The 115,343-nt window shown below is 56.5% G+C and carries 100 protein-coding genes and 1 tRNA gene (2 of these 101 only partly in view); 61 read left to right on the forward strand and 40 right to left on the reverse strand.

What is annotated here, in order from left to right:
- A protein-coding gene (hisP, locus tag ACDO57_RS01335; protein ID WP_010433274.1) for a histidine ABC transporter ATP-binding protein HisP crosses the window boundary here: on the forward strand, positions 1-251 show its 3' portion. Its footprint begins 523 nt before the window's first position; the window shows 251 of its 774 coding nt (coding positions 524-774); its start codon lies beyond the left edge, outside the window; the stop codon is at positions 249-251.
- Between the two features lie 97 nt (positions 252-348).
- Here the strand turns inward: hisP and ACDO57_RS01340 are convergent, their stop codons facing one another.
- The 4 genes from ACDO57_RS01340 to yfcG form a co-directional block, all read right to left on the reverse strand.
- On the reverse strand, positions 349-867 hold the full coding sequence (locus tag ACDO57_RS01340) for a GNAT family N-acetyltransferase (RefSeq protein ID WP_048992660.1): 519 nt from the start codon (positions 865-867) through the stop codon (positions 349-351).
- A 44-nt stretch (positions 868-911) separates the two neighbouring features.
- On the reverse strand, positions 912-1,805 hold the full coding sequence (locus tag ACDO57_RS01345; protein ID WP_045908733.1) for a TIGR01777 family oxidoreductase: 894 nt from the start codon (positions 1,803-1,805) through the stop codon (positions 912-914).
- 13 nt (positions 1,806-1,818) lie between these two features.
- Entirely contained in the window at positions 1,819-2,187 is a 369-nt protein-coding gene (gene folX / locus ACDO57_RS01350) for a dihydroneopterin triphosphate 2'-epimerase (protein ID WP_023312555.1), read from the reverse strand.
- A gap of 75 nt (positions 2,188-2,262) precedes the next feature.
- Positions 2,263-2,892: a GSH-dependent disulfide bond oxidoreductase gene (gene yfcG / locus ACDO57_RS01355; protein ID WP_032646621.1), complete on the reverse strand. Its 630-nt coding sequence runs from the start codon at positions 2,890-2,892 to the stop codon at positions 2,263-2,265.
- Between the two features lie 140 nt (positions 2,893-3,032).
- Between yfcG and yfcF the strand changes: the two genes are divergently transcribed.
- From yfcF to yfcD, 3 genes are read left to right on the forward strand one after another with little or no spacing between them, the layout of a single operon-like run.
- Positions 3,033-3,677 (forward strand): glutathione transferase, encoded by a 645-nt coding sequence (gene yfcF / locus ACDO57_RS01360; RefSeq protein ID WP_032646620.1) that lies wholly within the window; start codon positions 3,033-3,035, stop codon positions 3,675-3,677.
- A 56-nt stretch (positions 3,678-3,733) separates the two neighbouring features.
- Positions 3,734-4,285 carry a phosphodiesterase gene (gene yfcE / locus ACDO57_RS01365; protein WP_148770466.1) on the forward strand — a complete coding sequence of 184 codons (552 nt, stop codon included), beginning with the start codon at positions 3,734-3,736 and terminating at the stop codon, positions 4,283-4,285.
- A gap of 55 nt (positions 4,286-4,340) precedes the next feature.
- Positions 4,341-4,895 carry an NUDIX hydrolase YfcD gene (gene yfcD, locus ACDO57_RS01370; protein ID WP_148770468.1) on the forward strand — a complete coding sequence of 185 codons (555 nt, stop codon included), beginning with the start codon at positions 4,341-4,343 and terminating at the stop codon, positions 4,893-4,895.
- A gap of 3 nt (positions 4,896-4,898) precedes the next feature.
- Here the strand turns inward: yfcD and ACDO57_RS01375 are convergent, their stop codons facing one another.
- The gene (locus tag ACDO57_RS01375; protein WP_024908958.1) at positions 4,899-5,918 is read right to left on the reverse strand and encodes a LacI family DNA-binding transcriptional regulator; all 1,020 of its coding nucleotides are present in this window, start codon (positions 5,916-5,918) and stop codon (positions 4,899-4,901) included.
- Between the two features lie 234 nt (positions 5,919-6,152).
- On the opposite strand from ACDO57_RS01375, the gene ACDO57_RS01380 reads away from it, so the two are divergent.
- From ACDO57_RS01380 to ACDO57_RS01400, 5 genes are all read left to right on the forward strand, one after another.
- Positions 6,153-6,596, forward strand: coding sequence for a PTS sugar transporter subunit IIA (locus tag ACDO57_RS01380; RefSeq protein ID WP_024908959.1), 444 nt, complete (start codon positions 6,153-6,155; stop codon positions 6,594-6,596).
- A gap of 80 nt (positions 6,597-6,676) precedes the next feature.
- The gene (locus ACDO57_RS01385) at positions 6,677-6,949 is read left to right on the forward strand and encodes a PTS sugar transporter subunit IIB (RefSeq protein WP_148770470.1); all 273 of its coding nucleotides are present in this window, start codon (positions 6,677-6,679) and stop codon (positions 6,947-6,949) included.
- A 21-nt stretch (positions 6,950-6,970) separates the two neighbouring features.
- On the forward strand, positions 6,971-8,362 hold the full coding sequence (locus ACDO57_RS01390; protein WP_023312548.1) for a PTS ascorbate transporter subunit IIC: 1,392 nt from the start codon (positions 6,971-6,973) through the stop codon (positions 8,360-8,362).
- The gene (locus ACDO57_RS01395) at positions 8,359-9,189 is read left to right on the forward strand and encodes a transketolase (protein ID WP_048992664.1); all 831 of its coding nucleotides are present in this window, start codon (positions 8,359-8,361) and stop codon (positions 9,187-9,189) included. The genes ACDO57_RS01390 and ACDO57_RS01395 overlap by 4 nt, the downstream gene beginning before the upstream one ends.
- Complete coding sequence (locus ACDO57_RS01400) at positions 9,182-10,135, forward strand: transketolase family protein (RefSeq protein WP_090419965.1); 954 nt, start codon at positions 9,182-9,184, stop codon at positions 10,133-10,135. Before ACDO57_RS01395 ends, ACDO57_RS01400 begins: the two co-directional genes overlap by 8 nt.
- A 112-nt stretch (positions 10,136-10,247) precedes the next feature.
- Here ACDO57_RS01400 and pta read toward each other — a convergent pair whose 3' ends face one another.
- On the reverse strand, positions 10,248-12,389 hold the full coding sequence (pta, locus tag ACDO57_RS01405) for a phosphate acetyltransferase (protein ID WP_032646614.1): 2,142 nt from the start codon (positions 12,387-12,389) through the stop codon (positions 10,248-10,250).
- A 76-nt stretch (positions 12,390-12,465) separates the two neighbouring features.
- The gene (gene ackA / locus ACDO57_RS01410; RefSeq protein WP_208763110.1) at positions 12,466-13,668 is read right to left on the reverse strand and encodes an acetate kinase; all 1,203 of its coding nucleotides are present in this window, start codon (positions 13,666-13,668) and stop codon (positions 12,466-12,468) included.
- Positions 13,669-14,005: 337 nt separating this feature from the next.
- Here ackA and yfbV point away from each other — a divergent pair, with 337 nt between their 5' ends.
- The 4 genes from yfbV to ACDO57_RS01430 all read left to right on the forward strand — a co-directional run bounded on the left by yfbV (position 14,006) and on the right by ACDO57_RS01430 (position 17,627).
- A complete protein-coding gene (yfbV, locus tag ACDO57_RS01415) occupies positions 14,006-14,461 on the forward strand; it encodes a terminus macrodomain insulation protein YfbV (RefSeq protein WP_008502875.1) in 456 nt (151 codons plus the stop codon).
- 92 nt (positions 14,462-14,553) lie between these two features.
- Entirely contained in the window at positions 14,554-15,048 is a 495-nt protein-coding gene (locus ACDO57_RS01420) for a YfbU family protein (protein ID WP_008502874.1), read from the forward strand.
- 11 nt (positions 15,049-15,059) lie between these two features.
- Positions 15,060-15,719: a sugar phosphatase gene (locus tag ACDO57_RS01425; RefSeq protein WP_370883433.1), complete on the forward strand. Its 660-nt coding sequence runs from the start codon at positions 15,060-15,062 to the stop codon at positions 15,717-15,719.
- A 75-nt stretch (positions 15,720-15,794) separates the two neighbouring features.
- Positions 15,795-17,627, forward strand: a complete 1,833-nt coding sequence (locus ACDO57_RS01430; protein WP_024908966.1) for an SLC13 family permease — start codon at positions 15,795-15,797, stop codon at positions 17,625-17,627.
- Between the two features lie 80 nt (positions 17,628-17,707).
- Here ACDO57_RS01430 and yfbR read toward each other — a convergent pair whose 3' ends face one another.
- A complete protein-coding gene (gene yfbR / locus ACDO57_RS01435) occupies positions 17,708-18,307 on the reverse strand; it encodes a 5'-deoxynucleotidase (protein WP_024908967.1) in 600 nt (199 codons plus the stop codon).
- Positions 18,308-18,425: 118 nt separating this feature from the next.
- On the reverse strand, positions 18,426-19,640 hold the full coding sequence (gene alaA / locus ACDO57_RS01440) for an alanine transaminase AlaA (RefSeq protein ID WP_008500204.1): 1,215 nt from the start codon (positions 19,638-19,640) through the stop codon (positions 18,426-18,428).
- 938 nt (positions 19,641-20,578) lie between these two features.
- Here alaA and lrhA point away from each other — a divergent pair.
- From lrhA to nuoN, 14 genes are all read left to right on the forward strand, one after another.
- Positions 20,579-21,517 carry a transcriptional regulator LrhA gene (gene lrhA, locus ACDO57_RS01445; protein ID WP_021241557.1) on the forward strand — a complete coding sequence of 313 codons (939 nt, stop codon included), beginning with the start codon at positions 20,579-20,581 and terminating at the stop codon, positions 21,515-21,517.
- Positions 21,518-22,147: 630 nt separating this feature from the next.
- Complete coding sequence (gene nuoA / locus ACDO57_RS01450; RefSeq protein ID WP_014171000.1) at positions 22,148-22,588, forward strand: NADH-quinone oxidoreductase subunit NuoA; 441 nt, start codon at positions 22,148-22,150, stop codon at positions 22,586-22,588.
- Between the two features lie 15 nt (positions 22,589-22,603).
- Positions 22,604-23,278, forward strand: coding sequence for an NADH-quinone oxidoreductase subunit NuoB (gene nuoB, locus ACDO57_RS01455; protein ID WP_003861482.1), 675 nt, complete (start codon positions 22,604-22,606; stop codon positions 23,276-23,278).
- Positions 23,279-23,367: 89 nt separating this feature from the next.
- Entirely contained in the window at positions 23,368-25,170 is a 1,803-nt protein-coding gene (gene nuoC, locus ACDO57_RS01460) for an NADH-quinone oxidoreductase subunit C/D (RefSeq protein ID WP_023312537.1), read from the forward strand.
- A 2-nt stretch (positions 25,171-25,172) separates the two neighbouring features.
- Entirely contained in the window at positions 25,173-25,673 is a 501-nt protein-coding gene (gene nuoE / locus ACDO57_RS01465; protein WP_006176513.1) for an NADH-quinone oxidoreductase subunit NuoE, read from the forward strand.
- Positions 25,670-27,007 carry an NADH-quinone oxidoreductase subunit NuoF gene (gene nuoF / locus ACDO57_RS01470; protein WP_008500209.1) on the forward strand — a complete coding sequence of 446 codons (1,338 nt, stop codon included), beginning with the start codon at positions 25,670-25,672 and terminating at the stop codon, positions 27,005-27,007. Before nuoE ends, nuoF begins: the two co-directional genes overlap by 4 nt.
- Positions 27,008-27,062: 55 nt before the next feature.
- Positions 27,063-29,786 carry an NADH-quinone oxidoreductase subunit NuoG gene (gene nuoG, locus ACDO57_RS01475; protein ID WP_370883434.1) on the forward strand — a complete coding sequence of 908 codons (2,724 nt, stop codon included), beginning with the start codon at positions 27,063-27,065 and terminating at the stop codon, positions 29,784-29,786.
- Positions 29,783-30,760: an NADH-quinone oxidoreductase subunit NuoH gene (gene nuoH / locus ACDO57_RS01480; protein WP_008500211.1), complete on the forward strand. Its 978-nt coding sequence runs from the start codon at positions 29,783-29,785 to the stop codon at positions 30,758-30,760. Before nuoG ends, nuoH begins: the two co-directional genes overlap by 4 nt.
- Before the next feature lie 13 nt (positions 30,761-30,773).
- Positions 30,774-31,316 carry an NADH-quinone oxidoreductase subunit NuoI gene (gene nuoI / locus ACDO57_RS01485; RefSeq protein ID WP_003861491.1) on the forward strand — a complete coding sequence of 181 codons (543 nt, stop codon included), beginning with the start codon at positions 30,774-30,776 and terminating at the stop codon, positions 31,314-31,316.
- 10 nt (positions 31,317-31,326) lie between these two features.
- Positions 31,327-31,881 carry an NADH-quinone oxidoreductase subunit J gene (nuoJ, locus tag ACDO57_RS01490; protein ID WP_008500212.1) on the forward strand — a complete coding sequence of 185 codons (555 nt, stop codon included), beginning with the start codon at positions 31,327-31,329 and terminating at the stop codon, positions 31,879-31,881.
- Positions 31,878-32,180, forward strand: a complete 303-nt coding sequence (gene nuoK / locus ACDO57_RS01495) for an NADH-quinone oxidoreductase subunit NuoK (protein ID WP_003861496.1) — start codon at positions 31,878-31,880, stop codon at positions 32,178-32,180. Before nuoJ ends, nuoK begins: the two co-directional genes overlap by 4 nt.
- A complete protein-coding gene (nuoL, locus tag ACDO57_RS01500) occupies positions 32,177-34,018 on the forward strand; it encodes an NADH-quinone oxidoreductase subunit L (RefSeq protein ID WP_024908969.1) in 1,842 nt (613 codons plus the stop codon). Before nuoK ends, nuoL begins: the two co-directional genes overlap by 4 nt.
- A 76-nt stretch (positions 34,019-34,094) precedes the next feature.
- Positions 34,095-35,624 carry an NADH-quinone oxidoreductase subunit M gene (nuoM, locus tag ACDO57_RS01505; protein WP_024908970.1) on the forward strand — a complete coding sequence of 510 codons (1,530 nt, stop codon included), beginning with the start codon at positions 34,095-34,097 and terminating at the stop codon, positions 35,622-35,624.
- A 6-nt stretch (positions 35,625-35,630) separates the two neighbouring features.
- The gene (gene nuoN / locus ACDO57_RS01510; protein ID WP_061714719.1) at positions 35,631-37,088 is read left to right on the forward strand and encodes an NADH-quinone oxidoreductase subunit NuoN; all 1,458 of its coding nucleotides are present in this window, start codon (positions 35,631-35,633) and stop codon (positions 37,086-37,088) included.
- A 92-nt stretch (positions 37,089-37,180) separates the two neighbouring features.
- Here nuoN and ACDO57_RS01515 read toward each other — a convergent pair whose 3' ends face one another.
- Positions 37,181-38,185 carry a chemotaxis protein gene (locus tag ACDO57_RS01515; RefSeq protein WP_024908219.1) on the reverse strand — a complete coding sequence of 335 codons (1,005 nt, stop codon included), beginning with the start codon at positions 38,183-38,185 and terminating at the stop codon, positions 37,181-37,183.
- A gap of 64 nt (positions 38,186-38,249) precedes the next feature.
- A complete protein-coding gene (rbn, locus tag ACDO57_RS01520; RefSeq protein ID WP_370883435.1) occupies positions 38,250-39,167 on the reverse strand; it encodes a ribonuclease BN in 918 nt (305 codons plus the stop codon).
- 71 nt (positions 39,168-39,238) lie between these two features.
- On the opposite strand from rbn, the gene ACDO57_RS01525 reads away from it, so the two are divergent.
- The 10 genes from ACDO57_RS01525 to ACDO57_RS01570 all read left to right on the forward strand — a co-directional run bounded on the left by ACDO57_RS01525 (position 39,239) and on the right by ACDO57_RS01570 (position 49,107).
- Positions 39,239-39,700, forward strand: a complete 462-nt coding sequence (locus tag ACDO57_RS01525) for a GNAT family N-acetyltransferase (protein ID WP_048992437.1) — start codon at positions 39,239-39,241, stop codon at positions 39,698-39,700.
- 53 nt (positions 39,701-39,753) lie between these two features.
- Entirely contained in the window at positions 39,754-40,059 is a 306-nt protein-coding gene (elaB, locus tag ACDO57_RS01530) for a stress response protein ElaB (protein ID WP_008500219.1), read from the forward strand.
- A gap of 86 nt (positions 40,060-40,145) precedes the next feature.
- Positions 40,146-41,441, forward strand: coding sequence for an isochorismate synthase MenF (gene menF / locus ACDO57_RS01535; RefSeq protein ID WP_370883436.1), 1,296 nt, complete (start codon positions 40,146-40,148; stop codon positions 41,439-41,441).
- Positions 41,442-41,529: 88 nt separating this feature from the next.
- On the forward strand, positions 41,530-43,200 hold the full coding sequence (gene menD, locus ACDO57_RS01540) for a 2-succinyl-5-enolpyruvyl-6-hydroxy-3-cyclohexene-1-carboxylic-acid synthase (protein WP_208763106.1): 1,671 nt from the start codon (positions 41,530-41,532) through the stop codon (positions 43,198-43,200).
- The gene (menH, locus tag ACDO57_RS01545; protein WP_370883437.1) at positions 43,197-43,973 is read left to right on the forward strand and encodes a 2-succinyl-6-hydroxy-2,4-cyclohexadiene-1-carboxylate synthase; all 777 of its coding nucleotides are present in this window, start codon (positions 43,197-43,199) and stop codon (positions 43,971-43,973) included. Before menD ends, menH begins: the two co-directional genes overlap by 4 nt.
- On the forward strand, positions 43,970-44,827 hold the full coding sequence (gene menB / locus ACDO57_RS01550) for a 1,4-dihydroxy-2-naphthoyl-CoA synthase (RefSeq protein ID WP_014832749.1): 858 nt from the start codon (positions 43,970-43,972) through the stop codon (positions 44,825-44,827). The genes menH and menB overlap by 4 nt, the downstream gene beginning before the upstream one ends.
- A complete protein-coding gene (menC, locus tag ACDO57_RS01555; protein ID WP_370883438.1) occupies positions 44,827-45,792 on the forward strand; it encodes an o-succinylbenzoate synthase in 966 nt (321 codons plus the stop codon). The genes menB and menC overlap by 1 nt, the downstream gene beginning before the upstream one ends.
- Positions 45,789-47,150: an o-succinylbenzoate--CoA ligase gene (gene menE / locus ACDO57_RS01560; RefSeq protein ID WP_370883439.1), complete on the forward strand. Its 1,362-nt coding sequence runs from the start codon at positions 45,789-45,791 to the stop codon at positions 47,148-47,150. Before menC ends, menE begins: the two co-directional genes overlap by 4 nt.
- 124 nt (positions 47,151-47,274) lie before the next feature.
- Positions 47,275-47,814: a YfaZ family outer membrane protein gene (locus ACDO57_RS01565; RefSeq protein ID WP_024908211.1), complete on the forward strand. Its 540-nt coding sequence runs from the start codon at positions 47,275-47,277 to the stop codon at positions 47,812-47,814.
- A 93-nt stretch (positions 47,815-47,907) separates the two neighbouring features.
- Positions 47,908-49,107 carry a nicotinamide mononucleotide deamidase-related protein YfaY gene (locus ACDO57_RS01570; protein WP_024908210.1) on the forward strand — a complete coding sequence of 400 codons (1,200 nt, stop codon included), beginning with the start codon at positions 47,908-47,910 and terminating at the stop codon, positions 49,105-49,107.
- Between the two features lie 33 nt (positions 49,108-49,140).
- On the opposite strand, the gene glpC is transcribed toward ACDO57_RS01570, so the two are convergent.
- Genes glpC through glpA form a run of 3 tightly spaced genes read right to left on the reverse strand, consistent with a single transcriptional unit; the run spans position 49,141 to position 53,163 of the window.
- Entirely contained in the window at positions 49,141-50,331 is a 1,191-nt protein-coding gene (glpC, locus tag ACDO57_RS01575) for an anaerobic glycerol-3-phosphate dehydrogenase subunit GlpC (RefSeq protein WP_048992450.1), read from the reverse strand.
- The gene (gene glpB / locus ACDO57_RS01580; RefSeq protein WP_370883440.1) at positions 50,328-51,545 is read right to left on the reverse strand and encodes a glycerol-3-phosphate dehydrogenase subunit GlpB; all 1,218 of its coding nucleotides are present in this window, start codon (positions 51,543-51,545) and stop codon (positions 50,328-50,330) included. The genes glpC and glpB overlap by 4 nt, the downstream gene beginning before the upstream one ends.
- Positions 51,535-53,163: an anaerobic glycerol-3-phosphate dehydrogenase subunit A gene (glpA, locus tag ACDO57_RS01585; protein WP_370883441.1), complete on the reverse strand. Its 1,629-nt coding sequence runs from the start codon at positions 53,161-53,163 to the stop codon at positions 51,535-51,537. Before glpA ends, glpB begins: the two co-directional genes overlap by 11 nt.
- A 251-nt stretch (positions 53,164-53,414) precedes the next feature.
- Between glpA and glpT the strand changes: the two genes are divergently transcribed.
- Both glpT and glpQ read left to right on the forward strand, forming a co-directional pair.
- On the forward strand, positions 53,415-54,767 hold the full coding sequence (gene glpT / locus ACDO57_RS01590) for a glycerol-3-phosphate transporter (protein WP_024908206.1): 1,353 nt from the start codon (positions 53,415-53,417) through the stop codon (positions 54,765-54,767).
- A gap of 11 nt (positions 54,768-54,778) precedes the next feature.
- Positions 54,779-55,837 carry a glycerophosphodiester phosphodiesterase gene (gene glpQ, locus ACDO57_RS01595; protein WP_048992456.1) on the forward strand — a complete coding sequence of 353 codons (1,059 nt, stop codon included), beginning with the start codon at positions 54,779-54,781 and terminating at the stop codon, positions 55,835-55,837.
- Between the two features lie 104 nt (positions 55,838-55,941).
- Here the strand turns inward: glpQ and yfaE are convergent, their stop codons facing one another.
- From yfaE to ubiG, 4 genes are all read right to left on the reverse strand, one after another.
- Positions 55,942-56,196 (reverse strand): class I ribonucleotide reductase maintenance protein YfaE, encoded by a 255-nt coding sequence (gene yfaE / locus ACDO57_RS01600; protein ID WP_023325749.1) that lies wholly within the window; start codon positions 56,194-56,196, stop codon positions 55,942-55,944.
- Entirely contained in the window at positions 56,196-57,326 is a 1,131-nt protein-coding gene (gene nrdB / locus ACDO57_RS01605; protein ID WP_023312514.1) for a class Ia ribonucleoside-diphosphate reductase subunit beta, read from the reverse strand. Before nrdB ends, yfaE begins: the two co-directional genes overlap by 1 nt.
- A gap of 54 nt (positions 57,327-57,380) precedes the next feature.
- On the reverse strand, positions 57,381-59,666 hold the full coding sequence (gene nrdA, locus ACDO57_RS01610; protein WP_032646595.1) for a class 1a ribonucleoside-diphosphate reductase subunit alpha: 2,286 nt from the start codon (positions 59,664-59,666) through the stop codon (positions 57,381-57,383).
- Between the two features lie 347 nt (positions 59,667-60,013).
- A complete protein-coding gene (gene ubiG / locus ACDO57_RS01615) occupies positions 60,014-60,742 on the reverse strand; it encodes a bifunctional 2-polyprenyl-6-hydroxyphenol methylase/3-demethylubiquinol 3-O-methyltransferase UbiG (protein WP_267216883.1) in 729 nt (242 codons plus the stop codon).
- Between the two features lie 146 nt (positions 60,743-60,888).
- Between ubiG and gyrA the strand changes: the two genes are divergently transcribed.
- Together gyrA and rcsC are read left to right on the forward strand one after the other, a co-directional pair.
- On the forward strand, positions 60,889-63,525 hold the full coding sequence (gene gyrA, locus ACDO57_RS01620; protein WP_024908202.1) for a DNA topoisomerase (ATP-hydrolyzing) subunit A: 2,637 nt from the start codon (positions 60,889-60,891) through the stop codon (positions 63,523-63,525).
- Between the two features lie 135 nt (positions 63,526-63,660).
- Positions 63,661-66,507 (forward strand): two-component system sensor histidine kinase RcsC, encoded by a 2,847-nt coding sequence (gene rcsC / locus ACDO57_RS01625; RefSeq protein ID WP_061714731.1) that lies wholly within the window; start codon positions 63,661-63,663, stop codon positions 66,505-66,507.
- 91 nt (positions 66,508-66,598) lie between these two features.
- Here the strand turns inward: rcsC and rcsB are convergent, their stop codons facing one another.
- Complete coding sequence (gene rcsB / locus ACDO57_RS01630; RefSeq protein ID WP_003859405.1) at positions 66,599-67,249, reverse strand: response regulator transcription factor RcsB; 651 nt, start codon at positions 67,247-67,249, stop codon at positions 66,599-66,601.
- Positions 67,250-67,265: 16 nt separating this feature from the next.
- The gene (gene rcsD, locus ACDO57_RS01635) at positions 67,266-69,938 is read right to left on the reverse strand and encodes a phosphotransferase RcsD (protein WP_090419925.1); all 2,673 of its coding nucleotides are present in this window, start codon (positions 69,936-69,938) and stop codon (positions 67,266-67,268) included.
- 742 nt (positions 69,939-70,680) lie between these two features.
- Between rcsD and ACDO57_RS01640 the strand changes: the two genes are divergently transcribed.
- The 6 genes from ACDO57_RS01640 (at position 70,681) to mgtE (ending at position 78,048) form a co-directional block, all read left to right on the forward strand.
- A complete protein-coding gene (locus ACDO57_RS01640; protein ID WP_024908199.1) occupies positions 70,681-71,793 on the forward strand; it encodes a porin OmpC in 1,113 nt (370 codons plus the stop codon).
- A gap of 114 nt (positions 71,794-71,907) precedes the next feature.
- Complete coding sequence (apbE, locus tag ACDO57_RS01645) at positions 71,908-72,963, forward strand: FAD:protein FMN transferase ApbE (protein ID WP_032646590.1); 1,056 nt, start codon at positions 71,908-71,910, stop codon at positions 72,961-72,963.
- Positions 72,964-73,035: 72 nt separating this feature from the next.
- Complete coding sequence (ada, locus tag ACDO57_RS01650; protein WP_370883442.1) at positions 73,036-74,094, forward strand: bifunctional DNA-binding transcriptional regulator/O6-methylguanine-DNA methyltransferase Ada; 1,059 nt, start codon at positions 73,036-73,038, stop codon at positions 74,092-74,094.
- A complete protein-coding gene (alkB, locus tag ACDO57_RS01655) occupies positions 74,094-74,750 on the forward strand; it encodes a DNA oxidative demethylase AlkB (RefSeq protein WP_290093458.1) in 657 nt (218 codons plus the stop codon). The genes ada and alkB overlap by 1 nt, the downstream gene beginning before the upstream one ends.
- 69 nt (positions 74,751-74,819) lie before the next feature.
- Complete coding sequence (locus tag ACDO57_RS01660; RefSeq protein WP_370883443.1) at positions 74,820-76,463, forward strand: multidrug ABC transporter permease/ATP-binding protein; 1,644 nt, start codon at positions 74,820-74,822, stop codon at positions 76,461-76,463.
- Positions 76,464-76,611: 148 nt separating this feature from the next.
- Positions 76,612-78,048 (forward strand): magnesium transporter, encoded by a 1,437-nt coding sequence (gene mgtE / locus ACDO57_RS01665; protein WP_021241530.1) that lies wholly within the window; start codon positions 76,612-76,614, stop codon positions 78,046-78,048.
- Here mgtE and ACDO57_RS01670 read toward each other — a convergent pair.
- The gene (locus tag ACDO57_RS01670; RefSeq protein ID WP_370883444.1) at positions 78,011-79,300 is read right to left on the reverse strand and encodes a SulP family inorganic anion transporter; all 1,290 of its coding nucleotides are present in this window, start codon (positions 79,298-79,300) and stop codon (positions 78,011-78,013) included. The genes mgtE and ACDO57_RS01670 overlap by 38 nt on opposite strands.
- A gap of 186 nt (positions 79,301-79,486) precedes the next feature.
- On the opposite strand from ACDO57_RS01670, the gene mqo reads away from it, so the two are divergent.
- Positions 79,487-81,136, forward strand: a complete 1,650-nt coding sequence (gene mqo / locus ACDO57_RS01675) for a malate dehydrogenase (quinone) (RefSeq protein ID WP_032646585.1) — start codon at positions 79,487-79,489, stop codon at positions 81,134-81,136.
- 89 nt (positions 81,137-81,225) lie between these two features.
- Here mqo and eco read toward each other — a convergent pair whose 3' ends face one another.
- Positions 81,226-81,729, reverse strand: a complete 504-nt coding sequence (eco, locus tag ACDO57_RS01680) for a serine protease inhibitor ecotin (RefSeq protein ID WP_048991686.1) — start codon at positions 81,727-81,729, stop codon at positions 81,226-81,228.
- 209 nt (positions 81,730-81,938) lie between these two features.
- Here eco and ACDO57_RS01685 point away from each other — a divergent pair, with 209 nt between their 5' ends.
- The gene (locus ACDO57_RS01685) at positions 81,939-82,199 is read left to right on the forward strand and encodes a DUF2534 family protein (protein WP_008500962.1); all 261 of its coding nucleotides are present in this window, start codon (positions 81,939-81,941) and stop codon (positions 82,197-82,199) included.
- A gap of 125 nt (positions 82,200-82,324) precedes the next feature.
- A complete protein-coding gene (locus ACDO57_RS01690; RefSeq protein ID WP_370883445.1) occupies positions 82,325-83,512 on the forward strand; it encodes an MFS transporter in 1,188 nt (395 codons plus the stop codon).
- Positions 83,513-83,550: 38 nt separating this feature from the next.
- Here ACDO57_RS01690 and ACDO57_RS01695 read toward each other — a convergent pair.
- The 3 genes from ACDO57_RS01695 to ACDO57_RS01705 all read right to left on the reverse strand — a co-directional run bounded on the left by ACDO57_RS01695 (position 83,551) and on the right by ACDO57_RS01705 (position 85,707).
- Positions 83,551-83,627: transfer RNA gene (locus tag ACDO57_RS01695), tRNA-Pro, on the reverse strand.
- A 72-nt stretch (positions 83,628-83,699) separates the two neighbouring features.
- Positions 83,700-85,460, reverse strand: a complete 1,761-nt coding sequence (yejM, locus tag ACDO57_RS01700; protein WP_370883446.1) for an LPS biosynthesis-modulating metalloenzyme YejM — start codon at positions 85,458-85,460, stop codon at positions 83,700-83,702.
- 19 nt (positions 85,461-85,479) lie between these two features.
- Positions 85,480-85,707 (reverse strand): YejL family protein, encoded by a 228-nt coding sequence (locus ACDO57_RS01705; RefSeq protein WP_008500958.1) that lies wholly within the window; start codon positions 85,705-85,707, stop codon positions 85,480-85,482.
- A gap of 134 nt (positions 85,708-85,841) precedes the next feature.
- Here ACDO57_RS01705 and yejK point away from each other — a divergent pair, with 134 nt between their 5' ends.
- Positions 85,842-86,849 carry a nucleoid-associated protein YejK gene (yejK, locus tag ACDO57_RS01710; protein ID WP_008500957.1) on the forward strand — a complete coding sequence of 336 codons (1,008 nt, stop codon included), beginning with the start codon at positions 85,842-85,844 and terminating at the stop codon, positions 86,847-86,849.
- A 50-nt stretch (positions 86,850-86,899) separates the two neighbouring features.
- Here the strand turns inward: yejK and rplY are convergent, their stop codons facing one another.
- Together rplY and ACDO57_RS01720 are read right to left on the reverse strand one after the other, a co-directional pair.
- Positions 86,900-87,184 (reverse strand): 50S ribosomal protein L25, encoded by a 285-nt coding sequence (gene rplY, locus ACDO57_RS01715; protein ID WP_008500956.1) that lies wholly within the window; start codon positions 87,182-87,184, stop codon positions 86,900-86,902.
- Positions 87,185-87,309: 125 nt separating this feature from the next.
- Positions 87,310-89,070: a DEAD/DEAH box helicase gene (locus ACDO57_RS01720; RefSeq protein WP_370883447.1), complete on the reverse strand. Its 1,761-nt coding sequence runs from the start codon at positions 89,068-89,070 to the stop codon at positions 87,310-87,312.
- Positions 89,071-89,351: 281 nt separating this feature from the next.
- Between ACDO57_RS01720 and rsuA the strand changes: the two genes are divergently transcribed.
- The 3 genes from rsuA (at position 89,352) to ACDO57_RS01735 (ending at position 91,895) form a co-directional block, all read left to right on the forward strand.
- Entirely contained in the window at positions 89,352-90,059 is a 708-nt protein-coding gene (gene rsuA / locus ACDO57_RS01725; protein WP_061714742.1) for a 16S rRNA pseudouridine(516) synthase RsuA, read from the forward strand.
- A gap of 15 nt (positions 90,060-90,074) precedes the next feature.
- Positions 90,075-91,271, forward strand: a complete 1,197-nt coding sequence (locus tag ACDO57_RS01730) for a Bcr/CflA family multidrug efflux MFS transporter (protein ID WP_045402783.1) — start codon at positions 90,075-90,077, stop codon at positions 91,269-91,271.
- 279 nt (positions 91,272-91,550) lie between these two features.
- Positions 91,551-91,895 (forward strand): YejG family protein, encoded by a 345-nt coding sequence (locus ACDO57_RS01735; protein WP_024908185.1) that lies wholly within the window; start codon positions 91,551-91,553, stop codon positions 91,893-91,895.
- Positions 91,896-91,898: 3 nt separating this feature from the next.
- Here ACDO57_RS01735 and yejF read toward each other — a convergent pair whose 3' ends face one another.
- The 9 genes from yejF to ACDO57_RS01780 all read right to left on the reverse strand — a co-directional run bounded on the left by yejF (position 91,899) and on the right by ACDO57_RS01780 (position 103,490).
- Positions 91,899-93,488, reverse strand: a complete 1,590-nt coding sequence (gene yejF, locus ACDO57_RS01740) for a microcin C ABC transporter ATP-binding protein YejF (RefSeq protein WP_370883448.1) — start codon at positions 93,486-93,488, stop codon at positions 91,899-91,901.
- A gap of 1 nt (position 93,489) precedes the next feature.
- Complete coding sequence (locus ACDO57_RS01745; RefSeq protein ID WP_024908183.1) at positions 93,490-94,515, reverse strand: ABC transporter permease; 1,026 nt, start codon at positions 94,513-94,515, stop codon at positions 93,490-93,492.
- Positions 94,515-95,609, reverse strand: coding sequence for a microcin C ABC transporter permease YejB (locus ACDO57_RS01750; protein WP_370883449.1), 1,095 nt, complete (start codon positions 95,607-95,609; stop codon positions 94,515-94,517). Before ACDO57_RS01750 ends, ACDO57_RS01745 begins: the two co-directional genes overlap by 1 nt.
- A 9-nt stretch (positions 95,610-95,618) precedes the next feature.
- Positions 95,619-97,424: an extracellular solute-binding protein gene (locus ACDO57_RS01755; RefSeq protein WP_148769120.1), complete on the reverse strand. Its 1,806-nt coding sequence runs from the start codon at positions 97,422-97,424 to the stop codon at positions 95,619-95,621.
- 74 nt (positions 97,425-97,498) lie between these two features.
- Positions 97,499-99,055, reverse strand: a complete 1,557-nt coding sequence (locus tag ACDO57_RS01760; RefSeq protein WP_024908180.1) for a cyclic di-GMP phosphodiesterase — start codon at positions 99,053-99,055, stop codon at positions 97,499-97,501.
- Positions 99,056-99,182: 127 nt separating this feature from the next.
- Positions 99,183-99,752, reverse strand: a complete 570-nt coding sequence (mepS, locus tag ACDO57_RS01765) for a bifunctional murein DD-endopeptidase/murein LD-carboxypeptidase (protein ID WP_008500946.1) — start codon at positions 99,750-99,752, stop codon at positions 99,183-99,185.
- Positions 99,753-100,179: 427 nt separating this feature from the next.
- On the reverse strand, positions 100,180-100,881 hold the full coding sequence (locus ACDO57_RS01770; RefSeq protein ID WP_032645294.1) for a phosphatase PAP2 family protein: 702 nt from the start codon (positions 100,879-100,881) through the stop codon (positions 100,180-100,182).
- Positions 100,882-100,914: 33 nt separating this feature from the next.
- Positions 100,915-101,901 (reverse strand): GTP-binding protein, encoded by a 987-nt coding sequence (locus ACDO57_RS01775; protein WP_370883450.1) that lies wholly within the window; start codon positions 101,899-101,901, stop codon positions 100,915-100,917.
- A gap of 122 nt (positions 101,902-102,023) precedes the next feature.
- Complete coding sequence (locus ACDO57_RS01780; protein ID WP_370883451.1) at positions 102,024-103,490, reverse strand: mannitol dehydrogenase family protein; 1,467 nt, start codon at positions 103,488-103,490, stop codon at positions 102,024-102,026.
- Between the two features lie 205 nt (positions 103,491-103,695).
- On the opposite strand from ACDO57_RS01780, the gene uxuA reads away from it, so the two are divergent.
- A complete protein-coding gene (uxuA, locus tag ACDO57_RS01785; RefSeq protein ID WP_370883452.1) occupies positions 103,696-104,886 on the forward strand; it encodes a mannonate dehydratase in 1,191 nt (396 codons plus the stop codon).
- A 95-nt stretch (positions 104,887-104,981) separates the two neighbouring features.
- Here uxuA and yeiP read toward each other — a convergent pair whose 3' ends face one another.
- Positions 104,982-105,554: an elongation factor P-like protein YeiP gene (yeiP, locus tag ACDO57_RS01790; protein WP_008500940.1), complete on the reverse strand. Its 573-nt coding sequence runs from the start codon at positions 105,552-105,554 to the stop codon at positions 104,982-104,984.
- Between the two features lie 163 nt (positions 105,555-105,717).
- Between yeiP and ACDO57_RS01795 the strand changes: the two genes are divergently transcribed.
- Entirely contained in the window at positions 105,718-105,972 is a 255-nt protein-coding gene (locus ACDO57_RS01795) for a YkgJ family cysteine cluster protein (RefSeq protein WP_370883453.1), read from the forward strand.
- Here the strand turns inward: ACDO57_RS01795 and setB are convergent.
- Positions 105,969-107,150: a sugar efflux transporter SetB gene (setB, locus tag ACDO57_RS01800; protein ID WP_370883454.1), complete on the reverse strand. Its 1,182-nt coding sequence runs from the start codon at positions 107,148-107,150 to the stop codon at positions 105,969-105,971. The genes ACDO57_RS01795 and setB overlap by 4 nt on opposite strands.
- 361 nt (positions 107,151-107,511) lie before the next feature.
- Between setB and fruB the strand changes: the two genes are divergently transcribed.
- Genes fruB through fruA form a run of 3 tightly spaced genes read left to right on the forward strand, consistent with a single transcriptional unit; the run spans position 107,512 to position 111,282 of the window.
- Entirely contained in the window at positions 107,512-108,642 is a 1,131-nt protein-coding gene (fruB, locus tag ACDO57_RS01805; protein ID WP_032646567.1) for a fused PTS fructose transporter subunit IIA/HPr protein, read from the forward strand.
- Positions 108,642-109,580, forward strand: a complete 939-nt coding sequence (gene fruK / locus ACDO57_RS01810; protein ID WP_008500936.1) for a 1-phosphofructokinase — start codon at positions 108,642-108,644, stop codon at positions 109,578-109,580. The genes fruB and fruK overlap by 1 nt, the downstream gene beginning before the upstream one ends.
- Before the next feature lie 16 nt (positions 109,581-109,596).
- Positions 109,597-111,282: a PTS fructose transporter subunit IIBC gene (fruA, locus tag ACDO57_RS01815; RefSeq protein WP_370883455.1), complete on the forward strand. Its 1,686-nt coding sequence runs from the start codon at positions 109,597-109,599 to the stop codon at positions 111,280-111,282.
- A 47-nt stretch (positions 111,283-111,329) separates the two neighbouring features.
- Here fruA and nfo read toward each other — a convergent pair whose 3' ends face one another.
- Positions 111,330-112,187 carry a deoxyribonuclease IV gene (nfo, locus tag ACDO57_RS01820; RefSeq protein WP_024908173.1) on the reverse strand — a complete coding sequence of 286 codons (858 nt, stop codon included), beginning with the start codon at positions 112,185-112,187 and terminating at the stop codon, positions 111,330-111,332.
- Positions 112,188-112,251: 64 nt separating this feature from the next.
- On the reverse strand, positions 112,252-113,298 hold the full coding sequence (locus tag ACDO57_RS01825; RefSeq protein WP_370883456.1) for a YeiH family protein: 1,047 nt from the start codon (positions 113,296-113,298) through the stop codon (positions 112,252-112,254).
- Between the two features lie 97 nt (positions 113,299-113,395).
- On the opposite strand from ACDO57_RS01825, the gene yieE reads away from it, so the two are divergent.
- Both yieE and ACDO57_RS01835 read left to right on the forward strand, forming a co-directional pair.
- On the forward strand, positions 113,396-114,262 hold the full coding sequence (gene yieE, locus ACDO57_RS01830) for a DNA-binding transcriptional regulator YeiE (RefSeq protein WP_024908171.1): 867 nt from the start codon (positions 113,396-113,398) through the stop codon (positions 114,260-114,262).
- A gap of 168 nt (positions 114,263-114,430) precedes the next feature.
- A protein-coding gene (locus ACDO57_RS01835) for an amino acid permease (protein WP_024908170.1) crosses the window boundary here: on the forward strand, positions 114,431-115,343 show its 5' portion. 557 nt of this gene lie beyond the right edge of the window; 913 of the gene's 1,470 nt are visible here — the first part of the coding sequence; the start codon lies at positions 114,431-114,433; its stop codon lies off the right edge, out of view.

Genomic DNA, 115,343 nt, shown 5'->3' on the forward strand with positions numbered 1-115,343 from the left:
TGTTCGACGAACCGACCTCCGCGCTCGACCCGGAACTCGTTGGCGAAGTGCTGCGCATCATGCAGAAGCTGGCTGAAGAGGGCAAAACGATGGTGGTGGTGACGCACGAGATGGGCTTCGCCCGTAACGTCTCGAACCACGTGATTTTCCTGCACCAGGGGAAAATTGAAGAGCAGGGGCATCCGGACGAGGTGCTGGCGAACCCGCAAAGCCCGCGTTTGCAGCAGTTCCTGAAGGGGTCGTTGAAGTAGGTTTGCTTCTCCCTCTCCCTGTGGGAGAGGGGCGGGGTGAGGGCATCAGGCCGCAGTACAGCCCAATCGCCCGGTGGCGCTTCGCTTACCGGGCCTACTAATTCTGTTGCTGGCCGGCATACTCCAGCCGATAGACCCAATCGTCATAGCGCACGCCGTCAATTTCATACGCCTTTTCCAGCACCTGCGTACGCACAAACCCGGCTTTCTCCAGCACGCGCACCGATCCGCCGTTGTCCGCCAGCACGTACGCGTTAATCGCCTTCACGCCGGTCTGGTTGAACGCATAATCACACACCGCGCGCAGCGCCTCGCTGGCGATACCTTTCCCTTGCGCGGCAGGTACAACCGTATAGCCGATATCGGCCTCCTCACGATTCTCAGGGCTGATTTGCAGGCCAATATCGCCAAGCGGCGTATCATCATCCCGGGCGCGAATGACAAACACATGAGCAGCAGCGAGTCGCGCGGCAAACACGCGTCGGGTCTCTTTTTCTGGCGCGATGGCGGCCATGTAGCGCATGATGCGGCGATCTTCACGCAGCGAGCGGAAGAAGGCCCAGTCAGTGGGTTCGAAAGGGGTGAGGTAAAGCCGGGGAGTGGTGATCGTTGCCATTGTGACGCCATATTTTCGGAACATGGCCTGTCACTGTAACATATTCACCGCACCACATCCCCCAGCGCCTCTTCTAATTCATACCAGCGGAACGCAAAGCCGGCCGCTTCCAGTCGTTTTGGCAGCGCTCTCTGTCCGCCTAATACCAGAACAGACGCTTCACCCATCAGCAGACGAATGACCGTGGCAGGCACGCGCAAAATTGCCGGACGGTGCAGGGCATGCCCCAGCGCGTGAGCAAACTGTTCATTACGCACCGGATATGGCGCAACCATATTGAACGGCCCGCGCAGATCGTTATCCAGCAGCCAGAGAATACCGTTGACCATATCGTCGATGTGGATCCAGGCCATATACTGACGGCCATTACCAATGGGGCCCCCGAGTCCGAGCCTGAAAGGGGGAAGCATCTTCGCCAGGATGCCGCCTTTCGGTGCCAGAACGACACCGGTCCGCAGCAGGCAGACGCGGGTTCGATCGCTTTGCGCCGCACTGGCGATACGCTCCCACTGGGCGCAGAGTTTGTGGGTAAACTCGTTATGGGGCGGCTCTTCCTCGGTCACCACCACCTCGCCAAGATCGCCGTAGTAGCCCACGGCGGAACCCGAAATCAGCACGGAAGGCGGCGTGTGGCTGTTGCGGATCAGCTCGACCAGCTTTTCGGTGATGTTCCACCGGCTGCTGCATAACAGCTGTTTTTGCTCTTCCGTCCAGCGCTTATCGGCGATGGGTTCACCCGCGAGGTTAATGACGGCGTCGAAGCCGTCCAGATTTTGCTGATCGGCCAGATTTTTCCAGATATCGACACCCGCCCCCAGCACCTGACGCGCTTTCTCCGGGCTGCGCGTGACCACGGTGATGTCGTGATGCAAGGCCTGCAGACGCGCAATGAGGTGACGACCAATCAGGCCTGTACCGCCGGTCAGCAAAATCTTCATACAACCTCCAGGTTTACGCCTGGCGCCGCCAGCTTAACGTCATGGAGACGGAATCGGCGTAGCGCAGGGCGTGAAGTTTATCGATCTCAACTTCAGCATAAGTGACCCAGTGATGTTCGCGTGCGATATCGAGCACATCCTGAGTTAATTTTTCCAGCAGGGAGAAGCGGTTATTCTCCACGTACTGAATGATGTTTTTGGTTATTGTGCGGTAGTTAAGCGCGTCGTTGATGTCTTCGCTGGCCCGCGCTTTATCTGCGGGGTAGTGAATCACCACGTTAATGACAATATCCTGACGGTTGGCGATCTCTTCCTCTTTGATACCGATGAAGGTACGCAAGCGTAAATTTTTTATACGAATAATGGCGTCTGGCTGTGACATTGCAGGTTTTCTCCGTGTCAGTATTTCCTGCTCATAATACATGAGAGGCTCGCAGGCACCCAGCCTCATAGAGGGTTAAATCTGCTGGATTTTTTGCATCGCCCGCTCGGTCGCCGGGCGGGTCCGGATGCGCTCAAACCAGTTGTTCACCGCCGGGTAAGAGGCCAGGTCAATTCGGTGTTTTTCATGCGTATTCACCCATGGCCAGCAGGCGATATCGGCAATGCTGTAATGATCCCCCCCGAGCCACGGCGTTTTCTTCAGCCGACGGTTCAGAACGTCATAGAGCCGCTGCGTCTCGACCTGATAGCGTTCTATCGCATAGGGAATGGGCTGCGGGGCGTAAGCAGTAAAGTGATGGTTTTGACCCAGCATGGGCCCCAGCCCGCTCGCCTGCCAGAAGAGCCACTGCAGGGTATGGTGACGCTCTCGCAGCTCGCCGCTCAGCAACTTGCCGGTTTTCTCTGCCAGATAGAGCAAAATTTCACCGGATTCAAACAGGCTCAACGGTCTGCCCCCGTCCGCCGGCTGGTTATCAATAATGGCCGGGATTTTATTATTCGGCGAGATAGCCAGAAAGAGAGGGCTGAACTGTTCGCCCTTGCTGATATCCACGCGAATGATCCTGTAATCCAGCTCGGCTTCTTCAAGAAAGAGGGTGATCTTATGGCCGTTTGGGGTAGGGGCGTAATAAAGGTCGATCATTCTCAACTCCTGTCCATGCGAAGAGTGGTGCCATGACAAATGAGTATAGGTGGTTGTTGTAAATCGTGAGTTTTCATCAAGTGACAGCGAGGCAAAGAGATTATATGTTGAGTAAAAACCGATCAGCCTATGAGGATGTTATGAACCAGCCCGTCATCACGTTGTGGTCCGATGCGAATTTCTTTTCTCCCTATGTTATGAGCGTATACGTTGCGCTGGCCGAAAAAGGGCTCACGTTTACGCTGAAGACCGTTGATCTCGACGGCGGTGAACATCTTAAACCGCAGTGGCAGGGTTACGACCTGACCCGACGCGTGCCGGTGCTGGAGATTGACGGTTTTGCCCTGAGCGAATCCTCGGCGATTGATGAATATCTGGAAGATCGGTTCGCGCCGCCGGAGTGGGAGCGCATCTATCCTCACGACCTGCAAAAACGCGCCCGGGCGCGGCAGATCCAGGCGTGGTTGCGAAGCGATCTGGTACCGATTCGCGTCGAACGCTCCACGGACGTCGTGTTTGCCGGGGTGAAAAAACCAGCTCTCAGCGCAGAAGGTGCAGAAAGCGCGCAAAAACTCATTGAAACCGCCACCTCGCTCCTCGCACACGGCAACCCGAACCTGTTCGGCGAGTGGTGCATTGCTGATGCCGATCTGGCGTTGATGCTAAACCGCCTGATCCTCAACGGCGATGAGGTGCCGCAGCTGCTGGTGGATTATGCCGCGTTTCAGTGGCAGCGTGCCTCCGTGCAGCGCTATGTGGCACTCTCGGCTAAGCGTGCGGGCTGATAAGCCCTGACGCTTCAGGTATGATGGGGGCAGTCTGTTTTCCCGAGGAGTGACTGATGAAACTGATGTTTGCGTCGGATATCCATGGATCGCTGCCCGCTACCGAGCGTGTCCTCTCCCTGTTTGCACAAAGCGGCGCGCAGTGGCTGATTATTCTGGGCGACGTGCTCAATCACGGCCCGCGCAACGCGCTGCCGGAAGGCTACGCCCCTGCGCAGGTCGCGGAAAAGCTCAACCCGTATGCCTCGCGCATCATCGCCGTTCGCGGCAACTGCGACAGCGAAGTGGACCAGATGCTGCTGCATTTTCCCCTTACTGCGCCGTGGCAGCAGGTGCTGCTGGAACAAAGCCGACTGTTTCTGACCCATGGGCATCTTTTTAGCCCGGATAATCTTCCGGCGCTCGCGGCTGGCGATGTCCTGGTTTACGGTCATACTCATATTCCGGTTGCTGAAAAGCGCGGTGAGATTTATCACTTTAATCCGGGCTCGGTCAGCATCCCAAAAGGCGGATATCCTGCGAGCTACGGCATGCTGGAAGGAAATACCCTGAGCGTTATCGCACTTAATGATCAGCAAGTTATTGCGCAGGTAGCGATTAATCCGTAAGTTACACCTCAACTGCAAACGCGCCGAAAGAGCGCTTAGAAGAGAAGGTTTCCCGATGGTGGAGCAGAGTCATTTGGCAAGTACAGAGTGGGTTGACATTGTCAACGAAGAGAATGAAGTGATCGCGCAGGCCAGCCGCGAGCAAATGCGTGCGGAGCGCCTGCGTCACCGTGCGACATATATCGTTGTGCATGACGGTATGGGTAAAATTCTGGTTCAGCGCCGCACGGACACGAAAGATTTTCTCCCGGGTATGCTGGATGCTACTGCAGGTGGCGTCGTCCAGGCGGATGAAGTGCTGCTGGATTCCGCGCGTCGTGAAGCGGAAGAAGAGTTAGGCATTGCCGGTGTGCCGTTTGCCGAGCACGGGCAGTTCTATTTCGAGGATGAACACTGTCGCGTCTGGGGCGGGCTGTTTAGTTGCGTCTCTCACGGCCCGTTCGCCCTGCAGGAAGACGAAGTCAGCGAAGTGAACTGGATGACGCCGGAGGAGATCACCGCGCGCTGCGACGAGTTCACGCCGGATTCGTTAAAAGCGCTGGCGCTCTGGATGAGCCGCAACGCCAATAACGAATCGACCAAATCAGAGAAAGAGGAAGAGGCTGAGTAAGCTTCAGCAACTCTCTCTCAGACACAGACTGGACGCGATGGGCTTTTGATCGCGCCAGTCTCCGCCATTCAGGCGCTCCAGTAACGCTTTCCCGGCTTCAATTCCAATCTTACGATGCGGCACCGCCATGGTCGTCAGCGGCGGCTGACAGACGCGGCTCACGTCGCTATCGCCAAAACCTACCACCGCCAGATCGTCCGGCACTTTGATTCGCCTGCGCTGGCACTCGTACAGCGCGCCACAGGCCAGCTCGTCAGAGACGCACACCAGCGCATCCAGCTCCGGCCAGGCCAGCAGGAACTCGGGCAGTTGCGCCGCGCCGGTCGAGAAGCTCGGCGGCATCGCCGCGTTAATGACCCGGTTCGGCGACATATGGTGGCGAAGCATGGCTTTGTACCAGCCCTGCAGATGCTGCTGGAAAATCCACTGCTCCTGATTGGCACACAGTAGGCCAATATTTTGATAGCCGCGCTTAATGACCATCTCCGTGAGCTCATACATGGCCGCCACGTTATCAATCCCGATATTCATATCAATCGGATCGGCGCGCATGGCGCCCATCTCCATCACCGGAATTGAGGCGTTTTTCAGCCAGTGGCGAACAGTGTCGGTATGTTCAACGCTGAGCAGGATAGCGGCGGCAATGTTCGACGCCAGCAGCGTCTCCAGCAGTTTCTCCTCCTGCTCAAGACGATGCTGGGACTCAGCCAGCATGATCTGATACCCGGCAGGTTGCAGCACCTGCTGTAGCCCGGCGAACATCTCCGAGCAGCCTGCTTCGGAGAGGTTGGGCACCACCATGGCTATCGTCCAGGACGACGCCGAGGCCAGGGCACTGGCGGCAAGATTAGGCATATAACCCAGCTCCTGCACGGCAGCTTCAATTTTTTCTCGTAGTTTATCGGAAACCTGCTCGGGCGTGCGAAGCGCACGGGACACGGTCATCGTGCCCACACCGGCAAGCTGTGCGACATCGGCGAGTGTCACTTTACCAGTACTGCGCCGTTTTCGGGTTAGAGACATACACCTTCCTGCTGACCAGACGCGTTCTTCTTTTCCTTCGTTTCACGTGACAGGCAGTATACGCCTTAAATCCCTTTTTTTGCTGTGATTTAGCAACGTGATTGCAATTTGATAGCGCTATCACATTTCTGCACGATAACGATTGGTAGCGCTATCTTTGTGATCGCGATCGCAGTCAATCACTGATGCGTTGAATAAAGTTTGCTCATCTAAAGCGTGTCGCGGGAGTGAAAAGTGCTCAAAAAATGGATATATGATACAACCATCACGCTGCAGGAGAGCGTGGAAGGCTGGCCGCAGGCGCTGGAGCTGTGCGCGAAGCCGCTGCTGGATTTGCAGGTGATTGAGCCTGAATACGTCACGGCCATCATCCAGCAGCACCACACGTTAGGACCCTATTATGTGCTGGCACCAGGGCTGGCGATGCCGCATGCGCGGCCGGAGGAAGGCGCCAAAGGACTGGGGTTGTCGTTATTAAAACTAAAACAGGGCGTCTCGTTTGGTGCCGGTGAGTTTGACCCTGTCGACGTCATTATTATGCTCGCGGCACCCGACAAAAATAGCCATATCGAGATGATCTCGTCGCTGGCAGAGTTATTTTCCAGCGATACCGATATGGACGAACTGCATCAGGTGAATACCCTGGAGGAAATTAAAACGATTATTAACCGCTTCTGATTTAATTCTTTAATCCGGTTTTTCACAACATTACGCGTCAGCGTGATGGGGCGTACTCTACTCAAAATAAGGGGACAACAATGAAAATCATGGCTATTTGTGGTTCTGGCCTGGGCAGTAGTTTTATGGTCGAAATGAATATTAAAAAGGTGCTCAAAAAGCTGGAGATTGAAGCTGAGGTTGAACACTCCGATCTCTCCTCGGCCACGCCGGGCGCGGCCGATCTGTTCGTGATGGCAAAAGACATTGCCGCCAGCGCCAGCTTGCCGGAAAGCCAGCTGGTGGTGATCAACAACATCATCGACATTAACGAACTTGAAGCGCAGCTGCGCGGCTGGTTCGAAAGACAATAACCCTGATAAGGCGAGGTGGATATGTTTATCCTTGAAACGCTGAATTTCGTTGTTGATATTTTAAAAGTCCCTTCGGTGCTGGTCGGTTTAATCGCGTTAATCGGTCTGGTTGCGCAGAAAAAAGCGTTTTCCGACGTGGTGAAAGGAACAATTAAAACTATCCTGGGCTTTATTGTGCTGGGCGGCGGTGCCACGGTGCTGGTGGGGTCATTAAATCCATTAGGCGGGATGTTTGAACACGCCTTTACTATCCAGGGCATTATTCCAAACAATGAAGCGATAGTGTCCATTGCGCTGGAAAAATACGGTGCAGCGACCGCGTTGATTATGGCTTTCGGCATGGTGGCGAATATTATCGTCGCTCGCTTTACCCGCCTGAAGTATATCTTCCTGACCGGACACCACACGTTTTATATGGCGTGCATGATTGGCGTGATCCTGACGGTCGCAGGCTTTGAGGGCGTGGGGCTGGTCTTTACCGGCTCGCTGATCCTCGGCCTGATCATGGCCTTCTTCCCGGCGATTGCCCAGCGCTACATGAAGCGCATTACCGGCAATGATGAGATTGCCTTCGGTCACTTCGGCACGCTGGGCTACGTGCTGTCCGGCTGGATTGGCAGCAAGGTCGGCAAAGGCTCCCGCTCAACGGAAGAGATGAACCTGCCGAAGAACCTGAGCTTCCTGCGCGACAGCTCGATCTCCATCTCCCTGACCATGATGATTATCTACCTGATCATGGCGGTGAGCGCCGGGCGCGAGTACGTGGAGGCCACCTTCAGCGGCGGTCAGAACTACCTGGTCTACGCCATCATCATGGCGATTACCTTTGCGGCAGGCGTGTTCATCATCCTGCAGGGCGTACGCCTGATTCTGGCGGAAATCGTTCCTGCCTTTACCGGCTTCTCGGAAAAGCTGGTACCCAATGCGCGTCCTGCGCTGGACTGCCCGGTGGTCTATCCGTATGCGCCAAATGCGGTGCTGATTGGCTTCCTGTTCAGCTTCCTTGGTGGGATTGTGGGGTTGTTCATCTGCGGTCAGTTTAGCTGGGTGCTGATCCTCCCGGGCGTCGTGCCGCACTTCTTCACCGGCGCAACGGCGGGCGTGTTTGGTAACGCCACCGGCGGACGGCGCGGGGCGATGATTGGCGCTTTTGCCAACGGCCTGCTGATTACCTTCCTGCCGGTCCTGCTGCTGCCGGTACTGGGCGCCATTGGCTTTGCCAACACCACCTTCTCTGACGCCGACTTCGGCGCGGTCGGGATTGTCCTCGGCAACCTGGCGCGCTTCCTGTCGCCGCTTGCCATCACCGGGCTGGTCGTGGCGCTGTTCGCGCTGCTGGTGGCGTACAACGTCTTCGCGAAAAACAAACCTGCGGGCGGTAACGCGCAGGAAAACACCGGAGCCAAATCATGAATGAGAAAGAGATAACCGAACTCGCGCGTCAGATTCGTCTTGAGACGCTGAAATCCCTGACGCAACTGGGCTTTGGCCACTACGGGGGCAGCATGTCGGTGGTAGAAACCCTGGCCGTGCTGTACGGTGCGGTGATGAAAATCGACCCGGCGGATCCGGACTGGCCGGAGCGAGACTACTTTGTCCTGTCGAAAGGCCATGCGGGCCCGGCGCTCTACAGCACCCTGGCGATCAAGGGCTACTTCCCGACAGAAGAGCTGAGCACGCTGAACCAGAACGGCACGCGCCTGCCGAGCCACCCGGACCGCCTGAAAACGCGCGGCGTGGATGCCACCACCGGTTCGCTGGGGCAGGGGATCTCCATCGCGGGCGGCATGGCGCTGTCGCACAGGCTGGCCGGGCGACCGAATCGGGTCTTCTGCATCGTCGGCGACGGCGAGCTGAACGAAGGGCAGTGCTGGGAGGCGTTCCAGTTTATCGCCCACCATCGCCTGAACAACCTGACGGTATTTGTCGACTGGAACAAACAGCAGCTCGACGGCGAGCTGGACGAGATCATCAGCGCGTTTGACCTGGAGGGCAAATTCCGCGCCTTTGGCTTTGATGTGGTGACGGTGAAGGGGGACGACATTCCTGTGCTGCTGGAGGTGACGTCGCGGGTTCCGGCTGCTGATGCGCGTCCGTTAGTCGTCATCCTCGACAGTATCAAAGGGCAGGGTGTGCCGTATCTGGAGCAGCTCGGCAACTCGCACCACCTGCGATTGACCGCGGAGAGCAAAGCGGCCCTCAACGAGACGATTCGCCAACTGGAGGCTTCACATGATTAAGGTTGCACCGGCAGGACAGAAAGACGCCGTTGAGATGCGTAAAGTTTACGCTGGCTTCGTGGCAAAGCAGATTGAGGCCGGAAGTGACATCATTGCGCTCGAAGCAGACCTGATGAGCTCGATGGCGATGGACGGCGTGGCGCGCGATTATCCGCAGCACGTGATTAACTGCGGCATTATGGAGGCCAACGTCATTGGCACCGCGGCGGGGCTGTCGCTGACCGGACGCAAGCCGTTCGTGCACACCTTCACCGCGTTTGCCAGCCGTCGCTGCTTTGACCAGCTGTTTATGTCCCTGGACTATCAGCGCAACAATGTGAAGGTGATTGCCTCGGACGCGGGCGTGACGGCCTGCCACAACGGCGGAACGCATATGTCGTTTGAGGATATGGGCATCGTACGCGGTCTGGCGCATTCGGTGGTGCTGGAGGTGACCGACGCGGTGATGTTCGAGGACGTGCTGCGCCAGCTTATCGACCTCGAAGGCTTCTACTGGGTGCGGACCATCCGTAAGCAGGCGCCGAGCGTGTATGCCCCGGGTTCCACCTTCACCATCGGCAAAGGCAACGTGCTGCGTGAAGGAACCGATATTACGCTGATTGCCAACGGCATCATGGTGGCGGAAGCGCTGGAAGCGGCGCGCCAGCTGGAGCAAGAGGGCGTCAGCGCGGCGGTCATCGACATGTTTACCCTGAAGCCCATCGACCGGATGCTGGTGAAAAACTACGCCGAGAAAACCGGACGCATCGTCACCTGTGAAAACCACAGCATTCACAACGGCCTGGGGTCGGCGGTGGCGGAAGTGCTGGTGGAAACCTGCCCGGTACCGATGCGGCGGGTGGGCGTCAAGGAGCGCTACGGTCAGGTAGGGACGCAGGATTTCCTGCAGAAGGAGTATGGCCTGACGGCACATGACATTGTGTCGGCGGCGCGCGAGCTGCTGTAAATAAAAAAGGCGACCGGTTAAGTGGTCGCCTTTCTTGCCGGATGGCGCTTCGCTTATCCGGCCTACAAAACCGTAGGCCCGGTAAGCGCTAGCGCCACCGGGCTTTTTAACATTACTGCTGCTGCGAAGACTGGATCGCCGTCAGCGCGATGGTGTAAACGATATCGTCTACCAGTGCGCCACGAGACAGGTCGTTCACAGGTTTGCGCATCCCTTGCAGCATCGGCCCGATGGAGATCAGGTCTGCAGAACGCTGTACCGCTTTGTAGGTGGTGTTACCGGTGTTCAGATCCGGGAAGATGAACACGGTAGCGCGACCTGCAACCGGCGAGTTCGGCGCTTTGGATTTCGCAACGTCAGCCATAACCGCGGCGTCGTACTGCAGCGGGCCGTCGATCATCAGATCAGGACGTTTTTCCTGAGCAATACGGGTCGCTTCACGCACTTTCTCTACGTCGCTACCTGCACCCGAGGTGCCGGTGGAGTAGGAGAGCATCGCTACGCGCGGTTCGATACCGAAGGCAATCGCAGAGTCCGCGGACTGGATAGCGATTTCTGCCAGCTGCTCTGCGGTTGGATCCGGGTTGATCGCGCAGTCACCGTAAACGTAAACCTGTTCAGGCAGCAGCATGAAGAACACGGAAGAAACCAGAGAACTGCCCGGTGCGGTTTTGATCAGCTGCAGCGGTGGACGGATGGTGTTCGCCGTGGTGTGAACCGCACCGGAAACCAGACCGTCAACTTCGTCCTGCTCCAGCATCAGCGTGCCCAGCACCACGTTGTCTTCCAGCTGTTCGCGCGCAACGGCTTCGGTCATGCCCTTGCTCTTACGCAGCTCAACCAGACGGGCAACGTAGCTTTCACGAACCACTTCCGGGTCAACGATTTCGATGCCAGCGCCCAGCTCAACGCCCTGAGACGCCGCAACACGGGTGATCTCATCCGGGTTACCCAGCAGCACACAGGTCGCGATGCCGCGCTCTGCACAGATAGCCGCCGCTTTAACGGTACGTGGTTCGTCGCCTTCTGGCAGAACAACGCGTTTGCCTGCTTTACGCGCCAGCTCGGTCAGCTGGTAACGGAATGCTGGAGGAGACAGACGGCGGCTGCGCTCGGAGGTCGCAGTCAGGGATTCGACCCAATCTGCGTTGATGTAGCCTGCAACGTATTCCTGAACTTTCTCAATACGCTCGTGGTCATCAACCGGCACTTCGAGGTTGAAGCTCTGCAGGCTCAGGGAGGTCTGCCAGGTGTTGGTGTTCACCATGAAGACCGGCAGGCCGGTGGCGAACGCGCGTTCGCACAGCTTGCTGACGCGTGGGTCCATCTCGTAGGCACCGGTCAGCAGGATCGCACCGATTTCCACGCCGTTCATCGCGGCCAGGCAGGCTGCAACCAGCACGTCAGGGCGGTCTGCGGAAGTCACCAGCAGGGAACCTGCGCGGAAGTGTTCCAGCATGTGCGGAATGCTGCGCGCACAGAAGGTCACGGACTTCACGCGGCGGGTGTTGATGTCGCCTTCGTTAACCACGGTGGCGTTCAGGTGACGCGCCATATCGATTGCACGGGTGGCAATCAGATCGAAGCTCCATGGCACCGCGCCCAGTACTGGCAGCGGGCTGGATTCCTGCAGCTTAGCCGGGTCAACTTTGATGACTTTCGCTTTGGACGAGTCGTCGAAGATCTCGGACAGGTCAGGGCGAGTACGACCCTGCTCATCCACCGGTGCGTTCAGTTTGTTCACGATCACGCCGGTGATGTTGGTGTTTTTCGCGCCGCCGAAGCTGCTGCGCGTCAGTTCGATACGCTCGTTCAGCTGCTCTGGGGTATCAGTGCCCTGAGACATCACGAAAACGATCTCTGCGTTCAGGGTTTTCGCGATTTCAAAGTTCAGAGACTGGGCGAACTGGTGTTTGCGCGTCGGGACCAGGCCTTCAACCAGCACCACTTCCGCGTCTTGCGCGTTAGCATGGTAGTTGGCGATGATCTCTTCCATCAGCACATCTTTCTGGTTGCTGGACAGCAGAGACTCAACGTGGCTCATCTTCAGCGGTTCAGCCGCTGGCAGATTGGAATTCTTGCGAACGATGGTGGTGGTCTGGTCTGGCGCATCGCCACCGGCACGTGGCTGGGCGATTGGCTTAAAGACGCTCAGACGAACGCCTTTGCGTTCCATAGCACGGATAACGCCAAGGCTGACGCTGGTCAGGCCGACGCTGGTTCCGGTAGGGATCAGCATAATAGTACGGGACACGGTTTATCCTCTTTCGTTACCGCCCAAATGTAGCGGGTTACAAAACAGCACCGCCAGCATTGCTGGCGGTGTGGAATCAGGCAGTCAGGCGGTGCGCGTCTTGCGCAATGACCAGCTCTTCGTTAGTTGGGATAACGATAGCCGGGCGGGTGCCTTCTTTGTTGATGAAGCCAGACTTGCCGAAGCGGGCAGCCAGGTTACGCTCGTGATCAACTTCGAAGCCCAGAACGCCCAGTTTACCCAGGGACAGTTCACGTACCATCGCTGCGTTCTCACCGATACCACCGGTGAAGATAACCGCGTCCAGACGGCCTTCCATCAGCGCAGTGTAAGAACCGATGTACTTCGCCAGACGGTGGCAGTAAACGTCCATTGCACGTTTAGCGTCTTCTTTGTCTGCGTAGTTGTCTTCAACATAACGGCAGTCGCTGGTGACTTCGGTCAGACCCAGCAGGCCAGACTCTTTGGTCAGCATTTTGTTGATCTGGTCAACGCTCATGCCCAGGGTGTCGTGCAGGTGGAAGATGATCGCCGGGTCGATGTCACCGGAACGCGTACCCATCACCAGACCTTCCAGCGGGGTCAGACCCATGGAGGTATCAACACATTTACCGTTACGGATAGCAGAAACAGAACCACCGTTGCCCAGGTGGCAAGTGATGATGTTCACTTCTTCAACCGGCTTGTTCAGCACTTTTGCCGCTTCCTGAGTTACATAGAAGTGGCTGGTGCCGTGTGCGCCATAACGACGTACGCCGTGTTCTTTGTACAGGCTGTACGGCAGGGCATAGAGGTAAGATTCTTCCGGCATGGTCTGATGGAACGCGGTATCGAACACGGCCACGTTTTTGTCTTTCAGATTCGGGAAGGATTTCAGCGCTTCAGCGATACCGATCAGGTGAGCCGGGTTGTGCAGCGGTGCGAAGGATGCAGAGTCTTTGATACCCTGAATCACAGACTCGTCGATAACGACAGAGCTGGTGTATTTTTCGCCGCCGTGGACGATACGGTGACCAATCGCAGTCAGCTGAGCAGACAGTTCTGGTTTTTGTGCCAGAATAGTGTTAACGATAAAGTTCAGCGCTTCACTGTGAGCGGCGCCTGCACCTAAAGCCGCTTCTTGTTTGCTGCCGTCCATCTTCCACTTGATACGTGCTTCAGGCAGATGGAAACATTCGGCCAAACCAGAGAGGTATTCGTCACCGTTGAGCGCATCGATGATGGCGAATTTCAGTGAGGAGCTACCGCAGTTCAGAACCAGTACTAACTTACTCGACATGGAAGTACCTATTATTGATACGTGGCTAAAAAAACGTCAGTGAGTCTAACAGCGTAACGCATGATGACTCAGACATTTATGATTAACATCATGCCAAACGAACATTGTGGCATGATGGAAGAAATAACTATGATTTTATGCCATTTTGCACAATTTTCAGCCAATGGCATAATATGCAATAATTTGACGAGTTAATGATTCTCGTCTATGGCCCTATCAGGCTGGCACAGGATACCCGATACGGGGTAGAGATGACAAAATATTTTGAACGTTGTCATAGCTTGTTGTGGTTTTGCACGAAAATTTTAATTTTTATATGTGAAGTTGAGGTACAGCCATGTCGACACCAGAGAACCCGTCCGTAAATTTCTTTAGTCTGTTTCGTCGGGGACAGCATTACGCAAAGACGTGGCCGATGGAAAAGCGCCTTGCGCCTATGTTTATTGAGAATCGCACCATCCGCGCCACGCGCTATGCGATTCGCTTTATGCCGCCTGTCGCTATCTTTACGCTGTGCTGGCAGATTGCGTTGGGTGGGCAGCTTGGACCTGCGGTCGCCACGGCGCTCTTCGCATTAAGCCTGCCGATGCAGGGACTGTGGTGGTTAGGTAAACGGTCCATCACCCCACTTCCCCCTTCTATTTTACACTGGTTTTATGAAGTGCGCGGCAAGCTGGAAGAGGCCGGGCAGGCGCTCGCCCCGGTTGAAGGCAAGCCGGATTACCAGGCGCTGGCGGACACGTTAAAGCGTGCTTTTAAGCAACTCGATAAAACATTCCTCGATGACTTGTGATTGATCATCGAAACGACGACGAAAAGAAGGCACAGTAACAATCAGTTACCGTGTCTTTTTTTTTAAGTGCAATGCGCTACAGGAGTCGAAAGATGGAAATGACCCATGCTCAACGTCTGATTTTGTCCAATCAGTACAAAATGATGACTATGCTTGATCCCGATAACGCTGCGCGCTACAGCCGCCTGCAGACCATCGTCGAACGCGGTTTTGGTTTGCAAATGCGCGAACTGGACCGCGAGTTTGGCGAGCTGAAAGAAGAAACCTGCCGCATCGTGATCGACATTATGGAGATGTATCACGCCCTGCACGTCTCCTGGACGAATCTCAAAGATCAGCAGTCCATTGACGAGCGCCGCGTGACCTTCTTAGGCTTTGATGCGGCAACGGAAGCGCGTTATCTGAGCTATGTTCGCTTTATGGTGAATACGGAAGGGCGCTATACCCACTTTGACGCGGGCACCCACGGCTTCAACGCGCAGACTCCGATGTGGGATAAATATCAGCGTATGCTGAGCGCGTGGCATGCCTGCCCGCGTCAGTACCATTTAAGCAGCAACGAAATTCAACAAATCATTAATGCCTGACGGAGGTGCGTGTGCATTGTAGAGGTTTTCTGTTTGATCTGGACGGTACGCTGGTGGATTCGCTGCCGGTTGTGGAGCGTTCCTGGTGCCATTGGGCTGACAGACATGGCATCGACCATCAGGACGTGCTGAATTTTATCCATGGCAAACAGGCCATTACCTCGTTACGGCACTTCCTGGCCGGACGTTCTGAGGAAGAAATTCAGGCGGAGTTCAAATACCTGGAACACATTGAAGCCACGGATACGGACGGCATTACTGCGTTACCGGGCGCGCGCGAGCTGCTTGAGCATCTGAACGAGGCGCAGATCCCGTGGGCTATCGTCACCTCAGGCTCCATTCCGGTTGCCCACGCCCGTCATAAGGCAGCTGGTTTACCGAAACCGGAAGTGTTTATCACCGCGGAGCGCGTTAAGCGCGGCAAACCTGAACCCGATGCATTTTTACTGGGGGCTGAACTGCTGGGCCTCGACCCCGCAGAGTGTGTGGTGGTGGAAGACGCTGCCGCTGGCGTACTGGCCGGGCTGAACGCAGGAAGTCACGTCATCGCCGTTAACGTTCCGGCCGGATCCCCCCGGCTGGACGAGGCAGATTTGGTGCTGGATTCACTGACGGCCCTGTCTGTTTCAAAAGCCTCTGACGGAGTTGTAACCGTCTCGCTAAAAGTGTAATCCCATGATATGGCCCCACATTGCTGGGGCTTTTTTATGGCAAAATTCCTCATCTTCCACTGACAAGGATAAGTTGTGAACGGTGAACTGATTTGGGTCCTGAGCCTGCTTTTAATCGCCATCCTTCTTTTTGCAACGGGCAAGGTACGCATGGACGCCGTCGCCCTGTTTGTCATCGTCGCGTTTGTGCTGAGCGGTACGCTCACACTACCGGAAGCCTTCTCCGGATTTAGCGATCCCAACGTTATCCTGATTGCTGCCCTGTTTATCATCGGCGATGGGCTGGTGCGCACCGGTGTGGCGACCATCATGGGGTCGTGGCTGGTGAAGGTGGCGGGCAACAGCGAAACCAAAATGCTGATTTACCTGATGGTGACCGTCGCCGGGCTGGGGGCGTTTATGAGCTCCACGGGCGTGGTCGCCATCTTTATCCCGGTGGTGCTGAGCGTCTCCATGCGGATGCAGAGCTCGCCGTCACGCCTGATGATGCCTCTGAGTTTTGCCGGTTTGATCAGCGGCATGATGACGCTGGTGGCAACGCCGCCGAACCTGGTCGTCAACAGCGAACTGATCCGCGAAGGATTTGAGGGCTTCAGCTTTTTCAGCGTCACCCCGCTGGGGCTGGTCATTCTGGTATTGGGCGTGGTCTACATGCTGCTGACCCGGTTTGCCCTGAAAGGTGAAAAACAGGAAAAAAATAAGGAAGGGTGGAAGCGACGCACCTTCCGCGATTTGATTAAAGAGTACCGCCTTACCGGGCGCGCGCGCCGTCTGGCTATTCGTCCTGGCTCGCCGATGGTGGGGCAGCGGCTGGATGACCTGAAGCTGCGTGAGCGCTATGGCGCGAATGTGATCGGCGTAGAGCGCTGGCGGCGGTTTCGTCGGGTGATCGTCAACGTCAACGGGGTGTCGGAATTCCGCGCACGGGACGTCCTCCTGATTGATATGTCCACTGCGGACGTGGATCTGCGCGAGTTTTGCAGCGAACAGCTGCTGGAACCAATGGTGCTGCGCGGGGAGTATTTCTCCGATCAGGCGCTGGATGTTGGCATGGCCGAAGTATCGCTCATCCCTGAATCGGAACTGTTGGGCAAAACCGTGCGGGAAATGGGGTTCCGAACCCGCTATGGCCTGAACGTCGTGGGGCTGAAGCGCGATGGCGTAGCGATGGAAGGGGCGGTGGTGGATGAGCCGATCCTGCTGGGCGATATATTTCTCGTCGTCGGTAACTGGAAGCTGATAAGCCAGCTCGGACAAAAAGGGCGCGATTTTGTGGTGCTCAACATGCCTGTTGAGGAGAGCGACGCCTCCCCGGCCCACAGCCAGGCCCCGCACGCAATTTTCTGTCTGGTGCTGATGGTGGCGCTGATGTTGACCGATGAGATCCCCAATCCGGTCGCGGCAATTATTGCCTGCCTGTTGATGGGCAAATTCCGCTGTATTGACGCCGAAAGCGCCTATAAAGCCATTCACTGGCCGAGCATTATTCTCATTGTCGGGATGATGCCTTTCGCCCTGGCGCTGCAAAAAACCGGCGGGGTGGATCTTATCGTTAAAGGCTTAATGGACGTGGGCGGCGGGTATGGGCCTTATATGATGATGGTCTGCCTGTTTATCATGTGCGCCACTATCGGTCTGTTTATCTCCAATACCGCGACGGCGGTACTGATGGCGCCGATTGCGCTGGCGATGGCCAAATCCATGGGCGTGTCGCCGTATCCTTTTGCGATGATGGTCGCAATGGCGGCCTCAGCGGCATTTATGACGCCAGTTTCTTCACCGGTAAACACGCTGGTGCTGGGGCCGGGGAACTACACATTCAGTGATTTCGTGAAGCTGGGCGTGCCGTTCACCGTGCTGGTGATGGTGGTATGCGTGGTATTGATACCGGTTCTGTTCCCGTTCTGAGTATTTTGCCGGGTGACGGCTACGCCTTACCCGGCCTGCAATCCCGTAGGCCCTGCAAGCGCAGCACCGCTGGGCGAAGATCAGAGTGGCGAATCCTGGCTAATCTCATCCAGCGACAGATGGAAGCTCGGCACAAACACCTGCATAAAGTAATCCATCTCTTCGCTGCGGCGGGATTCCAGCGTTTTTTCCAGACGCGTTTTTGCCAGTAAAAATTCGTTATTCCCCGCGGACAGCTCTTCCAGACACTTGAGGTAGGCGCAGAGCGCGTCGGCCTGTTTGACCAGCGACTTTTCATCTTCCGTGTACTGATGCTCATCGATGAGCGGCTCAAAGATGTCGCGCAGTTCTTCAGGCACCATGTCAATCAGCTTCTGCTGGGCAATTTTCTCGATGGCCTTATATTCCTGCGCAATCTGCGAGTTGAAATACTTTACCGGCGTAGGCAGATCGCCGGTCAGCACTTCTGACGCATCGTGGTACATCGCCAGCAGGGCAATGCGCTCTGGATTGACCTGACCGTTGAATTTGCGGTTTTTAATGGCGGCCAGCGCGTGAGCGACCATCGCAACCTGCAGGCTGTGCTCTGACACATTTTCCGTGCGGACATTGCGCATCAGCGGCCAGCGGTTGATGAGTTTCAGGCGCGAGAGGTGGGCAAAGAAATGACTCTGACTCATAGGGTACCTTTTGTCTTCACTGCGACAGGCGTTCATTGTGCGGGGAGGGGAGGGAAGATGCAAATCTGAAGGTGTTGTAGGCCGGGTAAGCGCAGCGCCACCCGGCAGAAAGCCAGCGTTACTGATGATAACCGGAGAGGAAGCGCCCGAAGCGGCTGATGGCCATTTCCAGATCATCTTCGCGCGGCAGCGTCACGATACGCACGTGATCCGGCCACGGCCAGTTAAACGCCGTACCCTGAACCAGCAGCACTTTTTCCTGCAGCAGGAAATCGAGCACCATTTTCTGGTCGTCATGAATATTGAAGCGCTTCGCGTCAATTTTCGGGAACATGTAGAGCGCGCCATTCGGCTTCACGCAGGAGACGCCCGGAATATCGTTGATCAGTTCCCACGCACGGTTGCGCTGTTCGTACAGGCGACCACCGGGAACGATGAACTCGCTAATGCTCTGATAGCCACCCAGCGCCGTCTGGATCGCGTGCTGCGCCGGAACGTTGGCACATAAACGCATGGAGGCCAGCATCTCCAGCCCTTCAATATAGCCTTTGGCGTGCTTTTTCGGACCGTTCAGTACCATCCAGCCCTGACGGAAACCGGCCACGCGGTAGGTTTTAGACAGGCCGTTAAAGGTGACGGTCAGCAGATCCGGGGCCAGCGCAGCGATTGAGTGGTGCTGTGCCGCGTCGTACAGGATCTTGTCGTAGATTTCGTCGGCGAAAATGATCAGGTTGTGCTGACGGGCCAGCTCGACGATCTCCATCAGCAGCTCTTTCGAGTATACCGCGCCCGTTGGGTTGTTCGGGTTAATGATCACGATGCCGCGCGTGCGGGGCGTAATTTTCGCGCGAATATCATCGAGGTCCGGGAACCAGTCAGAGGACTCGTCGCACAGGTAGTGCACCGCTTTACCGCTGGACAGTGACACGGCTGCCGTCCACAGCGGATAGTCCGGCGCGGGTACCAGCATTTCGTCACCGCTGTTCAGCAGCGCCTGCATCGCCTGCACGATCAGTTCGGAGACGCCGTTGCCGATATAGATATCTTCAACGGTAACATCACGCATACCGCGTGCCTGGTAGTGCTGCATGATGGCTTTACGTGCGGAGTAAAGTCCTTTTGAATCGCAATAGCCTTGTGCAGTAGGAAGGTTGCGGATCACATCAACCAGAATTTCATCCGGCGCTTCAAAACCAAATGGCGCAGGGTTACCAATGTTGAGTTTCAGAACCTTGTTGCCTTCTTCTTCAAGGCGTTTTGCCTCTTTCAGAACCGGGCCGCGGATGTCATAACAGACGTTATCTAGCTTGCTGGATTTTTCGATAGGGGACATGAACCTTTAACCTTTTCGCTATGATTGCCACTCCCTGCCGTGGAAGTCAGCACGGAATAATGTACTCCCCCCTCGCTTCGTTTTGAAGGGTGTGCAGTAGAAGATTTTGTGTCGGCAGCAAAATTTTGATAAATCTTTTTCTCTGCTTGCATGCTTTTATGCTGGATTAAAGTTGTGCGCACTGTGCCATGTTAGGTTAAATGTGCTATTCATTTGTCAAAATTGTGTATATTGTGCTGGTGAAAATAGGTGGGAAGCAGGACAAAGGTGGCAATCACTCTGAGTGACATTTCGTTAAACCTGAATGCTTGATACCTGTTTCTGTAATAGCATACTGTGGCTAAAAGTTACTCATGTGAAATTAATGTTAAGTGCCATTAATGAATGGTCTTAATCTAAATTAAAATTTATTTATTATTAACCTAAAAAATGCAACTTTAGTTAATTCTAATAAAATTAGTTTAGAAGCTTAACATTCTTCTTTAATCCTCAATATTGCAATAAGACTTATAAATAAAGTGGATTTGGGTTAAGATGTCTTCCAGGAAAGCAGAGTGCAGATACACGTTTTTTGTATATCTGTGACTGGTTTTCCTCATTAATTGATTGTTATTGTTGGAGTTATCTCTGGCTGGAATGTGTCGAACATCTCCTGCTACGTTGACAGCGCTGCGATACAGATGGCAGAAAAGGTGTTATACCTTTAATGTAATTTACATAAACCTGCGAACATCTAAATATCCTGAACGTTTAAGAGAATAAAAATAACGTCATGAAACGTGCTTTCTGACTGTTGATATAAAGCAGCACAATAACTATCTGTCAGGCAGTCTGCCGGGCCGGGATGCGAGGGAAAATCTTCAGAGGGAATTGCTTAACTGTACACACACAGCTTCAACCCGGGCAGCTCCGCACGAGCAACCTGAAAGTGAATAGATATGATAAATGCAAATCGTCCGATAATGAATCTCGACCTCGATCTGCTGAGAACGTTTGTTGCGGTCGCCGATCTCAACACTTTTGCAGCCGCTGCTGCCGCCGTTTGCCGAACTCAGTCTGCCGTCAGCCAGCAAATGCAGCGGCTGGAGCAACTGGTTGGTAAAGAGCTTTTTGCGCGTCATGGGCGTAATAAGCTCTTAACGGAACACGGTATTCAGCTTCTGGGTTATGCCAGGAAAATTCTTCGCTTTAATGATGAAGCATGTATGTCATTAATGTTTAGCAACCTTCAAGGGGTGCTAACGTTAGGCGCATCTGATGAGTCAGCGGATACTATATTGCCGTTTCTTCTCAATCGTATTAGTTCGGTTTATCCGAAGCTTGCGCTGGACGTAAGCGTAAAGCGTAATGCCTTTATGGTTGAGATGTTAAATGAGAATAAAGTCGACCTGGTGGTCACCACGCATCGTCCCGGGCAGTTTGACTGCCTGACGCTGCGTACATCGCCTACGCACTGGTATTGCGCGGCCGAATATGTGCTGCAAAAAGGGGAGCCGGTTCCACTGGTCTTACTGGATGACCCGAGCCCGTTCCGCGATATGGTGCTCACGGCGCTGAATGAGGCCAACATTCCGTGGCGTCTGGCGTATGTGGCTTCCACGCTGCCAGCGGTCCGTGCTGCCGTGAAGGCCGGTCTGGGTGTGACGGCCCGTCCGGTTGAGATGATGAGCCCCGATCTGCGCGTCCTGGGAAAATCCGATGGTCTTCCTGCGCTGCCGGATACGGAGTATCTGCTCTGCCACAATTCGTCCAGCCATAACGAGTTGGCCAAAGTGGTGTTCGAGGCGATGGAAAACTACCATAACCCGTGGCAGTTCGAACGCGTTACCTCCGAAGGGGGGGATGATTCCCTGATCGTTGAAGGGGATTTCGAGTGATCGATTGCTCAAAATTCTGGTAACAAAATGTAAGTGTAAAAAAAAGCCACTCGTGTGATTTTCACATGCAGTGGCTTTTTTTTAGCAAAAATATCCGCTTATAGCGTATGGGTTTTCAGGATACTTCATATTTATCAACATGCTAAATGCTTTTGCTTAAAACTTGTCCGTTTTCCGTTCTAACTTCAACCACCTACCTCCCATGTTAAAAAAACAGGAAATATGTTGCCGTTTTCCTGGTTGAATTAACAAAAGCGTGTCACAGATCAAGAAAATACTCCTATTTGGGGGGAGGAATCGTTGGCAAATCCTGTCAAAATAGGAGGGTTATTTTTTTTACTTCCGAAACGGACACGATTCAACAACATACATTTGACGGAAAGTCATGCACCCACCAGGGTTAAAGGGCACCAAATGTTAATGAGAATCGCTCGATGTAATTTAATGTGAAGAAACCTTTGTTAAAGTTGACAATAGGTTATAGAAAGGAGTAAAAAATCCCATCATTTTGCTGTCTACGTCTCATTTCTGACAGTTAGTGTAAGGTTATTTGTTCCTCCCCATGAATCGATGTGATGCCCATCTGCCAGCAAGAGCAGTGTCGTTGGTATCACTTTTGATGAGTAAGCAATGAGTATGTCAACATCCACAGAAGTCATCGCTCATCACTGGGCATTCGCAATCTTTCTTATTGTAGCCATTGGCCTGTGCTGCCTGATGTTAGTCGGCGGCTGGTTCCTGGGCGGTCGCGCCCGTGCAAGGCACAAAAACACACCTTTCGAATCAGGTATTGATTCAGTAGGTTCCGCTCGCTTACGCCTGTCTGCCAAGTTCTATCTGGTAGCCATGTTCTTCGTCATCTTCGACGTGGAAGCGCTTTACCTTTTCGCATGGTCAACGTCCATCCGCGAAAGTGGTTGGGTGGGCTTTGTCGAGGCCGCAATTTTCATTTTAGTGTTACTGGCCGGTCTGGTTTATCTGGTGCGTATTGGCGCGCTTGACTGGACGCCTGCGCGTTCACGTCGTGAACACATCAACCCGGAAAACAGTATCTCTAATCGTCAGCAGTAACAGCGAGGCAATAAGATGGATTATACGCTCACCCGCATAGATCCTAACGGTGAGAATGACCGTTACCCCCTGCAAAAACAGGAGATCGTAACCGACCCCCTGGAGCAAGAAGTCAATAAAAGCGTGTACATGGGCAAACTCGAACATGCCATGCACGATATGGTCAACTGGGGTCGTAAGAACTCCATCTGGCCGTACAACTTTGGCCTTTCTTGCTGCTACGTTGAAATGGTGACGTCATTCACTGCGGTGCATGACGTTGCGCGTTTTGGGGCCGAGGTACTGCGTGCTTCACCACGTCAGGCTGACCTGATGGTGGTAGCCGGTACCTGCTTTACCAAGATGGCACCTGTTATTCAGCGTCTTTATGACCAGATGCTGGAGCCTAAATGGGTTATCTCCATGGGCGCATGTGCTAACTCTGGCGGTATGTACGACATCTATTCCGTCGTGCAGGGCGTAGATAAATTTATCCCAGTGGATGTGTACATCCCGGGTTGTCCGCCACGTCCGGAAGCTTACATGCAGGCGCTGATGCTGCTGCAGGAGTCTATCGGTAAAGAACGTCGCCCACTGTCGTGGGTTGTTGGCGATCAGGGTGTGTATCGCGCGAACATGCAGTCTGAGCGCGAGCGTAAACGTGGTGAACGTATTGCCGTCACCAATCTGCGTACGCCTGACGAAATTTAATTTGCGCCTGTAGGCCTGGAGAACACCTTCGCATATCACTACTCAAATAGCGCGAAGCCAGGCTCAACAGTCACCACGGACCATTTGCAATGGTGAACAATATGACCGACTTAACCGCGCAAGAAGCCGCCTGGCAGACCCGGGATCATCTGGATGACCCAGTCATTGGCGAACTGCGCAACCGTTTTGGGCCGGATGCCTTTACTGTTCAGGCTACCCGCACCGGGGTACCCGTTGTTTGGGTGAAGCGTGAGCAATTGCTGGAAGTTGTCGATTTCCTCAAGAAATTGCCAAAACCGTACGTCATGCTGTTTGACTTACACGGCATGGATGAACGTCTGCGTACCCACCGCCAGGGTCTCCCTGCTGCGGATTTTTCCGTTTTCTACCACCTGATCTCAATAGACCGTAATACGGATATCATGCTCAAGGTGGCATTGTCTGAAAACGACATGCATCTGCCGACGATCACCAAACTTTTCCCGAACGCCAACTGGTACGAGCGTGAAACCTGGGAAATGTTCGGCATGACCTTTGACGGCCACCCGCACCTGACGCGCATCATGATGCCGCAGACCTGGACAGGCCACCCGCTGCGTAAAGACTACCCGGCACGTGCCACCGAATTCGATCCGTTTGAGCTGACCAAAGCCAAGCAGGATCTGGAGATGGAAGCGCTGACCTTCAAACCGGAAGACTGGGGCATGAAGCGCGGTACCGACAACGAGGACTTCATGTTCCTCAACCTCGGTCCAAACCACCCGTCTGCGCACGGTGCATTCCGTATTATTCTTCAGCTTGATGGCGAAGAGATTGTCGACTGCGTACCTGACATCGGTTACCACCACCGTGGTGCTGAGAAGATGGGCGAGCGTCAGTCCTGGCACAGCTACATTCCGTATACCGACCGTATTGAGTACCTCGGCGGCTGCGTCAACGAGATGCCATACGTGCTGGCCGTTGAGAAACTGGCGGGTATCGTTACGCCGGATCGCGTTAACGTGATTCGCGTCATGCTGTCAGAGCTGTTCCGTATCAACAGCCACCTGCTGTATATCTCCACCTTCATTCAGGACGTCGGCGCGATGACCCCGGTCTTCTTCGCCTTTACCGACCGTCAGAAAATCTACGATCTGGTGGAAGCGATTACCGGTTTCCGTATGCACCCGGCCTGGTTCCGTATCGGCGGTGTGGCACACGATCTGCCGCGCGGCTGGGACCGTCTGCTGCGTGAATTCCTCGACTGGATGCCAAAACGTCTGGCCTCTTATGAGAAAGCCGCGCTGCGCAATACCATCCTGAAAGGCCGTTCCCAGGGCGTTGCTGCCTACGGCGCGAAAGAAGCGCTGGAGTGGGGGACGACTGGTGCAGGTCTGCGTGCGACCGGTATTGATTTCGACGTGCGTAAAGCCCGTCCTTACTCTGGCTATGAGAACTTCGACTTTGAAGTCCCGGTGGGCGGCGGTGTTTCCGACTGCTACACCCGCGTGATGCTGAAAGTAGAAGAGCTGCGCCAGAGTCTGCGCATCCTTGAGCAGTGCCTCAACAACATGCCGGAAGGCCCGTTCAAGGCGGATCACCCGCTGACGACGCCGCCACCGAAAGAGCGCACGCTGCAACATATCGAAACCCTGATCACCCACTTCCTGCAGGTTTCCTGGGGTCCGGTCATGCCGGCGCAAGAATCCTTCCAGATGATTGAAGCGACCAAGGGTATTAACAGTTACTACCTGACCAGTGACGGCAGCACCATGAGCTACCGTACCCGCGTGCGTACGCCGAGCTTTGCGCACCTGCAGCAGATCCCGTCCGCCATCCGCGGCAGTCTGGTCTCCGACCTGATTGTGTATCTGGGTAGTATCGATTTTGTTATGTCAGATGTGGACCGCTAATTATGCACGAGAATCAACAACCACAAACCGAGGCTTTTGAGCTGAGTGAAGCAGAACGTGCCGCTATTGAGCACGAGATGCACCACTACGAAGACCCGCGTGCGGCGTCCATTGAAGCGCTGAAAATCGTACAGAAACAGCGTGGTTGGGTGCCGGATGGGGCGATCTATGAGATCGCGAAAGTGCTGGGTATTCCGGCAAGTGACGTAGAAGGCGTAGCCACGTTCTACAGCCAAATCTTCCGTCAGCCGGTAGGCCGCCATGTGATCCGCTACTGTGACAGCGTTGTCTGCCACATCACCGGTTATCAGGGCATTCAGGCTGCGATTGAGAAGAAGCTCAATATCAAGCCGGGCCAGACCACGTTCGATGGACGCTTTACTCTGCTGCCAACCTGCTGCCTGGGTAACTGCGACAAGGGGCCGACCATGATGATTGATGAGGACACTCACAGCCATCTGACGCCGGAAGCGATTCCTGACCTGCTGGAGCAGTACAAATGAAAACTGTAATTCGTACTGCTGAGACGCATCCGCTGACCTGGCGTCTGCGCGATGACAAACAGCCGGTATGGCTCGACGAATACCAGAGCAAAAACGGCTATGCCGGCGCGCGTAAAGCCCTTGGCGGCATGGCGCCGGACGACATCGTTAACGCGGTAAAAGAGTCTGGCCTGAAAGGCCGCGGCGGCGCGGGCTTCTCCACCGGTCTGAAGTGGAGCCTGATGCCAAAAGACGAATCCATGAACATCCGTTACCTGCTGTGTAACGCCGATGAAATGGAGCCGGGCACCTATAAAGACCGCCTGCTGATGGAGCAGCTGCCGCACTTGCTGGTGGAAGGCATGCTGATCTCCGCGTTTGCGCTGAAAGCGTACCGTGGCTACATCTTCTTGCGCGGTGAGTACATCGAAGCGGCGGAAAACCTGCGCCGCGCGATTGCCGAAGCCACCGAAGCGGGCCTGCTGGGCAAAAACATCCTGGGCACCGGCTTTGACTTCGAACTGTTCGTGCACACCGGTGCCGGGCGTTATATCTGCGGTGAAGAGACCGCGCTGATTAACTCCCTGGAAGGCCGCCGCGCGAACCCGCGTTCCAAGCCACCGTTCCCGGCCAGCTCAGGCGTGTGGGGGAAACCGACCTGCGTAAACAACGTCGAAACCCTGTGTAACGTTCCGGCTATCCTCGCGAACGGCGTGGAGTGGTATCAGGGCATCTCCTCAAGCAAAGATGCCGGTACCAAGCTGATGGGCTTCTCCGGTCGCGTGAAAAATCCTGGCGTCTGGGAACTGCCGTTCGGTACCACCGCGCGCGAAATTCTTGAAGACTACGCCGGCGGCATGCGCGATGGCCTGAAATTCAAAGCCTGGCAGCCGGGTGGGGCAGGGACAGACTTCCTGACCGAAGCCCACCTTGACCTGCCGATGGAATTCGAAAGCATTGGTAAAGCAGGCAGCCGTCTGGGTACGGCGCTGGCGATGGCCGTCGACCACGAGATCGGCATGGTGTCGCTGGTGCGTAACCTGGAAGAGTTCTTCGCCCGTGAGTCCTGCGGCTGGTGTACACCGTGCCGTGATGGTCTGCCGTGGAGCGTGAAGATCCTGCGTGCAATCGAACGTGGCGAAGGCCAGCCTGGCGATATCGAAACACTTGAGCAACTGTGTCGATTCTTAGGCCCGGGTAAAACCTTCTGTGCCCACGCACCGGGTGCCGTCGAACCTCTGCAGAGCGCGATCAAATATTTCCGCGACGAGTTCGAAGCAGGCATCAAGCAGCCGTTCAGCAATACCCATGCGATCAATGGGATTCAGCCGAACCTGCTTAAAGCGCGCTGGTAACGACAAGAATTTTGATTAACGCTCGGTTTCGACCGAGCCAACTGGAAGCATGCTAATGGCTACGATTCATGTAGACGGCAAAGAATACGAAGTCAACGGGGCGGACAACCTGCTGGAAGCTTGTCTGTCTCTTGGCCTCGATATTCCGTACTTTTGCTGGCATCCGGCGCTGGGCAGCGTCGGTGCTTGCCGCCAGTGTGCGGTGAAGCAATATCAAAACGCGGAAGACACGCGTGGTCGCCTGGTGATGTCCTGTATGACGCCAGCCACCGAAGGCACCTTTATTTCGATTGATGACGAAGAAGCCAAACAGTTCCGCGAAAGCGTGGTGGAGTGGTTGATGACCAACCACCCGCACGACTGTCCGGTTTGTGAAGAGGGCGGTAACTGCCACCTTCAGGATATGACCGTGATGACCGGTCACAGCTTCCGTCGCTATCGCTTTACCAAGCGTACCCACCGTAACCAGGATCTGGGGCCGTTCATCTCTCACGAAATGAACCGCTGCATCGCCTGCTATCGCTGCGTGCGTTACTACAAAGACTATGCAGACGGTCAGGATCTGGGCGTGTATGGCGCGCATGACAACGTCTACTTCGGTCGTCCGGAAGACGGCGTGCTGGAGAGCGAATTCTCCGGTAACCTGGTAGAAATCTGCCCGACCGGCGTCTTCACGGATAAAACTCACTCCGAGCGTTACAACCGTAAATGGGACATGCAGTTTGCGCCAAGCATCTGCCAGCAGTGTTCCCTCGGCTGTAACACCAGCCCGGGTGAGCGCTACGGCGAACTGCGTCGTATCGAAAACCGCTACAACGGTACCGTTAACCACTACTTCCTGTGCGACCGCGGTCGTTTCGGCTATGGCTATGTGAACCTGAAAGACCGTCCGCGTCAGCCGGTTCAGCGCCGTGGCGACGATTTCATTACCCTGAACGCAGAACAGGCGATGCAGGGCGCGGCAGATATTCTGCGCCAGTCGAAGAAAGTGATCGGTATCGGCTCCCCGCGCGCCAGCATCGAAAGCAACTTCGCGCTGCGCGAGCTGGTCGGGGCGGAAAACTTCTATACCGGCATCGCCCAGGGCGAGCAGGAACGTCTGCAGCTGGTACTGAAAGTGCTGCGTGAAGGCGGTATCCATACCCCTGCGCTGCGCGAAATCGAATCCTATGATGCGGTCCTGGTGCTGGGTGAAGACCTGACCCAGACAGGCGCCCGCGCGGCTCTGGCGGTTCGTCAGGCGGTGAAGGGTAAAGCACGTGAAATGGCGGCGGCGCAAAAAGTGGCTGACTGGCAGATTGCGGCGATCCTGAACATCGGTCAGCGCGCGAAGCATCCTCTGTTTGTGACCAACGTCGACAATACCCGTCTGGACGATATCGCGGCGTGGACCTACTGCGCACCGGTTGAAGATCAGGCGCGTCTTGGTTTTGCGATTGCCCACGCGCTGGACAACAACTCACCGGCCGTTGAGCTGGATCGCGACCTGCAAAACAAGGTTGACGTGATTGTTCAGGCCCTGGCCGGTGCGAAGAAACCACTGATTATTTCCGGTACCAACGCCGGTAGCGCAGAGATCATTCAGGCCGCAGCCAACGTGGCCAAAGCCCTGAAAGGCCGCGGTGCTGACGTCGGTGTGACCATGATTGCCCGTGCGGTGAACAGCATTGGTCTGGGCATGATTGGCGGCGGCTCGCTGGAAGCTGCGTTAAGCGAACTGGAATCCGGTTCTGCTGACGCCGTGGTGGTGCTGGAAAACGACCTGCATCGTCATGCTTCTGCCGCTCGCGTTGACGCCGCGCTCTCCAAAGCGCCGCTGGTGATGGTGATTGACCATCAGCGCACCGCGATTATGGACAAAGCGCACCTGGTGCTCTCTGCGGCAAGCTTCGCAGAAAGCGACGGTACCGTTATCAACAACGAAGGCCGCGCCCAGCGTTTCTTCCAGGTTTATGACCCGTCTTACTACGACAGCAACACCGTGATGCTGGAAAGCTGGCGCTGGCTGCACTCCCTGCACAGCACCGTGCAGAGCCGTGAAGTGGACTGGACGCAGCTCGACCACGTTATCGACGCGGTGGTGGAAAAACTGCCTCAGCTGGCAGGCATTAAAGATGCCGCGCCTGAAGCGAGCTTCCGCATTCGCGGCCAGAAACTGGCGCGTGAACCGCACCGTTACAGCGGCCGTACCGCAATGCGCGCCAATATCAGCGTGCACGAACCGCGCCAGCCGCAGGATAAAGACACCATGTTCGCCTTCTCCATGGAAGGGAACAACCAGCCGTCTGCACCGCGTTCGCAAATCCCGTTCGCATGGGCACCGGGCTGGAACTCCCCGCAGGCATGGAACAAGTTCCAGGCTGAAGTGGGCGGCTCCCTGCGCCACGGCGATCCGGGCGTGCGTCTGATTGAAGCTTCCGAAACCGGTCTGGACTTCTTCACCACCGTACCGGCGAGCTTCCAGGCGCAGGACGGTAGCTGGCGTATTGCGCCGTACTACCACCTGTTCGGTAGCGACGAGCTGTCCCAGCGTTCACCGGTCTTCCAGACCCGTATGCCGCAGCCGTACATCAAGCTTAACCCGGCGGATGCCGCGAAGCTTGGCGTTAACGCGGGTGTGAACATCGCCTTTAGCTATGACGGCCAGACCATCAGCCTGCCGCTGATTATTTCTGAAAGCCTGACAGCAGGGCAGGTCGGTCTGCCGATGGGTATGCCTGGCATCGCGCCGGTTCTGGCGGGTGCGCGTCTTGATAATCTGCAGGAGGCAAAAGCATGAGTTGGTTAACGCCGGATCTTATCGACATCCTGCTGAGCATTCTGAAAGCGATTGTTATCCTGCTGGTGGTGGTCACCTGCGGTGCGTTCATGAGCTTTGGTGAACGTCGTCTGCTCGGTCTGTTCCAGAACCGTTACGGACCGAACCGCGTGGGCTGGGGTGGTTCACTCCAGCTGGTCGCGGACATGATCAAGATGTTCTTTAAAGAGGACTGGATCCCGCGCTTCTCGGATCGCGTGATCTTTACTCTGGCACCGATGATCGCCTTCACCTCGCTGCTGCTGGCGTTTGCTATCGTGCCGGTCAGCCCGACCTGGGTGGTCGCTGACCTGAACATCGGCATTCTGTTCTTCCTGATGATGGCAGGCCTCGCGGTTTACGCGGTCCTGTTCGCAGGCTGGTCCAGTAACAACAAATACTCGCTGCTGGGTGCGATGCGTGCTTCCGCGCAGACCCTGAGCTACGAAGTGTTCCTGGGTCTCTCCCTGATGGGCGTGGTGGCGCAGGCCGGTTCATTCAACATGACCGACATCGTCAACAACCAGGCCGACATCTGGAACGTTATTCCGCAGTTCTTTGGGTTTATTACCTTTGCCATCGCGGGCGTGGCAGTGTGTCACCGTCACCCGTTTGACCAGCCAGAAGCCGAACAGGAACTGGCCGACGGTTACCACATCGAATATTCCGGTATGAAATTCGGTCTGTTCTTCGTGGGCGAGTACATCGGTATCGTCACCATTTCCGCGTTGATGGTAACGCTGTTCTTCGGTGGCTGGCATGGCCCGTTCTTACCGCCGTTCATCTGGTTCGCGCTGAAAACCGCGTTCTTCATGATGATGTTCATTTTGATTCGCGCAGCGTTACCGCGTCCGCGTTATGACCAGGTAATGTCCTTCGGCTGGAAAGTGTGCCTGCCGCTGACGCTCGTCAACTTGTTGGTAACGGCCGCTGTCATTCTCTGGCAGCAGCCATAAGGGGCAATAGACCATGACCTTAAAAGAATTACTGGTAGGCTTCGGTACCCAGGTACGCAGTATCTGGATGATCGGCCTGCACGCGTTTGCCAAACGCGAAACCCGGATGTACCCGGAAGAGCCGGTATATCTGCCGCCGCGCTACCGTGGCCGTATCGTGCTGACGCGCGACCCGGACGGTTCCGAGCGCTGCGTCGCCTGTAACCTGTGTGCGGTAGCGTGCCCGGTCGGCTGTATCTCTCTGCAGAAAGCCGAGACGGTAGACGGCCGCTGGTACCCTGAGTTCTTCCGCATCAACTTCTCACGCTGCATCTTCTGCGGTCTGTGTGAAGAAGCGTGCCCAACCACGGCGATTCAGCTGACTCCAGACTTCGAGCTGGGTGAGTACAAGCGTCAGGACCTGGTGTACGAGAAAGAGGATCTGCTGATTTCCGGTCCGGGCAAATACCCGGAATATAACTTCTACCGGATGGCGGGTATGGCAATCGACGGCAAAGATAAGGGCGAAGCAGAGAACGAAGCTAAGCCTATCGACGTCAAGAGCCTGTTACCGTAAGGAGAGGGCAATGGAATTCGCTTTTTATATCTGTGGCCTTATCGCCATCCTGGCTACGCTGCGAGTGATCACGCACACCAATCCGGTGCATGCGCTGCTGTACTTAATCATCTCGCTGCTGGCCATTTCCGGGGTGTTCTTTGCACTGGGCGCGCACTTCGCCGGTGCGCTGGAAATCATCGTCTACGCCGGGGCCATTATGGTGCTGTTCGTGTTCGTGGTGATGATGCTGAACCTGGGCGGCTCTGAAATTGAGCAGGAACGTCAGTGGTTAAAACCGCAGGTGTGGATTGGCCCGGCAATTCTGTCGGCCATCATGCTGGTGGTGATCGTTTACGCCATTCTGGGTGTTAACGATCAGGGCATCGACGGCACGCCGATTGGCGCGAAAGAGGTCGGTATCACGCTCTTTGGCCCATACGTTCTGGCAGTGGAACTGGCCTCAATGCTGCTGCTGGCAGGTCTGGTTGTGGCTTTCCACGTTGGCCGCGAAGAGCGTGCTGGCGAGGTGCTGAGCAACCGCACTGACGACCGCGCGAAAAGAAAAACGGAGGAGCGCGCATGATCCCCTTAACACATGGACTGATCCTCGCTGCGATTTTATTCGTTCTGGGTCTGACCGGTCTGGTTATCCGCCGCAATCTGCTGTTTATGCTGATCGGGCTGGAAATCATGATTAACGCCTCCGCGCTGGCCTTCGTGGTCGCCGGAAGCTACTGGGGCCAGACCGATGGTCAGGTGATGTACATTCTCGCCATCAGCCTCGCGGCTGCCGAAGCGAGTATTGGCCTGGCGCTGTTGCTGCAGCTCCATCGTCGCCGCCAGAATCTGAACATCGATTCAGTAAGTGAGTTGCGTGGATGAACATGCTTGCCTTAACCATTATTTTCCCGCTGATTGGCTTCGTGCTGCTGGCGTTTTCTCGCGGCCGCTGGTCTGAGAATCTGTCTGCAACCGTCGGCATGGGCTCTGTTGGCCTGGCCGCGCTGGTGACAGCGTATGCGGGTATCGACTTCTTTAACAACGGGCGTCAGCCTTTCAGCGTGCCGCTGTGGACGTGGATGTCGGTCGGTGATTTCAACATCGGTTTCAACCTGGTGCTGGACGGCCTCTCGCTGACCATGCTTTCCGTGGTTACCGGCGTTGGCTTCCTGATCCACATGTTCGCCTCCTGGTATATGCGCGGTGAAGAGGGGTACTCCCGCTTCTTCGCCTACACCAACCTGTTTATCGCCAGCATGGTGGTTCTGGTGCTGGCCGATAACCTGCTGCTGATGTATCTGGGCTGGGAAGGCGTGGGTCTGTGTTCTTACCTGCTGATCGGTTTCTACTATACCGATCCGAAGAATGGCGCAGCGGCCATGAAAGCGTTCATCGTGACCCGCGTGGGTGACGTCTTCCTCGCTTTCGCGCTGTTCATTCTTTACAACGAACTGGGCACGCTGAACTTCCGCGAAATGGTGGAACTGGCGCCAGCGCACTTCGCCGCAGGCAATAACATGCTGTGGTGGGCAACGCTGATGCTGCTGGGTGGTGCCGTGGGTAAATCCGCGCAGCTGCCATTGCAGACATGGCTGGCCGACGCGATGGCGGGTCCAACCCCTGTCTCCGCGCTGATCCACGCTGCGACCATGGTTACCGCCGGTGTCTACCTGATTGCGCGTACCCATGGCCTGTTCCTGATGACCCCGGAAATTCTGCATCTGGTGGGTATCGTCGGTGCGGTCACGCTGGTGCTGGCAGGCTTTGCCGCGCTGGTGCAGACCGACATCAAACGCGTTCTCGCGTACTCCACCATGAGCCAGATTGGTTACATGTTCCTGGCGCTGGGCGTTCAGGCGTGGGACGCAGCCATTTTCCACCTGATGACGCACGCGTTCTTTAAAGCGCTGCTGTTCCTCTCATCCGGTTCGGTGATTCTGGCCTGCCATCACGAGCAGAACATCTTCAAGATGGGCGGACTGCGTAAGTCCATTCCGCTGGTTTATGTCTGCTTCCTGGTGGGCGGCGCGGCGCTGGCGGCACTGCCGCTGATCACCGCGGGCTTCTTCAGTAAGGACGAAATCCTTGCGGGTGCCATGGCGAATGGTCATATCAATCTGATGGTTGCGGGTCTGGTCGGTGCGTTCATGACCTCCCTGTATACCTTCCGTATGATTTTCATCGTATTCCACGGTAAAGAACAAATTCACGCTCACGCAGGGAAGGGGATTACCCACCACCTGCCGCTGATTGTGCTGCTGGTACTGTCCACCTTCGTTGGCGCGATGATTGTGCCGCCGCTGCAGGGCGTACTGCCAGACACCACCGAGCTTGAGCACGGTCGCGTTCTGACGCTTGAAATCACCTCCGGTGTGGTCGCTATCGCGGGCATCCTGATCGCTGCATGGCTGTGGCTGGGCAAACGTACGCTGGTGACTGCCGTTGCCAACAGTGCGCCAGGCCGCCTGCTGGGCACCTGGTGGTACAACGCGTGGGGCTTCGACTGGCTGTACGACATGATCTTCGTTAAGCCGTTCCTGGGCATTGCGTGGCTGGTGAAGCGCGACCCACTGAACAGCCTGATGAATATCCCGGCGATCCTCTCCCGCTTTGCAGGTAAAGGCCTGCTGTACAGCGAGAACGGTTACCTGCGCTGGTATGTGGCGTCCATGAGCATCGGTGCGGTTGTCGTGCTGGCGCTGCTGATGGTGTTGCGTTGATCGTTAAGTGAATTTTATTCGAATTCGTTGAAAATCAGGCCCCTGCTGGGGGCCTTAAAAAGGAATGTAAATCGCCATGTTACTACCCTGGCTAATATTAATTCCCTTCATCGGCGGCTTCCTGTGCTGGCAGACTGAACGCTTTGGCGTGAAGATGCCGCGCTGGATTGCGCTGATCACCATGGGATTGACGCTCGCGCTTGGCCTGCAACTGTGGTTGCAGGGCGGTTACTCACTGACCCAGTCTGCGGGCATTCCGCAGTGGCAGTCTGAGTTCATCCTGCCGTGGATCCCACGTTTCGGCATTACGATCCACCTGGCGATTGACGGTCTGTCGCTGCTGATGGTGGTGCTGACCGGTCTGCTCGGTGTTTTGGCGGTACTCTGCTCCTGGCGTGAAATCGAAAAATACCAGGGCTTCTTCCACCTGAACCTGATGTGGATCCTGGGCGGCGTGATCGGCGTGTTCCTTGCCATCGACATGTTCCTGTTCTTCTTCTTCTGGGAGATGATGCTGGTGCCGATGTACTTCCTGATCGCGCTGTGGGGCCACAAGGCGTCCGACGGTAAAACGCGTATCACGGCGGCAACCAAGTTCTTCATCTATACCCAGGCGAGTGGTCTGGTGATGTTGATTGCCATTCTGGCGCTGGTGTTTGTTCACCATAACGCGACCGGAACCTGGACCTTCAACTACGAAGAACTGTTGAAGACGCCAATGTCCCACGGCGTTGAATACCTGCTGATGCTGGGCTTCTTCATCGCCTTCGCGGTGAAAATGCCGGTGGTTCCGCTGCACGGCTGGCTGCCAGACGCGCACTCTCAGGCACCAACGGCGGGTTCCGTTGACCTGGCGGGCATCTTGCTGAAAACGGCGGCCTACGGTCTGCTGCGTTTCGCTCTGCCGCTGTTCCCGAACGCCTCCGCAGAATTCGCACCGATTGCCATGTGGCTGGGTGTGATCGGTATCTTCTACGGTGCCTGGATGGCCTTCACGCAGTACGACATCAAGCGTCTGATTGCCTACACCTCCGTTTCCCACATGGGCTTCGTGCTGATTGCTATCTACACCGGCAGCCAGCTGGCGTACCAGGGGGCGGTGATCCAGATGATTGCGCACGGTCTGTCCGCAGCCGGTCTCTTCATCCTGTGCGGCCAGCTGTATGAACGTCTGCACACCCGTGACATGCGTATGATGGGCGGCCTGTGGAGCAAAATTAAGTGGCTGCCAGCGCTCTCCATGTTCTTCGCGGTGGCGACTCTGGGGATGCCGGGTACCGGTAACTTCGTCGGCGAATTTATGATTCTTTTCGGCAGCTTCAAAGTGGTACCGGTGATTACCGTGATCTCCACCTTTGGTCTGGTGTTCGCTTCCGTCTACTCGCTGGCGATGCTGCACCGCGCGTACTTCGGTAAAGCGAAGAGCGAAATTGCTGCACAAGAACTGCCGGGGATGTCGCTGCGTGAGCTGTTCATCATCCTGCTGCTGGTCGTACTGCTGGTGCTGCTGGGCTTCTTCCCGCAGCCGATTCTGGATACCTCGCACAGCGCGATGGGCAATATCCAGCAGTGGTTTGTTAATTCTGTTTCTACTACAAGGCCGTAATTCGCCATGACAATAACTCCACAACAACTGATCGCGCTGCTACCGCTGCTGATCGTCGGATTGACGGTGGTGGTTGTGATGCTCTCCATTGCGTGGCGACGCAATCACTTCCTGAATGCCACGCTGTCGGTCATCGGCCTGAACGCCGCGTTAGTCTCTCTCTGGTTTGTTGGTCAGGGTGGGGCGATGGACGTCACCCCGCTGATGCGCGTTGACGGTTACGCCATGCTGTATACCGGTCTGGTGCTGCTGGCGAGCCTGGCAACCTGTACCTTTGCGTACCCGTGGCTCGAAGGCTACAACGACAACAAAGAAGAGTTTTACCTGCTGGTTCTGATTGCCGCGCTGGGCGGCATTCTGCTGGCGAATGCGAACCACCTGGCCGCGCTGTTCCTCGGCATTGAGCTGATCTCTCTGCCGCTGTTCGGTCTGATTGGTTACGCCTTCCGCCAGAAGCGCTCCCTGGAAGCAAGCATCAAGTACACCATCCTGTCTGCGGCGGCGTCCTCGTTCCTGCTGTTTGGTATTGCGCTGGTGTACGCACAGTCCGGTAACCTCTCCTTCATGGCGCTCGGCAAGAGCCTCGGTGACGGCATGCTGCATGAGCCGCTGCTGCTGGCGGGTCTGGGCATGATGATCGTTGGTCTCGGCTTTAAACTCTCTCTGGTTCCGTTCCACCTGTGGACGCCAGACGTATACCAGGGCGCTCCGGCTCCGGTGTCGACCTTCCTGGCGACGGCGAGCAAAATCGCTATCTTCGGTGTGGTCATGCGTCTGTTCCTGTACGCACCAGTGGGTGACAGCGAAGCGGTTCGCGTGGTGCTGGGCATTATCGCGTTCGTCTCCATCATCTTCGGTAACCTGATGGCGCTGAGCCAGACCAACATCAAGCGTCTGCTGGGCTACTCGTCTATCTCTCATCTGGGCTACCTGATGGTGGCGCTGATTGCGCTGCAGAGCGGTGAGATGTCGATGGAAGCCGTGGGCGTCTATCTGGCCGGTTACCTGTTCAGCAGCCTCGGCGCCTTCGGCGTGGTGAGCCTGATGTCCAGTCCGTACCGTGGTCCGGATGCCGATTCACTGTTCTCCTACCGTGGTCTGTTCTGGCACCGTCCGATCCTGTCCGCAGTGATGACGGTGATGATGCTCTCTCTGGCAGGTATTCCGATGACGCTCGGCTTTATCGGTAAGTTCTACGTGCTGGCCGTCGGTGTGCAGGCGCACCTGTGGTGGCTGACTGCGGGCGTGGTGATCGGCTCCGCGATTGGTCTCTACTACTACCTGCGCGTGGCCGTGAGCCTGTACCTGAGCGCGCCTCAGCAGCTCAACCGCGATGCCCCAACCAACTGGCAGTACAGCGCCGGTGGTATCGTAGTGCTTATCTCCGCGCTGCTGGTGCTCATCTTCGGTATCTATCCGCAACCGCTGATTGAGATCGTGCAGCGAGCAATGCCATTAATGTAAAGACAAAAAACCCGCCTCGGCGGGTTTTTTTATGGTTTTCTCCCTCTCCCCGTGGGAGAGGGCCGGGGTGAGGGCACCAGCCCGCACCATGCTTAAGCCAGCTGCTTCCGGCTAATCAACGGCCCGTCAATCTTCTTCATCGAGCGGTCCAGCACTTCCTCAATCACTGACGACAGCTCGTTCAGCTCAAACTTCGCCACATACCCGTCCGCTTTCACCTTACGAATATGGTCTTCGTTGGCGTTGCCGGAAAGGGAAGAGTGGATCACCACCGGAATATCTTTCAGTACCGGGTCGGTTTTGATTTTGCGCGTCAGCGTAAAGCCGTCCATTTCTGGCATTTCGAGGTCGGTCAGCACCAGCGCGATCTTATCGGTGATGGGAACCCCTTCAGCCTGGGCCTGTGCCGCCAGCACGCCAATTTTCTCCCACGCTTCTTTGCCGGTGATATGCAGCTGGGCCGGGATCTCCATTGCCTGCAGACCTTTCTCCAGCATCGAGCGCGCCACTTTGGAGTCTTCCGCGACGATGGCGACAGCGCCTGGCTTGATATGGAATTTGGTGGTCTTCAGGTTCGTGGCGTGCAGATCGTGATTGGCCGGGGTGATGTCATACAGGATCTGCTCAACGTCCAGCACCATCGCCAGATCGTTGGTATCGGTCTTCTCGTCAAGACACGCGATACTGGTGATGTAGCGGCCGCTGACGGCGGTTTCCGCCGCGTGCACCTGCTTCCAGTCCAGACGCATGATGTTCTCAACCGATTCCACGGCAAACGCCTGCACGCTGCGCGCATATTCGGTGATCAGCAGAATGTTCAGCCCGGTGGTGGGCTTACAGCCCGCCACGGCGGCCAGGTCAATCACCGGGATCACCTGATCGCGAATATTGACCATTCCCATCAGCGGTGACTTCATCCCGGCGGGTTTCGTGAACTCCGGCATCGGCACAATTTCACGCAGCTTAAAGACGTTAATGCCAAACAGCTCAGATTTATTTTCGTTCAGAGAGGTGCCAAGACGGAACAGCAACAGTTCAAAACGGTTCGACAGGGTCAGATTCGCCCTGTCATCAATATCTTTCTGGAAATTATCCATTCTACCCTCGAGAGAAATGCTGACCTTTTAATCGTTATCGGCATCCTGAGGGAAAAATGAAGGACTAAACGCTGACCTGAGCGAAATCTTCGGCCAGCTCACATTCCGGAAACAGCGTGCGGCACTCTGCTAGCAGGCTTGCGCATCCCCGCGCGTCGTAGCGCGAGCTGACGTGGGTGACGATGAGCCTCCCGACGCCCGCATCACGGGCAAGCTGCGCCGCCTGACGCGTGGAGCTATGGCCCCGACTGTTGGCTTTCTCTTCCATCGCCGTTTCAAGCGTCGCTTCATGCACCATCACGTCCACGCCCTGGGCCAGCGTGAGCGCCGCCGGGCACGGGGCCGTATCGCCAAAAATCGCCAGCTTTTTGCCGGGCTGTGGGGCGGCGAGATAATCCTGACCGTTGATGACGCGCCCGTCCTCCAGCGTGACGGTCTCACCGTGCTTCAGGCGCTGGAACAGCGGTCCAGGTTTTACGCCATCGGCCATCAGCGCGGCGGCGTCCAACGCGCCGGGTTTGTCATGCGCTTCAATACGGTAGCCATAGCATTCCACTGGATGATTAAGTGGTTGAGCAGTAACCCGATAATCCCCGTCATCGAATACCAGGCCTTTGGTAATCTCAACGACCTCCAGCGGATAATCGGTCCATGACCCGCTCAGGCGCAGCGTGGTTTCAATAAATTCACGAATACCCGCAGGCCCGTAAATCGTCAGCGGGTTGGCGTTACCGGCCATCGAGCGGCTGCACAGCAGGCCGGGAAGGCCAAACAGATGGTCGCCATGCAGATGGGTGATAAAAATTTTATCCAGCTTGCCGGGGTGATAAGCGGTGTGTAACAGCTGATGCTGCGTCCCTTCACCACAGTCAAACAGCCACAGCCCGCCGCGGGTGGGGTGTTTAAGATCCAGCAGGATCGCCGTCACGTTCCGTGAGCGGGTTGGCACGCCAGCGGACGTACCCAGAAAAATCAGTTCCATAACGCAATCAGCCCTTTGCCGAACGGGGAGGGGTTTAGTATAACGTGATGAACCCCAGGAAGGAGACTGACATGATCCAGTGGCAAGATTTACACCATAGTGACCTCACCGTTCATTCACTTTACGCCCTGCTGAAGCTGCGCTGCGAAGTGTTTGTGGTTGAACAGACCTGCCCGTATCAGGACATCGACGGCGATGACCTCGTCGGCGAGAACCGCCATATCCTCGGCTGGCGGGATAACGAGCTGGTGGCGTATGCGAGGATTCTGAAAAGCGAAGACGATTTTGAGCCTGTTGTCATTGGCCGCGTCATCATCAGCGGCAAAGCGCGTGGTGAAAAACTCGGCTATCAGCTGATGGAGAAAACGCTGGAGGCGTGCCAGAAACAGTGGCCGGACAAAGCGTTATACCTGGGCGCGCAGGCGCACCTGCAGTCCTTCTACGGCCACTTTGGCTTCGTGCCCGTCACCGAGGTGTACGATGAAGACGGCATTCCCCACATCGGCATGGCGCGGGAAGCGAAGCAGGCGTAATGACGAGTCGTTGGCTATAGTTAGCGGACTGGTGTACTAACATGGAGAAAAATATGTCATTTCAATCCTGGGATACCCGTATCGACGACGACCTGGCCTTACTGAGCGAAACGCTGGAAGAGGTGTTACGTTCCTCGGGCGACCCTGCCGATCAGAAATATATTGAGCTAAAAGCCCGCGCCGAACAGGCGCTGCATGAAGTGAAAAACCGCGTCAGCCATGCGTCTGATACCTACTACTACCGCGCCAAAAAAGCGGTGTACCGTGCCGATGATTACGTGCATGAAAAACCGTGGCAGGGCATTGGAGTGGGTGCTGCCGTAGGCCTGGTGCTGGGGCTGCTGTTAGCCCGTCGTTAAGCCGTTTAACCACTCCCTATACGTGGGTACTGCTATTTATGGTCAGTACCCCGTATAATACGAGGCTTTAACAGGGAGAGGTTCGCGTGAATTCGATTTTCCTCGCGCTGGAGCAACTGCGTACCCAGCTATCGCAAGCGTTACCCGCAGCACCCGGCATACGTCATTTCGACGTCTCTTTCCCGTTAAACGACGCCTTCGATCCCCTCGCCTGGCTGGGCGAGCAGCAGTGTTATCCGCAGTTTTACTGGCAGCAGCGTAACGGCGATGAAGAGCTGGCCGCGCTGGGGGCTGTCACCCAATTTCCTTCTCTGGCGTTAGCCTCGCAGTTTTTGCGCGAGCAAAACGCGGCAGGTGATACCCGCATCTGCGGCCTGAACGCCTTTAATCCGGAGCAGAGCAGCCTCTTTTTACCGCGGCTGCTCTGGCGACGCACCGCCGGCACCGCCACGCTGCGCCTGCAGCTGTGGAGCGACCGCTCGCTTGAGGAGGATGCCCACGCCGCGCGGGATTTTTTACAGCAGCTCCGTCCTGCGAGATCTATCCGTCCACTGTCCGTTCAGGTTGAGCACGAAACCCATCAGCCGCAGCAGGCCGAATGGCTAAAACTTATCCGCAGGGCGACGGAGACCATCGCGCGCGGTGATTTTGAAAAAGTGGTTCTCGCCCGGGCAACCGATCTGCAGTTCACGCAGCGCGTTAACCCTGTCGCGCTGATGGCGGCCAGCCGCGCCCTGAATTTACACTGCTACCATTTCTGCATGGTATTCGACGCCAGCAACGCGTTTCTTGGCTCGACGCCCGAGCGTCTCTGGCGGCGGCGCGGCACGCTGCTACGCACGGAAGCGCTGGCGGGCACCGTTGCCAGCCATACCGATGATAGCCAGGCGCAGCGTCTCGGCGAGTGGTTGCTTAACGACGATAAAAACCAGCGCGAAAATATGCTGGTCGTGGAAGATATCTGTCAGCGTCTTCAGCACTACACGCAGACGCTTGAGGTACTGCCCCCTCAGGTGGTGCGCCTGCGTAAAGTGCAGCATTTGCGCCGCTGTATCTGGACCGAGCTCAAACAGGCCGATGATGAGCAGTGTCTGCTCATGCTACAGCCGACCGCGGCCGTAGCCGGATTACCCCGACAGCCTGCGCGCGAGTTTATCCAGAAGGTTGAGCCCTTTAACCGCGAGTGGTACGCCGGTTCTGCCGGGTATTTATCCCCCGATCAGAGTGAGTTCTGCGTGGCGTTGCGCTCCGCCCGCGTCCAGGATGACTCCCTGCGGCTCTATGCCGGTGCCGGCATTGTCAGCGGGTCTGACCCGGAACAGGAGTGGCAGGAGATCGAAAACAAAGCGGCCGGATTGCGCTCTCTGCTCCTAAGGGATTAATACTGAATCGCGCAATCCCGATTCATATCAAAATTCCAATTTTTTCTATTATTTATACTGTGTCGCATTCTTGATACCGGACAATCTCATGTCAGTAAGTTCTTTTAACCGACGCTGGGCGGCGGTGATCCTTGAAGCCCTGACGCGCCACGGCGTCAGGCACGTGTGTATTGCACCGGGTTCTCGCTCAACGCCGCTGACGCTGGCGGCCGCCGAAAACCGGGCGTTGATTCATCACACCCACTTTGATGAGCGTGGCCTCGGGCATCTCGCGCTGGGTCTGGCGAAGGTCAGCAAAGAGCCCGTGGCGGTGATCGTCACTTCCGGTACCGCCGTGGCGAACCTCTATCCGGCTCTGATTGAAGCCGGGTTAACCGGTGAAAAACTGATCTTACTGACGGCCGATCGCCCCCCTGAGCTTATCGACTGCGGCGCCAATCAGGCCATCCGTCAGCCGGGGCTCTTTTCTTCTCATCCTTCGCAGACGATTTCGCTGCCCCGTCCCACCCAGGATATTCCGGCAAGCTGGCTGGTCTCCACCGTCGATCACGCTCTGGAGACGTTGCGCAGCGGGGCGTTGCACATTAACTGCCCGTTTGCCGAGCCGCTGTACGGTGAGCTGGACGATACGGGTCTTGACTGGCAGCAATCCCTTGGCGACTGGTGGGAGAGTGAAAAACCGTGGCTTCGCGAGCAGACGCACCTTGAGAGCGCGAAGCAGCGCGACTGGTTCTTCTGGCGGCAGAAGCGCGGCGTGGTGATTGCCGGGCGCATGAGCGCCGCCGAAGGCAAGCTTGTCGCCGAATGGGCGCAAACCCTGGGCTGGCCGCTGATAGGCGACGTGCTTTCCCAGACCGGTCAGCCGCTGCCGTGCGCCGACCTCTGGCTGGGTAATGCCAAAGCGGTCACCGAGTTGTCGCAGGCGCAGATTGTGGTTCAGCTTGGATCGAGTTTGACCGGCAAACGCTTACTGCAGTGGCAGGCCACCTGCACGCCGGAAGAGTACTGGCTGGTGGACGCGCTGGAAGGGCGGCTTGACCCGGCGCACCACCGCGGACGTCGTCTGATCAGCCGTATCGACGCCTGGCTGACGCTTCATCCGGCTGAAAAACGCAAGCCCTGGGCGGTTGCCATCCCGGACCTTTCGCGCCAGGCGTGGGAACTGACCAAAGCGCACTGTGAGGCGTTTAGCGAGGCCGGGCTGGCGCACCGTATTCGCCAGTGCCTGCCTGAACAGGGGCAGCTGTTTGTCGGCAACAGCCTGGTCGTGCGGCTGATTGACGCTTTTTCGAAGCTGCCCGCGGGCTACCCGGTGTACAGCAATCGTGGCGCCAGCGGTATCGACGGGCTGATCTCCACGGCGGCGGGCGTGCAGCGCGCCAGCGCGAAATCAACGCTGGCGATCGTGGGCGATCTCTCCGCGCTCTACGATCTCAACGCGCTGGCGCTGCTGCGTCAGGCGTCAGCCCCGTTCGTGCTGATTGTGGTCAACAACAACGGCGGGCAGATTTTTTCCCTGCTGCCTACGCCGCAGAGCGAGCGCGAGCGCTTCTATCTGATGCCGCAGAACGTGCAGTTCGAACACGCCGCGGCGATGTTTAGCCTGAAATACCATCGCCCGGAAAGCTGGGAACAGCTGGACGCGGCGTTAAGCAGCGCCTGGAAGCAGCCGGGTGCGACGCTGATTGAGCTGGTGGTAAACGATGCTGACGGTGCGCAGACCCTGCAAAGCCTGCTGGCGCAGGTGAGCCAGCTGTGATCCTCTCGGGCGTGCAGCAGGCCGGAAAACCAGGCTATCCCTGGCTGGTCTTTTTGCACGGTTTTTCCGGCGATTGCCGCGAGTGGCAGGTTGTTGGTGAGCGACTCCGTGACTACCCCCGGCTGTATCTGGATCTGCCGGGGCACGGTGGATCCCGGAATCTGGGCGTCACGGGCTTTGACGAGATGAGCAGGCTACTCACCCAAACTCTTATTAGTTACAACATACTGAATTTCTGGCTCATCGGGTACTCCCTCGGCGGCCGCATTGCGATGTTCCATGCCTGCCAGCAGCCAAAGGGGCTGCAAGGCGTGATAGTGGAGGGAGGACATCCGGGCCTGCAGGATGCCGATGCGCGACAGGCGCGGCTGGCATCCGACCGCCGTTGGGCAACGCGTTTTCGCAGCGAACCGCTGGAGAAGGTATTCGCTGGCTGGTATCAACAGCCTGTGTTTTCCTCCCTCATGGACGCCCAGCGCGAGGCGTTGATTACCCTGCGCAGCCAGAACGACGGCGCGATGCTGGCGATGATGCTTGAGTCGACCTCGCTGGCCGTGCAGCCCGACCTGCGTGCTGCCCTGAGCGCGCGCGATTTCTCTTTTGATTATCTCTATGGCGAACGTGATGAGAAGTTCGCGGCCCTTGCCGCGGAAGTGAACGCCGTTTGCCATGCAATTCCCAACGCCGGACACAACGCCCACCGGGAAAACCCCGATGCGGTTGCGGCAAGTCTGGCTCAGATACTGCGTCTTCGAATAAAGGACACTCTATGATCTACCCTGATGAAAACATGCTTTACGCCCCGGTTGAATGGCAGGACTGCTCCGAAGGCTACACCGACATTCGTTACCACAAATCCACCGACGGCATTGCCAAAATCACCATCAACCGCCCGCAGGTGCGTAACGCCTTCCGCCCGCTGACCGTGAAAGAGATGATTCAGGCCCTGGCGGATGCGCGCTACGACGATAACATCGGCGTGATTGTCCTGACCGGCGAAGGCGAGAAAGCGTTCTGCTCCGGCGGCGATCAGAAAGTGCGCGGTGACTACGGCGGATACCAGGACGATGCGGGTACGCATCACCTGAACGTCCTCGATTTCCAGCGTCAGATCCGCACCTGTCCAAAACCGGTGGTGGCGATGGTGGCGGGCTACTCTATCGGCGGCGGCCACGTCCTGCACATGATGTGTGACCTGACCATTGCCGCCGAGAACGCCATCTTCGGCCAGACCGGCCCGAAAGTAGGATCCTTCGACGGCGGCTGGGGTGCCTCCTACATGGCGCGCATCGTCGGGCAGAAAAAAGCCCGCGAAATCTGGTTCCTGTGCCGTCAGTACAACGCGCAGGAAGCGCTGGATATGGGCCTGGTGAATACCGTGGTACCGATTGCCGATCTCGAAAAAGAGACCGTTCGCTGGTGCCGTGAAATGCTGCAAAACAGCCCGATGGCGCTGCGCTGCCTGAAGGCCGCGCTCAATGCCGACTGCGACGGTCAGGCGGGTCTGCAGGAGCTGGCGGGCAACGCCACCATGCTGTTCTACATGACCGAAGAGGGTCAGGAAGGGCGCAACGCGTTTAACGAAAAACGCCAGCCGGACTTCAGCAAATACAAACGGAATCCGTAATGCGTCGCGCGCAGGTTTACCGCTGGCAGATACCGATGGACGCGGGCGTGGTGCTGCGTGAACGGCGGTTAAAAACCCGTGACGGCTTCTTCGTGCATCTGCAGCAGGGCGAGCGGGAAGGCTGGGGCGAGATTTCGCCTCTGCCGGGCTTTAGCCAGGAGTCACTGGATGACGCGCAGACGGCCTTGCTGGCTTGGGCGGACGCGTGGCGCGGGGGGGCGGATCCGGTGCTGCCGGAGGTGCCTTCCGCGGCCTTTGGTATCAGCTGCGCGCTGGCGGAGCTGGACGGCAGCCTGCCGGAAGCGGGGAATTACCGCGCGGCGCCGCTCTGTACGGGCGATCCTGACGAGCTGTTCGCGCTGCTCTCCGCCATGCCGGGCGAGAAGGTGGCGAAAATTAAAGTCGGTCTCTATGAAGCGGTGCGCGACGGCATGGTCGCCAACCTGCTGCTGGAGGCGATCCCCGATCTGCATCTGCGTCTGGACGCCAACCGCGCCTGGACCCCGCTTAAGGCGCAGCAGTTTGCAAAGTACGTCAATCCGGCGTACCGCAGCCGCATTGCCTTCCTCGAAGAGCCGTGCAAAACCCGCGAGGATTCGCGCGCGTTCGCCCGCGAAACGGGGATTGCCATCGCCTGGGATGAAAGCCTGCGCGAGGCCGATTTTGAATTTGCTGCCGAGCCCGGCGTCAGCGCGGTAGTGATTAAACCGACGCTGACCGGCAGCCTGGCGAAAGTGCGCGAGCAGGTCGCGGCGGCGCACGCCTTAGGGCTGACGGCGGTGATCAGCTCGTCAATTGAGTCCAGCCTTGGGCTAACCCAGCTGGCGCGCGTGGCCGCCTGGCTAACGCCGGATACGGTTCCTGGCCTCGACACGCTGAACCTGATGCAGGCTCAGCTTCTCCGCCCTTGGCCGGACAGCGCGCTGCCGTGCCTCGACGTCGAGGCGCTGGAGCTGCTGCGATGAGTTTTACCGACTGGCCGTGGCGGCACTGGTGCGCGCTGTCTGCTGATAAACCGGCCCTCAGGCTGAACGATGAGGTGCTCAGCTGGCAGCAGCTGTGCACCCGCGTCGACCGGCTTGCGGCAGAGTTTCACCGGCAGGGCGTGGAGGAGGGCAACGGCGTGCTGCTGCTGGCCCATAATCATCCGCAAACCCTGCTGGCGTGGCTGGCGCTCCTCCAGTGCGGGGCGCGTATTCTTCCCGCTAATCCGCAGCTTCCGCGCCCGCTGCTGGACGTGCTGCTTCCGCAGATGACGCTGCGTTTTGCGCTGGTGCTGGACGGCAGCTACGACGCTCTTCCTGCCCTGCGCATGCACGAGGCAGCCGATGCGTATTGCGCTGCGTGGCAACCGGCGCGGCTGGCCTCCATGACGCTGACCTCCGGCTCCACCGGGCTACCGAAAGCGGCGGTGCATACGTGCGGGGCGCATCTCGCCAGCGCGCGCGGCGTTTTGTCGCTGATGCCCTACGGTAAAGACGATGACTGGCTGCTTTCGCTGCCGCTGTTCCACGTTTCCGGCCAGGGGATTTTATGGCGCTGGCTGCAGGCCGGCGCGCGGTTAACCGTGCGCGAGAAACAGCCTCTGGAGCAGGCGTTGCGCGGCTGCACCCACGCCTCGCTGGTGCCGACCCAGCTTTGGCGTCTGCTTAATACCCACCAGACTGTCGCACTGAAAGTGGTGCTGCTGGGCGGGGCGGCCATCCCTGTTGAATTGACCGAACAGGCGCGAGAGCAGGATATACGCACCTTCTGCGGCTACGGTCTGACCGAGTTTGCCTCTACCGTTTGTGCGAAAGAGGCGGACGGCGAGCCGGACGTGGGCTGTGCGCTGCCGGGCAGAGAGGTGCAGGTGGTTAACGGTGAAGTCTGGATCCGGGCGCAAAGCATGGCCTCAGGCTACTGGCGAGACGGCGAAATGATTCCGCTGACCAACGCGCAGGGTTGGTTCGCCACATGCGATCGCGGCGAATGGCATGACGGCCGTCTGACGATCCTCGGCCGCATGGACAACCTCTTTTTTAGCGGCGGAGAAGGGATCCAGCCGGAATCGCTGGAGCGCGTTATCGCCACGCACCCGCAGATTAACCAGGTGTTTATCGTCCCGCTGGACGACGCTGAATTCGGGCAACGTCCGGTGGCGGTGGTGGAGTGCGAACCGGGAACGGATATCACCTGCTTACCCGACTGGGTCAGGGATAAGGTCGCGCGTTTTGAGCAACCCGTCCGCTGGCTGCTGTTGCCGACTGAACTCAAAAATGGCGGCATCAAAATCTCACGCCGCGCGCTGCAGCAGTGGGTGAACGCATCGCTGAAGGGATAATAGCCGTTTCAAATAGTTACAATCTACTGACCGGCCGCACGCAGAGTGCTTGATCCCCGGGAGACTCCGGTTAAAATCTCGCGGTTTTGGGACTTCTTTATAATAATTGTGCGGGATCACGACAATGAAAAAAGTGGCATTACTGGGCTTCGGCCTGATGGTTGTATCGGCGGCGGCGAACGCCATCAGCATTAACGGCTCGGCGGGTCAGGATTATACCCACCTGGGCTTTGGCATGGGTACCGAGACATCCGGTCTGGCGATGACCGGCGGCTGGACGCATAACGATGACGACGGCGACGCGGCCAGCCTCGGCCTGGGTCTCAACGTTCCTCTTGGCCCGTTCCTGGCCACCGTTGGCGGTAAAGGTATCTATACCAACCCAAATGACGGTGATGAAGGGTACGCGGCGGCAGTGGGCGGCGGCCTGCAGTGGAAAATTGGCGACAGCTTCGGCCTGTTTGGTGAGTACTACTATTCGCCGGACTCCCTCTCCAGCGGTATCGAAAGCTATGAAGAGGCCAACGCCGGTGCGCGCTGGACCATCATGCGTCCGATTACCATCGAAGCTGGCTATCGCTATCTGAACCTGGCCGGTAAAGACGGCAACCGTGACAACGCGCTGGCCGACGGCCCGTACGTGGGCGTTAGCGCAGGCTTCTAATCACTCCGGCGCGGCGTTCTGTCGCGCCAGTTTCTCTCTTCTCCACCCCGCGTTTGCGCTATAGTGTTTTGACCATATAAGCGGGAGAACATAATGATTAACGTGGAGATGTTATCCACCGGCGACGAAGTGCTGCATGGACAAATTATTGATACCAATGCTGCCTGGCTTGCCGATCTTTTCTTTGAGCAAGGATTACCGTTAACGCGCCGCAATACCGTAGGCGACAATCTTGAGTCGCTGGTCGCTATTCTGCGTGAGCGCAGCGAGCACTGCGACGTGCTGATTGTGAACGGCGGACTCGGCCCCACCGGCGACGATCTCAGCGCGCTGGCCGCCGCGACCGCAAAAGGCGAAGGGCTGGTGCTGCACGAGGCGTGGCTTTCGCAGATGGAGCGCTTTTTCTCCGAACGTGGCCGCGTCATGGCCCCAAGCAACCGCAAACAGGCTGAAATTCCCGCCAGTGCTGAACTGGTCGATAACCCGGTGGGTACCGCGTGCGGGTTTGCTATGCAGCTGAACCGCTGCCTGATGTTCTTTACGCCGGGTGTGCCCTCAGAATTTAAAGTGATGGTCGAGCAGCAGATCCTGCCGCGCCTTCGCGATCGTTTTACCCTGCCTGAACCGCCGCTGTGCCTGCGTCTGACCACCTTTGGCCGCTCGGAAAGCGATCTGGCCCAGAGCCTCGATCATCTTCCGCTGCCGCCAGGCGTGTCCATGGGCTATCGCTCCTCCATGCCGATCATTGAACTTAAGCTGACAGGCCCGGCCGAACAGAAAGAGGCGATGCTGGCCCTGTGGCCCGAGGTGCAGCGCGTGGCGGGCGAAAGCCTGATCTTTGAAGGTACGGAAGGGTTGCCCGCGCAGATTGCGACGCATCTACAGGCGCGTCAGCTGAGCGTGACCTTAAGCGAGCAGTTCACCGGTGGCCTGCTGGCGCTGCAGCTGTCGCGCGTCAACGCGCCGCTGCTGGCCAGCGAAGTGGTGCCGTTCCAGCAGGAGACTCTCGCGCAAACCGCCCGCTGGGCGTCCGAGAGAAGGGTGAAGCATTTTGCCGGTCTGGCGTTGTTTGTCGGGGGGCTGGACGAGGAATACCTTAACTTCGCGCTGGCGACGCCGGAAGGCACCTGGGCGCTGCGGGTTAAAATGAGCATCACCCGCCATAGCCTGGCGGTGCGTCAGGAGGTTTGCGCGATGATGGCGTTGAACATGCTGCGCCGCTGGCTGAATGGCAAAGAGGTTGCCAGCGAGCACGGCTGGATCCATGTGGTCGAGTCGCTGTTCATCGAGTAAAACCTGTGCCGGGGCCTTTCGCCCCGGCACTGTTCAGCCCAGCGCCTTCGCCAGCAGGGTAATCGGATGTTCACAGCGCTTGCTGGTGGACATCTCAATCTGCCACTTGCAGGTTTCGCAGTCCGTTACCACGATATCCGCGCCGCTCTCTTCAATCTGACGGAACAGCGGGGCGCCAATCGCCTGTGACGTTTCGTAGTTTTCACGCTTAAAGCCGTAGGTCCCCGCAATCCCGCAGCAGCGCGAATCCAGCACCGTCAGCTCCAGGCCTGGAATAAGCCGCAGCAGCTCCAGCGTATAGAGCGACCAGCCCATCTTTTCCATATGACACGGCGTGTGATAGACCACTTTCAGCGGCAATTTTCCCAGCGGCAGCGTCTGCCCGCTATCCAGTTTGCGCCACAGGAAGCGCGTCGCCAGCTCGATGTGCTCGCGCAGGCCGGTGTTATCCACGTCCAGCAGATGCGGGTACTCATCGCGCAGTGTGAAGGTACAGGTGGACGAGGTCGCCAGCACCGGAATACCTTTATCGACAATGGCTTCGCGCAGGGAGGTGACATTGCTTTGAGCCTGCCTGCGCGCTTTATCGGTAAACCCGTTGGCAATTAGCGGTACGCCGCAGCACTTCTCTTTGTTCAGTAACTGAACGCCCGTGCCCATGGCGTTCAGCACCTTCAGTAGGTCTTTACCCAGCTGTGGGTGGTTGTAGTTCACATAGCAGCCGTGGAAAAAGGCCACCTGATCGGCGTACTGCGCCTGCTGTGCCGCGACGGATTTGTACCAGCGGCGGAAGGTGCCGTGAGAATATTTCGGCAGGCTGCGGTGATGGTCTATCTTCAGCGTGGCATCCAGCAACTGACGCACCGGTTTGAGCGAGGTCGCGGCATTCACGATGGGGGCAAAGGGCGTCGAGACGCTGCCCATCAGATCGGTGTGGCTCAGGATCGCATCGCGCAGTGTCGGTTTTTGCGTGCTGTAGCGCGCCCGGGCGCGCTGAATGATATCGCCGATTTTCACATCCGACGGGCAGGCGACTTCGCAGCGTTTGCAGTTAATGCAGTATTTCAGCGCTTCATCGTACAGCTTGCCGTCCTTCAGGCGCAGGCGCTCGCCGTCCGGCCCGGCCTGCTTTGGTCCGGGATAGCGTGGGTTAACGCCGCTGACCGGGCAGACGGTGGTACACACCGTGCATTTGATGCAGCTTTCAAAACGGGTGTCGTTCATTGTTCAGCCTCCGTGCGCTGGCTAATCTGCTCTGCCACATACAGCGCCGTGACGGCGCAGACCCCGCCACCGCATCCCTGGGCAATGGGATCGTACCCGCCCAGCAGCGAGCCGATGGCAAAGAGATTCCTGACGGGTTTACCGGAAAGCTGCGGATGCAGCTGGTTATCGACAATCACGCCGAACTGTTGCCAGGGCTGCGGCGAGAAGAAATCACTCTGATACCAGTCCGCGCGTGAGGCATGCTGGCGAACATCCAGCCCCATAATGGCTTCCCGGATGCCCTCCCGGCTGCTCAGCAGCCCGTTGCTGAAGAAGCTGCCGCTGGCCAGTACCGTATAGCGGGCGCGAAGCGGAATATCGTCGTGGTTGCGCGTCCAGATTTCGCTCACCGCGCCGTCGGTCAGGGTGATTTTATTCACCTCATCACCCGCCATCCACACGCCGCCCTGCGCGACAAACTGACGCTGGAGCTGGGTATGCAGGCGAATGCCGGGTACGGAAGGGGGCAGCGTTGGCAGCAGGCCGAGCGAGCAGGGCAGACGATCCGAGAGCCAGCGCCAGAGTCGGTTGTCGCGTAAACCGAAGCAGGCGGGCATCAGCATGGCATCGCAGGTTTCGCCGAGCGGCCTGAGCGCGTCATACAGCAGCGGCCATTTGTCCTCGTTATCAAGAAAACGGGCGATATTCACCGCGCGAAACTCGCTCGGGTTATCGCGCAGGACATCAAGCTCGGGCAGTTCTATCTCTGCCGTTTCCGCGTTAACGCCCTGGCGACAGAGCGACGCCGCTGCGAGATGGGGCTGGAAATCCAGAAAGCCGCTAATCCCTACCACCCGCACACGTCCCGCGCGAATGGGGGCAATGGGCACCTCCTCCGGGCTGAGCCACGCGGAACGCAGGGTGCCGAGCGGCGTAACGCGCTGGTGATTGAGCCGGGCGCTGCCCTGCAGACGCGCGCCGCAGTCCGCCAGCAGCGCTTCGGTTTCCAGCGCAAAGCGGTCAATATGCTGCGCGCCAATCAGGTGATACGGGTGCTCCGGCGGCAGCTTATCGCGGTACGCTTCGTCCACCAGATCCAGCGAGCCCGACGAGAAGTGCAGGGCGCTCTGGCCCCGGGTGATAATGGCGCAGCGCAGCCCCTGCTTCGTGAGTTTGATGCCGCAGAGCAGGCCTGCCAGCCCGCCGCCGACGATTACGGTATCAAATTTCATCGCGTTGCTCCTTCTCAAGACCGCAAAGCCCCTGGTAGACCCAGCGGGTAAATTCGCTTTCGCGCAGGGAATCGCCCCAGGCGACAGGCTGAATGCCTTTCCAGCGCTCGTTTAAAAACGCGCTGAGCTGATCGAGCGACTGGGTGGCGGTGGTGGTGTGAAAACGCTGCAGCAGACCGGCGGCACGACAGGCGCACAGCTCGCCCTGACAGGTGCCCATTCCGACGCGGGTGCGGCGGCGAAGATCGAGCAGGCTGTTGACCGTCAGATTCTCCACCGCGTACTGCACCTCACCGGCGGTGACGGCTTCGCACTCGCACACCAGGCTGCGGCTCAGTCGTCCTTCACCGAGCCACTGTGGCGTTCTGTCGCCGTGGCGGTAAATAGCGGACCCGCGCAGCGGCGCGGGCAGGGAGATAATTTTTTGCAGCGTCTTCTCGGTGGACTGACGCGAGCCGGGCAGGGCTTGTTCTGCCGTCACGCACTGTTCGGTATTGCCCAGCTTGCGGCAGACGGCATCGGTCGCCCACTCGGCCATCAGGCGGTAGGTCATCAGCTTGCCGCCGGTGATGGTGATAAACCCGTCCATGCCGTCGCGTTCGGCGTGATCGAGCAGCACGATGCCCCGGCTGACGTTACGTCCGCTCGGGTCGTTGTCGCTGGCGACCAGCGGACGCACGCCGGCGTAGGCGCGAAGAATACGCGTCTGGGCCATCACCGGCGCCAGTTTTTCCCCTTCGCGCAGCAGGATGTCCACCTCTTCAGCGGTGACGCGGTTGTAGTCAATCTCACTGTAGTCCACGTGGGTTGAGGTCGTCCCGATTAACGAAATGGTATCTCCCGGCACGAGGATATCGGCGTCAGACGGTTTGCGGCAGCGGTTGATCACGTGGTTATTGATGCGGTGGTCTAGGATCAGCAGCGAGCCTTTCGCCGGGAACATGCGCACCGACAGGTCCGCGTATTCCGCAATCCGCTGCCCCCAGATCCCCGCCGCGTTGACCACAACGGCGGCATACAGCTCGCTGTGTTCGTTATATTGCGTATCAAGGATCCGCACGCCGCAGATACGATGGCCTTCGCGGATAAGCCCGGTCACTTCATGCCCGGTCAGGATGTGCGCGCCATGCTCGCGGGCGTCCAGCATATTGGCGGCGGTCAGGCGGAACGGATCGACGGTGCCGTCAGGGACCTTCACCGCGCCGATAAGCGCCGGGTTAACCGACGGTTCCAGCCGCCGCGCCAGCGCCGGATCCAGGGCCTCAGCCTGAATGCCCGCGGCGCTGCAGGCGGTAATAAAGGTGTCCTGAAAGGCGAGATCATCTTCGGGAAGGGTAATAAAGAGGCCGTCGGTCGGCTCAATGCAGTGGCGGGCGATACGCTTGAGGATCTGGTTTTCAGCAATACATTCGCGCGCGGATTCAGCGTCGGTGACCGCATACCGCGCGCCGCTGTGCAGCAGGCCGTGGTTACGCCCGGTTGCGCCCGTAGCGATATCATGGCGTTCCAGAAGCGTGACGCTCAGGCCGCGAAGGGCGCAATCGCGTGCGATCCCGGCGCCGGTTGCGCCACCGCCAATGATTATCACATCGCTGTAGCGAGGATCGTGAATGGTCATTGTTTACCCTCTATGTTCGTTTTTTATCATTTAGCCATATTAATTTTGTGGTTTGTTTGATTTCGAACATAAACGCGCGTAATTCGAAAATGAAACGTGATTTCATGCGCTTTTTTGCGCATTCTGTCATATTTCTGTAACAATCTGTGCGTTGATTCACAGTAACAATCACCGTGATTTCTTAACATCCCCGCCTCTGGAATTCAGGTGCGAGCCACCTGCTCATTCATTTCAAGGCCACGGAGGCTGTTATGCTCAGTATCTTCAAACCTGCGCCCCACAGGGCGCGTCTGCCAGAGGCAGAAATAGATCCGCTCTATCGCCGTCTGCGTTGGCAAATCTTCCTGGGGATCTTCTTCGGGTACGCGGCGTACTACCTTGTACGTAAAAACTTCGCGCTCGCCATGCCGTATCTGGTGGAGCAGGGCTTTTCCCGCGGCGATCTGGGGTTCGCGCTGTCGGGGATCTCCATCGCCTACGGTTTTTCCAAATTCATCATGGGCTCCGTGTCGGATCGCTCGAATCCGCGCGTGTTCCTGCCCGCCGGTCTGATCCTGGCGGCCGCGGTGATGCTGTTCATGGGCTTTGTGCCGTGGGCTACCTCCAGCATTGCCATCATGTTCGTGCTGCTGTTCCTCTGCGGCTGGTTCCAGGGGATGGGGTGGCCGCCGTGCGGACGCACCATGGTGCACTGGTGGTCGCAGAAGGAGCGCGGCGGCATCGTGTCGGTGTGGAACTGTGCCCATAACGTGGGTGGCGGTATTCCGCCGCTGCTGTTCCTGCTGGGGATGGCCTGGTTCAACGACTGGCACGCTGCACTGTATATGCCTGCCTTTGGCGCCATCGTGGTGGCGATTTTCGCTTTCGCGCTGATGCGTGATACGCCTCAGTCCTGCGGCCTGCCGCCGATTGAAGAGTACAAAAACGACTATCCGGATGATTACAGCAAGGAGCACGAAGAGGAGCTGACCGCAAAACAGATCTTCATGAAGTACGTCCTGCCGAACAAGCTGCTGTGGTACATCGCGGTGGCGAACGTGTTCGTTTACCTGCTGCGCTACGGCATCCTCGACTGGTCGCCAACCTACCTGAAAGAGGTAAAGCACTTCGCGCTGGATAAATCGTCCTGGGCCTATTTCCTGTATGAATATGCCGGGATCCCAGGCACGCTGCTTTGCGGCTGGATGTCGGACAAGGTGTTTAAGGGTAACCGCGGTGCGACGGGCGTCTTCTTTATGACCCTGGTGACCATCGCGACGGTTGTTTACTGGCTTAACCCGCCGGGCAATCCATCAGTAGACATGGCCTGCATGATCGTCATCGGTTTCCTGATTTACGGTCCGGTGATGCTGATCGGCCTGCATGCCCTGGAGCTGGCGCCGAAAAAAGCGGCGGGCACGGCGGCAGGCTTTACCGGCCTGTTCGGTTACCTCGGCGGTTCGGTCGCGGCGAGCGCCATTGTGGGCTACACCGTTGACTTCTTCGGCTGGGACGGCGGCTTTATGGTGATGATCGGCGGTAGCGTGCTGGCGGTACTGCTGCTGATTGTTGTGATGATCGGTGAGAAACGTCACCACGCGGAAGTGCTGGCACGTCGTCAATAAGGAGCTTTACGATGAAATTAACTCAGTTAGCGACAGGCCTGCTGCTGGCGGGCCTGATGACAGGCTCCGCGCTGGCGGCGGATAAAATCGTTATTGCCCACCGTGGCGCGAGTGGCTATCTGCCGGAGCATACGCTGCCGGCGAAAGCGATGGCCTATGCGCAGGGCGCGGATTACCTCGAGCAGGATCTGGTGATGACGAAGGACGACCAGCTGGTGGTCCTGCATGACCACTATCTGGACCGTGTGACGGACGTGGCGGAGCGTTTCCCGGACCGCGCGCGAAAAGATGGCCGCTACTACGCCATTGATTTCACCCTGGCGGAGATCCGTTCCCTGAAGTTTACCGAAGGCTTCGAGATTGAAAACGGCAAGAAGGTGCAGGTCTATCCGGGACGTTTCCCGATGGGCAAATCTGACTTCCGCATTCATACCTTCCAGGAAGAGATTGAGTTTGTTCAGGGGCTGAACCACTCAACCGGTAAAAATATCGGTATCTACCCGGAGATCAAAGCGCCGTGGTTCCACCATCAGGAAGGGAAAGACATTGCCGCGAAGACGCTTGAGGTGCTGAAGCAGTACGGCTACACCAGCAAGAAGGACAAAGTCTACCTGCAGTGTTTTGATGCCGCCGAGCTGAAGCGCATCAAAACCGAGCTTGAGCCGAAGATGGGCATGAACCTCAACCTGGTGCAGCTGATTGCCTACACTGACTGGAATGAAACTCAGGAGAAACAGCCGGACGGGAAGTGGGTGAACTACAACTACGACTGGATGTTTAAGCCGGGCGCGATGAAGCAGATTGCGCAGTACGCCGACGGCATCGGGCCGGATTATCACATGCTGGTGGAGGAGGGCTCAGCGCCGGGCCACGTGAAGCTGACGGCGATGGTGAAAGAGGCGCACGCCAGCAAGATGAAGGTGCATCCGTATACCGTGCGTGCAGACCAGCTGCCGCCGTATGCCACGAATGTGAATCAGCTTTATGAGGTGTTGTATAACCAGGCGGGCGTGGACGGACTGTTTACGGATTTCCCGGATAAAGCGGTTGAATTCATTCACCGGAAGTAGGTTTTGTAGGTCGGGTAAGGCGAAAGCCGCCACCCGACAATCAGGCTCTGCGGCCTGATGCCCTCACCCTAACCCTCTCCCACAGGGAGAGGGAATAAGGGCAATCACATCTCAATTTCGATATCACCTTTTGCCCGGCAGCAGCAGGGCAAAATTTCCCCTTCGTTGATAAAGGCCAGCGGCTCGGTCAGCCAGTCTACCTGGCCTGCGACCAGACGGCAGCGGCAGGAGCCGCAGTAGCCGGAACGACACTGGTACTCTACTTCTACCTGATGCGCCTCAAGCGCCACCAGCAGAGAAGGGTGCTCCTCCCGACACAGTACCTCAGTGCCGGAAAGACTTAACGTGACGCGTGGCATCAGAGCTGGAAGTTGCTCAGGTCGTCGGTGTTGACTTCAGAATCAATCTGACCGACCAGATAAGAGCTCACTTCCACTTCCTGCGGCGCAACCTGCACGTTATCGGACACCAGCCAGGTGTTGATCCACGGGATTGGGTTAGAGCGCGTCTGGAACGGCAGGTCGAGACCGACAGCCTGCATGCGGATGTTGGTGATGTACTCAACGTACTGGCACAGGATGTCTTTGTTCAGGCCAATCATGGAGCCGTCGCGGAACAGGTAATCTGCCCACTCTTTCTCCTGCTGAGCCGCCAGTACGAACAGGTCGTAGCACTCCTGCTTGCACTCTTCGGCGATCTCCGCCATCTCCGGATCGTCCGTACCGCTGCGCAGCAGGTTCAGCATGTGCTGGGTACCGGTGAGGTGCAGGGCTTCATCGCGGGCAATCAGACGGATAATCTTGGCGTTGCCTTCCATCAGCTTGCGCTCGGCAAAGGCGAAGGAGCAGGCGAAGCTCACGTAGAAGCGGATCGCTTCCAGCGCGTTGACGCTCATCAGGCACAGGTACAGCTGCTTTTTCAGCGCACGCAGGTTTACGGTGATGGTTTTACCGTTCACGTTGTGGGTGCCTTCGCCCAGCAGATGCCAGTAGCTGGTCATCTCGATCAGTTCGTCGTAGTAATGGGCAATGCCTTCCGCGCGCTTCTGGATCTGCTCGTTGGTGACGATATCGTCAAACACCACCGCCGGATCGTTCACGATGTTGCGGATGATGTGGGTGTAAGAGCGGGAGTGGATCGTCTCGGAGAACGCCCAGGTTTCCACCCAGGTTTCCAGCTCAGGAATGGAGATCAGCGGCAGCAGTGCCACGTTCGGGCTACGGCCCTGAATAGAGTCCAGCAGCGTCTGGTACTTCAGGTTGCTGATGAAGATATGCTTTTCGTGATCCGGCAGCGACTGGTAGTCAATACGGTCGCGGGAGACATCCACTTCTTCCGGGCGCCAGAAGAAGGAGAGTTGCTTTTCAATCAGCTTTTCGAAGATGTCATATTTTTGCTGATCGTAGCGTGCCACGTTGACCGGCTGGCCGAAGAACATCGGCTCTTTGAGCTGGTCGTTTTTCGTCTGTGAAAAGGTGGTATATGCCATGAGTGTGTCCTAAAAACGTAGGCCGGGTAAGCGTAGCGCCACCCGGCATTTACATTAGATCTTACATGCGCCGCTTTCGCAGCCATCGTCCTGAATTGACGGAACCAGGTCGTCCTGCGCGTCTTCCGCACCGTCACGGGTGTTGTGATAGTACAGCGTTTTCACGCCAAACTTATAGGCGGTGAGCAGGTCTTTCAGCAATTGCTGCATCGGAACCTTGCCTGACGGGAAGCGCGTCGGGTCATAGTTGGTATTGGCAGAGATCGACTGGTCGATAAACTTCTGCATGATACCCACCAGCTGCAGGTAGCCGTCGTTGTTTGGCATTTCCCACAGCAGCTCGTAGTTGTTGCCCAGCGTTTCGTAGTCCGGTACGACCTGACGCAGCACGCCGTCTTTCGACGCTTTGATGCTGACGTGGCCGCGCGGCGGTTCGATACCGTTGGTGGCGTTAGAGATCTGCGAAGAGGTCTCGGACGGCATCAGAGCAGAGAGCGTGGAGTTACGCAGGCCGTGCGTTTTAATGGACTCGCGCAGGCCTTCCCAGTCGAGATGCAGCGGCTCGCTGACGATCGCATCCAGGTCTTTTTTGTAGGTGTCGATCGGCAGAATGCCTTTCGCGTAGGTGGTTTCGTTGAACCACGGGCACGCGCCTTGCTCTTTCGCCAGCTCGTTAGAGGCTTTCATCAGGTAGTACTGAATGGCTTCAAACGTCTGGTGCGTCAGGTTGTTAGCGCTGCCGTCGGAGTAACGCTTGCCGTTTTTCGCCAGCCAGTAGGCGAAGTTGATCACGCCGATACCCAGGGTACGGCGGCCCATCGCACCGCGTTTCGCTGCCGGGATTGGGTAATCCTGGTAGTCCAGCAGGGCGTCGAGGGCACGAACCGCCAGCACGGCCAGCTCTTCCAGCTCGTCCAGGCTTTTAATCGCGCCCAGGTTGAACGCGGACAGCGTACACAGCGCGATTTCGCCGTTTTCGTCGTTCACGTCTTCCAGCGGTTTGGTCGGCAGAGCGATCTCCAGGCACAGGTTAGACTGGCGCACTGGTGCAACAACCGGGTCAAACGGGCTGTGGGTGTTGCAGTGGTCAACGTTCTGGATGTAGATACGGCCCGTAGAGGCACGTTCCTGCATCATCAGGGAGAACAGGTCTACCGCCTTCACGCGCTGCTTGCGGATGCTGTCGTCTTTTTCATATTTGGTGTACAGACGCTCGAACTCGTCCTGATCGGCGAAGAACGCGTCATACAGGCCTGGAACGTCGGACGGGCTGAACAGGGTGATGTCTTCACCTTTCAGCAGACGGGTGTACATCAGCTTGTTGATCTGCACGCCGTAGTCCATGTGACGCACGCGGTTGCCTTCGACACCACGGTTGTTTTTCAGGACCAGCAGGCTTTCCACTTCCAGGTGCCACATTGGGTAGAACAGGGTCGCAGCACCGCCGCGCACGCCGCCCTGAGAGCAGGATTTTACTGCCGTCTGGAAGTGCTTATAGAACGGGATACAGCCGGTGTGGAACGCTTCACCGCCGCGAATCGGGCTGCCCAGCGCACGGATGCGGCCGGCGTTGATGCCGATACCGGCACGCTGGGAAACGTATTTCACAATGGCGCTGGAGGTGGCGTTGATGGAATCCAGGCTGTCACCACACTCGATCAGGACGCAGGAGCTGAACTGACGGGTAGGGGTGCGCACGCCAGACATGATTGGCGTCGGCAGAGAAATTTTGAACGTCGATACCGCATCGTAGAAACGCTTCACGTAATCCAGACGGGTATCACGCGGGTAGTTTGAGAACAGGCAGGCGGCCACCAGAATGTAGAGGAACTGGGCGCTTTCGTAGATCTCACCGGTTACGCGGTTCTGGACCAGGTATTTGCCTTCGAGCTGCTTCACCGCCGCGTAGGAGAAGTTCATGTCGCGCCAGTGATCGATAAACCCGTTCATCTGCTCGAACTCTTCTTCCGTATAGTCTTCCAGCAGATGCGTGTCGTATTTGCCCAGCTCAACCATTTTCACCACGTGATCGTAAAGCTTCGGCGGCTCAAACTGGCCGTAGGCTTTTTTACGCAGGTGGAAAATCGCCAGACGTGCAGCGAGGTACTGATAATCCGGTGCTTCGCGGGAGATGAGGTCTGCCGCCGCTTTGATGATGGTTTCGTGGATATCAGACGTTTTGATGCCGTCGTAGAACTGAATATGAGAACGCAGTTCAACCTGGGAGATAGATACGTTGTTCAGTCCTTCTGCTGCCCAGTCGAGAACTCGATGGATTTTGTCCAGATTGATACGCTCGGTAGTACCGTCGCGCTTTGTCACCAGCAGACTCTGATTCATGTGGGTTTTACCTGTCCGTGAAATAAAAAATATCCCCCGCTTATCCACAGATCCGTCTTGTGACTAACTCTGTGGATAAATACTACATATAGGGGGTTTGCGATAAGAAAAACGCTATATGGTGAGTATTCTAGTATCGAATCTTTTCAGCACAAGGGTTGATTTTGACGTTAAATTGAGGTTGTGAAAGGGTAAAAAAGGCTAAGTCCTCGTACCGTAAGGCCTGGAAGACATGTCAATAATTAAGAAAAAAAATTCAAAATTTGATCGAGTGCTGATTTCTTCAACGAGAGGTCAGAATTGCGCAACATGATGTCGCGCAATCTTTATAAGAATAACGAATGACGTTAGTCGTTTTTGGCGGTTGTGTGCAACATATAGTTAACATCAACGCCCGGTGCGAGTTTGAATTTATTGGTCAGCGGATTGTAGTGCAGGCCGATGATGTGCTGCTCTTTGAGCCACGTCTGGTCAACCCAGCTTAACAGCTCTGCAGGCTTAATGAATTTCTTCACGTCGTGGGTCCCTTTCGGCACCATGCGCAGCACATACTCCGCGCCGACAACGGCCATCAGCCAGGCTTTAGCATTGCGGTTGAGGGTTGAGAAGAAGACCTGGCCGCCCGGTTTTACCAGTTTTGCACAGGCGTGCACCACCGACTGCGGATCGGGAACGTGCTCCAGCATCTCCATGCAGGTCACCACATCGTACTGATGGGCGTGTTTTGCCGCGTGCTCTTCTACGGTTTCCTGCACGTATTCCACCTGTATACCGGAATCCAGCGCATGAAGACGGGCCACCTGCAGCGGTTCAAAGCCCATATCCAGGCCCGTAACATTCGCCCCTTCGCGCGCCATGCTCTCAGCCAGGATGCCGCCGCCGCAGCCGACGTCGAGCACTTTCTTACCGAACAGACCGCCGGAACGCTCCGCGATATAGCCCAGACGCAGCGGGTTAATACGGTGCAGCGGTTTGAACTCACCTTCGAGATCCCACCAGCGGGACGCCACCGCTTCAAATTTGGCAATCTCTTCGTGGTCAACGTTGTGAACCACCGGGGATTTTTCGGCATTCATGGGCGCTTTTACTCCTTATTTAGCAAGACGAATGAGTATATCAGGCAATCCCCGTGAATAAAGCGTATAGGTTTACCTCAATCACCTCGGCTGTGTTATAATTTGCGACCTTTGAATCCGGGATACAGTAGAGGGATAGCGGTTAGATGAGCGACCTTGCGAGAGAAATTACACCGGTTAACATCGAGGAAGAGCTGAAGAGCTCCTATCTGGACTATGCGATGTCGGTCATTGTTGGCCGTGCGCTGCCGGACGTCCGCGATGGCCTTAAGCCGGTACACCGTCGCGTACTATACGCCATGAACGTATTGGGCAATGACTGGAATAAAGCCTATAAAAAATCTGCCCGCGTCGTCGGTGACGTCATCGGTAAATATCACCCGCATGGTGATACCGCCGTTTATGACACCATCGTTCGTATGGCGCAGCCATTCTCCTTGCGCTACATGCTGGTAGATGGCCAGGGTAACTTTGGTTCAGTCGACGGCGACTCCGCTGCGGCGATGCGTTATACGGAAATCCGTATGTCGAAAATCGCTCATGAGCTGATGGCCGACCTGGAAAAAGAGACCGTTGATTTCGTCGATAACTACGACGGCACCGAGCGCATCCCAGATGTGATGCCCACCAAGATCCCGAACCTGTTGGTTAACGGTTCGTCCGGTATCGCGGTCGGTATGGCAACCAACATTCCGCCGCACAATATCACCGAGGTGATCAACGGCTGCCTGGCCTATATCGACGATGAAGACATCAGCATTGAAGGGCTGATGGAACACATCCCGGGCCCGGACTTCCCGACGGCGGCGATCATCAACGGTCGTCGTGGTATTGAAGAAGCGTACCGCACCGGTCGCGGCAAGATTTACATCCGTGCCCGCGCCGAAGTGGAAGCGGACGCTAAAACCGGCCGTGAAACCATCATTGTTCACGAGATCCCGTATCAGGTGAACAAAGCGCGTCTAATTGAAAAAATCGCCGAGCTGGTAAAAGAAAAACGCGTTGAAGGCATCAGCGCGCTGCGTGACGAGTCTGACAAAGACGGTATGCGCATCGTGATTGAGATTAAACGCGACGCGGTGGGTGAGGTTGTGCTGAACAACCTGTACTCCCAGACTCAGCTTCAGGTCTCCTTCGGTATCAACATGGTTGCACTGCACCATGGTCAGCCGAAGATCATGAACCTGAAAGAGATCCTGAGCGCGTTCGTGCGTCACCGCCGTGAAGTGGTGACCCGCCGTACCATCTTCGAACTGCGCAAAGCGCGCGACCGTGCGCACATCCTTGAAGCGCTGGCGGTTGCGCTGGCCAACATCGACCCGATCATCGAACTGATCCGTCGTGCGCCAACCCCGGCGGAAGCGAAAGCTGCCCTGATTTCCCGTCCGTGGGATCTGGGTAACGTCGCCGCGATGCTGGAACGTGCGGGCGATGACGCAGCGCGTCCTGAGTGGCTGGAACCTGAATTCGGCGTGCGTGACGGTCAGTATTACCTGACTGAACAGCAGGCCCAGGCGATTCTGGATCTGCGTCTGCAGAAACTGACCGGCCTTGAGCATGAAAAACTGCTCGACGAATACAAAGAGCTGCTGGAACAGATTGCTGAGCTGCTGCACATCCTGGGCAGCGCAGAGCGTCTGATGGAAGTGATCCGTGAAGAGCTGGAACTGGTCCGCGATCAGTTCGGCGACGAGCGCCGCACCGAAATCACCGCGAACAGCTCTGATATCAACATTGAAGATCTGATCAACCGCGAAGACGTGGTGGTCACCCTGTCTCACCAGGGCTATGTGAAGTATCAGCCGCTGACCGACTACGAAGCACAGCGTCGTGGCGGTAAAGGCAAGTCTGCGGCACGTATTAAAGAAGAAGACTTTATTGACCGCCTGCTGGTGGCTAACACCCATGACACGATCCTCTGCTTCTCCAGCCGCGGTCGTCTGTACTGGATGAAAGTCTATCAGCTGCCGGAAGCGAGCCGTGGCGCACGTGGTCGTCCAATCGTTAACCTGCTGCCGCTGGAAGCGGACGAACGTATCACCGCCATCCTGCCGGTACGCGAGTACGAAGAGGGCGTGAACGTCTTTATGGCGACCGCCAGCGGCACCGTGAAGAAAACCGCGCTGACCGAGTTCAGTCGTCCGCGTTCCGCTGGGATCATCGCGGTGAACCTGAACGAAGGCGACGAGCTGATCGGTGTGGATCTGACCTCCGGTTCTGATGAAGTGATGCTGTTCTCTGCGGCCGGTAAAGTGGTGCGCTTTAAAGAGAACGCCGTCCGTGCGATGGGTCGTACCGCGACGGGCGTTCGTGGTATCAAGCTGGCTGGCGAAGACAGCGTGGTTTCTCTGATTATTCCGCGCGGTGAAGGGGCTATCCTGACCGTAACGCAAAATGGTTACGGTAAACGTACGGCGGAAGGGGAATACCCAACCAAGTCTCGCGGCACGCAGGGCGTTATCTCTATCAAAGTTACCGAGCGCAACGGTTCCGTTGTGGGCGCGGTGCAGGTGGACGATGCGGACCAGATCATGATGATCACCGATGCCGGTACGCTGGTGCGTACCCGCGTGTCTGAGATCAGCGTGGTAGGGCGTAATACCCAGGGCGTAATCCTCATCCGTACAGCGGAAGATGAGAACGTGGTGGGTCTGCAGCGCGTTGCTGAGCCGGTGGATGATGAAGAGCTCGATTCCATCGACGGTAGCGTTGCGGAAGGCGATGATGATATCGCGCCGGAAGTCGACACTGACGATGACGCAGCGGATGATGCTGACGAGTAATGTCTTCTGATGCAAAAAAGGGCCGGATTCCGGCCCTTTTCTTTTGCATAAGCAGATAAGTCAACGTTGCGACCTGGCGCGTTTACCGCTACCTTAACCACATTCTTTTGACCCCGACGGCGGAGCCTCGCCCCCTTGAAATACCTCGTCTCCTTTCGTACTACGCTGAAAGTCTCTCGCTATCTGTTTCGGGCGCTGGCGCTCTTGCTTTGGCTGCTGGTGGCCTTGTTCTCGGTGTTTTACATCGTTAACGCGCTGCACCAGAAAGAAGCGGAGATCCGCCAGGAGTTTAACTTAAGCTCCGACCAGGCCCAGCGCTACATTCAGCGAACGTCTGACGTGATGAAGGAGCTGAAGTATATTGCCGAAAATCGTCTGACGGCGGAAAATGGCATCCTTGCGCTTCGCGGGCGTGATGACAAAACCGAAGTCCCGGATTTCCAGCCGCTGTTCCCGGACTCCGATTGCTCCACCATGAGCAATTCCTGGCGCGGGTCGCTGGAATCCCTCGCCTGGTTTATGCGCTACTGGCGCGACAATTTCTCCGCCGCCTATGACCTGAACCGCGTCTTCCTGATTGGCAGCGAGAATCTCTGCATGGCTGACTTTGGCCTGCGCGACGTGCCCGTTGAGCGCGACGATGCGCTGAAAAGCCTGCATGAACGTATTGTCAAATACCGCAATGCGCCGCAGGACGAGCGCGGGAATAACATCTTCTGGGTGAGCCAGGGCCCGCGCCCGGGCGTAGGCTATTTCTACGCCCTGACGCCGGTGTATCTCGGTAATCGCCTGCAGGCGCTGCTGGGGATTGAGCAGACCATTCGCATGGAAAACTTCTTCACCCCGGGCAGCCTGCCCATGGGGGTGACCATTCTGGATGAAAACGGTCATCAGCTGATCTCGCTTGCCGGGCCGGATAACCGGCTTAACGTCGAACCCCACTGGATGCAGGAGCGGTCGTGGTTTGGCTATACCTCGGGTTTCCGCGAGCTGGTGCTGAAGAAGAGCCTGCCGCCTTCCTCGCTGAGTATCGTCTATTCGCTGCCGGTGGATATGGTGCTTGAGCGGATACGCATTCTCATCATGAATGCCATTCTGCTGAACCTGATCGCGGGTGGGGCGCTGTTCACCCTGGCGCGCATGTATGAGCGGAAAATCTTTATTCCCGCCGAGAGCGACGCCCAGCGGCTGGAGGAACACGAGCAGTTTAACCGGAAGATTGTCGCTTCGGCGCCGGTGGGGATCTGTATTCTGCGTACCCAGGACGGGACCAACATCCTGAGTAACGAACTGGCGCATAACTACCTGAATATGCTGACGCATGAGGACCGGCAAAGGCTGACGCAGATTATCTGCGGTCAGCAGGTTAACTTTGTCGACGTGCTTACCAGCACGCACACCAACCTGCAGATTAGCTTTGTCCATTCCCGCTATCGCAATGAAAACGTGGCGATTTGCGTGCTGGTGGATGTCTCCGCGCGCGTGAAAATGGAAGAGTCGTTGCAGGAGATGGCGCAGGCGGCAGAGCAGGCCAGCCAGTCGAAATCCATGTTCCTTGCGACCGTCAGCCACGAGCTGCGAACGCCGCTGTACGGGATCATCGGTAACCTCGACCTGCTGCAGACGAAAGAGCTGCCGAAAGGGGTCGACAGGCTGGTGACGGCGATGAACAACTCCTCCAGCCTGCTGCTGAAAATCATCAGCGATATTCTCGACTTCTCTAAAATTGAGTCTGAGCAGCTGAAAATCGAGCCGCGGGAGTTCTCGCCGCGCGAGGTCATGAACCATATCAGCGCCAACTATCTGCCACTGGTCGTGCGTAAACAGCTGGGGCTCTACTGCTTTATTGAGCCGGATGTGCCGCTGACGCTGCACGGCGATCCGATGCGCCTGCAGCAGGTCATCTCTAACCTGCTCAGCAACGCCATTAAATTCACCGATACCGGCTGTATTGTGCTGCACGTCTGTCGGGCGGGGGATTACCTGAGCATTCGCGTGCGCGACACGGGCGTCGGCATCCCGGCGAAAGAAGTGGTTCGTCTGTTCGATCCGTTCTTCCAGGTCGGTACCGGCGTGCAGCGTAACTTCCAGGGAACCGGACTGGGGCTGGCGATTTGTGAGAAGCTCGTCAGCATGATGGACGGTGATATCTCGGTGGATACCGAGCCCGGCATGGGCAGCCAGTTCACCATCCGCATTCCGCTCTATTCGGCGCAGTATCCGGCAAAATCCACGGTAGACGGGCTGAGCGATAAGCGCTGCTGGCTGGCGGTGCATAACGCCTCGCTGAATGACTACCTGACGGCGCTGCTTGCCCACAGCGGCGTGAGGGTGTGCCGCTATGAAGGTCAAACCCCGGACGTGGACGATGTGCTGATCGCCGACGAGATGCCGGATCAGCCGTGGCAGGGAAGAGGGTCGGTGCTCTTCTGTCGTCGCCACATCGGCATTCCTGTCGAGCGTGCGCCTGGGGAATGGGTACACAGTGTCGCAACCCCGCACGAGCTGTTGAGCCTGCTGGCGCGCATCTACAAAGTGGAGCTGGAAGAGCGCGACGGCGCGGGCGGATTGCCGTCACCCGAGTCTCTGGCGTCAGTGAATGACGATATGATGATTCTGGTGGTGGATGACCATCCGATTAACCGCCGCCTGCTGGCTGACCAGCTTGGATCGCTGGGCTACCAGTGCAAAACGGCCAATGACGGTGTGGATGCGCTGAACGTGCTGAGTAAAAATCATATTGATATCGTACTTAGCGACGTCAACATGCCAAACATGGACGGCTACCGTCTGACGCAGCGCATCCGACAGTTGGGCCTGACGCTGCCGGTGGTGGGCGTAACGGCGAACGCGCTGGCGGAAGAGAAGCAGCGCTGTCTGGAGTCAGGCATGGACAGCTGTCTGTCGAAACCGGTGACGCTGGACGTGCTGAAGCAGACATTGTCGATTTACGCGGAGCGCGTGAGAAAAACAAGAATATAAAAAAGGCCCGCAAGGGCCTTTTAAGCTTTTCACCCTCTCCCGGTGGGAGAGAGGGGCGGGGTGAGGGCATCAGGCCGCACACCCGTTGAGATCAATCCTTGTCCGTTGCGCTCAGCGTAACGGAGGAGAGATAGTTCAGCAGTGCAATATCGTTGTCCACGCCCAGCTTCATCATCGCTGATTTCTTCTGGCTGCTGATGGTTTTAATGCTGCGGTTCAGCTTCTTGGCGATCTCGGTCACCAGGAAACCTTCGGCGAACAGGCGCAGAACTTCACTCTCTTTCGGCGACAGGCGTTTGTCACCGTAGCCACCCGCGCTGATTTTTTCCAGCAGACGAGAGACGCTCTCAGGCGTGAACTTCTTGCCTTTCTGCAGCGCAGCAAGCGCTTTTGGCAGATCGGTCGGTGCGCCCTGTTTCAGCACAATCCCTTCGATGTCCAGATCCAGTACCGCACTCAGGATCGCCGGGTTGTTGTTCATGGTCAGAACAATGATCGAGATATCCGGGAAGTGACGTTTAATATATTTGATGAGCGTGATTCCATCACCGTACTTGTCTCCAGGCATGGAGAGATCGGTAATGAGCACGTGTGCATCAAGCTTTGGGAGGTTATTGATCAGTGCTGTAGAGTCTTCAAATTCACCGACTACATTCACCCACTCGATCTGTTCAAGTGATTTGCGAATACCGAACAGTACAATCGGATGGTCATCGGCAATAATTACGTTCATATTGTTCATGTATAAGGCTACCTTGCTACAGCAAGCTTTTGACGTAGGCGTCAATGTCGCTGATGTATTTTTCAATGCCAGAGGCATCTTTCTCACGAATTAGATGTTCCAGCGTTTCACATAACTGCTTGCCGGGAACCAGATTAAGCATGGCAAACACCCCTTTAAGCCGGTGTGCTGTCTGTGCCAGCGCTGCAAAATCATTCGCAGCGGACTCAGTATACAACCGCTTAACATCATCTGGTACTGTATCAACAAAGAGTGAATAGTATCCGCTGGCGTGAAGCTCGGCATTTTCATTGCCGCCTAACGGGGATTCCGCTATCTCTTCCTGCGCCAGCTGCTCTTCTATTAGTTGTAGTACAGCTTCCTGCATCGCATTGCTTATATTAAAGTTGACGCGCAGCTGGCCAGGGCCGATTTTCCGCACGCCTGACTCATCATCGCTTAAAAGCAAGCCGGAGGCAGTAAGATTAGACGGATTATCAGTTAAAAACAGATCAAATTCTTGACTTGCAAGTCTTTCATCCGGCGTGATGCAGGCCGCACCCCAGTTTTCTAACTGGCGAACGACAATATTGCGGATCTCGTTCGAGGTCACATCGACCATCACCACAACATCATCCAGCAGACGTTCTTCATCTTCTTCCTGCGGATTGGCCGCCATTTTCACGTGCAGAGAATAACGGGTGCCGAGGGATTCACGGGCTTTGATATTCAGATGGCCGCCGAGCTTACGCGCCAGCTGATCGCACAGCCAGAAGGTCAGGGCATTGGCCTTGCCGTAGCGATCGCTTTGCGTGTCATTCAGGAACGGGAAGTGCAGATTATCAATTTCACTCGTGGTGACGCCTTCCCCGGTGTCCAGGATGCGGAACGTCAGGCGGTCTTCTGCTGATTCCTCAGTGCCAACTTCGAGGGTGATCTTGCCAATCTGCGTGGTGGTCACGGCGTACTGAATAATCATCAGCAGAATACGCCGCAGCGCTTCACGATCGCCGTGGCGTTCGTCATTCGCAGGGAGATTGTTATTGATCAGCAGCTGCAATCCTTTGCGCTTAATGACGGGCAGTACTTCCGGCACCACTTCATCGATCAGTTCCTGAATGGAGAAGAGGGTTGGGGTTCCCTTCCAGAAATCATTCTCCAGCATGTTAGCCAGCTGGATCTCATCAACCATTCTCACCAGCGAATCGGCCTGGCAGGCAAGCTGGTGGCTTTCAGCGGTGTTTAACGCCGCCGCCTGGGTTGCCAGCGTTTTTAACGGCTGCTTGAAGGCATCGCCAATGTTCTGCATGAATGCGGCGCGCCCCTGCTGGTTTTTCTCATACAGTCTTTGTGCCTGCTTGAGCTTTTTATTGACCAGCACTTCGCGATCCTGGTCGCGAATAATGAAGATTTGCGTGCGGGGAGCCACCTGGCTGCGGAACTGACGGATTTCGTACAGTTCATTGTTGATGGTGGCTTGAATCACCCCCTGATGCTGATCCGCCATGGTGGTGATGTTCTGCAGGTTAAGATGCGGCAGCAGATGGTCGGCAATTTTGTTGCTCATCACCGTACGATTCGCCTCCTGGTCGTGAACTAAGACCCCAAGCGGCAGCACGGAAACAATCTCTTCATTCAATGCACGCAATACGCGCAGCTCATTGCTGGTGCCGGCCGGAACCGCAGAGGCGTCGCTCTGACGACCCGACTGGAAACGGAAGGTGCTGTAGCCAAACAGCGCCAGCGCCAGCAGACCGATATTTAACAGCAGAGGCAGCAGGATATTTTGCAGGGTATCGAGCAACAGCGTGCCAAACGGCACCTGCCACACCAGACGCATACCGGTTGAATTCAATGATGAGGCAATTTCGATTTTCGAGCCGTTAAAGGAGATCGATACGCTCTCTGCGGCCTCTTTGTCAGACGCCGCCCGCATGTTCTGGGTGCTGCTGTCGGGCTCCAGACGGAAGCTGTCGAGCGGCATGTCCGGCGGGATTAAATCATTAATCGGTAAATCGAAGGCCACCACCGTCGCCAGGTGTCCTGGCTGGTTGAACGTAGTGCGCAGGGTAAAATAATGACCGTTTTGCCAGGCCAGACGACGGAGGGAAGAGAAGCTCTCACGTTCATCAAGGGCATTCGCCTGCTGCAGCATCTCTGCCCGGCGGGAATCGACGATGCTGCCCACGGTGGTCTCTTTAAACCCGGAAGAGAGATCTTTTAACGGCAGCGTGGAGATCAGGATCATGCTGTTGTCCTGACCGTTCAGATAGTACATCGACCATGGCACCGTTTCGGCACCCCAGAGGGTATCCAGATAGGTCGAAATACGCTGCGTCATCTCAAGCGTCGCGCTGTCGTGAGAGCCAAAAATAAGCGCCTCGGTCTTACGCTGCGGTTTTTCGAGATAGTAGACATCCTGCTTAAGCCGTGTCTCCTGAAGTCCATCTCCGGACGAGGAGGCCGGGGCGGCCGCGATATTGTCGTAAATCTGCCAGGTGGCGTAGCGCCAGGTATCGATGCGCTTATGCACGGCATGGGTGATATCGACGACCTGATAGCTCTTATCCTTCAGCCAGGCGTTAACCGCGCTTTGTACCATCACCCCCATGGTCACTAACAGCACAACGATCAGAAGAAGAAAGAAACGGGTGATGCTCCCGGGAAGGAGGGAAAATTTGCTCGGGGCGGTAGTTTCAGTCTGACTCATTGATATCTTTAACCCGTCATGGTCATGCTCTGTGGCGATAGGGCAGTATAAAGGGTAATAACTGAATTTCCAGCGCCACTGCCCGGGAAGAGTCGACTTTTTCAACGGACAATATCGGCGGCAGGTGGCGCACTAAACATGTACAAACACGCCGTGCGCGTACAAATAATAAGTGCGCTTAGACAGCAAATAGCACGAATTAACAAGAAATTAAGTTTTACATCAATATTTCGCCAGCGAAGGATAGCGGTGAAGATTTAGTTAATAGTCGTTACAGTTTCGGTGCGGTAGCACAAAAAATGAGAAGTTACGTAAAGAAAGGTAAAAAAAAACCGAATGCGAAGCATTCGGCTCAATTAGGGATAAACAGACATTCAAAACTGAATGACGGTAATAAATAAAGTTAATGATGATAGCGAGAGATATTTTAGAGATTAGGCGCGATCTTGTTTTGTCATTCAGTGCTGTAACGATTTTTATTATAAGTATTTGATTTTCATGTGTGTTATTTTTCTTTTGATTATAAGTGCTAAATTTCTAAGCTATTTGTGCTTTGTAAAAGTTCCTTGATATTTACATTTTGAAACATGTTCATCGATAAATGAAACATCTTCAAAGTTTTCGTATCATATTCGCATTGGATTATTCTGTGATTTTGCGGAGAATGAAATTGCCGACTGGTTAATGAGGGTTAACCAGTAAGCAGTGGCAATTATAAGGCATATAACAGAGGGTTAATAAAATGAAAGTTAAAGTACTGTCCCTCCTGGTACCAGCACTCCTGGTGGCAGGCGCAGCAAATGCGGCCGAAATTTATAACAAAGATGGCAACAAATTAGATCTGTACGGTAAAGTTGATGGTCTGCACTATTTCTCTGACGACAAGGGTAACGACGGCGACAAGACCTACATGCGTCTTGGCTTCAAAGGCGAAACTCAGGTTAACGATCAGCTGACCGGTTACGGCCAGTGGGAATACCAGATTCAGGGCAACACCACTGAAGGTGACAATCAGTCCTGGACGCGTGTGGCGTTCGCGGGTCTGAAATTCGCTGAGGCGGGTTCTTTCGATTACGGTCGTAACTACGGCGTAATCTACGACGTAACTTCCTGGACTGACGTTCTGCCAGAATTTGGCGGCGATACCTACGGCGCTGACAACTTCCTGCAGCAACGTGCTAACGGCGTCGCGACCTACCGTAACCAGGACTTCTTTGGTCTGGTGGACGGCCTGAACTTTGCTCTGCAGTATCAGGGCAAAAACGGCAGCGTAGAGGGTGAAAACACTAACGGTCGCAGCCTGCTGAACCAGAACGGCGACGGCTACGGTGCATCCGTGACCTATAACCTGGGCGAAGGCTTCAGCGTGGGTGGTGCGATGTCCTCCTCCAAACGTACCGCCGACCAGAATGCAGCTGGCGTATACGGTAATGGCGATCACGCAGAAGTCTATTCTGGTGGCCTGAAATACGATGCCAACAACATCTATCTGGCAGCGCAGTACTCTCAGACCTACAACGCAACCCGTTTCGGTACTTCTAACGGCAGCAACCCGACTACCGCTTACGGCTTCGCTAACAAAGCGCAGAACTTCGAAGTGGTTGCTCAGTACCAGTTCGACTTTGGCCTGCGTCCATCCGTGGCTTACCTGCAGTCTAAAGGCAAAGACATCGAAGGTTACGGCGATCAGGATCTGCTGAAATATGTTGATGTGGGTGCGACTTACTACTTCAACAAAAACATGTCCACCTATGTGGATTACAAAATCAACCTGGTTGATGAAAATGAATTTACCCGTCAGGCGGGTATCGGTACTGACGATATCGTCGCGCTGGGCCTGGTTTACCAGTTCTAATCGCGTCATCGTGTGACGTAAGGGGCCTGATGGCCCCTTTTTTGTGCCTCTCTGATTCTCACAACTCACCCGTTTTGGTGTACTCTTGCCGCCCTGGCATGAGGATAATAATGAATGGACATGACTTTTTTACGCGCCAGCTTTCTGGCTATGCTTTTTTTCCTGACCGCGTGTAACGATCCCACACCCGTGGCGAAAACCGACGCACCCGCCGCGACGGTGCTCGAAGGCAAAACGATGGGGACCTTCTGGCGCGTCAGCGTGATGAACCTCGATAAAACACGCACAGACGAACTTCGCGGCAAAATCCAGTCGCAGCTGGACGCCGACGATCAACTGTTGTCGACCTATAAAAATGACTCCGCGCTGATGCGCTTTAACCTCTCAACCAGCACCTCCCTGTGGCCGGTGAGCGAGGCGATGGCCGATATCGTGACCGAGGCAATGCGCGTGGGTTACAAAACCAACGGGGCGATGGATGTGACCGTCGGCCCTCTGGTGAATCTCTGGGGATTTGGCCCGAATAAACAGCCGGTGAAAACGCCCGAACAGGCGGCCATTGATGACGCCCGCGCCAGGACAGGGCTGCAGCATCTGACGGTGATCAATCAGTACGGGCAACAGTACCTGCAAAAAGATATCCCCGATCTGTTTGTCGATCTGTCGACGGTCGGGGAAGGCTATGCGGCGGATCATCTTGCTGCGCTGATGGCCCAGGAAGGTATTTCACGTTATCTGGTCTCCGTGGGCGGCGCGCTGGTCAGCCGGGGTATGAACGCCAGCGATAAGCCGTGGCGCGTAGCGATTCAAAAGCCGACCGATCGGCAAAATGCCGTGCAGGCGATAGTGGATATCAACGGACATGGCATCAGTACCTCCGGCAGCTACCGTAACTATTACGAGCTTGAGGGGAAGCGTATTTCGCACGTTATCGATCCACAGACCGGGCGCCCCATCACGCATAACCTGGTCTCGGTGACGGTTATTGCCCCCACCGCGCTGGAAGCGGATGCCTGGGATACCGGATTAATGGTTCTCGGCCCGGAAAAAGCCAAAGAGGTGGTTCGTCAGGAAGGGCTGGCGGTTTATATGATCACCAAAGAGGGCGACGGGTTCAAAACCTGGAGCTCGCCGCAGTTCAACAGTTTCCTGGTCAGCGACAAAAATTAAAAAGCAAGGTTGCGGGTTTTTTATCAGTGGCGCTCAGGCACGCTCTATGTATGCTTGTAAGAGGAGCCGATAATGAGAAACTCAACCTTTATTACCGATGAGGATCGCTGGCAGGCCGTGCTGGCCCGCGATCCGATCGCTGACGATCAGTTTGTCTTCGCCGTGCAGACCACGGGTATTTTCTGCCGCCCGTCATGCCGTGCCCGCCACGCGCTGCGTAAAAATGTCCGCTTTTATCCTGATGCCCATCATGCCGTACAGGCAGGCTTTCGTCCGTGCAAGCGCTGCATGCCGGACAAACTCGATCCGCAGGCGCAGAAGCTGGCGAAAGTGGAACAGGCCTGCCGTCTTCTGGAGCAGGATCCTGCGCTAACCCTGGAGGGGCTGGCGCAGAAGGTTGCCATGAGTCCTTTCCATTTCCACCGTCTGTTTAAGGCCGTGACCGGCATGACGCCAAAAGCCTGGCAGCAGGCGGCACGGGGCCAGCGCCTGCGCGCCGCGCTTGCGCAGGGAGACAAAATTACCGACGCCGTGCTGGCGGCGGGGTTTCCCGACAGCAGCAGCTATTATCGTAAAGCCGACGATGCGCTGGGCATGACGGCGAAGCAGTACCGTAAAGGAGAGGTGGCCGTGCGGTATGCCATCGATAATTGTTCGTTAGGACGCTGTCTGGTCGCAGAAAGCGAGCGAGGGATCTGCGCGATTCTGCTGGGTGACACCGATGCGGAAGTCACCGCAGAGCTTGCCACGCAATTTCCAAAAGCTGCGCACGCACCGCTGGACGACGCCTTTGTGCAGCGGATCCACCAGGTGATTGCCAGTATTGATAACCGGGACGTACCGCTTGCGCTGCCGCTGGATATTCGCGGAACCGCGTTTCAGCAGCGCGTCTGGCAGGCCCTTCGCAACATTCCCTGCGGCGAAACGGCAAGTTACCAGCAGGTGGCGCAGGCGATTGGTCAACCTAATGCGGTACGCGCCGTAGCAGGCGCCTGTGCGGCAAACACGCTGGCGATTGTGATCCCCTGTCATCGCGTGGTTCGTAATGACGGTGCGCTGTCGGGTTACCGATGGGGGACGGCGCGAAAAGCGCTATTACTGAAACATGAGGCGAAACGCCGGGAGGGATAATGCTCGATCTTTTTGCGGATGCTGAACCCTGGCAGGAGCCGCTTGCGCCGGGGGCAGCGATCCTGCGCCGCTTTGCACTCTCCCGTGCGGCGGCGCTGCTTGCCGGTATTGAAGAGGTCACGGCGGTTTCACCGTTTCGCCATATGGTGACGCCGGGCGGCTACACCATGTCGGTGGCCATGGCCAACTGCGGCGAACTGGGCTGGGCGACAAACGAACGTGGGTATGTGTATGCTCCAAGCGATCCCACGACCGACCGGCCGTGGCCTCCCATGCCTGCGGTTTTTCAGACACTTTGTCACGAGGCTGCCGTGGCTGCAGATTATCCTGACTTTCGCCCTGATGCCTGTCTGATTAACCGCTACGCCGTCGGTGCGAAGCTCTCGCTGCATCAGGACAAGGATGAGCCCGATCTGCGCGCGCCTATCGTTTCGGTATCGTTAGGTCTGCCCGCCGTCTTCCAGTTTGGGGGATTACGCCGCAACGATCCGCTCAAACGCATTATGCTGGAACATGGTGATGTGGTGGTGTGGGGCAGGGAATCTCGGCTTTATTATCACGGCATTCAGCCGCTGAAACCCGGGGTCCACCCCCTCACGGGCGAGTACCGTTATAACCTGACCTTCCGTCAGGCGGGGATGCGTAAACAAAAATAAGAATTATTCTTGATGTACGCGCCTGGCAGTTTACACTGCTGGCTGATTTTTATTGTCCGGATTGCCTGCATGCAACTACTTCTCCTTGTCTGGCGTCAGTATCGCTGGCCCTTCATTGCCGTAATGGCGTTAAGCCTTGCCAGCGCCGCGCTGGGTATTGGCCTGATCGCGTTTATTAACGTGCGGTTGATTGAAATGGTCGACACCTCGCTCTCCGTATTGCCGGAGTTTCTTGGCCTGCTGCTGCTGCTGATGGCGGTTACGCTCGGCTCCCAGCTGGCGCTGACCGCGCTCGGCCACCATTTCGTTTTTCGTTTGCGCAGTGAGTTTATCAAGCGGATCCTGGACACCCAGGTCGAGCGCGTTGAGCAGCTCGGCAGCGCCTCGCTGCTGGCGGGGCTGACCAGCGACGTACGCGCCATTACCATCGCGTTCGTTCGTTTGCCGGAGCTGGTGCAGGGGATCATTCTGACCTTTGGATCGGCCGCTTATCTCGCCTGGCTCTCCAGCAAAATGCTGGCGGTGACCGCGCTGTGGATTGCCATTACCATCTGGGGCGGCTTTGTGCTGGTGTCGCGCGTCTACAAACACATGGCGGTGCTGCGTGAAACCGAAGATAAGCTCTATAACGATTACCAGACGGTACTGGAAGGGCGCAAAGAGCTCACCCTGAACCGCGAGCGCGCCGAGTATATCTTTAACCATCTCTATATCCCGGACGCGCGCGAATATCGTCATCACATTATTCGCGCCGATACCTTCCACCTGAGTGCGGTGAACTGGTCAAACATCATGATGCTGGGTGCCATTGGCCTGGTATTCTGGATGGCGAACAGCCTGGGCTGGGCGGACACCAACGTCGCGGCAACCTACTCGCTGACGCTGCTGTTTTTGCGCACGCCGCTGCTCTCGGCGGTCGGCGCGTTGCCTACCTTGCTGAGTGCGCAGGTGGCCTTTAATAAGCTCAAAAAATTCGATCTCGCGCCGTTTAAGGCCGAATTTCCGCGCCCGCAGGCCTTCCCGAACTGGCAGACGCTGGAGCTGCGTAACGTCACGTTCCGCTATCAGGACAGCGCCTTCTCCGTGGGGCCGGTTAACCTGACGATCCGCCGCGGCGAGCTGCTGTTTCTGATTGGCGGCAACGGCAGCGGTAAATCGACGCTGGCGATGTTGCTCACCGGGCTTTATCAGCCGCAGTCGGGCGAGATTTTACTGGATGGCAGAGCGCTGAGCGCGGAGAAGCCCGAGGATTACCGCAAGCTTTTCTCGGCGGTGTTCACCGACGTCTGGCTGTTTGATCGGCTGCTGGGTCCGGAAGGGCAGCAGGCCAATCCTGCGCTGGTGGAAAAATGGCTGGTGCAGCTGCAGATGTCGCACAAGCTGGAGCTACAGGACGGGAAGATCCTCAATCTGAAGCTTTCCAAAGGGCAGAAAAAGCGCGTGGCGCTGCTGCTGGCGCTGGCGGAAGAGCGTGACATCATTCTGCTGGATGAGTGGGCGGCGGATCAGGACCCGCACTTCCGCCGCGAGTTTTATCAGGTGCTGCTGCCGCTGATGCAGGAGATGGGCAAAACCATTTTCGCCATCAGCCACGACGATCACTACTTCATTCATGCTGACCGCCTGCTGGAGATGCGCGACGGCAGGCTCAGCGAGCTGACCGGTGAAGAGCGCGATGCAGCCTCGCGTGATGCAGTGGCGCGTACGGCCTGAAGCCCTCACCCAAACCCTCTCCCACAGGGAGAGGGGATAGATCGTGGCCGTAATGCCGCTTTTTTCTCCATCCCGCCCCGTTGTTTATTCTTATTTACATATCCCCGCGCTATGCTTAACCCCAACTCATTTAATGGATTTATGATTGATGTCGGTATTAAAGAAAAACAGCGCCAGACAGCGTGACCAGGAGCGCGCGCGACTGATCTGGCTTCTCACGACCGATAAAGCGGTCACCTCTACGCTATTAGGCAAACTGACCCTGGCTGAGCAATATGATGTCGGCACCCTGGCCGACGATATTGCTGAGGTAGGTGCGCTGGTTGCTCACTTACCCCCGCCGGATCTGGCGGATACCCTGGAAGCGCTTCCCTCGGAAGAACGTCACGCCCTGTGGCGTCTGGTGCAGGATCACGAGCGCGGGCAGGTGCTGCTCGAGGCCTCTGAAAACGTCTGGGACGACCTGATCGACGAGATGAGCGACCGGGATATTCTTGACGCTCTGCAAACCCTGGATATCGACGAGCAGATTTACCTCGTTCAGCACCTGCCGCGCAACCTGACCGGCCGCCTGCTGGCGTCACTGCCTGCCGATGAACGCGCGCGCGTGCGTCAGGTTATGCACTACGAGAAAAACAGCGTCGGCGCGATCATGGAGTTCGGCGTTATCACGGTGCGCCCGGACGTGACGCTGGGTACCGTGCAGCGCTACCTGCGTCGCCTGGGAAAAATGCCGGACAACACCGATAAACTGTTTGTCACCTCCCGGGATAAAACCCTGCTCGGCGAACTGGAGCTGAAAACCATCCTGCTCAACAGCACCCAGCGGAAGGTGAGCGAGGTGATGGAAAACGAGCCGATGGTCTTCTCCCCGGAAGACGATGCGGAGAAAGCGGCGCGTACCTTCGAACGTGATGACCTGGTGAGTGCCGCCGTTGTGGACTCCGTCGGCAAACTGATGGGGCGTCTGACCATCGATGAGATCGTTGATGTGGTCTACGAAGAAACCGACAACGATCTGCGTGCGCTCGGGGGGATCAGCGCCGAAGATGACGTCCATGCCTCCGTCGGCAAGGCGGTGAAAACCCGCTGGGCGTGGCTGGCCATTAACCTGTGTACCGCCTTTATCGCCTCCCGGGTGATTGACGGTTTTGAACACACCATTTCGCAGCTGGTGGCGCTGGCCTCGCTGATGCCGATTGTGGCCGGAATCGGCGGCAACACCGGAAACCAGACCATCACCATGATCGTCCGCGCGCTGGCGCTGGAAAATATTCAGCCCGGTAACTTCGCCTTTCTGATCTTCAGAGAGATGGGCGTGGCGCTGATCAACGGCCTGGTATGGGGCGGTATTATGGGCGGCATTACCTGGTGGCTGTATGACGATATGGCGCTGGGTGGGGTGATGATGCTGGCGATGGTGCTAAATCTGCTGGTGGCATCGATGATGGGGGTCATTATCCCGCTGACGATGACCAAACTGGGGCGCGACCCCGCGGTGGGGTCGAGCGTGATGATCACCGCCATCACCGATACCGGCGGTTTCTTTATTTTTCTTGGGCTGGCGACGATTTTTCTTCTTTAAGCCGACGCTTAATGCGGGCGGGGAGTAGCGCCATAACGATAATCCCGCCCAGCACGCCAATCGCCAGATTGCCGGTTGATACCGTGGCGGCAACGGTGACCAGCATGACGACCGTTTCTGCAATCGGGGCCGTTTTCAGCGTGGCGGGCTGTAGGCTGTGCCAGCTGAAGGTTTTGACGGCGACGATCGCCATAATGCCCGCCAGCACCGCCATCGGGATGTTGGCCATCACGTCGCTGAGTGCCGTGACCAGGATCAGCAGCACAATGCCCGCTGCAAGGGTTGAAATGCGGCTTCGGCCTTTTCCCATCTCCACGTTAACGATGGTTTGCCCAATCATCGCGCAGCCCGCAATACCACCGTAAAATCCGGCCAGAATATTGCCGACGCCTAATCCAATGCTTTCGCGGCGTTTACCTGACGGTGTCGCGGTCAGCTCATCCACCAGCTTTGCCGTCAGCAGGGATTCCAGCAGGCCGACAAACGCGATGCTCAACGCGCACGGCCAGATAATGCTCAGCGTCTGTGCATTGAGGGGGACCAGAAGTTCGGTAAGACCCGGTAAACCGCCGCTCATGGAGCCTTCATCGCCCACGGTCGGAAGGATTTGACCGGTTGAAACGGTGAACACGGTAAGCACAACAATCGCAATCAGCGGGGAAGGGATGCTTTTGATATAGCGCGGCACCCACAGCACGATCAGCAGCGTCAGCACGAACAGGCCCACAATCAGCGGGCTTCGGCTCCAGAAATGGGGAACCTGCGCAAAGAAAATCAATATCCCGAGGGCGTTAACAAACCCGGTCATGACCGACTGGGGAATAAAGCGCATCAGCCTTGCCATGCCCAGCACGCCAAACAGAATCTGAATCACGCCTGCCATCAGCACGGCGGGAAGAATGTACTGTACGCCGTGCTGATGCACCATGGGCCCAATAACCAGCGCTACGGAACCGGCCGCGGCCGTGACCATCGCCGGACGGCCGCCCAGCACGGACAGGGCAAGACACAGCACCACGGAGGCGATCAGGCTGACCTTCGGGTCAACGCCCGCCACCACCGAAAATGAGATGACCTCGGGGATCAGCGCCAGGGCGGTAATCACGCCCGCCAGCGTTTCACGCGTCAGCTGCTTAGGGGAACGCAGTACGTTGGCTACGCGGTCTTCGGGGGATACGGCAGAATGGGGTAAGGACATAACATTTCGCTGGTTAGGGCAGGCTTCCGTGCGCGCGATCACAAAACGCAACATACTAGCCAGTAAAACCGCGCTTTACCAGACGCATCGATAATTCCTCACAAACAATCCATCATTAAATTTCACAATTACAATAATTTCGTAACCTTTAAACAATATTTAAAAGTTGTTACCGTGCCCCGCAGCTTTTTTCACCTGCAATTTCCACGCATCAAGCACTTTTACACTAAGGCATAAATTATGAAAAAAATGACTGCCATGCTCTTTTCTCTGGCCGTGGGGCTTAACACCGTCTCTATGGCGGCGAAAGCTGACGCACCAAAAGAGCAGGAAACGGACGTCCTTTTAATTGGTGGCGGTATCATGAGCGCCACGCTGGGAACCTATCTGCAAGAACTGCAGCCGGACTGGTCAATGACCATGGTCGAGCGCCTTGACGGCGTGGCGCAGGAGAGTTCGAACGGCTGGAACAACGCCGGTACCGGCCATTCGGCACTCATGGAACTGAACTATACGCCGCAGAAAAAGGACGGTTCCATTAGTATCGAGAAGGCGGTAGAGATCAACGAAGCATTCCAGGTTTCTCGCCAGTTCTGGTCTCATCAGGTCAACAGCGGCGTGATGCACGACCCGCACTCCTTCATCAACACCGTACCGCACATGAGCTTTGTGTGGGGTGAGCAGAACGTCAACTTCCTGCGCGCGCGCTACGCCGCTCTGCAGCAGAGCACGCTGTTCCGCGGGATGAAATATTCTGAAGACCACGCGCAGATTAAAGAGTGGGCTCCGCTGGTCATGGAAGGTCGTGACCCGAATCAGAAAGTGGCGGCGACCCGTACCGAAATTGGTACCGACGTTAACTACGGTGAAATTACCCGTCAGCTGGTGACGTCTCTGAAGAAAAAAGAGAACTTCAACCTGCAGCTCAGCACTGAAGTGCGTGGTTTCAAGCGCAACGCGGATAACAGCTGGAGCGTGACCGTTGCCGATCTGAAAAACAACGAAGCCGAGCACGTCATCAAGGCGAAGTTTGTCTTTATCGGTGCGGGCGGCGCGGCGCTGAAGCTGCTGCAGGAGTCCGGTATTCCGGAAGCTGACGACTACGCGGGCTTCCCGGTGGGCGGTCAGTTCCTGGTGTCCGATAACCCGGAAGTGGTGAACCGTCATCTGGCAAAAGTGTACGGTCAGGCCTCTGTTGGCGCACCGCCGATGTCTGTTCCGCACATCGACACCCGTATGCTTGACGGCAAACGCGTGGTGCTGTTTGGGCCGTTCGCGACCTTCTCCACGAAGTTCCTGAAAAATGGTTCCCTGTGGGACCTGCTCAGCGCAACCACCACCTCTAACGTCAAGCCGATGATGGACGTGGGTCTGGATAACTTCGACCTGGTGAAATACCTGATTAGCCAGGTGATGCTCTCTGACGACGATCGTTTCGAGGCGCTGAAAGAGTACTATCCGCAGGCGAAGAAAGAAGACTGGCGTCTGTGGCAGGCGGGTCAGCGCGTACAGATCATCAAGCGCGATCCGAAAGAGGGTGGCGTGCTGCGTCTGGGTACCGAAGTGGTAAGCGATAAGGATGGCACCATCGCCGCGCTGCTGGGTGCGTCACCGGGTGCGTCTACCGCTGCGCCAATCATGCTGCACCTGATGGAAAAAGTGTTTAAAGATAAAGTCGCCAGCCCGGAATGGCAGGCGAAGCTGAAAACCATTATTCCATCCTATGGCACGAAGCTGAACGGCAACGTGAGCGCGACGGAGCAGGAGCTGGAATACACCAGCCGCGTACTGCAGCTGCAGTACATCAAACCGCAGGCTGCGGATGCTGCGCCAAAAGCGGAGCTGAAGCCTCAGCCGGAAAACAAACCGGTTGCGGATATCGCGCTGTAAGGTAAAAAAGCCGGGTGGCGCTGACGCCTACCCGGCCTATGTTCGGTGTTGTTTTGTAGGTCGGGTTAGGCGAAGCCGCCACCCGACTTTTAACGTACTACCGCTTGTCCGACAGTCTCTTCTGCCTTCCACACGCGATACTTCACTTCCACGTTTTCAGGCGTATAGACCACGATCGGCAACTTGCTGTTGTAGCGCAGCAGGCTATTGTCGCCCAGATACGCCGTCACAAATTTCTTCTCTTTCTTGCCATCCGGGCAGGCCATCATGGTGGAGACCGGCGAGGTGACTTTATCAAAGACGTAGTAGTCGTAACCCCAGCCTTCAAGGGTTTTGCTTTCCAGCTGACCACCCAGGCGATGCTGGTTGCAGTCCACTTCCAGCGTCTTGCCAATTAACAGCTCCACTTTGAAATTCGCTTCATCCTGCTGTGCCGGCAGCTGAATCACCTGACGCTTCATCCCTTTATCCGCTTTCGGATACGGGGCGACTTTTTCCAGCGGCTGCTCTTTAGGTGTTTCGCTGGCGAAAGCACTGGTGCTGACACACGCGGCGGCGATGAGTGCGATGGCAAATTTAGGTGCGTTTTTCATTGTCATTCCTTTATGTCAAAACGATCCTGCACAGGTTAACATATCAATTATGAATGATTGGTGTTATTTACTTACATTTTCAATATGAATAGCGTAATAAACCACATATTTGCCATTTAGGTAGATGTTTGTACTGGCGTGGAGTCCGGCAGGCGTTTGTGTTATTTTAGATCCTCTATAATGTTATTCATCTGTAAAAGGGAAGAGAGATGGTTCGAGCAAAACTGAAAACGCCTGAAGGCCGCAAGTTCCTCCTGGCGCTGCTGGTCGTGTTTATGATTGCTGCCGCATGCGTGGGGCGGGCCACCATTGTTGGCGTCATCGAACAGTACAATATTCCTCTCTCTGCCTGGACAACCAGCATGTATGTCCTGCAATCGGCGATGATTTTCGTCTACAGCCTGGTGTTCACCGTTCTGCTTGCCATCCCGCTGGGCATTTTCTTCCTGGGCGGTCGTGAGAAGCACTAAGCCTTCTCCTCAGATAATGAAGCCAGCCTGCGGGCTGGCTTTTTTTATATCAGATGATTTTTATTCGCATTTCCAGGATATTCTGTTTCGAACAAGACTGTTCGACATAAAGCAGGAGATGCGCAATGTTATCCCGGTTTGCAACGCTCAGCCGGATCCCGAAAGGAGTCTGGGTTGTGGGCGGCGTCAGTATGCTGATGGATATCTCTTCGGAGATCATTCATAGCCTGCTGCCGTTGTTTATGGTTACGACGCTGGGCGCCAGCGTGATTTTCATTGGTTTGATTGAAGGCCTGGCTGAGGCCACGGCGCTGTTTATCAAGGTGTTTTCCGGCGCAATCAGTGACTATCTGGGCAAGCGTAAAGGGCTGGCGGTTCTGGGCTACGGTCTTGGCGCGTTGAGTAAACCGCTGTTTGCTATTGCCTCTTCCTCCGGCATGATCCTTGGGGCTCGCTTAATCGACCGGGTAGGGAAGGGGATCCGGGGTGCGCCGCGCGATGCGCTGGTCGCTGACGTTACGCCGCCGGAACTCCGCGGCGCGGCCTTTGGTTTGCGTCAATCGATGGACACCATTGGCGCATTTCTCGGGCCGTTGCTGGCCGTAGGCTTAATGCTGCTGTGGAACGATGATTTTCGTACCATTTTCTGGATCGCGGTGATCCCCGGCGTGCTCGCCGTGGCGCTGCTTTTCTTCGGCCTGCATGAGCCGAAAACCCCTGTCGAGCATAAACGCACGAATCCCATCAAAAGAGAGAACCTCAGGCGCCTCGGGAAAGACTGCTGGTGGGTTATTGGTCTGGGGGCCATCTTTACGCTCGCTCGTTTCAGTGAAGCATTTCTTGTGCTTCGCGCTCAGCAGTCGGGTGTGCCGCTGGCGCTGATCCCGCTGGTGATGGTGGCCATGAATCTGCTCTATTTCCTCTCTGCCTATCCGTTTGGCAAGTTATCTGACGTGATGAGCCACACCCGATTACTGCAGTGGGGGCTGGTGGTGCTGACTGGAGCGGACATTGTGCTGGCGCTGAGCACCCACTGGTCCGGCATTATTTTAGGTGTTGCGCTTTGGGGGATACATATGGGCATGACCCAAGGGCTGCTGGCGGCAATGATTGCGAAAACTGCACCTGCGGATCTGCGCGGAACCGCCTACGGCATTTTTAGTCTGGTCAGCGGCGTGGGATTGTTAGTCGCCAGCCTGGGGGCAGGAGCCATCTGGGAGACGTTTGGCGCAGAATATACGTTCTATGCCGGAGCGGTGATTTGTCTGGTTACGCTGGTTTACCTGCGCAAAACGCCGGACGAGGCGAAATAAAAAAACCAGCCATAAGAGGCTGGTTTTCAATGTGATTTTGGTCGGCACGAGAGGATTTGAACCTCCGACCCCCGACACCCCATGACGGTGCGCTACCAGGCTGCGCTACGTGCCGACGCATGAAAAGAATACTACTCGATTCCGTTTTGAATGCAAGGGAATCCGTCGCTAACTGGTTTATTATTAATCAGTTAGCGATGAAGCGCTTCTCATCCGTCAGAACCTGCAGCAGCAGGCTCAGCTGCGGCTTCTGGTCTTTCAGTCGTTCACCCTGCAGGTTATACGTCTGATAATTCCCGTTGTTGTTCAGCACCAGCGTCAGCTTCGGCGTAGTCACCACCAGCGTATTATTACCCGCAGCCGTGACCCAGTTATGGCGGCGCGCGGCGCTGAAGAGATCCTGGCCCTGCGAATACTCGTTTGCTGGCGTGCTGACGTGCAGCAGGCGTTGCATCAGGGTGGTCATCACATCTTTATGCTCGGTAAGCATATTGATGCGCTGCGCCGGGGTGCCCGGCCAGTGGATCACCAGCGGAACCTGCAGGTTCGGGCGTGACCAGCTCATACTCTTCGTCTCGTCACCTAACGGGACGCCATGACCTGCGGTCACGATCACCACGGTGTTATCCAGCTTGCCGGACTCACGTAGCGCGTCAAGCACGCGACCAATCTGCGCATCAACATCACCCGCCGCGCGGCCGTAGCGGCGCGCAAAATCATTCTTATTGCTGTTTGCAAGCGTTGTGCCGTTAAAGGCAACCCATGAGAACCAGCGGTTATCTTCCTGGGCGTAGCGCTGCAGCCAGTTTATCCATTGGCTGGCGGTCTGCGCATCAGACTGATTTTGTGCCGTCGGCAGTGAGAAATCAGACAGCAGCGCCTGACGGTAGAGCGGGCTGTTAAAGCCATCGGATGAGAACAACCCTAACTGATAGCCCTGCTGATTCAGCCCGGTGATCAGCGCCGCAGGTGTGCGGGTAGACAGTACGCCGTCCATATAGCCGGCTGAAATGCCATAGAAGAGGCCAAAGATGCCCGCATCGGTTGAGTTACCGGAGCTCATATGCTGAGTAAACGAGACGTTTTGACTCGCGAAATTGGCCAGCGCAGGCATCTGCTTCTCGTAACGGGAATAGTTCAGTCCATCGACGGTGATAAGCAGGACGTTTTGGCCTCGTCCCATATCGCGGTAGTTCAGGTCGCTCAGAGGATACTGCACGCTGACGGCTTCCGGGTTACCCTGCTCGATAAGACGGCGCTGATATTCCTGCGCATCAAGCAGGCCGTGTTTTTCGAGGAAGCGACGGGCCGTCATCGGATATGAGAGCGGCAGGTTCGCGCGCTGCATGGTAATAGGACGATAGAAGTTCGCATCCGCCCAGATATACATGATGTGCGAACTGATAAAGGAGACGAAGAAGAGCGCGGCGACGGGCTTCGCGTAATGGCGTCGCCGGGTCAGGCTACGCAGTTTTTGCCAGCTCCAGGTGGCAAACAGCATCTCAATCAACAGGATCACCGGGACGCTGATAAACATCAGCTGCCAGTCACGGGCCGTTTCGTTCTGGTCGGGGTTAATCACCAGTTCCCAGACGATGGGGTTGAGATGCAGGTGGAAGCGGGTGAACACTTCACTGTCGATAAGCAGCAGCGTCATCCCCACCGTCGCAAGGATGGCGGACAAGAATCGCATCAGACGCTGCGACATGACGATAAACGTCAAGGGGAACAGGATCAGCAGATAGGTGGCGAAAACCAAAAAGCTAAAGTGACCGACAACGCTTATCCAGGAGTAGATACGCCCGGTGAGCGTTGTTGGCCAGTCTGCGACAAACAGATAACGACAGCCAATGACCGTCGCCAGCAGAATGTTGAACAGGGCAAACCAGTGCCCCCAGCTGACCATCTGGGAGACTTTTTCACGGTAGCGCTGACGATTCGTCACCATAAACTGTTGTTCGTATCCCTTAATGGGCCGGGTCGTTGCTGACGGACGACTGTAAAGCCTGGGCGAAAGATTTTGCGATCGCCTGACGCTGAGCCGGAGCAACGCTGGTGTTAATCAGGTTGGTGACCATATTTCCCAAAACCATCAGGGAGAGATCGGTCGGCGTTTTATGTTTTTCCAGTACGTTGACCAGCTCACTGAGCAGTTGTTCAACGTGTTCATCACTGTAGCGGGAATGTTGTGGCATAAATCAAAATCAGTTTGTTGATGAAAGGGCAACATATTACCGTAGCAACAGCTTTTTTTCCCCTTTTTTATCTGTTGTTGCACACATGTCCTGGTGGTGGTTGAATACCGCCCGGTCTAAAAGGAGAGTTTATCATGAGTCTGGAAATCAACCAGATTGCCTTGCACCAGCTTATCAAGCGTGATGAGCAAACCCTTGAAGTGGTGCTGCGCGATTCGTTACTGGAACCCACGGCGACCGTTGTGGAGATGATGGCAGAGCTGCATCGCGTCTATAGCGCCAAAAATAAAGCCTATGGCCTGTTCAGCGAAGAGAGTGAACTGGCCGATAGCCTGCGCCTGCAGCGCCAGGGTGAAGAGGATTTCCTGGCGTTTAGCCGTGCGGCAACCGGGCGTCTGCGCGACGAGCTGGCGAAATATCCGTTCGCCGACGGCGGGATCGTGCTGTTCTGCCACTACCGCTATCTGGCGGTCGAGTATTTGCTGGTTACTGTACTGAATAACTTAAGCAGCATGCGCGTGAATGAGCAGCTGGACATCAGCTCGACGCATTATCTGGATATAAACCATGCGGATATCGTGGCGCGTATTGATTTGACCGAATGGGAAACCAACCCGGAGTCGACCCGCTACCTGACATTCCTGAAGGGGCGCGTGGGCCGCAAAGTGGCGGATTTCTTTATGGACTTCCTCGGTGCCAGTGAAGGGCTTAACGCCAAAGCGCAGAACAAAGGGCTGCTCCAGGCGGTTGACGATTTCACAGCAGAAGCGCAGCTCGATAAATCCGAGCGCCAGACGGTGCGCCAGCAGGTTTACAGCTACTGCAACGAACAGCTGCAGGCAGGGGAAGAGATTGAGCTGGAGTCGCTGTCAAAAGAGCTGGCCGGCGTCAGCGAAGTCAGCTTCCAGGAGTTTACCGCAGAAAAGGGCTATGAGCTTGAAGAGAGCTTCCCGGCGGATCGCAGCACGCTGCGCCAGTTAACCAAGTTTGCCGGCAGCGGCGGCGGGTTAACCATCAACTTTGATGCGATGCTGCTGGGGGAACGTATCTTCTGGGATCCGGCCACCGATACGCTGACCATTAAGGGGACGCCGCCGAATCTGCGCGATCAGCTTCAGCGCCGCACCTCGGGCGGTAAATAGCAGGCACAAAAAACCCCGCAGAAGCGGGGTTTTTTTCGACAGGTTTGCGATTACGCGCGAACGAAGTCGATGTGAGTCAGTTTTGGCTTGAACGCGTGACGCTGAACAGCCTGAACTTTCACTTTTTCTTCTTTACCGCCAACAACGATGGTCAGAACTTCGCTGTAGAATTCAGCTTTGGTCTGCAGGTTCCACAGTTTGTCGTGATCCAGTTCGATTGCAACTGGAGCAGCTTCGCCACCGTAAACGATAGCCGGGAACTTGTTAGCGGTACGCAGGCGGCGGCTCGCACCCTTACCCTGCACGTTACGTACTTCTGCTTCGATAGTAAACATTGATTTCTCTCTGTATTTAAAACCCTACTACAGGCGACCCAGCAGCAGGTGAGTGTTCTGCCTCACGGATGTGAAGCGGGCGGCATTTTATACTCAAATGCCCTTCACATCAATGAAAAGTCCCGTTACCCGCGCAATTCGTTGGCGCGACGGAAGCGACCTTCGTAGTCAAAGAGTTTCTCGCGCACCTGCCAGAACTGGCCTTTCTTACGGGCGACCACAAAATCCGGATGGCGCAACAGCACCTGCTGGCGCACGATATCGGCCACGGTGATCCAGCGCAGGGGCACGCCCGGGGTGCGGGTGTGCGGGCGGATAAACAGCTGTTCGAAGGCCGTTCGCTGAGCAGGCGTCTGGACCCGGAAGCGCTCGCTGACGTCCGCCCCGTCTTCGTCGTAATAGGTGATTTTCAACCATTCGCCTTTTTCATCGGCGCCGGGCTGCAACGCCATGCCGGAACAGCGCAGTACCAGCGCATCTTTCAGCTTTAATGCTGCTTTCAGCATGTCGTCCGGGTCAACCAGCACCGTGTCACATTCCCGACAGCGGCGAGCGGCAATGTCGTTTTCGGCGTTGCACTGCGGGCAGTTTTTAAAGCGGAAACGAAAATCGCACTGCTCGCGATGCCCGTCATCATCTTCAAACCAGCCCTGACAGCGGCGGCCAAAATGTTCGATCAGCGTGCCGTCGGCGGTGGTTTTGCCCCAGAAAGTGTTGGCAAACCCACAGGCAGGGCAAAAGACCTGCACGGGCACGTTGTCGCTTTTCCCTTTTGGCGCGCCGACTTCAGGCGTATAGAGATCGTGCGGGTTACCTGCATAATCCAGAATCAGGCAGTCGGTTTTCCCGGGGGCCAGGCGCAGGCCGCGGCCAACAATTTGCTGATACAGACTGACCGATTCGGTCGGGCGTAAAATGGCGATCAGGTCGACGTGCGGGGCGTCAAAGCCGGTGGTCAATACCGACACGTTAACCAGATAGCGGAACCGCTGGGCCTTAAACGCGTCAATCAGGCTGTCGCGCTCCGGGCCGGGCGTCTCGCCGGTGATGAGCGCCGCGTCGCCGGAAGGCAGTAACCCGGTGATTTCCCGCGCGTGCTCAACGGTGGCGGCAAAGATCATCACTCCTTTACGCGTCGCGGCAAACTCCTCTATCTGGCTGATGATGTGCGGCGTAATACGTTTCTGCTTTTTCAGCTCCTGGTTAAGATCCGCTTCGCTGAATAACCCGTTGCTTTGCGCCTGCAGGCGGCTGAAGTCGTACTGCACCACCGGCATATCCAGCCGTTCAGGCGGCGTCAGGTAGCCATGTTTAATCATGTAGCGCAGCGGAAGCTCGTAAATGCAGTCGCTAAACAGGGCCTTGTCATCGCCGCGCACCATGCCGTGATAATGGTAGCGATAGATCCAGCCTTTCCCCAGGCGAAACGGGGTCGCCGTCAGGCCCAGCAGGCGCAGGTGAGGGTTCACCTCTTTCAGGTGTGACAGGATTTGCTGATACTGGCTGTCGTCGTCATCGCTGATGCGGTGACATTCGTCGACAATCAGCAGCGAAAATTCGCTGCGAAACAGATCCAGATTGCGGGCCACCGACTGCACGCTGCCAAACACCACTTTGCCGTGGCTCTCTTTACGCTTTAGCCCGGCGGCGAAAATGTCGGCTTCCAGCCCAAGTGCACAATACTTGGCATGGTTTTGCGCGACGAGCTCTTTAACGTGCGCCAGTACCAGCACGCGACCGCGGGCCAGACGCGCCAGCTCGGCAATGACCAGGCTTTTGCCTGCGCCGGTCGGGAGCACAATCGCCGCCGGCTCGCGATGTTTACGGAACCAGGCGAGGGTGGCGTCAACGGCTTCCTGCTGATAGGGACGAAGTGTAAAAGTCATGGGGTCTCGGTTTCGTTATTCCGCACATATACCCGTCATACTTCAAGTTGCCTGTGCGTTGGCTGCACTCGTTCACCCCGGTCACTTACTTATGTAAGCTCCCGGGGATTCACTCCTTTGCCGCCTTCATGCAACTCGAATTATTTAGGGTATAGATAGTATGCCACGAAACTTTTTCCCTTGAGTGGCGCAACCAGACCATTATACTGAACCGTTCCAGACTGCTTCTTTTTTCGGACCTGTTGTCCGACTTCCTGCACCATTAAGGCTAAAAAGATTTCATGCGACTTGATAAGTTTATCGCTCAGCAACTCGGCGTAAGCCGCGCTATTGCCGGGCGCGAAATTCGCGCCAGCCGCGTTACCGTGGATGGCAACATTGTGAGAGACAGCGCCTTCAAACTGCAACCTGACCATCAGGTGGAGTATGACGGCAATCCGCTGACCCAGCAGCATGGTCCGCGCTACTTCATGCTCAATAAGCCGGAAGGCTACGTCTGCTCAACGGACGATCCGGATCACCCGACGGTGCTCTATTTCCTCGACGAACCGGTGGCGCACAAGCTGCATGCCGCAGGCCGCCTCGATATCGACACCACCGGTCTGGTGCTGATGACCGACGACGGGCAGTGGTCGCACCGCATCACCTCTCCACGCCACCACTGCGAGAAAACCTACCTCGTGACGCTGGAGTCGCCGGTGTCGGATGACACGGCAGAGCACTTCGCGAAAGGCGTTCAGCTGCATAATGAAAAAGATCTGACTAAACCGGCGGTGCTTGAAGTCATCACCCCGACGGAGGTCCGCCTGACCATCAGCGAGGGGCGCTACCATCAGGTGAAACGTATGTTTGCCGCGGTGGGGAACCACGTTGTTGGCCTGCATCGTGAGCGGATTGGTGCGATCGAACTCGATCCCGACCTGGCGCCAGGCGAATATCGCCCGTTAACGGAAGAAGAGATCGCCAGCGTCGGTCTGCCTTCGCACTAATTTCAGGAGAACTCTGTGACCACCAGGCCACACTCGTCGTTCAAAATCGTCTTCATTCTTGGCCTGCTGGCCATGCTGATGCCGCTGTCTATTGATATGTACCTGCCTGCGCTGCCGGTGATTTCTGCACAGTTTGGCGTTCCGGCGGGCAGCGCGCAGATGACGCTCAGCACCTATATTCTCGGCTTTGCCCTCGGCCAGCTTTTTTATGGCCCGATGGCGGACAGCCTTGGACGCAAGCCTGTCATTCTGGGCGGGACGCTGGTCTTTGCGGCCGCTGCGGTTGCCTGTGCGCTGGCGCAGACCATCGATCATCTGATTGTCATGCGCTTCTTCCACGGTCTGGCGGCGGCAGCGGCAAGCGTGGTGATTAACGCCCTGATGCGCGATATCTACCCGAAGGAAGAGTTCTCCCGCATGATGTCCTTCGTGATGCTGGTGACGACGATTGCGCCGCTGGTGGCACCCATGGCCGGTGGTGCGGTGCTGGTGTGGTTTAGCTGGCATGTGATTTTCTGGATCCTGGCCCTGGCCGCGCTGCTGGCCTCCGCGATGATTTTCTTCTTTATTGATGAAACGCTTCCCGTCGAGCGCCGGCAGAAATTCCACATCCGAACCACCATCGGCAACTTTGCCTCGCTGTTTCGCCACAAGCGCGTGCTCAGCTATATGCTGGCAAGCGGGTTCAGCTTCGCCGGAATGTTCTCCTTCCTGAGCGCCGGGCCGTTTGTCTACATCGAACTGAACCACGTTTCGCCGCAGCACTTCGGCTATTACTTTGCGCTTAACATCGTCTTCCTGTTCATCATGACCATCATCAACAGCCGCTTTGTCCGGCGGGTGGGGGCTCTGAACATGTTCCGCGCCGGGCTGTGGATACAGTTTGTGATGGCGATCTGGCTGGTGGTGAGCGCGTTTCTGGGCGTGGGCTTCTGGGCGCTGGTGGTCGGCGTGGCGGCTTTTGTCGGCTGCGTGTCGATGGTGTCATCCAATGCGATGGCGGTGATCCTGGATGAGTTCCCGCACATGGCGGGGACCGCATCATCTCTGGCAGGGACGTTCCGCTTCGGCATCGGCGCTATCGTTGGCGCGTTGCTTTCGATGGCCACCTTTACGACGGCATGGCCCATGCTGTGGGCGATGGCTTTTTGCGCAACCAGCTCGATACTCTTCTATCTTTACGCCAGTCGACCGCGAAAAGCGGCCCACTAAAACACAGAGAAGGCCCGGCAGGGCCTTTTTTGTTGATGCATATCAACCAAACCCTCGTTCGTTTATTCCGTGTTTGTTTATTTTATGTAAAATCTATTTGTGTAAAAAGTCACATCATTGTATTCAAAAAGGTTGAGTTAGATCGCAGAAACGGGTACATATAGCGCCGACGCGAGCCTGGAAACGGATAAAAAAGCGCTGAATAGTGCAGGCTGGCGATGATGTGTTACTATAAATGTAAATAAATTGTGAAGTAAATTTTGCTTCCGGGGAACGAACGTGAATACATTACAACTCTCCATTGTCCATCGCTTGCCCCAGAGCTATCGCTGGTCGGCGGGTTTTGCAGGTTCGAAAGTTGAACCGATTCCGCAAAACGTCGCGGGCTCCGAAAATTGTCTGGTGGCACTCAAGCTGTTGAGCCCGAGCGACGAAAATGCATGGCGGGTGATGGAGCGTCTCAGTCAGGCCCTGACGGATATCGAAGTGGACAGCTCCGTCCTGGAGTGTGAAGGTGAGCCATGCCTGTTTGTGAAAAGCCAGGACGAGTTTGCCGCCACCTGCCGTCTGAAGAATTTTGGCGTTGCCATTGCTGAACCTTTCTCCGGTCAGTACCCGTTCTGACCGCTAGTCTGCCGACAACAGCTGGCGCGTGTAGCGCTGCGTTGGCGCGCTAAATACGCGCTGGCACTCACCCTGCTCGACCACTTCTCCCTGTCGCAACACTATCACCTGATGACATAGCGCCCGCACCACCTGTAGATCGTGGCTGATAAAGATATAGGCCAGCCGGTGCTTTTCCTGAAGCCCTTTCAGCAGGGCCAGGATCTGCGCCTGAACGGTTCTGTCCAGCGACGACGTCGGTTCATCCAGAATAATCAGCTCCGGTTTCAGGATCAGCGCGCGGGCAATGGCGATACGCTGGCGCTGCCCACCGGAAAATTCCGCAGGGTAGCGGTGGCGCGTCTCGGGATCTAGACCCACTTCGGCCATGACCCGAATGACCTCCTGCTCGCGCTGCTGAGCGCTCAGGCCGGGCTGATGCACGCGCAGACCCTCTTCGATAATCTGTAACACGCTGAGCCGCGGGTTAAGCGAGGAGTTAGGATCCTGAAACACCACCTGCATGCGGGGCCGCACGGGCAGCATCTGACGGCGGTTCCAGCGGTGCAGCGGCATATCGTCAAAGAGGATCTCGCCCTGGGAGGCGATCAGGCGCAGCAGCGCCAGACCGGTGGTGCTTTTACCCGAGCCGGATTCGCCCACCAGCCCCAGGGATTCTCCCGGGCTCAGCGAGAAGCGGATGTTTTTCAATACCGGGTTCCGATCGACAATGCGCCGCAGAATACCTTTGCGGATCGGGAACGAGACGGACAGATCCTCAACGCGCAGCAGCGGTGTGCTGTCAGCCGTGAGAGGAACCGGGTCGCCGGAGGGTTCGCTGTCAAGCAGGCGCTGCGTATAGGGGTGCTGCGGCGCGCTCAGCAGCGTTGACGCGGTATTCTGTTCAACACAGCGTCCGTTTTGCATCACCGCGACGCTGTCGGCCAGCTTTCTCACAATGCTCAGGTTATGCGTAATAAACAGCAGGCTCATGTTCAGCTCGTCACGCAGTTCCCGCAGCAGCGTCAGTATTTGCGCCTGTACCGTTACGTCCAGCGCCGTTGTGGGCTCGTCGGCAATCAACAGTTCGGGGCGCGTGAGCAGGGCCATGGCGATCATCACGCGCTGGCGTTCGCCGCCGGAGAGCTGGTGCGGAAAATCATTCAGCCGTTTGGCCGCGTTGCGTATGCCTGTTCGCTCCAGACAGTCCAGAATTTCTCCCCGTGCGGCCTCTTTGCGCATCCCCCGGTGCAGGGAGAGCACTTCATAGAGCTGTTTCTCCAGGCTGTGCAGCGGGTTGAGGGAAACCATCGGCTCCTGGAAGATCATGGCGATTTTGTTGCCGCGAATGCCGCGCAGGGTCTGTTCGTCGGCGTGCAGCAGCGAGCTGCCGTGAAAGAGAATATCCCCTTGCGGATAGCTCACCGGCGGAGAGGGCAGCAGCCGCAGGATGGAGAGCGCCGAAACGCTCTTGCCTGAACCCGATTCACCCACCAGGGCCAGCGTTTCACCGGGCTGGATCTGCAGCGACAGGTCGGTGACCACGGTGCGCGTCTCGCCCTGCGTTGAAAAAGCAATCGACAGGTTGTCAATACTCAGAAGAGGCTGGGTCATTTTATACCGCCTTGTTCGGATCGAAGGCATCGCGCACGGCTTCGCCAATAAAAATCAGCAGCGACAGCAGCACGGCCACGGACAGAAAGGCGGCTATGCCTAACCACGGTGCCTGCAGGTTGTTTTTGCCCTGCAGCAGCAGTTCGCCGAGCGACGGGGAACCCAGCGGTAGCCCGAAACCAAGAAAATCCAGCGAAGTGAGGGTGGTGATGGAGCTGCACAGAATAAACGGCAGGAAGGTGAGCGTTGCTACCACCGCGTTGGGCAGCATATGGCGGAAGATGATCCCGCGGTCACTCACGCCAAGCGCCTGCGCGGCGCGAATATAGTCGAAATTTCGGGTGCGCAGAAACTCGGCCCTTACCACACCGACCAGCGCCATCCAGCCGAACAGGACGGTGATGCCTAATAGCCACCAGAAGTTGGGCTGAACGACGCTGGAAAGCAGGATGATCAGAAACAGCGTCGGCATGCCTGACCAGACTTCAATAATCCGCTGGCCCCACAGGTCAATTTTCCCGCCGTAGTAGCCCTGAACGGCGCCCGCCACGACGCCCATTACGCTTGAGAAGATCGTCAGCATCAGCCCAAAGAGAAGCGAGATTCGCGTGCCGTACAGGATGCGGGCCAGCACGTCGCCGCCGTTCGCATCGGTTCCCAGCCAGTTTTGCGCGGAGGGCGGGGAAGGGAAGGGGGTCGTGGTGGCGAAGTTAATGCTGTTTGCGCCAAAGCGCACCGGTGCCCAGAGCGCCCAGCCGTGCCTGTCGATTTGATCGCGAAGCCACGGATCCTGATATTCAGCCGGGGTCGCAAACGGGCCGCCAAAGTCGCTTTCGGTGTAGCTGGCGATAACCGGCACGTACCAGCGGTCGTTAAAATGCACCAGCAGCGGTTTGTCGTTGGCGATCAGCTCCGAACACATGCTTAAGGCAAACAGCACGGCAAAAATCCACAGCGACCAGTAGCCGCGGCGGTTGTGGCGAAAACGGGCCCAGCGGGCCTGGTTGACGGGGCTTAAACGCGGCATCAGCGGCCCTCAAAATCGATTCGGGGATCGACCAGCGTATAGCTGATATCACTGATGATATTCAGCAGCAGGCCAATCAGGGTGAAAATATAGAGTGTGCCAAACATCACCGGATAATCGCGCGACACGGTAGCCTCATAGCCCAGCAGCCCCAGGCCGTTGAGCGAGAACATCACCTCTATCAGCAGCGAGCCGGTAAAAAACATGCCGATGAACGTGGCCGGAAATCCGGCGATCACCAGCAGCATGGCGTTGCGAAACACGTGTTTCCACATGATCTGCTTCTCGCTCACGCCCTTGGCGCGGGCCGTGACGACGTACTGTTTACGAATTTCATCGAGAAAGGCGTTTTTGGTCAACATGGTCAGGGCCGCAAACCCGCCGATGACCGTTGCCAGCACCGGCAGCGTGATATGCCAGAGGTAGTCGGTGATTTTCTGGTACCAGGGCAGGGAACTGAAATCGGCGGAGACGAGCCCTCGCAGCGGGAAGAGGTCGAAATAGCTTCCCCCGGCAAAAAAGACGATCAGCAGGACGGCAAACAGAAACGCCGGGATGGCATAGCCGATGATAATGAACGTGCTGCTCCAGATATCGAACCGGCTGCCGTTGTACACCGCTTTGCGGATCCCGAGCGGTATAGAGACCAGATAGATAATCAGCGTTCCCCACAGCCCCAGCGTGATCGAAACCGGCAGGCTTTGCTTGATCAGCGTCAGCACTGACGCACTGCGAAACAGGCTATCGCCAAAATCAAAGCGGATGTAATCCCAGAGCATTTTGAAATAGCGCTCGTGAATCGGTTTGTCAAAGCCGTAGCGGTGGGTGATCTCGGCGATCACTTCCGGATCCAGCCCGCGTCCGCCGCGGTAGTGGCTTTCACTGATATTCCCTACGCCGGTTCGCGCATGGCTGGTGCCCATCCCTTCACCGCCGCCGCCGGGCATGCCGCCGCTGTTGCCAAATTCAATGGCGGCAATGGCCTGATCGACCGGCCCACCGGGGGCGATTTGCACGATAAAAAAGTTAATCGTGATGATGGCCCACAGGGTGGGGATGACCAGCAGCAGACGGCGGAGAAGATAGGCACCCATGATAATTCCTTATCGCCGCTCAGCGGGAAGTCTGGCGGCTTTGTTAACGTCATACCACCAGGTATCAAAGCCCAGGGAGTAGACAGGGCGCACGGCAGGCACGGAGAACTTATCCCAGCGCGCAAGGCGATCTTCGCCCATATACCACATCGGCAGCATGTAGTAGTTCCAGGTTAAGACCCTGTCGAGGGCGCGCCCGAGCGGCAGGAGCTTTTCTTTATCCCCCTGCGCCGCCACGATTTTCGCAATCAGCGCGTCAATCGCCGGGCTTTTTACCCCCGGCGCGTTGTACGAGGAGTCGATGTAGCTGGAGGCCCAGGAGATTTGCAGGTCCGAGCTGGGCCACGGCTGGGCGGGCCACAGGCGCTGCATCATGTCGTAATCACGGCTGCGCATGCGGCTGGTGATCTGCGCGTTATCCACCTGGCGAATGTTCATGGTCACGCCCAGCCGCTCAAGATTGTGCTTAAACGGCAACACCCACTGATCGTTGCCTCCGGACGAGAGCAGCAGCTCAAAGCTGAGCGGCTTACCCGTTTTGGCATCCACACGCTTTTGATTTTTCAGGTGCCAGCCCGCGTCATCCAGCAGCTTGCTGGCCTTCAGCAGGTTGTCACGGTCGTAGCCGTCACCCTTCGATGCGGGCGGCTGAAACACAGTGGTGAACACCTGTGGCGGAACCTCCGCTTTTAGCGGCGCCAGCAGGACCAGCTCGTCGGCTTTCGGGTAATCGCGCGCGGCGTACTCGGTATTCTGAAAATAGCTGTTGGCGCGACTGTAGGCACCGTAAAACAGCGCTTTGTTCATCCACTCAAAATCAAAGGCCAGGGAGATGGCTTCCCGCACCCGGCGGTCATTAAATACCGGACGCTGAATATTAAACGCCAGCCAGCGGGTGTCCTGGGCAGACTCATTTTTGTGCTCGTCTTTGACGATATAGCCTTTTGCGAAGTTTTTGCCGATATAGCGGGTCGCCCAGTTTTTGGCGCTGCTCTCGACGCGCAAATCGAAGGCCCCGGCTTTGAACGCTTCAAATGCCACGTTATCGTCGAGGTAGTAATCATAGCGAAGGGTGTCGAAGTTCCAGCGTCCGCGGTTTACCGGTAGATTGGCCGCCCAGTAGTCTTTGACGCGGGAATAGACGACATATTGCCCCATGCGCCAGTCGGTAATGCGGTAAGGGCCGCCAGCCAGTGGGGGAGTCGAAAGGGGATCGCTCAGCTTATGACTTTTCCAGAACGATTCAGGCATTACCGGCAGCGAGAAGAGGCTCAGCATGTTCTCTTTGTTGGGTTCGCTCAGCTCGATGCGCACGGTGAGCGGCGCAATGGCTCTGACGGACGCGCCCTTATATACGATGCGGAACTGGGGCACGCCTTCGGTCATGAATTTATGGAAGGTGAACGCAACGTCGCTGGCTTTAACCGGTGTGCCATCGTGAAAACGTGCCCGCGGGTTCAGCGAGATTTCCGCCCAGGCGAAGTTATCGGCGTAACGCACGTTCTCGGCAATCAGCGGATAGTAGCTGCCGGGTTCATCGTCAGAGGTGACAAAGAGCGTATCGTAAAGCGATTCCGTCCGCGCTGCCGCCACGCCGCGCAGGGCGAAGCGGTTGAAGTTGTCGAAGGTTCCCGTGGCGGAAAGCGTCACCTTACCGCCCTTCGGCGCGGCAGGGTTGACGTAATCGAAGTGCGTAAAATTGACTGCGTATTTTGGCTCGCCAATTACCGCGAAGGCGATATTTTCTTTGATGGCTTGCGCCTGGCTGGACAGGCTGGTGAATGCCAACATCAGCAACATAAAGCGCATAAGCATCTCGCGGCGGCTCCCTCTTTTACAGACCGGCTCGGTTAAGCTGAATAATAAGTGACGTCGCGGACAATGTGAAATTAATCGCCCTCGGGCGAAATATCAGGACGCCATTCGCGGAACTGCGCCAGCGGCATCGGACGGCTAATCCAGTATCCCTGCAGGAAGTTAACGCCATGTTCGCGCAGCCAGGCCGCCTGTTCCGGCGTCTCTACCCCTTCGGCGACGGTCGACATATTCAGTCGTCTTGCCAGCGTCAGAACGGCATCCAGCACCGGCGACGTCACGGTCTCAGTACCGATCGCATTAACAAAACCACGGTCTATTTTGAGGTAGTCCATGGTGAAATGCTCAAGATAAATCAGCGCGCTGTGGCCGGTTCCAAAATCATCAATGGCGATTTCAAACCCTTCGTTATGCAGCCATTCGAAGAGGCTGTTGGCTTCCCGATGATTCAGCATGTCGCGTTCGGTAATTTCCAGCACGATCTGGAAATAATCCGGCGGCAGTAGCGCTTTGAAGGTGCGCATATCGTCCTTGAAGCTTTCCGCATGCAGATGCCCCGGCGCAATGTTAATGCCCACCTTGGCACCCGGGGGTAACAGCGTTTGTAACACGGGTGCATCGTGAATGATAAGGTCAAAGAGATGCAGCGTCAGCGGCACGATCAGCTTCTGCGCTTCGGCAAAATTGATAAACGCGTCAGGCGGAATTTCCCCCATTGTCGGGTGCTTCCAGCGCATCAGAACTTCAAGCCCGGTCATTTTGAGCGATTTGGCATCAACGACGGGCTGATAGACCACGTAAAACTGGCCGCGCTTAATGGCGCTTAAAATCTCTTTACCCGGGTTGAGCCGAATGCTGAGGATGTAGTAGTTGAGCGATCCGGCACAAATGCCGCATACCAGCCCGAAGAACACGGCGTAGAGAATTTCATCGCTGGTCCATGCGTCCGCATACAGGTTGATGGTCAGGGGGACGTCTTTCAGCGTCGCCGTGCGGACCGGGATGTCATGTAATTCGTGCGCATGAACCAGGGTACTGGACTGGGTCGACAATGCGTTATCGCCGATGATGATGGCTATACCCGCGAACTCGTCCTGGCGCTCCGTGTAGAGCAGGTAAGGCGTCAGATTAATATTCACTGAAGTGAACACACCGCCGCCCTTTACTAATGGGTTGCGGTACCAGATCGCAATTGCAGGTTCATCAGGCAGCATGGGGGTACCCGGGAGCAGCGCCATATCGATCGGTTTATCGATATTCAGCTCAGGTATCAGCGTTTCCATCGGGACATTCATCGGGCCTGTGGCGGAAGAGCAGAACGCCATTTTGTCCCTGACCAGCAGGAAGGCGCGAACGTTAATGCTGAAGGCTGCGCGAGAGGTGAGTTCCTGATTAACGTCGTGGCACGTGTTCAGCGTGAGGGGCTGGAGAACATTGACCGCTTTTTTTAAATCGTCGAAATAGCTCCCCATATAGGCGCTTACATCATTCACCAGAGTGTCGAATTTGACTTCCCGCTTGTGGTAACTCCAGGAAAATTGCAGGGAACCCAGGAGCAGGGCGGTGATGAGACCCGTGATAATACTGAGGATCAGTATCTTACGATTACTGGAGAAGTAGCGGGTGAGCATAGACGTCGTGATTCCTGAAATGCCGCTGGATGTATTCAGTGTAATGGGCAAAAAAAAACACTGCCGAAGCAGTGCTTTTTTTCATTATATCATCAGCCAAGGGATAACCAACGATACAATAGTCATATTAACTGCGGGTCAGTACGCGGCGTGCTTCGTTGTAGCGCTTCTTCCAGTACGGTTCATTCATGCTGGAAATGGTCACACCGCTGCTGGTGGAGGCATGTACGAACTGGTCGTTACCAATGTAGATGCCAACATGTCGACCTGTAGAACCGGCACGGAACAGGACTAAATCACCGGTGCGCAGTTTGGTACGTGAAATCGACTTGCCCATCTCCTGCTGTTCATAGGTTGAACGCGGAAGATCTAACCCAAATTGCTCACGGAACGTACGCTGTACAAAACCGGAACAATCAATACCTGTTTTTGTGCTGCCGCCAAGACGATAGCGCACGCCTTTCCAGTCAGCATACTGGTCCATAATGCGGGACTTCACGTCCAGATTACGTACCATATTTTCAAATTCATCCTGAGAGGCTTGCAGTGACGAGGAATCTTCCATTCCCACAACACGCGTCTCAGGATGCATATTCTTTGCGGTGTTCGATGTACTACATGCAGATAACAGTACCGCGACTGCTATCGCCGGGATCCCCCGTAAGATATATCTCAGAAACGGTTGAGATTTGACCATTTTGTTTATTATCCCTTGAAGTCCTTAACGACAAATATCGTTATAAAAATGCCAAACGTGACGAGACTAATTATCTGTTCACATTGAGACAATTCTTTCTGGTCACATTTGTGGCATAGCGCACAAAATTATTCACCATCGAAATAATTATCCCTATGGGGCAAAACGAGTTCGAGATTAACCGATTGCCAGGGGTATTGCGAGTAAAAAAAGCCTTTTTTTTATAAGAAAATGTGATACAGAAAGTAAAAATCCGTAATTGCTTAAAATGCGGTCAGAACCGAGGCTTTATCGCGCAATTGCTTCATTTTTATCATGAATGTGATGACAAGAATATGACACTGGGAAAAGATCGTGGCGGGAAGGCTATCAGGGATCATGTCGATCCCTGATAGCTCACGTTAATTTAGGTTAGTTATTTGTTCAATTATTGTTGCGTTTTACCGGGAAGGTAACGATCGAACAGCGCTATTATCCTGTCGCTCAGTGGGGTCATCAAACACCACGGCAGCGCAATCAGCGCAACGGAGAGCGAACCGACGGCAATATCGGTGAACCAGTGAGCGCCAATCATTACGCGCGGGAAGGCAAAAACCACAAAAATAATCAGGGCTATGGCAAACGCTTTTCTGCCGAAATAGCGAAGCATAATTGCGGAAAAAATAAGCAGCATCATGCCGTGATCGCCGGGGAAACTGTCCTTCGACGCATCTTTTGTTGGAATATGCAGCAGTTCACTCACGCGATAAATATCGGTGAAAAATAGCGTTGGGCTGGAGCGCTTAACCGGAATAATCGCGGTGGCCAGCTGGTTAATGACGACGGCAAATAGCAGCATCACCAGACCGATAATCAGAATACGCCGACGCCCGGCTTTGTCCTCTTTCAGCCAGAAAGAGAGCATCAGGCAGCCCATCGCCAGCAGCGAGAAGCCGTCGAAGGCGCGGTTGTTGGTAATTGCTACCAGCCACAGGAACGCGTTGCTCTTCACCAGCTCCTGGTTGAAGAAGTGGAAAATGGCAGAATCCAGCGGGAACCAGAAACCATGATCCGCCGGGATATACCAGGAGAAGAAAAGCGCCAGACCGGCGACATTAAGCAGTAATATCAGGGGAAATCGAGTTGTCATAACGTTCTGTATAGTGTGAAAACAGGGGCAACGTTAGCCGCCTGAACTTAAACGAATCCTCAACAGGCTGGACTGGAGGGCATTCCAGTCGGCGTTAACCGCACTAATTAACTCTATACGGCTGTCAGGCGGCGCCACATTTTGCGTTTCAATAAAGAAATCGTCGCCCTGACGGTTGATTCGCACCAGCCCGTCTGGCGTGCGCATGATCCCTTTCACGCGATCGACGGGCGCAAGTCGGGCCCACTCGAGGATCCCGATGGTGTGGAAAACGGTTTCAGCATCAAAAATCCACCCGCAGGCCTGATATCCCTGACCGCTGTTCAGGTTACGGCGCCAGCGCTGGTGCTCCGGCAGACTCAGGGCTGCCAGACCCTGCTTAACCGGATGACTGTGCGCATGCTCCGCGCTGGCGGGCAACGCGGTGAGGTTCAGACGTGGAAGGTCAAGCAGGGCGCTATCAATATTTCCCTGGGTGGCCTGCACCCGTGTGTGATTGCCGCCGAAATGCTGCCACCACGACTCCAGCGCGGCCTGGCTTTCAGCCGTGGCGCGATCGGCTTTATTCGCGACAATAACGTCAGCCGAGGCGAGCTGATCGCGGAAGTTCTCATTGGCCAGCGACTTGTCATCCAGAAGCTGACGCGGATCGAGCAGGCACAGGGTGGCGCGCAGATCGATCCACGGCTCGTAAACCGGGGCAGTCAGTAAATCGAGGATCTGCTTCGGGTGACCCAGCCCGGTGGGTTCAATCAGCAGGCGGTCAGGTTTGCCCTGACGCAGCAGGGTATTGAGCCCGACCTGCATCGGCAGGCCATTGACGCAGCACATGCACCCGCCGGGGATCTCTTTAATCATTGCGCCGCTGGATGACAGCAACGCACCGTCAATGCCCACCTCGCCAAATTCATTGACCAGCACGGCCCATTTCTCGGCTGGATCTTTATTTGCCAGCAGATGGAGAATTGAGGTGGTTTTACCGCTGCCGAGAAAACCGGTGATGAGGTTGGTTTTGGTCACGTGCGCTCCGGATGAGAATGGTGATGCTATAACACTATTCTCTATCCTGGCGAAAAATGTGCCCTGTGAGAAGGGGAAGGGCGAACGGAGACCTCATCCGTTCGCATTAAACGCAATAATCGTTAAAGATTTAACGTTTCGATAACAGCCTGACGCGCGCCGTGGCGGGTAATGCGCTGGTATGCCTGGCTGACAGCCTTCACAAACACGCTGTTTTGCGCGAGATCGTGACCAAAGACCTCGCTCAGCCCCAGCAGCGCGTTGACGCGGTCAGCGTCGCTGCTGGCGTTAACAATCTTGCGGATTTTATCGCTAAGGGGATCGCGCACGTCAATCGCGTTTCCGCGCTCGTCGGTGCCGCTGACGTAGCGTATCCAGCCGGCCACGCCCAGGGCCAGCAGTGACCACGGTGTTTTTCGCTCAAGGTGAACGCGGATCCCGTCCAGCATTCTTTGCGGAAGTTTCTGGCTACCGTCCATCGCGATTTGCCAGGTCCGATGCTGGAGGGCCGGGTTGGCAAAGCGCTCCAGCAGGCTATCGGCGTAGGCGGTGAGGTCGACATCCTTAATGCGTAATGTTGGGGCCTGCTCGTCCAGCATGAGCCGACGGGCGGCTTCACGGAACGCCGCGTCCTCCATGCATTCATTTATATGGGCGTAGCCGGCGAGGTACCCCAGATACGCCAGGAAAGAGTGGCTGCCGTTGAGCATGCGCAATTTCATCTGCTCCCACGGCAGAACATCCTGCACCATCTGGACACCCGCGACTTCCCACTCGGGACGTCCGGTGACAAAATTATCTTCCACCACCCACTGAATAAATGGTTCACAGCTTATGGCGCACGGATCTTCAACGCCCAGCACGTCGGTGATTTCTGCCAGTGAGGCTTCCGTCGCGGCGGGAACAATTCTGTCGACCATCGTCCCCGGGAAGCTCACGTGGCTATCAATCCATTCACACAATTCCGCGGAACGCTTTTGCGCCATGCCCAGCACCGCGTTTTTCACCACGTGCCCGTTATCAGGGATATTGTCACACGAGAGCACGGTAAACGCTGGCAAGCCGCGCTCGCGGCGGCGGTGGAGCGCTTCGACCAGGATCCCGGGGGCGGAATGTGGCTCAGCGGGGTTTTCAAGGTCATGGATGATGCGCGCGTTATGTAGATCGAGTTTCCCGGTCGCGGGATCGATGCAGTAGCCTTTTTCCGTGATGGTGAGCGATACAATCGCGACCTGAGGCTCACAAAATTTCTCAATAATGGCGGGCAGAGAGTCCAGCTTTGCGTTCAGGCATTCATGGACGGCACCGACGATAATCGCCTCATTGCCTTCTGCACCTTTCTCCAGCACGGTGAACAGGTGATCCTGCGCGCGCAGCTGGCTCATCAGCACGTCGCCGCTGAAGAGGCTAATCTCACAAATTCCCCAGTCGCCGCCTTTTTCATTCAGCACCCGATTTGTTAACAATGCCTGGTGCGCACGGTGAAACGCGCCAAAGCCAAAGTGGACGATGCGGGAGCGTAATTGCGTGCGATCGTAGCGCGGTTGCTGCACCCGGGCAGGAAGGGCGGTGGAGGCAATTGTCTTCATGAGGTACACACCTGATTAACCATTAATTAACAATGCCAGTGTAAAGTTATATGACAGCAAATAAAATTGGTGAGCCGTAAATATCCCCATTCTGTGAGTTTGATCAATCAATGTGTGGCGGTATGTTGACCCTTAGCAGCAAACATGTATGGTAGTCGTCATTGCAGTAACGCATATTGGTATAACAACTTAAGAGGGTGAGGCAATGGAACAAACCTGGCGTTGGTACGGGCCGAACGATCCGGTTTCTCTTGATGATGTGCGCCAGGCTGGCGCAACGGGTGTCGTCACGGCGCTGCATCATATTCCAAACGGTCAGGTCTGGCCGATAGAGGAAATTCAACAGCGTCAGGCGCTGCTGGCGGAGAAGGGGTTAACCTGGTCTGTGGTGGAAAGCATCCCGGTTCATGAAGACATTAAAACCCATTCAGGGGAATACCAGACCTGGATTGCTAACTATCAGCAGAGCATTCGCAACCTGGCGACCTGCGGCATTGATACGGTCTGCTATAACTTCATGCCTATCCTCGACTGGACGCGAACCGACCTTGAATATCAGATGCCGGACGGCTCGAAAGCGCTGCGTTTCGATCAGATTGCCTTTGCGGCATTCGAACTGCACATTCTGAAACGCCCTGGCGCCGAAGCGGATTACACCGCGGAAGAGCAGCAGCAGGCGCGCGCGTGGTTTAACGCTGCCAGTGACGCGGACATCGAAAAGTTGACCCGTAATATTATTGCGGGCCTGCCTGGGGCCGAAGAGGGGTATACGCTGGATCAGTTCCGCGCGCGTCTGGCGGAATACGGTGATATTGATAAGCAGCAGCTGCGTGAAAACATGGCGTATTTCCTGCGCGCTATCGTGCCGGTTGCGGAAGAAGTAGGGGTTCGCCTGGCCGTACATCCGGACGATCCACCGCGTCCAATCCTCGGCCTGCCGCGTATCGTGTCCACGATTGAAGATATGCAGTGGCTGAAAGAGACGGTAAACAGCATTTACAACGGTTTTACCATGTGTACCGGCTCCTACGGCGTGCGTGCGGATAACGACCTGGTGCGGATGATTGAAGCCTTCGGCGATCGTATCCACTTCACGCATCTGCGCGCGACCTGCCGCGAAGAGAATCCAAAAACCTTCCACGAGGCGGCGCACCTGGGCGGCGATGTGAATATGGTGGCGGTGGTAGACGCCATTCTGGCGGAAGAGGCGCGTCGTAAGCAGGCGGGCGATGTGCGTCCTATTCCGTTCCGCCCTGACCACGGTCACCAGATGCTGGACGATCTGCGTAAGAAAACCAACCCGGGCTATTCGGCGATTGGCCGTCTTAAAGGCATGGCGGAAGTGCGCGGCGTTGAGCTGGCGCTGAAGATGACGAAGTATCCGGAGCTTCTGTAGCCTGAATTGCTACAATAAAAAAACCGGCCTGAGAGCCGGTTTTTGTGTTTTTGTAGGTCGGGTAAGGCGAAGCCGCCACCCGACAAACGCCGCAATCAGTCAGCGCGACCCATATAGCGTTTTTCTTCGATATGGATGCGGATTTTCTCGCCAGCGGAGAGGTATTCCGGTACCTGCACAACCAGGCCGGTCGTCAGGGTAGCCGGTTTGTTGCGGGCACTGGCGGATGCGCCTTTGATGCCAGGCGCCGTTTCAACGATTTCCAGATCGACGGTCTGAGGCAGTTCCAGCGCCAGCAGCACGCCGTCCCAGGTCAGAACCTGCATGTCAGGCATGCCGCCTTCAGGGATAAACAGCAGCTCTTCTTCAATCTGATCTTTGGTGAAGATGTACGGGGTGTAATCTTCTTTATCCATGAACACGTATTCGTTGCCGTCGATGTAGGAGAAATCAACATAGCGACGGGTCAGGGTCACGGTATCGACGATATCGTCACCTTTAAAGCGCTCTTCCACTTTCAGGCCGGTACGCACATCGGCGAAACGCATTTTGTACAGCGTTGCTGCACCACGGGCGCTCGGGGCCTGAATGTCGATATCTTTCACAATCAGCAGTTTGCCGTTGTAATTCAGCACCATACCTTTCTTAATTTCGTTCGCTCTTGGCATTGCAGTAATCCTGTTTACGGGAGGTAAAAAATATCGCGCCAAATTACTCGCGCGCGGCCTTTCAGGCAAGAGGAATTCGTGGCTTTTGCTATCAATACGCAAAAGGTGTTACTGTGCGCGCGATGCCCGACTCGCGGGCGATCGTCAGCGAAAGAGAGCATTTATGGATTGCCGTCCCGATTGTGGCGCGTGCTGTACTGCACCGTCCATTTCAAGCCCCATTCCAGGAATGCCCGAGGGCAAGCCTGCCAATACCCGCTGCGTTCAGCTCTCGGAAACGAACCTGTGCATGCTCTTTGGCTCACCGTTGCGCCCGAAAGTCTGCTCCGGGCTTCAGCCCGCTGCCGAAATGTGCGGCAGCACGCGAGAGCAGGCGATGACGTACCTTCTTGAACTTGAAACGCTCACCGCGCCTTAAACGTCTTTAATTCTCGCCAGGCAGCCCATCGTCAGCGTACACATCACCAGCGCAATCCAGAACACCGTGTGATAGTTCCAGATTTCGGCCACGACACCGGCCATTGAGCCCGCGATAATCCAGCCCACGCGGGTGGTATTAGTATAAAGGGTGGTGGCTGAGCCTGCCTGACCCGGCATCAGATCCTGGAAATAGAGCATGCCTATCCCGGCGAGAATGCCAATATAGATGGCGTTCAGCAGCTGTAACGCCAGCAACAGCCCTGGCGTATGTACCGTCAGCATACCGATATAAAACAGCAGACCGGCGACAGCGGCGATGCGCATTAAAAACCGCTTTCCGAAGCGCTTAGCGTAATAGCCCGCGATGAGCATCGTCGGGATCTCAAGCCCGGCCGCGGTGCCCATCATGATGCCCGCCAGTTTCTCCGACAGGTGCAGTTCATTAATAATAAACAGCGGCATATTGATGATATACAGGCTGTTGGTGCCCCACATCAGCGTGCAGATAACAAACAGGAGCAGGGCATCGCGGCGGTTACGGCGCGGCGCTTCCAGCACGCCCGTTGCCACTTTGGGCTCTTTGCGCATGGACGGCAGGAAGAACCACACCAGCGCGCCGCATGCCACAAACGCAACGGCCGCACTCAGGTACATCACCGTAAAGCCAAAACCCATCGCCAGCGCGTAGGCCAGCGGCGGACCAATCACCCATGCCAGCGATACCTGCGCACGCAGGACAGAGCTGAACATCACCGCTTCACGGCCGGTATGGTCGGCGTGTTCGCGGGCAAGGGCGAACAGCTGCGGGTTTGCCGTCGAGCCAAAGCTGCTCAGAAATACCCCGACGAAGAGCAGAATGAAATAGTTGCGGTTCCAGGCAAACAGAACGCAGGCCATGACCCCCAGCAGACAGCAGAAAACGATCAGGCTTTTACGATCGCCTTTTCTGTCGGATCGCCCCGCCAGAAACTGACTGACCAGGATGCCGATGATGGCGCTTCCGGTAAAAAAGAAGCCTACCATCGCCGGACGGACGTGAACCTCATTTGTGAGGAATAAGCTCAATGTCGGCGTCTGTAACGCACCGGCAATGCCCGTGAAGAAGGCAACAACGAGGAATGCCGCAGAGGTCAAATCAAAGGGCTTCGGCGAGACCGCCGCAGGGGTGTTATGCATGTTTTATAATTAGCGAGTAGCAGAGAGGGGCGGAGTTTACGCCGTCAACTAAAAAATAAACAGTGGGTGCGGTCAATGATGCCACGAAAAATCAAAATGGCATTTCAACTTACCTCTCACCCGGCTGACCTTAGCTGAAACTGGCTTGCTGAACTTCAGCAAAATTCAGCTGAACGAAGAAGAAATGTGCTGTATCTCTAAATTCTGAGATCGGAAATACGAGTTTACTTGCAAGACATTGCAGAAAGCGCAAGACTTTTTGAAACGTTTCAGCGCTATCTTGTTTTAACAAACGGAGCAGGCTAGCGCATTTTTTCTCATTAAAGCTGAAACGATTCAAGTTCAGCAGGAGTGGAGAACCATGTTCCAGTTATCTGTTCAGGATATCCACCCGGGCGCTCAGGCCGGGGATAAAGAAGAGGCTATTCGCCAGGTTGCCGCTGCGCTCGTGCAGGCGGGTAACGTCGCGGACGGCTATGTCAACGGCATGCTGGCGCGCGAGCAGCAGACCTCAACCTTCCTCGGCAATGGCATTGCCATTCCGCACGGCACCACCGATACCCGCGATCAGGTGTTGAAAACCGGCGTTAAGGTTTATCAGTTCCCGCAGGGCGTGCTCTGGGGCGACGGTCAGGTGGCCTATGTGGCTATCGGTATCGCGGCCAGCAGCGACGAACACCTAGGCCTGCTGCGTCAGCTGACGCATGTCCTGAGCGATGACGATGTGGCTGAACAGCTTAAGTCCGCAACCACAGCTGAAGAGCTGCGTGCGTTGCTGATGGGCGAAAAACAGAGCGAAGCGCTGAAACTGGATAATGAAACGCTGACGCTGGATGTGGTTGCCTCCGATCTGGTGACGCTGCAGGCGCTGAACGCGGGCCGTCTGAAAGAAGCCGGCGCGGCGGATGCCACGTTTGTGACGCGCGTGATTAACGATAAGCCGTTGAACCTTGGTCAGGGTATCTGGCTGAACGACAGTGCTGAAGGCAACCTGCGCAGCGCTATCGCCGTGAGCCGCGCGGCCAATGCGTTTGACGTAGAAGGCGAGCCTGCAGCCATGCTGGTGACCGTGGCGATGAACGATGAACAGCCGGTTTCCGTGCTGAAGCGTCTGGGCGATCTGCTGCTGAACAACAAAGCTGAAAAACTGCTGAACGCTGATGCCTCCACCGTGCTGGCGCTGCTGACCAGTGATGATGCGCCGACTGAAGACGTGCAGACCGCTGAGTTCGTGGTACGTAACGAGCACGGCCTGCATGCCCGTCCGGGCACCATGCTGGTGAATACCATTAAACAATTCGAGAGTGAGATCACCGTGGCGAATCTTGATGGCACGGGCAAACCGGCCAACGGCCGTAGTCTGATGAAAGTTGTCGCGCTGGGCGTGAAGAAAGGGCACCGTCTGCGTTTCACCGCACAGGGTGCTGATGCTGAACAGGCGCTGAAAGCGATTGGCGACGCCATCGCGGCGGGTCTGGGGGAGGGCGCATAATGAGCAGACGTGTTGCGACTATTACGCTGAACCCGGCTTATGACCTGGTAGGATTTTGCCCGGAAATTGAGCGCGGCGAAGTCAACCTCGTGCGTACCACTGGCCTGCATGCTGCGGGTAAAGGGATTAACGTCGCGAAAGTGCTCAAGGATCTCGGTATCGACGTCACCGTAGGTGGATTCCTCGGTAAAGATAACCAGGATGGTTTCCAGCAGCTGTTCAGCGAGCTGGGCATTGCCAACCGTTTTCAGGTTGTTCAGGGCCGTACCCGTATCAACGTTAAGCTGACGGAGAAAGACGGTGAAGTGACTGACCTGAACTTCTCTGGCTTCGAAGTGACGCCGTCAGACTGGGAGCGTTTTGTGAACGATTCTCTGACCTGGCTCGGTCAGTTTGACATGGTCTGCGTCAGCGGCAGCCTGCCGTCCGGCGTGAGCCCGGAAGCGTTTACCGACTGGATGACGCGCCTGCGCAGCCAGTGCCCGTGCATCATTTTTGACAGCAGCCGCGATGCGCTGGTTGCGGGCCTGAAAGCCTCGCCGTGGCTGGTGAAGCCGAATCGCCGCGAGCTGGAGATCTGGGCGGGTCGTAAGCTGCCAGAATTAAAAGATGTAATTGACGCTGCCCATGCGCTGCGCGAGCAGGGTATCGCTCACGTGGTGATCTCGCTTGGTGCAGAAGGCGCGTTGTGGGTTAACGCGTCTGGCGAATGGATCGCCAAACCGCCGTCAATGGAAGTTGTGAGTACCGTTGGCGCAGGGGATTCCATGGTTGGCGGCCTGATTTATGGTCTGCTGATGCGTGAATCCAGTGAACATACTTTACGTCTTGCCACTGCCGTTGCTGCCCTGGCCGTCAGCCAGAGCAATGTCGGTATTACCGATCGTACCCAGTTAGCCGCGATGATGGCGCGCGTTGACTTAAAACCTTTTAACTAACAGCAGGAGAGGAATAATGAAAACGCTGCTGATCATTGACTCCGGTCTCGGACAGGCTCGCGCCTATATGGCGAAGACCTTGCTGGGCGCGGCGGCACAAAAAGCACATCTGGAGATTATCGATAATCCAGGCGATGCAGAACTGGCCATTGTACTGGGCGACAAAATCCCGGCTGACAGTGCGCTGAACGGCAAAAAAGTGTGGCTGGGCGATATTAATCGCGCGGTGGCACACCCGGAACTGTTCCTGAGCGAAGCGAAAGGTCACGCGTCTGTCTACAGCGCGCCTGTCGCAGCGGCACCGGCTGCGGCCACGGGTCCAAAACGCGTTGTTGCGGTGACGGCCTGCCCGACGGGGGTGGCTCACACCTTTATGGCGGCTGAAGCCATTGAAACCGAAGCGAAAAAACGCGGCTGGTGGGTAAAAGTTGAAACGCGCGGCTCCGTAGGTGCCGGCAACGCTATCACCCCAGAAGAAGTGGCTGAGGCCGATCTGGTGATCGTGGCGGCGGATATCGAAGTGGACCTGGCGAAATTTGCCGGTAAGCCAATGTACCGTACATCTACCGGCCTGGCGCTGAAAAAGACCGCGCAGGAGTTTGATAAAGCGCTGGTAGAAGCGAAGCCGTATCAGGCAACCGGCGCGCGTCAAACCGCGACAGAAGGTAAGAAAGAGTCTGCGGGCGCCTATCGCCATCTGCTGACCGGCGTGTCTTACATGCTGCCGATGGTGGTGGCGGGTGGTCTGTGTATCGCTCTCTCGTTCGCGTTTGGTATCACCGCGTTTAAAGAACAAGGGACGCTGGCGGCTGCGCTGATGCAGATCGGCGGTGGCTCAGCCTTCGCTCTGATGGTGCCGGTACTGGCGGGCTTTATTGCCTTCTCCATCGCTGACCGTCCTGGCCTGACGCCGGGCCTTATCGGCGGTATGCTGGCCGTGAGTACCGGTTCCGGCTTTATCGGCGGGATTATCGCGGGCTTCCTGGCCGGTTACGTCGCGAAGCTCATCAGCTCGAAGCTCAAGCTGCCGCAGAGTATGGAAGCGCTGAAACCGATTCTGATCATCCCGCTGATTTCCAGCCTGGTGGTCGGTCTGGCGATGATTTACCTGATTGGTAAGCCGGTTGCGGGCATCCTGGCGGGTCTGACCCACTGGCTGCAAACCATGGGTACCGCGAACGCGGTTCTGCTGGGTGCAATCCTCGGCGGCATGATGTGTACCGACATGGGTGGTCCGGTGAACAAAGCGGCTTACGCCTTTGGTGTTGGCCTGCTGAGTACCCAGACCTACGCGCCAATGGCGGCGATCATGGCGGCCGGTATGGTGCCTCCTCTGGCTCTCGGCCTGGCGACGATTATTGCCCGTCGTAAGTTCGATAAAGCACAGCAGGAAGGGGGCAAAGCGGCGCTGGTGCTGGGTCTGTGCTTCATCACCGAAGGGGCGATTCCGTTCGCGGCCCGTGACCCAATGCGTGTACTGCCTTGCTGTATCGCGGGTGGCGCGGTAACGGGGGCAATCTCCATGGCGATTGGCGCGAAGCTGATGGCACCACACGGCGGTCTGTTCGTGCTGCTGATCCCTGGCGCTATCACGCCGGTGCTGGGCTACCTGCTGGCCATCGTTGCCGGTACGCTGGTGGCGGGTCTCTCTTACGCGGTGCTGAAACGTCCGGAAGCGGAAGTCGTGGCAAAAGCAGCGTAAGCGATAAACAACAAAAAAGCCGGGTTGCATTACGCACCCGGCTTTTTTTATGCCGCCTGTTCAGCGGTTTGCTGTGCCTTCAGCCAGGCAATCTCTTCTGCCCAGATATCCGGATTGATGGTTTCCAGCACCATCGGAATACCGTCGAAGCGGGCGTCCTGCATAATGAAGCGGAACGCATCGTGGCCGATGTTGCCTTCGCCGAGGCTGTGGTGGCGGTCAACGCGGCTGCCAAAGGCGCTTTTCGCATCGTTTAAGTGCATGCCGCGCAGGTACTTAAAGCCCACAATGCGCTCGAACTCATCAAACGTGTTTTTCGTTGCCTCGGTTGTGCGCAGGTCATAGCCGGCGGCAAACGCGTGGCAGGTATCAATGCACACGCCAACGCGGGATTTATCCTCCACGCCGTCGATAATCGCCGCCAGATGTTCGAACCTGAAGCCGAGGTTGCTGCCCTGACCGGCGGTATTCTCAATCACCGCGGTGACGCCTTTGGTCTTGTCCAGGGTGATGTTGATGGACTCGGCAATGCGCGCCAGGCAGGCATCTTCGTCGATCTGCATCAGATGGCTGCCCGGATGGAAGTTCAGCAGCGTCAGCCCCAGCTGTTCGCAGCGCTGTACTTCATCAAGAAACGCCTCGCGGGATTTTTCCAGCGCCTCTTCAACCGGGTGACCGAGGTTGATCAGGTAGCTGTCGTGGGGAAGGATTTGGCCTGGCCCGTAGTGGTACTTCTCACAGGCAGCCTTGAAATCATCAATCACTTCAGCGGTGAGCGCTGCGGCGCGCCACTGGCGCTGGTTTTTGGTGAACAGGGCGAAAGCGGTCGCCTCGATTTCGGCGGCGCGAATGGCGGCATTTGCAAGGCCACCTGCAGCGCTGACGTGCGCTCCAACATATTTCATATAAAAACTCCTGCTAACCCGAAACGCTTATGATAGCGGGTTAGCAGGAGAAGGACGAGATGGTTTATGCCATCAGGCTGTGCACCGCGAGGTTAATGGCACCGCCGCCGACAATCAGCCAGATGAAGAGCACCAGCGCCATCAGCAGCGGTTTCGCACCGGCTTTTTTCAGCGCGCTGACGTGTGTGGTCACCCCCAGCGCCGCCATGGCCATCGCCAGCAGCACGGTATCCAGCGTTACCAGCATATCGACAACGGCTTTCGGCAGCAGGTGGAAGGAGTTAAAGATAGCGACCACGATGAACAGGATCGCAAACCACGGAATGGTGATTTTGCTCTTCTGGTTACTGTCTGCCGGTGCCAGTTGCTTAACCCGAGCGGCCAGGAAAATCAGGAACGGGGCCAGCATCATCACGCGCAGCATTTTGGCAATCACCGCTGCGTTTTCGGCGTCCGGGTTAATGGCGTGTCCTGCCGCGACCACCTGAGCCACTTCGTGCATGGTCGAACCGATGTAGATGCCGTAGGTTTCCGGGCTAAACCAGTGGGCAACCAGCGGATACATGGCCGGGTAGAGGAAAATCGCCAGCGTACCGAAGATCACCACCGTCGCTACCGCCACGGTCACCTTGCTGGCTTCGGCTTTAACGACGGGTTCTGTTGCCAGCACCGCCGCGGCTCCACAAATACTGCTCCCGGCACCGATCAGCCAGATGGTTTGCTTATCCAGGCCAAAGACTTTCTGGCCGATAAAGCAGGCCAGCAAAAAGGTGCTGGTCAGGGTCAGGACATCGATGGCGATTCCGCTTACGCCCACATCCGCAATCTGCGAAAAGGTGAGACGGAAGCCGTAAAGGATGATCCCGAGACGCAGCAGGTGCTGTTTGGCAAAGATCACGCCGCCGTCGCAGGATTTCCAGATATGTGGGTAAACGGTATTTCCCACGACCATGCCGAGCAAAATGGCCAGCGTCAACGCGCTAAAACCCGCGCCTGCGATAGCCGGGATGCTGCCGCCCCATAATGCTACGGCGGTCACTGCTGCGCTAAGCGCGAGGCCCGGCACGAAGTGCCACACTGTACGATGATGTTGTAAGGTGATTTCTGACATAACCTTCTCCTTTGTCTGGCTAAAGGTTACGGCGCTCTGGCTTAAAAATAAAATTGATTATATACTTATAATCAATCTATATAAGTGGTAAGCAACCATGCACATTACATTGCGTCAGCTGGAAGTGTTTGCCGAGGTGCTGAAAAGCGGCTCGACGACCCAGGCGTCACAAATGCTGGCGCTTTCGCAGTCTGCGGTCAGCGCGGCGTTGACCGATCTTGAAGGACAGCTGGGCGTTCAGCTTTTCGACAGGGTAGGGAAGCGGCTTGTGGTGAACGAGCACGGCCGTCTTCTTTATCCGCGCGCGCTGGCGCTGCTGGAGCAGGCTATCGAAATCGAGCAGCTGTTCCGCGAAGACAACGGTGCGATCCGCGTCTATGCCAGCAGCACCATCGGGAACTACATCCTGCCGGAAGTGATTGCCCGCTACCGCCGGGATTTCCCGACTCTGCCGCTGGAGATGAGCGTGGGCAATAGCCAGGACGTCATCAACGCGGTGATCGATTTCCGCGTGGATATTGGACTCATCGAAGGACCCTGCCATAACGTCGATATCATTGCCGAGCCCTGGCTGGAAGATGAGCTGGTGGTGTTTGCGTCCCCGGCCTCGTCGTTATTGCAGGGCGAGGTGACGCTGGAGCGCCTGGCGCAGGCGCAGTGGATCCTGCGCGAACAGGGCTCCGGCACGCGTGAAATTGTCGATTATCTGCTGCTTTCCCATCTGCCGCATTTCCAGTTAGGGATGGAGCTGGGGAACTCTGAGGCCATCAAGCACGCGGTGCGTCATGGCCTGGGGATCAGCTGTCTTTCCCGGCGCGTCATTGCCGAACAGCTTGAAACGGGGTCGCTGGTTGAAATCCCGGTTCCATTGCCGAAGCTGGTGCGCACGCTGTGGTGCATTCATCATCGTCAGAAACACCTTTCCAGCTCGCTGCAGCGTTTTCTGCGCTATTGCGAGATGTAATCTTCCCCTCATCCTGCCCTCTCCCCAAAGGGGAGAGGGAAAAATTATGCTTTACTTATAATCCTGGCCGAGTCATGAAGCTCTCTTATAACTGAGTATTTCTGCCGGAAGGAACGCGGATCGTCTGCTACAATCGCGCCTCATTTATTAAATGGACAGCATTTTCATATGGTTTCAGAAATTAAAACCACAGAAGCGCCCACGCTACGTCGTGAACTCAAGGCGCGTCACCTGACGATGATCGCCATTGGAGGCTCAATCGGTACAGGTCTTTTCGTTGCCTCTGGCGCAACGATTTCGGCAGCCGGCCCGGGTGGGGCACTTTTCTCTTATATCCTGATTGGCCTGATGGTGTACTTCCTGATGACCAGTCTCGGCGAACTGGCCGCGTACATGCCGGTATCCGGTTCGTTTTCGACCTACGGTCAAAAATACGTTGAAGAAGGCTTTGGCTTCGCGCTGGGCTGGAACTACTGGTACAACTGGGCGGTCACTATCGCCGTTGACCTCGTCGCCGCGCAGCTGGTAATGAACTGGTGGTTCCCGGATACGCCGGGCTGGATCTGGAGCGCCCTGTTCCTGGCCGTCATCTTCCTGCTGAACTACATCTCCGTGCGCGGTTTTGGCGAAGCGGAATACTGGTTCTCTTTGATCAAAGTGGCAACCGTCATCATCTTTATCGTCGTCGGTGTGGCGATGATCGTTGGTATTTTCAAAGGCGCAGAACCTGCGGGCTGGAGTAACTGGACAACAGGCGATGCGCCGTTTGCCGGTGGACTGTCGGCGATGATTGGCGTGGCGATGATTGTCGGTTTCTCCTTCCAGGGGACCGAGCTGATTGGTATCGCTGCCGGTGAGTCAGAGAACCCTGAGAAAAATATTCCGCGCGCGGTTCGTCAGGTCTTCTGGCGTATCCTGCTGTTCTACGTGTTCGCGATCCTCATTATCAGCCTGATCATTCCGTACACCGATCCAAGCCTGCTGCGTAATGACGTTAAAGATATTAGCGTCAGTCCGTTCACGCTGGTCTTCCAGCACGCCGGTCTGCTTTCTGCTGCGGCAGTGATGAACGCCGTTATCC

Origin of the sequence: Enterobacter cloacae complex sp. 2015409 (assembly GCF_041365315.1) — a bacterium.
GTDB lineage: Bacteria > Pseudomonadota > Gammaproteobacteria > Enterobacterales > Enterobacteriaceae > Enterobacter > Enterobacter pseudoroggenkampii.

Bases quoted from the DNA above. Each gene is read 5' to 3' on its own strand.
- ACDO57_RS01340 (WP_048992660.1), bottom strand. From the start codon at position 867: ATGGCAACGATCACCACTCCCCGGCTTTACCTCACCCCTTTCGAACCC.
- ACDO57_RS01345 (WP_045908733.1), bottom strand. From the start codon at position 1,805: ATGAAGATTTTGCTGACCGGCGGTACAGGCCTGATTGGTCGTCACCTC.
- folX (WP_023312555.1), bottom strand. From the start codon at position 2,187: ATGTCACAGCCAGACGCCATTATTCGTATAAAAAATTTACGCTTGCGT.
- yfcG (WP_032646621.1), bottom strand. From the start codon at position 2,892: ATGATCGACCTTTATTACGCCCCTACCCCAAACGGCCATAAGATCACC.
- yfcF (WP_032646620.1), top strand. From the start codon at position 3,033: ATGAACCAGCCCGTCATCACGTTGTGGTCCGATGCGAATTTCTTTTCT.
- yfcE (WP_148770466.1), top strand. From the start codon at position 3,734: ATGAAACTGATGTTTGCGTCGGATATCCATGGATCGCTGCCCGCTACC.
- yfcD (WP_148770468.1), top strand. From the start codon at position 4,341: ATGGTGGAGCAGAGTCATTTGGCAAGTACAGAGTGGGTTGACATTGTC.
- ACDO57_RS01375 (WP_024908958.1), bottom strand. From the start codon at position 5,918: ATGTCTCTAACCCGAAAACGGCGCAGTACTGGTAAAGTGACACTCGCC.
- ACDO57_RS01385 (WP_148770470.1), top strand. From the start codon at position 6,677: ATGAAAATCATGGCTATTTGTGGTTCTGGCCTGGGCAGTAGTTTTATG.
- ACDO57_RS01390 (WP_023312548.1), top strand. From the start codon at position 6,971: ATGTTTATCCTTGAAACGCTGAATTTCGTTGTTGATATTTTAAAAGTC.
- ACDO57_RS01395 (WP_048992664.1), top strand. From the start codon at position 8,359: ATGAATGAGAAAGAGATAACCGAACTCGCGCGTCAGATTCGTCTTGAG.
- ACDO57_RS01400 (WP_090419965.1), top strand. From the start codon at position 9,182: ATGATTAAGGTTGCACCGGCAGGACAGAAAGACGCCGTTGAGATGCGT.
- ackA (WP_208763110.1), bottom strand. From the start codon at position 13,668: ATGTCGAGTAAGTTAGTACTGGTTCTGAACTGCGGTAGCTCCTCACTG.
- yfbV (WP_008502875.1), top strand. From the start codon at position 14,006: ATGTCGACACCAGAGAACCCGTCCGTAAATTTCTTTAGTCTGTTTCGT.
- ACDO57_RS01420 (WP_008502874.1), top strand. From the start codon at position 14,554: ATGGAAATGACCCATGCTCAACGTCTGATTTTGTCCAATCAGTACAAA.
- yfbR (WP_024908967.1), bottom strand. From the start codon at position 18,307: ATGAGTCAGAGTCATTTCTTTGCCCACCTCTCGCGCCTGAAACTCATC.
- alaA (WP_008500204.1), bottom strand. From the start codon at position 19,640: ATGTCCCCTATCGAAAAATCCAGCAAGCTAGATAACGTCTGTTATGAC.
- lrhA (WP_021241557.1), top strand. From the start codon at position 20,579: ATGATAAATGCAAATCGTCCGATAATGAATCTCGACCTCGATCTGCTG.
- nuoA (WP_014171000.1), top strand. From the start codon at position 22,148: ATGAGTATGTCAACATCCACAGAAGTCATCGCTCATCACTGGGCATTC.
- nuoB (WP_003861482.1), top strand. From the start codon at position 22,604: ATGGATTATACGCTCACCCGCATAGATCCTAACGGTGAGAATGACCGT.
- nuoC (WP_023312537.1), top strand. From the start codon at position 23,368: ATGGTGAACAATATGACCGACTTAACCGCGCAAGAAGCCGCCTGGCAG.
- nuoE (WP_006176513.1), top strand. From the start codon at position 25,173: ATGCACGAGAATCAACAACCACAAACCGAGGCTTTTGAGCTGAGTGAA.
- nuoF (WP_008500209.1), top strand. From the start codon at position 25,670: ATGAAAACTGTAATTCGTACTGCTGAGACGCATCCGCTGACCTGGCGT.
- nuoG (WP_370883434.1), top strand. From the start codon at position 27,063: ATGGCTACGATTCATGTAGACGGCAAAGAATACGAAGTCAACGGGGCG.
- nuoH (WP_008500211.1), top strand. From the start codon at position 29,783: ATGAGTTGGTTAACGCCGGATCTTATCGACATCCTGCTGAGCATTCTG.
- nuoI (WP_003861491.1), top strand. From the start codon at position 30,774: ATGACCTTAAAAGAATTACTGGTAGGCTTCGGTACCCAGGTACGCAGT.
- nuoJ (WP_008500212.1), top strand. From the start codon at position 31,327: ATGGAATTCGCTTTTTATATCTGTGGCCTTATCGCCATCCTGGCTACG.
- nuoK (WP_003861496.1), top strand. From the start codon at position 31,878: ATGATCCCCTTAACACATGGACTGATCCTCGCTGCGATTTTATTCGTT.
- nuoL (WP_024908969.1), top strand. From the start codon at position 32,177: ATGAACATGCTTGCCTTAACCATTATTTTCCCGCTGATTGGCTTCGTG.
- nuoM (WP_024908970.1), top strand. From the start codon at position 34,095: ATGTTACTACCCTGGCTAATATTAATTCCCTTCATCGGCGGCTTCCTG.
- nuoN (WP_061714719.1), top strand. From the start codon at position 35,631: ATGACAATAACTCCACAACAACTGATCGCGCTGCTACCGCTGCTGATC.
- ACDO57_RS01515 (WP_024908219.1), bottom strand. From the start codon at position 38,185: ATGGATAATTTCCAGAAAGATATTGATGACAGGGCGAATCTGACCCTG.
- rbn (WP_370883435.1), bottom strand. From the start codon at position 39,167: ATGGAACTGATTTTTCTGGGTACGTCCGCTGGCGTGCCAACCCGCTCA.
- ACDO57_RS01525 (WP_048992437.1), top strand. From the start codon at position 39,239: ATGATCCAGTGGCAAGATTTACACCATAGTGACCTCACCGTTCATTCA.
- elaB (WP_008500219.1), top strand. From the start codon at position 39,754: ATGTCATTTCAATCCTGGGATACCCGTATCGACGACGACCTGGCCTTA.
- menD (WP_208763106.1), top strand. From the start codon at position 41,530: ATGTCAGTAAGTTCTTTTAACCGACGCTGGGCGGCGGTGATCCTTGAA.
- menB (WP_014832749.1), top strand. From the start codon at position 43,970: ATGATCTACCCTGATGAAAACATGCTTTACGCCCCGGTTGAATGGCAG.
- menC (WP_370883438.1), top strand. From the start codon at position 44,827: ATGCGTCGCGCGCAGGTTTACCGCTGGCAGATACCGATGGACGCGGGC.
- menE (WP_370883439.1), top strand. From the start codon at position 45,789: ATGAGTTTTACCGACTGGCCGTGGCGGCACTGGTGCGCGCTGTCTGCT.
- ACDO57_RS01565 (WP_024908211.1), top strand. From the start codon at position 47,275: ATGAAAAAAGTGGCATTACTGGGCTTCGGCCTGATGGTTGTATCGGCG.
- ACDO57_RS01570 (WP_024908210.1), top strand. From the start codon at position 47,908: ATGATTAACGTGGAGATGTTATCCACCGGCGACGAAGTGCTGCATGGA.
- glpC (WP_048992450.1), bottom strand. From the start codon at position 50,331: ATGAACGACACCCGTTTTGAAAGCTGCATCAAATGCACGGTGTGTACC.
- glpB (WP_370883440.1), bottom strand. From the start codon at position 51,545: ATGAAATTTGATACCGTAATCGTCGGCGGCGGGCTGGCAGGCCTGCTC.
- glpA (WP_370883441.1), bottom strand. From the start codon at position 53,163: ATGACCATTCACGATCCTCGCTACAGCGATGTGATAATCATTGGCGGT.
- glpT (WP_024908206.1), top strand. From the start codon at position 53,415: ATGCTCAGTATCTTCAAACCTGCGCCCCACAGGGCGCGTCTGCCAGAG.
- glpQ (WP_048992456.1), top strand. From the start codon at position 54,779: ATGAAATTAACTCAGTTAGCGACAGGCCTGCTGCTGGCGGGCCTGATG.
- yfaE (WP_023325749.1), bottom strand. From the start codon at position 56,196: ATGCCACGCGTCACGTTAAGTCTTTCCGGCACTGAGGTACTGTGTCGG.
- nrdB (WP_023312514.1), bottom strand. From the start codon at position 57,326: ATGGCATATACCACCTTTTCACAGACGAAAAACGACCAGCTCAAAGAG.
- nrdA (WP_032646595.1), bottom strand. From the start codon at position 59,666: ATGAATCAGAGTCTGCTGGTGACAAAGCGCGACGGTACTACCGAGCGT.
- ubiG (WP_267216883.1), bottom strand. From the start codon at position 60,742: ATGAATGCCGAAAAATCCCCGGTGGTTCACAACGTTGACCACGAAGAG.
- gyrA (WP_024908202.1), top strand. From the start codon at position 60,889: ATGAGCGACCTTGCGAGAGAAATTACACCGGTTAACATCGAGGAAGAG.
- rcsB (WP_003859405.1), bottom strand. From the start codon at position 67,249: ATGAACAATATGAACGTAATTATTGCCGATGACCATCCGATTGTACTG.
- rcsD (WP_090419925.1), bottom strand. From the start codon at position 69,938: ATGAGTCAGACTGAAACTACCGCCCCGAGCAAATTTTCCCTCCTTCCC.
- ACDO57_RS01640 (WP_024908199.1), top strand. From the start codon at position 70,681: ATGAAAGTTAAAGTACTGTCCCTCCTGGTACCAGCACTCCTGGTGGCA.
- apbE (WP_032646590.1), top strand. From the start codon at position 71,908: ATGGACATGACTTTTTTACGCGCCAGCTTTCTGGCTATGCTTTTTTTC.
- ada (WP_370883442.1), top strand. From the start codon at position 73,036: ATGAGAAACTCAACCTTTATTACCGATGAGGATCGCTGGCAGGCCGTG.
- alkB (WP_290093458.1), top strand. From the start codon at position 74,094: ATGCTCGATCTTTTTGCGGATGCTGAACCCTGGCAGGAGCCGCTTGCG.
- ACDO57_RS01660 (WP_370883443.1), top strand. From the start codon at position 74,820: ATGCAACTACTTCTCCTTGTCTGGCGTCAGTATCGCTGGCCCTTCATT.
- mgtE (WP_021241530.1), top strand. From the start codon at position 76,612: ATGTCGGTATTAAAGAAAAACAGCGCCAGACAGCGTGACCAGGAGCGC.
- ACDO57_RS01670 (WP_370883444.1), bottom strand. From the start codon at position 79,300: ATGTTGCGTTTTGTGATCGCGCGCACGGAAGCCTGCCCTAACCAGCGA.
- mqo (WP_032646585.1), top strand. From the start codon at position 79,487: ATGAAAAAAATGACTGCCATGCTCTTTTCTCTGGCCGTGGGGCTTAAC.
- eco (WP_048991686.1), bottom strand. From the start codon at position 81,729: ATGAAAAACGCACCTAAATTTGCCATCGCACTCATCGCCGCCGCGTGT.
- ACDO57_RS01685 (WP_008500962.1), top strand. From the start codon at position 81,939: ATGGTTCGAGCAAAACTGAAAACGCCTGAAGGCCGCAAGTTCCTCCTG.
- ACDO57_RS01690 (WP_370883445.1), top strand. From the start codon at position 82,325: ATGTTATCCCGGTTTGCAACGCTCAGCCGGATCCCGAAAGGAGTCTGG.
- yejM (WP_370883446.1), bottom strand. From the start codon at position 85,460: ATGGTGACGAATCGTCAGCGCTACCGTGAAAAAGTCTCCCAGATGGTC.
- ACDO57_RS01705 (WP_008500958.1), bottom strand. From the start codon at position 85,707: ATGCCACAACATTCCCGCTACAGTGATGAACACGTTGAACAACTGCTC.
- yejK (WP_008500957.1), top strand. From the start codon at position 85,842: ATGAGTCTGGAAATCAACCAGATTGCCTTGCACCAGCTTATCAAGCGT.
- rplY (WP_008500956.1), bottom strand. From the start codon at position 87,184: ATGTTTACTATCGAAGCAGAAGTACGTAACGTGCAGGGTAAGGGTGCG.
- ACDO57_RS01720 (WP_370883447.1), bottom strand. From the start codon at position 89,070: ATGACTTTTACACTTCGTCCCTATCAGCAGGAAGCCGTTGACGCCACC.
- rsuA (WP_061714742.1), top strand. From the start codon at position 89,352: ATGCGACTTGATAAGTTTATCGCTCAGCAACTCGGCGTAAGCCGCGCT.
- yejF (WP_370883448.1), bottom strand. From the start codon at position 93,488: ATGACCCAGCCTCTTCTGAGTATTGACAACCTGTCGATTGCTTTTTCA.
- ACDO57_RS01745 (WP_024908183.1), bottom strand. From the start codon at position 94,515: ATGCCGCGTTTAAGCCCCGTCAACCAGGCCCGCTGGGCCCGTTTTCGC.
- ACDO57_RS01750 (WP_370883449.1), bottom strand. From the start codon at position 95,609: ATGGGTGCCTATCTTCTCCGCCGTCTGCTGCTGGTCATCCCCACCCTG.
- ACDO57_RS01755 (WP_148769120.1), bottom strand. From the start codon at position 97,424: ATGCTTATGCGCTTTATGTTGCTGATGTTGGCATTCACCAGCCTGTCC.
- ACDO57_RS01760 (WP_024908180.1), bottom strand. From the start codon at position 99,055: ATGCTCACCCGCTACTTCTCCAGTAATCGTAAGATACTGATCCTCAGT.
- mepS (WP_008500946.1), bottom strand. From the start codon at position 99,752: ATGGTCAAATCTCAACCGTTTCTGAGATATATCTTACGGGGGATCCCG.
- ACDO57_RS01770 (WP_032645294.1), bottom strand. From the start codon at position 100,881: ATGACAACTCGATTTCCCCTGATATTACTGCTTAATGTCGCCGGTCTG.
- ACDO57_RS01780 (WP_370883451.1), bottom strand. From the start codon at position 103,490: ATGAAGACAATTGCCTCCACCGCCCTTCCTGCCCGGGTGCAGCAACCG.
- uxuA (WP_370883452.1), top strand. From the start codon at position 103,696: ATGGAACAAACCTGGCGTTGGTACGGGCCGAACGATCCGGTTTCTCTT.
- yeiP (WP_008500940.1), bottom strand. From the start codon at position 105,554: ATGCCAAGAGCGAACGAAATTAAGAAAGGTATGGTGCTGAATTACAAC.
- ACDO57_RS01795 (WP_370883453.1), top strand. From the start codon at position 105,718: ATGGATTGCCGTCCCGATTGTGGCGCGTGCTGTACTGCACCGTCCATT.
- setB (WP_370883454.1), bottom strand. From the start codon at position 107,150: ATGCATAACACCCCTGCGGCGGTCTCGCCGAAGCCCTTTGATTTGACC.
- fruB (WP_032646567.1), top strand. From the start codon at position 107,512: ATGTTCCAGTTATCTGTTCAGGATATCCACCCGGGCGCTCAGGCCGGG.
- fruK (WP_008500936.1), top strand. From the start codon at position 108,642: ATGAGCAGACGTGTTGCGACTATTACGCTGAACCCGGCTTATGACCTG.
- fruA (WP_370883455.1), top strand. From the start codon at position 109,597: ATGAAAACGCTGCTGATCATTGACTCCGGTCTCGGACAGGCTCGCGCC.
- nfo (WP_024908173.1), bottom strand. From the start codon at position 112,187: ATGAAATATGTTGGAGCGCACGTCAGCGCTGCAGGTGGCCTTGCAAAT.
- ACDO57_RS01825 (WP_370883456.1), bottom strand. From the start codon at position 113,298: ATGTCAGAAATCACCTTACAACATCATCGTACAGTGTGGCACTTCGTG.
- yieE (WP_024908171.1), top strand. From the start codon at position 113,396: ATGCACATTACATTGCGTCAGCTGGAAGTGTTTGCCGAGGTGCTGAAA.